The organism is Mesorhizobium sp. P2_E6, assembly GCF_056403835.1.
In genome coordinates this window covers 338,273-450,850 of the sequence record NZ_JBFUEQ010000001.1, presented here as the reverse complement: position 1 = coordinate 450,850, position 112,578 = coordinate 338,273, and the positions used below count along the sequence as shown (strand labels likewise).

The 112,578-nt window shown below is 63.8% G+C and carries 107 protein-coding genes and 1 tRNA gene (1 of these 108 running past the window's edge); 55 read left to right on the top strand and 53 right to left on the bottom strand.

Translation table 11 applies throughout. The features are described from left to right. The first annotated feature begins 170 nt into the window (after positions 1-170). Together AC1D08_RS02190 and AC1D08_RS02185 are read left to right on the top strand one after the other, a co-directional pair. Positions 171-374, top strand: coding sequence for a hypothetical protein (locus tag AC1D08_RS02190; protein WP_457151085.1), 204 nt, complete (start codon positions 171-173; stop codon positions 372-374). A 60-nt stretch (positions 375-434) separates the two neighbouring features. Further along, the gene (locus AC1D08_RS02185; protein ID WP_457151086.1) at positions 435-1,199 is read left to right on the top strand and encodes a TIGR01458 family HAD-type hydrolase; all 765 of its coding nucleotides are present in this window, start codon (positions 435-437) and stop codon (positions 1,197-1,199) included. On the opposite strand, the gene AC1D08_RS02180 is transcribed toward AC1D08_RS02185, so the two are convergent. Continuing rightward, positions 1,177-2,160 carry a GlxA family transcriptional regulator gene (locus AC1D08_RS02180; RefSeq protein ID WP_457151087.1) on the bottom strand — a complete coding sequence of 328 codons (984 nt, stop codon included), beginning with the start codon at positions 2,158-2,160 and terminating at the stop codon, positions 1,177-1,179. The two genes, AC1D08_RS02185 and AC1D08_RS02180, sit on opposite strands and share 23 nt — an antisense overlap. Before the next feature lie 135 nt (positions 2,161-2,295). On the opposite strand from AC1D08_RS02180, the gene bcoG reads away from it, so the two are divergent. The 8 genes from bcoG (at position 2,296) to AC1D08_RS02140 (ending at position 10,448) form a co-directional block, all read left to right on the top strand. Then, complete coding sequence (gene bcoG / locus AC1D08_RS02175) at positions 2,296-3,213, top strand: 3-dehydrocarnitine:acetyl-CoA trimethylamine transferase BcoG (protein WP_457151088.1); 918 nt, start codon at positions 2,296-2,298, stop codon at positions 3,211-3,213. A gap of 21 nt (positions 3,214-3,234) precedes the next feature. Then, complete coding sequence (locus AC1D08_RS02170) at positions 3,235-3,858, top strand: HD domain-containing protein (RefSeq protein ID WP_457151089.1); 624 nt, start codon at positions 3,235-3,237, stop codon at positions 3,856-3,858. Between the two features lie 2 nt (positions 3,859-3,860). Next, on the top strand, positions 3,861-4,943 hold the full coding sequence (locus tag AC1D08_RS02165; protein WP_095083111.1) for a carnitine 3-dehydrogenase: 1,083 nt from the start codon (positions 3,861-3,863) through the stop codon (positions 4,941-4,943). Positions 4,944-4,946: 3 nt separating this feature from the next. Then, on the top strand, positions 4,947-6,110 hold the full coding sequence (locus AC1D08_RS02160; protein ID WP_457151090.1) for an acyl-CoA dehydrogenase family protein: 1,164 nt from the start codon (positions 4,947-4,949) through the stop codon (positions 6,108-6,110). 84 nt (positions 6,111-6,194) lie between these two features. Continuing rightward, complete coding sequence (locus AC1D08_RS02155; RefSeq protein ID WP_477422482.1) at positions 6,195-8,273, top strand: acetate--CoA ligase family protein; 2,079 nt, start codon at positions 6,195-6,197, stop codon at positions 8,271-8,273. Continuing rightward, the gene (locus AC1D08_RS02150) at positions 8,266-9,048 is read left to right on the top strand and encodes a carnitinyl-CoA dehydratase (RefSeq protein WP_352628350.1); all 783 of its coding nucleotides are present in this window, start codon (positions 8,266-8,268) and stop codon (positions 9,046-9,048) included. Before AC1D08_RS02155 ends, AC1D08_RS02150 begins: the two co-directional genes overlap by 8 nt. Before the next feature lie 9 nt (positions 9,049-9,057). Then, the gene (locus AC1D08_RS02145; protein WP_457150102.1) at positions 9,058-9,996 is read left to right on the top strand and encodes an alpha/beta hydrolase; all 939 of its coding nucleotides are present in this window, start codon (positions 9,058-9,060) and stop codon (positions 9,994-9,996) included. A gap of 131 nt (positions 9,997-10,127) precedes the next feature. Further along, complete coding sequence (locus AC1D08_RS02140; protein WP_477422480.1) at positions 10,128-10,448, top strand: hypothetical protein; 321 nt, start codon at positions 10,128-10,130, stop codon at positions 10,446-10,448. On the opposite strand, the gene dapA is transcribed toward AC1D08_RS02140, so the two are convergent. Beyond that, positions 10,407-11,360 carry a 4-hydroxy-tetrahydrodipicolinate synthase gene (gene dapA, locus AC1D08_RS02135; protein ID WP_457150100.1) on the bottom strand — a complete coding sequence of 318 codons (954 nt, stop codon included), beginning with the start codon at positions 11,358-11,360 and terminating at the stop codon, positions 10,407-10,409. The genes AC1D08_RS02140 and dapA overlap by 42 nt on opposite strands. A gap of 94 nt (positions 11,361-11,454) precedes the next feature. On the opposite strand from dapA, the gene AC1D08_RS02130 reads away from it, so the two are divergent. Both AC1D08_RS02130 and AC1D08_RS02125 read left to right on the top strand, forming a co-directional pair. Beyond that, positions 11,455-11,865 carry a hypothetical protein gene (locus tag AC1D08_RS02130; RefSeq protein WP_457150099.1) on the top strand — a complete coding sequence of 137 codons (411 nt, stop codon included), beginning with the start codon at positions 11,455-11,457 and terminating at the stop codon, positions 11,863-11,865. Then, positions 11,865-12,062, top strand: a complete 198-nt coding sequence (locus AC1D08_RS02125; protein WP_457150098.1) for a hypothetical protein — start codon at positions 11,865-11,867, stop codon at positions 12,060-12,062. Before AC1D08_RS02130 ends, AC1D08_RS02125 begins: the two co-directional genes overlap by 1 nt. On the opposite strand, the gene AC1D08_RS02120 is transcribed toward AC1D08_RS02125, so the two are convergent. The 6 genes from AC1D08_RS02120 to AC1D08_RS02095 all read right to left on the bottom strand — a co-directional run bounded on the left by AC1D08_RS02120 (position 12,050) and on the right by AC1D08_RS02095 (position 17,724). After that, positions 12,050-12,241: a hypothetical protein gene (locus tag AC1D08_RS02120; protein ID WP_457150097.1), complete on the bottom strand. Its 192-nt coding sequence runs from the start codon at positions 12,239-12,241 to the stop codon at positions 12,050-12,052. The genes AC1D08_RS02125 and AC1D08_RS02120 overlap by 13 nt on opposite strands. 202 nt (positions 12,242-12,443) lie before the next feature. Continuing rightward, on the bottom strand, positions 12,444-14,099 hold the full coding sequence (locus tag AC1D08_RS02115; RefSeq protein ID WP_457150096.1) for an FAD-binding dehydrogenase: 1,656 nt from the start codon (positions 14,097-14,099) through the stop codon (positions 12,444-12,446). Positions 14,100-14,186: 87 nt separating this feature from the next. Then, positions 14,187-15,173 (bottom strand): Gfo/Idh/MocA family protein, encoded by a 987-nt coding sequence (locus AC1D08_RS02110; protein WP_457150095.1) that lies wholly within the window; start codon positions 15,171-15,173, stop codon positions 14,187-14,189. 305 nt (positions 15,174-15,478) lie between these two features. Then, positions 15,479-16,054: a YceI family protein gene (locus AC1D08_RS02105; RefSeq protein ID WP_457150094.1), complete on the bottom strand. Its 576-nt coding sequence runs from the start codon at positions 16,052-16,054 to the stop codon at positions 15,479-15,481. A gap of 71 nt (positions 16,055-16,125) precedes the next feature. Then, positions 16,126-16,704: a cytochrome b gene (locus tag AC1D08_RS02100; RefSeq protein WP_457150093.1), complete on the bottom strand. Its 579-nt coding sequence runs from the start codon at positions 16,702-16,704 to the stop codon at positions 16,126-16,128. Positions 16,705-16,833: 129 nt separating this feature from the next. Beyond that, entirely contained in the window at positions 16,834-17,724 is an 891-nt protein-coding gene (locus AC1D08_RS02095) for a LysR family transcriptional regulator (protein ID WP_457150092.1), read from the bottom strand. Positions 17,725-17,899: 175 nt separating this feature from the next. Here AC1D08_RS02095 and AC1D08_RS02090 point away from each other — a divergent pair, with 175 nt between their 5' ends. Next, complete coding sequence (locus AC1D08_RS02090; protein WP_457150091.1) at positions 17,900-18,895, top strand: aldo/keto reductase; 996 nt, start codon at positions 17,900-17,902, stop codon at positions 18,893-18,895. Positions 18,896-19,002: 107 nt separating this feature from the next. Here the strand turns inward: AC1D08_RS02090 and AC1D08_RS02085 are convergent, their stop codons facing one another. The 8 genes from AC1D08_RS02085 to infC all read right to left on the bottom strand — a co-directional run bounded on the left by AC1D08_RS02085 (position 19,003) and on the right by infC (position 26,007). Continuing rightward, positions 19,003-19,605 carry a nucleotidyltransferase family protein gene (locus tag AC1D08_RS02085; protein ID WP_457150090.1) on the bottom strand — a complete coding sequence of 201 codons (603 nt, stop codon included), beginning with the start codon at positions 19,603-19,605 and terminating at the stop codon, positions 19,003-19,005. A gap of 39 nt (positions 19,606-19,644) precedes the next feature. Beyond that, entirely contained in the window at positions 19,645-22,053 is a 2,409-nt protein-coding gene (gene pheT / locus AC1D08_RS02080; protein ID WP_457150089.1) for a phenylalanine--tRNA ligase subunit beta, read from the bottom strand. Further along, on the bottom strand, positions 22,050-22,472 hold the full coding sequence (locus AC1D08_RS02075) for a GFA family protein (protein WP_457150088.1): 423 nt from the start codon (positions 22,470-22,472) through the stop codon (positions 22,050-22,052). Before AC1D08_RS02075 ends, pheT begins: the two co-directional genes overlap by 4 nt. Then, the gene (gene pheS / locus AC1D08_RS02070; RefSeq protein ID WP_095083151.1) at positions 22,469-23,554 is read right to left on the bottom strand and encodes a phenylalanine--tRNA ligase subunit alpha; all 1,086 of its coding nucleotides are present in this window, start codon (positions 23,552-23,554) and stop codon (positions 22,469-22,471) included. The genes AC1D08_RS02075 and pheS overlap by 4 nt, the downstream gene beginning before the upstream one ends. A 96-nt stretch (positions 23,555-23,650) precedes the next feature. Further along, the gene (gene rplT, locus AC1D08_RS02065; protein ID WP_006201247.1) at positions 23,651-24,052 is read right to left on the bottom strand and encodes a 50S ribosomal protein L20; all 402 of its coding nucleotides are present in this window, start codon (positions 24,050-24,052) and stop codon (positions 23,651-23,653) included. A gap of 93 nt (positions 24,053-24,145) precedes the next feature. After that, positions 24,146-24,349: a 50S ribosomal protein L35 gene (gene rpmI, locus AC1D08_RS02060; protein ID WP_006201248.1), complete on the bottom strand. Its 204-nt coding sequence runs from the start codon at positions 24,347-24,349 to the stop codon at positions 24,146-24,148. 228 nt (positions 24,350-24,577) lie between these two features. After that, entirely contained in the window at positions 24,578-25,204 is a 627-nt protein-coding gene (locus AC1D08_RS02055) for a methyltransferase family protein (RefSeq protein ID WP_095083153.1), read from the bottom strand. A gap of 266 nt (positions 25,205-25,470) precedes the next feature. Continuing rightward, entirely contained in the window at positions 25,471-26,007 is a 537-nt protein-coding gene (gene infC / locus AC1D08_RS02050; RefSeq protein ID WP_010912915.1) for a translation initiation factor IF-3, read from the bottom strand. Between the two features lie 223 nt (positions 26,008-26,230). Here infC and AC1D08_RS02045 point away from each other — a divergent pair, with 223 nt between their 5' ends. Continuing rightward, positions 26,231-27,001 (top strand): alpha/beta hydrolase, encoded by a 771-nt coding sequence (locus tag AC1D08_RS02045; protein ID WP_457150086.1) that lies wholly within the window; start codon positions 26,231-26,233, stop codon positions 26,999-27,001. After that, entirely contained in the window at positions 27,001-28,185 is a 1,185-nt protein-coding gene (locus AC1D08_RS02040; RefSeq protein ID WP_457150085.1) for a benzoate/H(+) symporter BenE family transporter, read from the top strand. The genes AC1D08_RS02045 and AC1D08_RS02040 overlap by 1 nt, the downstream gene beginning before the upstream one ends. Before the next feature lie 152 nt (positions 28,186-28,337). On the opposite strand, the gene AC1D08_RS02035 is transcribed toward AC1D08_RS02040, so the two are convergent. Beyond that, positions 28,338-29,351, bottom strand: a complete 1,014-nt coding sequence (locus AC1D08_RS02035; RefSeq protein WP_379101124.1) for a 1-aminocyclopropane-1-carboxylate deaminase — start codon at positions 29,349-29,351, stop codon at positions 28,338-28,340. Between the two features lie 162 nt (positions 29,352-29,513). On the opposite strand from AC1D08_RS02035, the gene AC1D08_RS02030 reads away from it, so the two are divergent. From AC1D08_RS02030 to AC1D08_RS02020, 3 genes are all read left to right on the top strand, one after another. Beyond that, on the top strand, positions 29,514-29,978 hold the full coding sequence (locus AC1D08_RS02030) for an Lrp/AsnC family transcriptional regulator (protein ID WP_457150084.1): 465 nt from the start codon (positions 29,514-29,516) through the stop codon (positions 29,976-29,978). Between the two features lie 226 nt (positions 29,979-30,204). Further along, positions 30,205-30,687 carry a DUF2852 domain-containing protein gene (locus AC1D08_RS02025; protein WP_095083163.1) on the top strand — a complete coding sequence of 161 codons (483 nt, stop codon included), beginning with the start codon at positions 30,205-30,207 and terminating at the stop codon, positions 30,685-30,687. Positions 30,688-30,785: 98 nt separating this feature from the next. Beyond that, positions 30,786-31,544 (top strand): M48 family metallopeptidase, encoded by a 759-nt coding sequence (locus AC1D08_RS02020; protein WP_095083165.1) that lies wholly within the window; start codon positions 30,786-30,788, stop codon positions 31,542-31,544. Between the two features lie 92 nt (positions 31,545-31,636). Here AC1D08_RS02020 and AC1D08_RS02015 read toward each other — a convergent pair whose 3' ends face one another. Continuing rightward, positions 31,637-31,855 carry a hypothetical protein gene (locus tag AC1D08_RS02015; protein ID WP_095083169.1) on the bottom strand — a complete coding sequence of 73 codons (219 nt, stop codon included), beginning with the start codon at positions 31,853-31,855 and terminating at the stop codon, positions 31,637-31,639. 113 nt (positions 31,856-31,968) lie between these two features. Between AC1D08_RS02015 and AC1D08_RS02010 the strand changes: the two genes are divergently transcribed. The 6 genes from AC1D08_RS02010 (at position 31,969) to AC1D08_RS01985 (ending at position 37,677) form a co-directional block, all read left to right on the top strand. Beyond that, positions 31,969-32,628: a phosphoribosylanthranilate isomerase gene (locus AC1D08_RS02010; protein ID WP_457150083.1), complete on the top strand. Its 660-nt coding sequence runs from the start codon at positions 31,969-31,971 to the stop codon at positions 32,626-32,628. A gap of 87 nt (positions 32,629-32,715) precedes the next feature. Beyond that, complete coding sequence (gene trpB, locus AC1D08_RS02005) at positions 32,716-33,936, top strand: tryptophan synthase subunit beta (protein ID WP_477422476.1); 1,221 nt, start codon at positions 32,716-32,718, stop codon at positions 33,934-33,936. Positions 33,937-33,938: 2 nt separating this feature from the next. After that, entirely contained in the window at positions 33,939-34,778 is an 840-nt protein-coding gene (gene trpA, locus AC1D08_RS02000; RefSeq protein WP_457150081.1) for a tryptophan synthase subunit alpha, read from the top strand. Between the two features lie 73 nt (positions 34,779-34,851). Beyond that, the gene (accD, locus tag AC1D08_RS01995) at positions 34,852-35,778 is read left to right on the top strand and encodes an acetyl-CoA carboxylase, carboxyltransferase subunit beta (RefSeq protein WP_095083177.1); all 927 of its coding nucleotides are present in this window, start codon (positions 34,852-34,854) and stop codon (positions 35,776-35,778) included. 120 nt (positions 35,779-35,898) lie between these two features. After that, positions 35,899-37,224, top strand: coding sequence for a bifunctional folylpolyglutamate synthase/dihydrofolate synthase (locus tag AC1D08_RS01990; protein WP_457150080.1), 1,326 nt, complete (start codon positions 35,899-35,901; stop codon positions 37,222-37,224). Between the two features lie 33 nt (positions 37,225-37,257). Then, the gene (locus AC1D08_RS01985) at positions 37,258-37,677 is read left to right on the top strand and encodes a VOC family protein (protein ID WP_457150079.1); all 420 of its coding nucleotides are present in this window, start codon (positions 37,258-37,260) and stop codon (positions 37,675-37,677) included. Between the two features lie 29 nt (positions 37,678-37,706). Here the strand turns inward: AC1D08_RS01985 and AC1D08_RS01980 are convergent, their stop codons facing one another. The 13 genes from AC1D08_RS01980 to AC1D08_RS01920 all read right to left on the bottom strand — a co-directional run bounded on the left by AC1D08_RS01980 (position 37,707) and on the right by AC1D08_RS01920 (position 55,760). Next, a complete protein-coding gene (locus AC1D08_RS01980) occupies positions 37,707-37,988 on the bottom strand; it encodes a cupin domain-containing protein (RefSeq protein WP_095083181.1) in 282 nt (93 codons plus the stop codon). Between the two features lie 132 nt (positions 37,989-38,120). Continuing rightward, a complete protein-coding gene (trxA, locus tag AC1D08_RS01975; RefSeq protein WP_013891648.1) occupies positions 38,121-38,444 on the bottom strand; it encodes a thioredoxin in 324 nt (107 codons plus the stop codon). A gap of 75 nt (positions 38,445-38,519) precedes the next feature. Beyond that, positions 38,520-42,026 carry a double-strand break repair helicase AddA gene (gene addA, locus AC1D08_RS01970; RefSeq protein ID WP_457150078.1) on the bottom strand — a complete coding sequence of 1,169 codons (3,507 nt, stop codon included), beginning with the start codon at positions 42,024-42,026 and terminating at the stop codon, positions 38,520-38,522. Further along, positions 42,023-45,157, bottom strand: a complete 3,135-nt coding sequence (gene addB, locus AC1D08_RS01965; protein WP_457150077.1) for a double-strand break repair protein AddB — start codon at positions 45,155-45,157, stop codon at positions 42,023-42,025. The genes addA and addB overlap by 4 nt, the downstream gene beginning before the upstream one ends. Next, positions 45,154-45,882, bottom strand: a complete 729-nt coding sequence (locus AC1D08_RS01960; protein ID WP_457150076.1) for a nucleotidyltransferase family protein — start codon at positions 45,880-45,882, stop codon at positions 45,154-45,156. The genes addB and AC1D08_RS01960 overlap by 4 nt, the downstream gene beginning before the upstream one ends. Continuing rightward, entirely contained in the window at positions 45,879-47,390 is a 1,512-nt protein-coding gene (tsaE, locus tag AC1D08_RS01955) for a tRNA (adenosine(37)-N6)-threonylcarbamoyltransferase complex ATPase subunit type 1 TsaE (RefSeq protein WP_457150075.1), read from the bottom strand. Before tsaE ends, AC1D08_RS01960 begins: the two co-directional genes overlap by 4 nt. 8 nt (positions 47,391-47,398) lie before the next feature. Next, positions 47,399-49,957: a sensor histidine kinase gene (locus AC1D08_RS01950; protein ID WP_457150074.1), complete on the bottom strand. Its 2,559-nt coding sequence runs from the start codon at positions 49,955-49,957 to the stop codon at positions 47,399-47,401. 200 nt (positions 49,958-50,157) lie between these two features. After that, the gene (gene ahcY / locus AC1D08_RS01945) at positions 50,158-51,558 is read right to left on the bottom strand and encodes an adenosylhomocysteinase (RefSeq protein ID WP_095083195.1); all 1,401 of its coding nucleotides are present in this window, start codon (positions 51,556-51,558) and stop codon (positions 50,158-50,160) included. A gap of 182 nt (positions 51,559-51,740) precedes the next feature. Beyond that, the gene (locus tag AC1D08_RS01940; protein WP_095083198.1) at positions 51,741-52,037 is read right to left on the bottom strand and encodes an HPr family phosphocarrier protein; all 297 of its coding nucleotides are present in this window, start codon (positions 52,035-52,037) and stop codon (positions 51,741-51,743) included. Beyond that, positions 52,034-52,435, bottom strand: a complete 402-nt coding sequence (locus AC1D08_RS01935; RefSeq protein ID WP_056589309.1) for a PTS sugar transporter subunit IIA — start codon at positions 52,433-52,435, stop codon at positions 52,034-52,036. The genes AC1D08_RS01940 and AC1D08_RS01935 overlap by 4 nt, the downstream gene beginning before the upstream one ends. A 164-nt stretch (positions 52,436-52,599) precedes the next feature. After that, positions 52,600-53,061: an HPr kinase/phosphorylase gene (locus tag AC1D08_RS01930; RefSeq protein WP_457150073.1), complete on the bottom strand. Its 462-nt coding sequence runs from the start codon at positions 53,059-53,061 to the stop codon at positions 52,600-52,602. A gap of 69 nt (positions 53,062-53,130) precedes the next feature. Then, entirely contained in the window at positions 53,131-54,915 is a 1,785-nt protein-coding gene (locus AC1D08_RS01925) for a stimulus-sensing domain-containing protein (RefSeq protein ID WP_457150072.1), read from the bottom strand. Positions 54,916-55,058: 143 nt separating this feature from the next. Then, positions 55,059-55,760 carry a response regulator transcription factor gene (locus AC1D08_RS01920; RefSeq protein ID WP_013528337.1) on the bottom strand — a complete coding sequence of 234 codons (702 nt, stop codon included), beginning with the start codon at positions 55,758-55,760 and terminating at the stop codon, positions 55,059-55,061. Between the two features lie 342 nt (positions 55,761-56,102). Here AC1D08_RS01920 and AC1D08_RS01915 point away from each other — a divergent pair, with 342 nt between their 5' ends. From AC1D08_RS01915 to AC1D08_RS01905, 3 genes are all read left to right on the top strand, one after another. Next, positions 56,103-57,713, top strand: coding sequence for a phosphoenolpyruvate carboxykinase (locus AC1D08_RS01915; RefSeq protein ID WP_457150071.1), 1,611 nt, complete (start codon positions 56,103-56,105; stop codon positions 57,711-57,713). A 91-nt stretch (positions 57,714-57,804) separates the two neighbouring features. Further along, positions 57,805-58,242: an alternative ribosome rescue aminoacyl-tRNA hydrolase ArfB gene (gene arfB / locus AC1D08_RS01910; protein ID WP_457150070.1), complete on the top strand. Its 438-nt coding sequence runs from the start codon at positions 57,805-57,807 to the stop codon at positions 58,240-58,242. A 96-nt stretch (positions 58,243-58,338) separates the two neighbouring features. Then, positions 58,339-58,992 (top strand): alpha-ketoglutarate-dependent dioxygenase AlkB family protein, encoded by a 654-nt coding sequence (locus AC1D08_RS01905; protein WP_477422636.1) that lies wholly within the window; start codon positions 58,339-58,341, stop codon positions 58,990-58,992. 37 nt (positions 58,993-59,029) lie between these two features. On the opposite strand, the gene coaA is transcribed toward AC1D08_RS01905, so the two are convergent. From coaA to hisB, 9 genes are read right to left on the bottom strand one after another with little or no spacing between them, the layout of a single operon-like run. Next, positions 59,030-59,989, bottom strand: coding sequence for a type I pantothenate kinase (coaA, locus tag AC1D08_RS01900; RefSeq protein ID WP_095083214.1), 960 nt, complete (start codon positions 59,987-59,989; stop codon positions 59,030-59,032). 24 nt (positions 59,990-60,013) lie between these two features. Then, positions 60,014-60,337 carry a phosphoribosyl-ATP diphosphatase gene (locus AC1D08_RS01895; protein ID WP_457150067.1) on the bottom strand — a complete coding sequence of 108 codons (324 nt, stop codon included), beginning with the start codon at positions 60,335-60,337 and terminating at the stop codon, positions 60,014-60,016. 33 nt (positions 60,338-60,370) lie between these two features. Then, positions 60,371-61,162, bottom strand: coding sequence for an imidazole glycerol phosphate synthase subunit HisF (gene hisF, locus AC1D08_RS01890; protein ID WP_095083224.1), 792 nt, complete (start codon positions 61,160-61,162; stop codon positions 60,371-60,373). Next, positions 61,162-61,998 carry an arginase family protein gene (locus AC1D08_RS01885; RefSeq protein ID WP_457150066.1) on the bottom strand — a complete coding sequence of 279 codons (837 nt, stop codon included), beginning with the start codon at positions 61,996-61,998 and terminating at the stop codon, positions 61,162-61,164. The genes hisF and AC1D08_RS01885 overlap by 1 nt, the downstream gene beginning before the upstream one ends. Further along, positions 61,995-62,744 (bottom strand): 1-(5-phosphoribosyl)-5-[(5-phosphoribosylamino)methylideneamino]imidazole-4-carboxamide isomerase, encoded by a 750-nt coding sequence (hisA, locus tag AC1D08_RS01880; protein WP_095083228.1) that lies wholly within the window; start codon positions 62,742-62,744, stop codon positions 61,995-61,997. Before hisA ends, AC1D08_RS01885 begins: the two co-directional genes overlap by 4 nt. A gap of 2 nt (positions 62,745-62,746) precedes the next feature. After that, positions 62,747-63,037, bottom strand: coding sequence for a DUF1330 domain-containing protein (locus AC1D08_RS01875; RefSeq protein ID WP_457150065.1), 291 nt, complete (start codon positions 63,035-63,037; stop codon positions 62,747-62,749). 6 nt (positions 63,038-63,043) lie between these two features. Further along, positions 63,044-63,694 carry an imidazole glycerol phosphate synthase subunit HisH gene (gene hisH, locus AC1D08_RS01870; RefSeq protein ID WP_457150064.1) on the bottom strand — a complete coding sequence of 217 codons (651 nt, stop codon included), beginning with the start codon at positions 63,692-63,694 and terminating at the stop codon, positions 63,044-63,046. Between the two features lies 1 nt (position 63,695). Further along, positions 63,696-64,172, bottom strand: a complete 477-nt coding sequence (locus AC1D08_RS01865; protein ID WP_457150063.1) for a DUF2628 domain-containing protein — start codon at positions 64,170-64,172, stop codon at positions 63,696-63,698. A gap of 4 nt (positions 64,173-64,176) precedes the next feature. Then, positions 64,177-64,776 (bottom strand): imidazoleglycerol-phosphate dehydratase HisB, encoded by a 600-nt coding sequence (gene hisB / locus AC1D08_RS01860; RefSeq protein WP_352879363.1) that lies wholly within the window; start codon positions 64,774-64,776, stop codon positions 64,177-64,179. Between the two features lie 212 nt (positions 64,777-64,988). On the opposite strand from hisB, the gene hslV reads away from it, so the two are divergent. The 6 genes from hslV (at position 64,989) to AC1D08_RS01830 (ending at position 70,361) form a co-directional block, all read left to right on the top strand. Further along, positions 64,989-65,540: an ATP-dependent protease subunit HslV gene (gene hslV, locus AC1D08_RS01855; protein ID WP_095084319.1), complete on the top strand. Its 552-nt coding sequence runs from the start codon at positions 64,989-64,991 to the stop codon at positions 65,538-65,540. Further along, positions 65,530-66,045 carry a GNAT family N-acetyltransferase gene (locus AC1D08_RS01850; RefSeq protein ID WP_457150062.1) on the top strand — a complete coding sequence of 172 codons (516 nt, stop codon included), beginning with the start codon at positions 65,530-65,532 and terminating at the stop codon, positions 66,043-66,045. Before hslV ends, AC1D08_RS01850 begins: the two co-directional genes overlap by 11 nt. Further along, on the top strand, positions 66,042-67,202 hold the full coding sequence (locus AC1D08_RS01845) for a hypothetical protein (protein WP_477422470.1): 1,161 nt from the start codon (positions 66,042-66,044) through the stop codon (positions 67,200-67,202). Before AC1D08_RS01850 ends, AC1D08_RS01845 begins: the two co-directional genes overlap by 4 nt. A gap of 49 nt (positions 67,203-67,251) precedes the next feature. Next, positions 67,252-67,851: a DUF2585 domain-containing protein gene (locus tag AC1D08_RS01840; protein WP_457155001.1), complete on the top strand. Its 600-nt coding sequence runs from the start codon at positions 67,252-67,254 to the stop codon at positions 67,849-67,851. Between the two features lie 4 nt (positions 67,852-67,855). Then, positions 67,856-69,169, top strand: coding sequence for an ATP-dependent protease ATPase subunit HslU (gene hslU / locus AC1D08_RS01835; protein ID WP_095083240.1), 1,314 nt, complete (start codon positions 67,856-67,858; stop codon positions 69,167-69,169). A 232-nt stretch (positions 69,170-69,401) separates the two neighbouring features. After that, positions 69,402-70,361 (top strand): DUF1402 family protein, encoded by a 960-nt coding sequence (locus tag AC1D08_RS01830; protein WP_477422468.1) that lies wholly within the window; start codon positions 69,402-69,404, stop codon positions 70,359-70,361. 53 nt (positions 70,362-70,414) lie between these two features. On the opposite strand, the gene AC1D08_RS01825 is transcribed toward AC1D08_RS01830, so the two are convergent. The 3 genes from AC1D08_RS01825 to AC1D08_RS01815 are packed head-to-tail and all read right to left on the bottom strand — an operon-like array spanning position 70,415 to position 73,087. Further along, positions 70,415-71,653, bottom strand: a complete 1,239-nt coding sequence (locus AC1D08_RS01825; protein ID WP_457153460.1) for an NAD(P)/FAD-dependent oxidoreductase — start codon at positions 71,651-71,653, stop codon at positions 70,415-70,417. Then, the gene (locus AC1D08_RS01820; RefSeq protein ID WP_095083246.1) at positions 71,650-71,964 is read right to left on the bottom strand and encodes a MocE family 2Fe-2S type ferredoxin; all 315 of its coding nucleotides are present in this window, start codon (positions 71,962-71,964) and stop codon (positions 71,650-71,652) included. Before AC1D08_RS01820 ends, AC1D08_RS01825 begins: the two co-directional genes overlap by 4 nt. Before the next feature lie 34 nt (positions 71,965-71,998). Then, positions 71,999-73,087 carry a fatty acid desaturase family protein gene (locus AC1D08_RS01815; RefSeq protein WP_457153459.1) on the bottom strand — a complete coding sequence of 363 codons (1,089 nt, stop codon included), beginning with the start codon at positions 73,085-73,087 and terminating at the stop codon, positions 71,999-72,001. Between the two features lie 166 nt (positions 73,088-73,253). Between AC1D08_RS01815 and AC1D08_RS01810 the strand changes: the two genes are divergently transcribed. The 6 genes from AC1D08_RS01810 (at position 73,254) to AC1D08_RS01785 (ending at position 79,405) form a co-directional block, all read left to right on the top strand. After that, the gene (locus AC1D08_RS01810) at positions 73,254-74,285 is read left to right on the top strand and encodes a LacI family DNA-binding transcriptional regulator (protein WP_457153458.1); all 1,032 of its coding nucleotides are present in this window, start codon (positions 73,254-73,256) and stop codon (positions 74,283-74,285) included. Positions 74,286-74,585: 300 nt separating this feature from the next. Then, positions 74,586-75,527, top strand: a complete 942-nt coding sequence (locus AC1D08_RS01805) for a sugar ABC transporter substrate-binding protein (protein ID WP_477422465.1) — start codon at positions 74,586-74,588, stop codon at positions 75,525-75,527. A gap of 97 nt (positions 75,528-75,624) precedes the next feature. After that, on the top strand, positions 75,625-76,701 hold the full coding sequence (locus AC1D08_RS01800; protein WP_477422463.1) for an ABC transporter permease: 1,077 nt from the start codon (positions 75,625-75,627) through the stop codon (positions 76,699-76,701). A gap of 2 nt (positions 76,702-76,703) precedes the next feature. Then, entirely contained in the window at positions 76,704-77,471 is a 768-nt protein-coding gene (locus AC1D08_RS01795; protein ID WP_095083257.1) for an ATP-binding cassette domain-containing protein, read from the top strand. Positions 77,472-77,583: 112 nt separating this feature from the next. Further along, positions 77,584-78,585: an inositol 2-dehydrogenase gene (gene iolG / locus AC1D08_RS01790; RefSeq protein ID WP_457152104.1), complete on the top strand. Its 1,002-nt coding sequence runs from the start codon at positions 77,584-77,586 to the stop codon at positions 78,583-78,585. 25 nt (positions 78,586-78,610) lie between these two features. Further along, positions 78,611-79,405, top strand: a complete 795-nt coding sequence (locus AC1D08_RS01785; protein ID WP_457152105.1) for an SDR family oxidoreductase — start codon at positions 78,611-78,613, stop codon at positions 79,403-79,405. A 23-nt stretch (positions 79,406-79,428) separates the two neighbouring features. On the opposite strand, the gene AC1D08_RS01780 is transcribed toward AC1D08_RS01785, so the two are convergent. After that, positions 79,429-79,698 (bottom strand): hypothetical protein, encoded by a 270-nt coding sequence (locus tag AC1D08_RS01780; protein ID WP_457152106.1) that lies wholly within the window; start codon positions 79,696-79,698, stop codon positions 79,429-79,431. Between the two features lie 207 nt (positions 79,699-79,905). Here AC1D08_RS01780 and AC1D08_RS01775 point away from each other — a divergent pair, with 207 nt between their 5' ends. Then, the gene (locus AC1D08_RS01775) at positions 79,906-80,997 is read left to right on the top strand and encodes a 3-deoxy-7-phosphoheptulonate synthase (protein ID WP_477422461.1); all 1,092 of its coding nucleotides are present in this window, start codon (positions 79,906-79,908) and stop codon (positions 80,995-80,997) included. Positions 80,998-81,043: 46 nt separating this feature from the next. On the opposite strand, the gene AC1D08_RS01770 is transcribed toward AC1D08_RS01775, so the two are convergent. Beyond that, positions 81,044-81,679 carry a LysE family translocator gene (locus AC1D08_RS01770; RefSeq protein WP_457152108.1) on the bottom strand — a complete coding sequence of 212 codons (636 nt, stop codon included), beginning with the start codon at positions 81,677-81,679 and terminating at the stop codon, positions 81,044-81,046. Between the two features lie 127 nt (positions 81,680-81,806). Here AC1D08_RS01770 and AC1D08_RS01765 point away from each other — a divergent pair, with 127 nt between their 5' ends. Then, the gene (locus AC1D08_RS01765) at positions 81,807-82,511 is read left to right on the top strand and encodes a helix-turn-helix transcriptional regulator (protein ID WP_457152109.1); all 705 of its coding nucleotides are present in this window, start codon (positions 81,807-81,809) and stop codon (positions 82,509-82,511) included. 21 nt (positions 82,512-82,532) lie between these two features. Here AC1D08_RS01765 and AC1D08_RS01760 read toward each other — a convergent pair whose 3' ends face one another. Continuing rightward, a complete protein-coding gene (locus AC1D08_RS01760; protein WP_457152110.1) occupies positions 82,533-83,642 on the bottom strand; it encodes a Gfo/Idh/MocA family protein in 1,110 nt (369 codons plus the stop codon). 154 nt (positions 83,643-83,796) lie between these two features. On the opposite strand from AC1D08_RS01760, the gene AC1D08_RS01755 reads away from it, so the two are divergent. From AC1D08_RS01755 to AC1D08_RS01705, 11 genes are all read left to right on the top strand, one after another. After that, positions 83,797-84,642, top strand: a complete 846-nt coding sequence (locus AC1D08_RS01755) for a MurR/RpiR family transcriptional regulator (protein WP_167392076.1) — start codon at positions 83,797-83,799, stop codon at positions 84,640-84,642. Positions 84,643-84,782: 140 nt separating this feature from the next. After that, positions 84,783-86,717: a bifunctional 5-dehydro-2-deoxygluconokinase/5-dehydro-2-deoxyphosphogluconate aldolase gene (locus AC1D08_RS01750; protein ID WP_457152111.1), complete on the top strand. Its 1,935-nt coding sequence runs from the start codon at positions 84,783-84,785 to the stop codon at positions 86,715-86,717. A 35-nt stretch (positions 86,718-86,752) separates the two neighbouring features. Beyond that, positions 86,753-88,603 carry a 3D-(3,5/4)-trihydroxycyclohexane-1,2-dione acylhydrolase (decyclizing) gene (gene iolD / locus AC1D08_RS01745; protein ID WP_477422458.1) on the top strand — a complete coding sequence of 617 codons (1,851 nt, stop codon included), beginning with the start codon at positions 86,753-86,755 and terminating at the stop codon, positions 88,601-88,603. 72 nt (positions 88,604-88,675) lie between these two features. After that, positions 88,676-89,593 carry a myo-inosose-2 dehydratase gene (gene iolE / locus AC1D08_RS01740; RefSeq protein ID WP_457152113.1) on the top strand — a complete coding sequence of 306 codons (918 nt, stop codon included), beginning with the start codon at positions 88,676-88,678 and terminating at the stop codon, positions 89,591-89,593. Between the two features lie 61 nt (positions 89,594-89,654). Continuing rightward, entirely contained in the window at positions 89,655-89,888 is a 234-nt protein-coding gene (locus tag AC1D08_RS01735) for a DUF3329 domain-containing protein (RefSeq protein WP_477422456.1), read from the top strand. Positions 89,889-89,892: 4 nt separating this feature from the next. Further along, positions 89,893-90,705 (top strand): 5-deoxy-glucuronate isomerase, encoded by an 813-nt coding sequence (gene iolB, locus AC1D08_RS01730; RefSeq protein ID WP_457150149.1) that lies wholly within the window; start codon positions 89,893-89,895, stop codon positions 90,703-90,705. Positions 90,706-90,962: 257 nt separating this feature from the next. Then, positions 90,963-91,670, top strand: coding sequence for a DUF1045 domain-containing protein (locus AC1D08_RS01725; protein WP_095083282.1), 708 nt, complete (start codon positions 90,963-90,965; stop codon positions 91,668-91,670). A 33-nt stretch (positions 91,671-91,703) separates the two neighbouring features. Further along, positions 91,704-92,858, top strand: coding sequence for an alpha-D-ribose 1-methylphosphonate 5-triphosphate diphosphatase (locus AC1D08_RS01720; RefSeq protein ID WP_095083284.1), 1,155 nt, complete (start codon positions 91,704-91,706; stop codon positions 92,856-92,858). Further along, entirely contained in the window at positions 92,855-93,484 is a 630-nt protein-coding gene (gene phnN / locus AC1D08_RS01715) for a phosphonate metabolism protein/1,5-bisphosphokinase (PRPP-forming) PhnN (protein WP_457150150.1), read from the top strand. Before AC1D08_RS01720 ends, phnN begins: the two co-directional genes overlap by 4 nt. Before the next feature lie 114 nt (positions 93,485-93,598). Continuing rightward, positions 93,599-94,354 (top strand): COG4280 domain-containing protein, encoded by a 756-nt coding sequence (locus AC1D08_RS01710; RefSeq protein WP_457150151.1) that lies wholly within the window; start codon positions 93,599-93,601, stop codon positions 94,352-94,354. Continuing rightward, positions 94,351-94,566, top strand: coding sequence for a hypothetical protein (locus AC1D08_RS01705; RefSeq protein ID WP_457150152.1), 216 nt, complete (start codon positions 94,351-94,353; stop codon positions 94,564-94,566). The genes AC1D08_RS01710 and AC1D08_RS01705 overlap by 4 nt, the downstream gene beginning before the upstream one ends. A 16-nt stretch (positions 94,567-94,582) precedes the next feature. Here AC1D08_RS01705 and AC1D08_RS01700 read toward each other — a convergent pair whose 3' ends face one another. From AC1D08_RS01700 to AC1D08_RS01685, 4 genes are all read right to left on the bottom strand, one after another. Further along, positions 94,583-95,482 (bottom strand): aldose 1-epimerase, encoded by a 900-nt coding sequence (locus AC1D08_RS01700; RefSeq protein ID WP_457150153.1) that lies wholly within the window; start codon positions 95,480-95,482, stop codon positions 94,583-94,585. 122 nt (positions 95,483-95,604) lie between these two features. Then, positions 95,605-96,600, bottom strand: coding sequence for an ABC transporter permease (locus AC1D08_RS01695; RefSeq protein ID WP_095083296.1), 996 nt, complete (start codon positions 96,598-96,600; stop codon positions 95,605-95,607). Positions 96,601-96,659: 59 nt separating this feature from the next. Continuing rightward, complete coding sequence (locus tag AC1D08_RS01690) at positions 96,660-98,198, bottom strand: sugar ABC transporter ATP-binding protein (protein ID WP_095084325.1); 1,539 nt, start codon at positions 98,196-98,198, stop codon at positions 96,660-96,662. Between the two features lie 105 nt (positions 98,199-98,303). Then, positions 98,304-99,266, bottom strand: coding sequence for a sugar-binding protein (locus tag AC1D08_RS01685; protein ID WP_095083299.1), 963 nt, complete (start codon positions 99,264-99,266; stop codon positions 98,304-98,306). A 578-nt stretch (positions 99,267-99,844) separates the two neighbouring features. Between AC1D08_RS01685 and AC1D08_RS01680 the strand changes: the two genes are divergently transcribed. Both AC1D08_RS01680 and AC1D08_RS01675 read left to right on the top strand, forming a co-directional pair. Then, positions 99,845-100,957, top strand: coding sequence for a LacI family DNA-binding transcriptional regulator (locus AC1D08_RS01680; RefSeq protein ID WP_457150154.1), 1,113 nt, complete (start codon positions 99,845-99,847; stop codon positions 100,955-100,957). Between the two features lie 468 nt (positions 100,958-101,425). Then, on the top strand, positions 101,426-108,478 hold the full coding sequence (locus AC1D08_RS01675; RefSeq protein ID WP_477422453.1) for an SdrD B-like domain-containing protein: 7,053 nt from the start codon (positions 101,426-101,428) through the stop codon (positions 108,476-108,478). A gap of 127 nt (positions 108,479-108,605) precedes the next feature. On the opposite strand, the gene AC1D08_RS01670 is transcribed toward AC1D08_RS01675, so the two are convergent. The 3 genes from AC1D08_RS01670 to AC1D08_RS01660 all read right to left on the bottom strand — a co-directional run bounded on the left by AC1D08_RS01670 (position 108,606) and on the right by AC1D08_RS01660 (position 111,500). Next, positions 108,606-108,682: transfer RNA gene (locus AC1D08_RS01670), tRNA-Arg, on the bottom strand. A 286-nt stretch (positions 108,683-108,968) separates the two neighbouring features. Further along, positions 108,969-109,889, bottom strand: coding sequence for a DUF1003 domain-containing protein (locus AC1D08_RS01665; protein ID WP_457150156.1), 921 nt, complete (start codon positions 109,887-109,889; stop codon positions 108,969-108,971). A gap of 696 nt (positions 109,890-110,585) precedes the next feature. Next, on the bottom strand, positions 110,586-111,500 hold the full coding sequence (locus AC1D08_RS01660; RefSeq protein WP_457150157.1) for a D-alanyl-D-alanine carboxypeptidase family protein: 915 nt from the start codon (positions 111,498-111,500) through the stop codon (positions 110,586-110,588). Positions 111,501-111,876: 376 nt separating this feature from the next. On the opposite strand from AC1D08_RS01660, the gene AC1D08_RS01655 reads away from it, so the two are divergent. Further along, a protein-coding gene (locus tag AC1D08_RS01655) for a methyl-accepting chemotaxis protein (protein ID WP_477422451.1) crosses the window boundary here: on the top strand, positions 111,877-112,578 show its beginning. Its footprint extends 1,113 nt past the window's final position; 702 of the gene's 1,815 nt are visible here — the first part of the coding sequence; it begins with the start codon at positions 111,877-111,879; its stop codon lies beyond the right edge, outside the window.

Sequence of the window (112,578 nt, the reverse complement as noted above, 5' to 3'; positions counted from 1 at the left end):
CTCCGACCTGGCCTGGCCAGACGCGGGAACGACTTTGCGCAAGGCTGGCTCCGACGACACGGTTCTGCCCTCTACCGCCCTTCAATGACCTCGCTCTTGCCTTCAAACTGCCGTCACGTATCTCGTATAAGACTGGCTCGTGGCGGGAAGGAAGAAGGAGGCGAACCGATATGCAGAACGAACGTGAAATCGACGCCCTGCTCTCACCTGGCGAGGCCGGATCGATCATCGACCGGCTGATGGCAATGCCGCATCCGAAAGACGGCACGCAGCGCACAAACGAATGGGATCGCGCGGTTGCAGCGCGACTTGAAACGGTGCTGGCCAAGAGCATGCGCTCGCGCATTGTCCACGAAAACCGCGATGTCGCTTGAAGGTCCCTGTGGTTTGACGAACGGAGCCTGTTTCGTCATCCTTCGCCGATGGTACGCGCGGTGCTTCTGGACCTTTTGGGTGTCGTCTACAATGGCGACACCCCGATAGCGGGCGCTGTCTCGGCAATCAATCGCCTGCGCAATGCGGGCTTGCCGCTCCGCTTTGTCAGCAACACAACTCGCTCAACACACAAGGCAATCATCGCGCAACTTACCGCCCTCGGCGTCGAGGTTGGAGAAGAGGAATTGCTGACGCCGGCGCGTGCCGCCGTCGAATGGCTGCGCAGGCACGGCCTCACACCGCATCTGCTCGTCCATCCCAACCTGGAGCCTGAGTTTTCCGGACTGGGCGGTGCAAATGGGCGGGCCGTCATCGTCGGAGATGCAGGCGAAGCCTTCGATCATGCCAGGCTCAACCGGGCGTTCCGCGAGCTGGTGGCCGGCGCTGATTTTGTGGCGCTCGCCACCAATCGCACCTTCAAGGATGCAGACGGTCTGCTTAGCCTCGACACAGGCGCCTTCGTTGCCGCCCTCGAATTCGCCAGTGGCCGAAGCCCTGTCGTGCTCGGCAAGCCGTCACCGGACTTCTTTCTTTCGGCGCTTGCCAATATGAACTGCTCGGCCGCCGATGCGGTCATGGTCGGCGACGATGCCGAGAGCGATGTCGCCGGCGCGCTGCGCGCCGGGCTTGGTGCGGCGCTGCTTGTGCGGACAGGCAAGTATCGCCCAAACGACGAAACACGTTTCAATCCGGCGCCCACGGCGGTGGTAGATGACCTCGCCGCCGCGACCGACTGGATACTCACCAACCGCGCCGTACTCTGACTGGCGCTTCGCCGAAAGCCCGTGAAAACGCCCTCGAAAACGCCGCAGCGGACGAAAATCCTGTCCGCCCGGCAATATCGGCCATCGCCACCCGGGTGTCGACCACCAGCCGGCGCGCCGCCCCCAGCCGAAGCCTGAGATAGTAGGCGCCCGGCGTCTCGCCGATCGACTTGCGGAAAATGCTTTCCAGGGTTCTCGCCGTCACGCCGGCGCGCTTGGCCACCGCTTCTATGGTCAGCGGCTGGTCGACATGCGATTCCATCAGTCGGATGGCTTGCGCCAGCCGTGGATCGTAGCCATCGAGCCGGCCGAGCGAGACCAACGGCTGGGCATCTGTGGCGGCGCGTGCCTGGTCGTAGATGAAGACGCTGGCGACATCGAGCGCCACCGCCATGCCAAGGCGCGTGCGAATGAGATGCAGCATCAGGTCGAAGGTCGGCGACGCGCCGCCAGAGGTGAAGACCGGTCCGTCGATGACATAACGGTCGGGGCGGACATCTACGCAGGGAAAGGCCGACGAAAAGTCCTCCATATCCTCCCAGTGGGTGGTGGCGCTGCGCCCTTCCAGCAGGCCGGCGCGCGCCACCAGCCAGGTGCCGGCCTCGACGCCGCCGCAGGCCCGCGCCGTCCGTGCCGCCCGTCGCAAGCCTGAAAGCAGAGCCGACGTTGCGTAGTTCTGGGTGCCGAAGCCGGCGACGACGACAAGCACGTCGGTTGGATCGGCCGCGTCGAAGCGGCCACTTACCGCCACCGGCAGGCCGCACGTGGTGACTGGAGCCTCGCCAGTCACCGAGACCAGCTTGAAATCGAAGAGGGTCTCGCCGGAGATGCGGTTGGCGGCGCGCAAGGGATCGACTGCCGACGCGACGCACATGATGGACGAGCCGGAAAACACCAGCAGGGTCACCTTGAGCGGCAGGCTCTCGGCGCGAAAGATGTCAGGTTTTTCGCTTTTTATCATATAGTCTTCGTAAAAGGCAAAACAGTTTCCGGCAAGTCAGGCAATGTTGGTTGGTTCTTATGCATGTCGGTGTCCCAAAACCGGTTGCCACTTTTGGGCGGCATGCATGATTGTTTCGATTGGGAGGAGAATTCGATGCCGCTCGCGATGAACCGTGAGGTCTTCATTACCTGTGCCGTGACCGGGTCCGGTGGCTCGCAGGACCGCAGCCCGCATGTGCCGCGCTCGCCCAAGCAGATCGCCGATTCGGCCATCGACGCGGCCAAGGCGGGTGCCGCGATCGTGCATTGCCATGTGCGCGACCCCGAAACAGGCAAACCTCGTCGCGACGTGCATCTCTACCGCGAAGTGACCGAGCGCATCCGCGCGGCAAACGTCGACGTCATCCTGAACCTGACCGCCGGCATGGGCGGCGACATGGTGTTCGGTTCGCCCGAAGCACCGCTGCCTTTGAATGAAAAAGGCACCGACATGGGCGGCGCCACCAACCGCATGGAACATGTGCGCCAGTGCCTGCCGGAAATCTGCACGCTCGACTGCGGCACCATGAATTTCGCCGAGGCCGACTATGTCATGACCAACACGCCCGGCATGTTGCGCGCCATGGGAGGCATGATGACGTCGCTCGGCGTCAAACCGGAGATCGAGGCCTTCGACACCGGCCATCTGTGGTTCGCCAAGCAGCTGGTCGAGGAAAAGGTGCTGAACCCGGATGCCCTGGTGCAGCTCTGCATGGGCGTGCCGTGGGGTGCGCCTGACGACCTCAACACCTTCATGGCCATGGTCAACAATGTGCCGTCGACCTGGAACTGGTCGGCCTTTGCCATCGGCCGCAACCAGATGGCCTATGCAGCCGCAGCGGTGCTTGCCGGCGGCAATGTCCGCGTCGGGCTGGAAGACAATCTGTGGCTCGACAAGGGCGTGCTGGCAACCAATGCGCAGCTGGTCGAGCGCGCCGCCAGTATCGTCACCAATCTGGGCGCCAGGATCCTCGGGCCCGAAGAAGTGCGCAAGAAGCTGAACCTGACCAAGCGGGCGCCGATAGCGGCATAACTCAATCGCTGGGAGGTCGGCATGACTACCGTCAAGTTCACGGCGATGAAGGATGGCGACAGGCAGGACTACGAGTTCCTGACCGCGCATGAGATCGACTATGCGGCGAAGACCGGCGAGCGGCTGCTCGACGCGCTGGTCCAGCTCGATGAAGGCCTGTCGGGCTACAAGATCACCCGGCTCGGCCATTCGCTGCAGGCGGCGACCCGCGCCTGGCGCGATGGCGCCGACACCGACTGGATCGCCTGCGCGCTTCTGCACGACATCGGCGACATCTACGCGCCCTACAATCACGATGAATACGCCGCTTCGATCCTGAAACCGTTCGTGCGCGAGCAATGCACATGGGTGGTGGAGAAGCATGGCGACTTCCAGCGGCTCTACTATGCCCATCATCTTGGCGGCGACCGCCACGCCCGCGACCGCTTCGCCGGCAACGCCTATTTCGACGATTGCGATGCGTTTTGCGAACGCTGGGACCAGTCGAGTTTCGACCCCGACTATGACACGCTGCCAATCGAATTCTTCCGGCCGTCCGTGCTCGAAGTCTTTGCCCGCAAGGCCTATGACCCGTCCGTGATCCGCGCCGGCGAGCGCGTGCCCCTCCTCGATTCTGAAACCGCCACCAAGAGAACCGGAGCTTAAGCATGAGCATCATCAACAAGGCGGCCGCCATCGGCGGCGGTGTCATCGGCGCCGGCTGGGTGGCGCGCCTGCTGCTCAACGGCATCGACGTTTCGATCTTCGATCCCGATCCGGAGGCGTCGCGCAAGGTCAGCGAAGTGATGAAGGGAGCGCGCCGCGCCTATAAGCAGATGGTGCCCGGCGGCCTGCCGAAAGAGGGCCGGCTGACCTTCGCCAAGACCATCGCCGAGGCGGTGGCCGACGCCGATTTCATCCAGGAAAGCGTGCCGGAACGACTCGACCTCAAGCACCGCGTGCTGGCCGAGATCGATGCCCATGCGCCTGCCAACGCCATTGTCGGTTCCTCCACCTCCGGCATCAAGCCGACCGACATGCAGGTGGCGATGAAGAAGCACCCTGAGCGGTTGGTCGTTGGCCATCCGTTCAACCCCGTCTATCTGCTGCCGCTGGTCGAGATCGTCGGTGGCGAGCAGACCTTTCCCGAAGCAATCGAAGTCGCCAAGGAGATCTACGCCTCGATCGGCATGAAACCGGTCGTCATCCGCAAGGAAATCGAAGCCTTCGTCGGCGACCGCCTGCTCGAGGCGGCATGGCGCGAGGCGCTGTGGCTGATCAAGGACGGCATTTGCACGGTCGAGGAACTCGACGACATCATGCGCTATGGCTTCGGCCTGCGCTGGGCGCAGATGGGCATGTTCCAGGTCTATCGCGTCGCCGGCGGCGAGGCCGGCATGCGCCACTTCATGGCGCAGTTCGGCCCGTGCCTGAAATGGCCGTGGACCAAGCTGATGGACGTGCCAGAGTTCAACGACGAATTGGTCGACCTGATCGCAACGCAGTCGGACGACCAGGCGCATGGGCTGTCGATCCGCGAGCTGGAAAAGATCCGCGACGACAATCTGGTCGCGATCATGGACGCGCTGTCGAAGCAGAACAAAGGCAAGGGCTGGGGCGCCGGCGCCTTGCACAAGGACTATACCAAGCAGTTGGCCAAGCTGGCGGCGAAGAAGCCGACCGCCTCCAAGGCGGCAGAGAAGGCCAAGGCAAGCAAGCCGAAGAAAAAGACCGGCAAGAAGAAGGGCTGACCCATGGATTTCGGGCTGTCGGAGGAACAGAAGCTCATCGTCGAGACGACGCGAGCCTTCGTCGAAAACGAGCTTTATCCGCATGAGCGCGAGGTCGAGCGCACCGGAGTGCTGCGCCGCGAACTGATCGAGGAGATCAAGGTCAAGGCGATCGAAGCCGGCCTGTACGCCGCCAACATGCCGGCGGACGTCGGTGGCGCCGGGCTCGATACGGTGACTTGGCTGCTTTATGAAAAGGAGCTCGGCCGCGCCAACTATGCCCTGCATTGGACCTGCGTGGCGCGGCCTTCCAACATCCTTTTGGCCGGTACGCCGGAGCAGCGCGAAAAATATCTGTTCCCTTGCATCCGTGGCGAGAAATGGGACTGCCTGGCGATGACCGAGCCGGGCGCCGGTTCCGATCTGCGCGGCATGAAGGCGACCGCGGTGCAGGATGGCGACGACTGGGTGCTGAACGGCACCAAGCACTTCATCAGCCATGCCGATCTCGCTGATTTCGCCATCGTCTTCATGGCCTCGGGCGAAGAGGATTCACCGCGCGGCAAGCGCAAGAAGATCACCGCCTTTTTCGTCGACAAGGGCACCAAGGGCTTTGCCGTGCGCGACGGCTATCGCAACGTCTCGCATCGCGGCTACACCAACGCCATCCTCGAATTCGATGATTGCCGGCTTCCCGCCAGCCAAGTGCTCGGCGAGGTCCACAAGGGATTTGACGTCGCCAATTCCTGGCTCGGCGCCACCCGGCTGCAGGTCGGCGCCACTTGTCTCGGCCGCGCCGAGCGCGCACTGGGCCATGCTGTCGAATATGCCGCGCAGCGCCAACAGTTCGGCCAGCAGATCGGCAAGTTCCAGGGCGTGTCGTTCAAGCTTGCCGACATGGCGACGGAACTGAAGGCGGCTGACCTGATGGTGTTCGAAGCCGGCTGGAAGTACGATCAGGGCACCGTCACCGATCAGGACATGGCCATGGCCAAACTGAAGGCCACCGAAATGCTTGCTTTCGTCGCCGACGAAGCGATCCAGATCCATGGCGGCATGGGGCTGATGGACGATCTGCCGCTGGAGCGTATCTGGCGCGACGCGCGCGTCGAGCGTATCTGGGAAGGCACGTCCGAGATCCAGCGCCACATCATTTCACGGGCGCTGCTGCGCCCGTTTGGAGCCTAAGCATGATCGCGAAAAGTGGTATCCGGTTTTCTCGGACAAACGATCTCGTTTGTCCCGAAATCATGCTCCAACGAGAAAACCATCATGCATAAACTCGAACGTCTCCTGCGGCCGAAGTCGATCGCCGTCTTCGGCGGTGCGCAGGCTGCCGCCGTCGTCGCGCAATCGATCAAGATGGGCTTTGCCGGCGAGATCTGGCCGGTACACCCGACCAAGGACGAGGTGGCTGGCCGCAAGGCCTATCGTTCGGTGGCCGATCTGCCCGGCGCACCTGATGCCGCCTTTGTCGGCGTCAACCGCCACCTGACCATCGAGGTGGTCAAGGCGCTGGCCGAACGCGGCGCCGGCGGCGCCGTCTGCTTTGCCGCAGGCTTCCTCGAAACCGAGGCCTATGACGACGACGGCGAGCGGCTGCAGGCCGAGCTTGTCGCGGCGGCGGGCCAGATGCCGATCATCGGGCCGAATTGCTATGGCCTGATCAACTATACCGATGGCGCACTTTTGTGGCCCGACCAGCATGGCGGCATCAGGCTGGCCGAGGGCGGCAAAGGCGTGGCCATCATCACCCAATCGTCCAACATCGCCATCAACATGACGATGCAGAAGCGCGGCCTGCCGATCGCCTTCCTGATGACCGCCGGCAACCAGGCGCAGACCGGCCTGTCCGAAATGGCGCTCGGCCTGATCGAGGACGAGCGGGTCACGTCGCTCGGGCTGCACATCGAGGCGTTCGATTCGGTAGCCGGCTTCGAACGGCTGGCGGCCCGGGCACGCGAGCTGAAGAAGCCGATCATCGCCATGAAAGTCGGACGTTCCGAACAGGCGCGGCAGGCGACAGTCTCGCACACCGCCTCGCTGGCCGGCTCGGACGCGGCCTCGGGAGCCTTCCTGAAGCGCCTCGGCATTGCCCGCGTCGATTCCATTCCGGCCTTCATCGAGGCGCTGAAGCTGCTGCACGTCACCGGACCTTTGCCCGGCTATCGTCTGTCGTCGATGAGCTGTTCGGGCGGCGAGGCCTCCGTCATGGCCGACAGCGCCGAAGGCCGCTGGGTCAATTTCCCTGACCTGACCGGTTCGCACCGCGCTCATGTCAAATCGACGCTCGGGCCGCTGGTGGCGGTGGCCAACCCGCTCGACTACCACACCTTCATCTGGAACAACGAGCCGGCGATGACCGCCACCTTCACCGCCATGGTGTCGGGCGGCTTCGATCTCAACATGCTGGTGCTGGACTTCCCGCGCCCCGACCGCTGCTCGGACACCGATTGGTGGGCGACGTTGCGTGCCTTCGAATCGGCGCTGAAGACCAACAAGGCGCAAGGCGCAATCGTCTCCTCGCTGCCCGAGAACCTGCCGGAAGAATACACGGCCGGACTGATGGCGCGTGGCATGGTGCCGTTGTTCGGCATTTCCGAGGCCATGGACGCCGCCCAGGCGGCAGCCTTCATCGGCTGGGCGTGGCGCGAACCGCAGGCGCAGCCGATCGACACGTCCGCCTCCGGTGCGCCCGGTGGCGACCACATCACGCCCGACGAGGCCGAGGCGAAATCGCGGCTGATCAAGGCCGGCCTGCCAGTGCCCAAGGGCGAACGCGCCGCCAATGCCGTCGAGGCGGTGATCTCCTCGATGGCGCTCGGCTTTCCGGTGGCGCTGAAGGCGCTGGGCGTCACCCACAAGTCCGAGGTCGGTGCTGTCAGGCTCAACCTCAAGGACGCCGAATCCGTCAGCACGGCAGCGCATGACCTGCTGCCGCTCGGCACCGGCCTCTATGTCGAACGCATGGTGCGCGACGGTGTCGCCGAACTGATCGTCGGCTTCACCCGTGATCCGATGTTCGGCGCGGTGATGACGCTGGGCACCGGCGGCGTGCTGGTCGAGTTGTTGCGCGACAGCGTCACGCTGATGCTGCCGGCAACCCGCGATGACATCGAGGCGGCGTTGCGCGGCCTCAAACTGTTCCCGCTGCTCGAAGGCTATCGTGGCCGGCCGAAAGCCGACGTCGCCGCGGCCATCGAGGCTATCTCGGGCATTGCCGCCTTCGTGCAGCAGAATGCCGGCGAGATCGAGGAACTCGACATCAACCCGCTGATCGTCTGCACAGAGGGCAAGGGCGCCTGGATAGCCGACGCGCTGCTGGTGCTGGGAGACAAGAAGAATGTCTGACGTCATTTCGACCCGTCGCGAGGGCACCATCCTCGAGGTCACGCTCGACCGGCCCAAGGCCAACGCCATCGACCTCAAGACCTCGCGGCTGATGGGCGAGACGTTCAAGGCATTCCGCGACGATCCAAGCCTGCGCGTCGCCATCGTCAAAACCGCCGGCGACAAGTTCTTCTGCGCCGGCTGGGATCTGAAGGCGGCTGCCGGCGGCGATGCGGTCGACGGCGACTATGGCGTCGGCGGCTTTGCCGGGCTGCAGGAACTGCGCGACCTCAACAAGCCGGTCATCGCTTGCGTCAACGGCATGGCGGTCGGCGGCGGCTTCGAGCTGGCGCTGTCGTGCGACCTCATCTACGCCTCCGATCATTCCTCCTTCGCGCTGCCCGAGATCCGCGCCGGCACGCTGGCCGATGCCGCGACGATCAAGTTGCCAAAGCGCATCCCCTATCATGTCGCCATGGACCTTTTGCTCACCGGCCGCTGGATGGATGTCGCGGAGGCGCATCGCTGGGGTCTGGTCAACGAGGTGCTGCCCAAGGAGAAGCTCGAGGACCGCGTCTGGGAGATCGCCCGGCTGCTCGCCGGCGGCCCGCCGCTGGTGTTTGCCGCGATCAAGGAGACGGCGCGGGTGGCCGAGGCGCTCACCTTCCAGGACGCCATGAACAAGGTGACGCGCCGCCAATTGCCGACGGTCGATGCCCTCTATGGCTCCGAGGACAATATGGAAGGTTTTCGCGCTTTCGCCGAAAAGCGCGAGCCGGTGTGGAAGGGGAAGTAGTGGGGCCCCATGACCGACTACCAAGCCCTCATCGACGCCGAGACCTGGGCCTTCATCGAGCGAACCAATTCCTATTATCCGCCTGATACGATCGACTACACGATCGCGCAGCAGCGCGAGATCTATGACCGGATGTGCCGCGAGTTCTTTGCCGGCTACCCCGAGGGCGTTGCAGTCGAAACCTCTGCCATTGCAACGCCCACCCATGATATCCCGATCCGCATCTACCGAAGCGCGCCGCAGGCAGCGGCGACGGTGCTTTACTTCCATGGCGGCGGCTTCATCCTCGGCGGGCTGGACAGCCATGACGATGTCTGCGCCGAGCTCTGCGGCCGCACCGGCTATGAGGTGGTTTCGGTCGACTACCGGCTGGCGCCGGAGCACCTGCATCCGGCGGCCTTCGACGACGTGATGAGCGCCTTCGAATGGGCCACCGCCAATCGCGACCATCCCATCGTGCTTTGCGGCGACAGCGCCGGCGGCAATCTTGCCGCTGCCGTCAGCCATGCGACACGCGGCCATCAGCGCAAGCCGATCGGGCAGGTGCTGATCTATCCCGGGCTCGGCGGCGACCGCTCGCGCGGCTCTTATGTGACGCATGCCGAGGCGCCGATGCTGACCGTGCGCGACCTGGAATTCTACAAGAACGTCCGCACCGGCGGCGTGGATGGGACCGGTGACATCACGCTGTCGCCGCTCGCCGATGGCGACTTCGCCAATCTGCCGCCGACGGTGCTGATCACTGCCGAGTGCGACCCGCTGTCATCAGACGGCGAAGCCTATCGCGCACGCGTCGCCGCCGCCGGCGGACGGGCATATTGGTTCGAGGAACCTGGGCTGGTGCATGGCTATCTGCGAGCCCGGCACACGGTCGGCCGCGCCCGCGCCAGCTTTACGCGGATCGTCGATGCGGTAGCCGCTTTGGGAACGGGCGAATGGGTCCCCTGAGCGCCGTCATCCATATGCGGCGTATATAATTCAGGCCAAAACCTGCTCTCGAATTCCTATGCGGCCAGCGATTAAGTACTTCCGGGCCGCCGCTCGACGGCGGCCGGAACGACAGACTGGCTTCAAGGACCATGAGAACACATTCAGTCTGGCTGACCTCCAGGGTCAGCCGCAGGGTGCCTACGGAATATTTCGTCCTGGCAAACCTCAGAGAACAAGGCGCGATCATCGGCCGGCTCGCCGGCCATCCGATCGCCGATACGGTCATCGATGCGAGCGGATCCCGATATCGCTATGTCGGCGTTGCAACGCGCGACGCCGATGGGGGTTTCGATGTCGAAGCGCTGCGGGCTGGCGAATGGATCGTCCAACCGGGCCTGGTTTATGCCGCCGACGGCAAGGCCGCTCCATCAAAACCGCTGCTGAGCAGGCGCGACCGCAATCCGTCCTGATTGCATTGCGCTGGGTCCACCTTCGTTCAAAGTCACCATCGCCTCTCGAATTGCCGTCGCAGTTTCAGGACGGACAGGGGTCATTGGCAAGCGGACGTCCGGGCTCAGCCCCAGCGCCAGATGCAGGGCGTACTTGACCGGTACCGGATTGCTCTCCAGCTCGAGCGCCGCGATGAGTGGCCGCAAGCGATGATGGATGGCCCGAGCGGTGTGGTGGTCGTCTTGCCGGCAGGCATCATGCATCTCGACGCACAGTCGCGGGGCGACGTTGGAGACCACGGAGATCGTGCCACGCCCGCCCATCGAGTTGAAGCCGAAAGACGTGGAGTCGTGGCCGGACAGGCAAATGAAACGGCGCCTCAGCACGGCGGGCAGCGAGGACAGGCGGTTCACATCGCCAGTGGCGTCCTTGATGCCGACGATGGTTGGAATCTGCGCCAGGCGCTCGACCGTCTCCTGCGACAGGTCGACACCGGTCCGGGCCGGGACGTTGTAGACGATTATCGGTATCTTGACCTTGCTGGCGACCGCTTCGAAGTGGCGGAATATCCCCTCCTGGCTCGGCCTGTTGTAGTAGGGCGTGACGATGAGGGCAGCGTCGGCCCCGAAAGCCTCGGCGGCTGTCGAAAGAGCAATCGTCGTCTCGGTGCTGTTCGTCCCGGTGCCGGCGATGATCGGCACCCTGCCCGCGGCAATTTTCACGCAGAGCGCGATGATGTCGAGGCGCTCCTCCCACGATAAGGTCGGGGACTCACCGGTGGTGCCGCACGGCACCAGCCCGTTGATCCCTTGTTCGATCTGCCAGCGCAGCAGCGTGGTCAGTTGCTTCAGGTCGACCTCGCCGTCGGTGAATGGCGTTACCAGCGCGGTCATCGCTCCGGTCAGGCGCGTTCGTGCTTGTTCGGGTGTCATGGCAATCAAATTCTCCTTGGTGATTGTTTGAGGACGCCGCCTGTTCGACGTGCGTAAGAAGCAAAGCCGAGAGCACCGCTGCAGCCAGATCGGTATGTTCCGCTTCGGCTATGCAGGCGTTGCCCGGCGTCGCTACAGGCGGGGTTTGAATGGTGCAAAACCATCGCTCGCCGATCCTGCTGAGCGACGAAACCGAGCGCTCCGGTTTCGAGAGGGCGACGAGCAGGAGGACGGCGTCGAGCGTGGCGCCGGCCTCGACCAGGCCGGCAAACCGCCGGCCTTGCTGGGACGATCTGTCGAGCGACAGGCCGCGTGCGGCCTCCCACAGCTGGTGTTCGAGCAGCCTGCCGACATGCGGGAGACGATCGAACAATCCGGCCAGATCGGCAGTGTTGGACGTGTCCATGGTCAGACGTTCCGGAACGGTGAAAGCAGCCGGAAACAGGATCAGTTGAAGAGGGAAAGGCACACGCTTGCCGGGGCGAAGCGTATCGCGCCGGCCTGATGACCGCTTTCCATCGTGGCGAAACGAACAGCCGAGGTCCTGTCGGCGAAAACACCGCCGGTCATGCCTTCTTCGTCGCGCGCGATCCAGTGGCCTTCGCCGTCGCGCCCGACCACGAAACGGTGAAGGGCGTTTCCGTCAGAGGGGATATGAGAACGTTGCATGATAATCTTCTGCTTTGCGATCAGGAAACTTGAGCAGCGATGGTGGCGGCGACCAGCAAGCCGCCGGCGACCAGGAGCCACCATGTCGGAGTGAAGGGCGCGACCAGTCTGACCGGCCTGCGATTGTTGTTGGCAGCACGCCGCGCTTGCTCAAGCTGCGACGCCGGCAGCGGACGATGGGTGGGCAGATAGAGCCCGTCTGAGAGGAACATCGAAGACTTCTTTCTTTCTTAACTGTCGCCACGAGGTGGTGACTGCCTGCAGCGGCTCAGGACCGGCCGCACTCAGAAAGATAAAAGGATCCGCATTTGTATTCGAGGCGGCCGAAAACTGAAAAATATAAAAAAGTCATATGTTTATCGCCTGGGCGTATGTGGGACCCAGGGCTGGAAATCGGATCGCGTTGTCGCCGTTTCACGCCACTGCGGCGGCCGCCCGACCGGCGCTGCGGCCGGAAAAGATGCAGCCGCCGAGGAACGTGCCTTCAAGCGCCGCATAGCCATGCACACCGCCGCCACCGAAACCTGCGGCCTCGCCAACCGCATAAAGCCCCGCCACCGGCTGGCCGTCGGCACCCAGTACACGGCTGTCGAGATCGGTCTGCAGGCCGCCCAGCGTCTTGCGGGTCAGGATGTTGAGGCGGACCGCGATCAGCGGGCCGTTTGCCGGGTCAAGCATCTTGTGCGGCTTGGCCGTGCGGATCAGTTTGTCGCCAAGGTAAGCACGTGCACCGCGCAAGGCGGTGATCTGCATGTCCTTGGAGAACGGATTGTCGAGCTGCCGGTCGCGGGCCCGGATCTCGCGTTCGACCTTTGCGAGTTCGAGCAGCGGCTCGTCGCCGGCCAGCGCGTTCATGCGGGCGACCAGCGTCGACAGGTCGGCCTCGACAATGAAATCCTCGCCCCTCTCCATAAACGCCTTCACCGGGCCCGGAATGCCCGACGTGGCGCGGCCGAGCACCTGACGCCAGCTCTTGCCGGTCAGGTCGGGGTTCTGTTCGGAGCCCGACAGCGCGAACTCCTTCTGGATGATCTTCCTGGTCAGAATGAACCAGGAATAGTCGAAGCCGGTGCTCATGATGTGGTTGAGCGTGCCCAGCGTGTCGAAGCCGGGATAGAGCGGCACCGGCAAGCGCTTGCCCCTGGCATCGAGCCACAGCGATGACGGGCCGGGCAGGATGCGGATCGCATGATCTGTCCAGATCGGCGCCCAGTTCTTGATGCCCTCGACATAGTGCCACATGCGGTCGCGATTGATGATGCTACCGCCGGCCGCTTCGGTGATCGCCAGCATGCGGCCGTCGACATGATCGGGCACGCCCGTGATCATGCGCTTGGGTGCCGCGCCCAGCCGCTGCGGCCAGTTTTCCCGGACAAGCTGGTGATTGGCGCCAATGCCGCCGGAGGCGACGATCACGGTTTGCGCATGAAGCTCGAAATCGCCTGAAATGTCGCGCGGACTCTTGTGGCCACGCCCGACGGTGCTTGGCTGCAGGATGTCGCCGCGCACGCCGTCGACGGTGGCACCCGTGCGGGTCAATTCGTTGACCCTGTGGCGGAATTTGAAGCGGATCAGCCCGCTTTTCTCGGCTTCGCGGACGCGCTGGACGAAGGGTTCAAGCACGCCGGGGCCGGTGCCCCAGGTGACGTGAAAGCGCGGCACCGAATTGCCATGGCCGATGGCATTGCCACCGCCACGCTCGGCCCAGCCGACGACGGGAAAGAATTTCAAGCCGCGCTGTATCAGCCATGAGCGCTTCTCGCCGGCGGCGAAGCCGACATAGGCTTCGGCCCATTTGCGCGGCCAGTAATCTTCCGGGCGGTCGAAAGCGGCGGTGCCCAGCCAGTCCTCAAGCGCCAGGTCATGCGAATCGTGGATGCGCATGCGCCGCTGCTCGGGCGAATCGACGAGGAAGAGCCCGCCGAACGACCAGAACGCCTGGCCGCCGAGCGACTGTTCCGGCTCCTGGTCGACGATGACGGTTTTCTTGCCGGCCTCGGCAAGCTCGGCGGCGGCGACCAGCCCGGCAAGGCCGGCGCCGACAATGATCACGTCCGCATCGTCAGCCATCTTTCCCCTCCCCATTTGCCGGCTAAAGCAATTCCAGGAAAAGCGTGAATCGGTTTTCCGTCCGGAATTCGTCGAACAAAGGGCTGGCTAAACGGCCTCCCAACCTTCCTTGCCGCCAGCGCGGAAGATGGCGTCGATGACCTTCTGGTTGAGCACGGATTCCTCCAGCGTGAAGACCCGCTCCTTGCCGCCCCGTGCGGCCCGCGCGAAGGTCTCGACCTCCAGCCGGTACTGCTGGGTGCCGGGAAAACGGAATACCTGCGCCTCCGTGTGGTTCTGGTTGTGCAGTTCGACGCGGTGATGGTCGTAGAGCCCGGCGTTGAAGGGCGAAAACACCTCGATGAACCCCTTCTCGCCATGGAACACCATGACCTGGCGCGCCGCCATCTGCGTCGACAGGTAGAAGGACAGCTCGAAGTCGCCGAAATCGGCGCGGATCGAGGAATAGATGTCGGTGCCGAATGTCTTGTCGCGCTCGATCGTCGCCTGGACGCGCAACGGCTCCTTGCCAGTGGAAAAGCGCGTCGAGACGGTCGGGTAGACGCCGATGTCGGGCAGCGCGCCGCCGCCGAGATCGAGCTTGTTGCGCATGTTGTCGGGGTCGACATTGTAATAGGAGAAGGCGCCCTGGACGTGGCGCAGGCGGCCGATGGCGCCGCTGGCGATGAGATCGCGCACCTTGATCCATTGCGGGTGGTAGATGACCATGAAGGCCTCGCAGACCAGCACCTTCTTGGCATCGCGCAGCTTGATCAGCGGCAGGATGTCCTTGGCGTCGAGCGCCAGCGGCTTTTCGACCAGCACGTGCTTGCCGGCCTCGATCGCCTTGGCCGCCCATTCGACGTGTTGGGAGGTCGGCAGCGGGATGTAGACGCCGTCGACCTCGCTGGAGGCGAGCAGGTCCTCATAGGAGCCGAAGGCATGGCGCGCGCCGAAGCGCTCGGCCAGGGCCTTGGCTTTCGACAGGTCGCGGCTGGCGATCGCCGACAGAACGCCGTTCTCCGCGTCGACCATTGCCGGCAACAACTGCTCGCGGCCGATCTTGGCCGTCGACAACACACCCCATCGGAACATCAGGCTTCTCCATAGCGATTGCAGGCGACGAGGTTTGCCCGAAATCTCAGGAAAAGCCAATTGGAGACTGGTTTCCTCGCCCTACGAAGTGGGGAGAGGTGGCCCGGCGAAGCCGGGACGGAGAGGGGCCTTCGTGGCGGGCTGGGAGTTTGCTGTTCAAGCGCTCCTTGTTGGCCCTCCATAGCCCGTCTCGTGCTCAGTCCCTTGGGTCCTGGCTTCGCGACCGTCGTCCCCCTCTCCGTCCCGGCTTCGCCGGACCACCTCTCCCCCGCTTTGCGGGGGCGAGGAAACCGCATCCTGCAAGCTCAGCTCCGTTTGCCAGTCAGCGTCATGTCGAAGGCGACGATGTTGGAATAGATCGGCGTGCCGACATCCATGCCGTAGCGTGACCTGAGCACCTTGCCGGTGACATGGAATTTTATCGTGCCGGCCTTGAGGTCGCCAAGCTGGGCCGTGAACTCTTCCGGAAACGTCTTGCCGCGCGCCGTCAGGCGGCCGCTGACGAGGGCCGTGGTGTCGCTTGTGCGGGTCACGCTGGTCGAGCGGAACCGGATCTCGGGGCTGTCGGCGGCGTCGAACACCGCGTCCGAGCGCAGGAAGGCATCGATGCGGCCCTGGCCGGTGCCGACGCTTTCGGGAAATATGGTGAAATTGACTTGCGAGCGGGCGACGTCGCTGTTGTCGATGCGGATCGAGCCCTTGAAGCGGCCGAAGGCGCCATCGAGGCCGCCGCCACCGACCTTGCCGATGGAAAAGTGGATCGAGGAGTTGGCCGGGCTGATCGCGTAACTGCCGGCGGCATCACCAAGCGCGATTGCCGCTGAAGCCGGCATGGCAAAGCAAACGGCGACCGCCGCAAATCCGAGGATACGCGTGTACATTGAGGTGTTCCTTGTTGTAGGCAGCGCATTTCCTGCGCGCCCTCACACAATGAACGAATGACCCGGCCGCTCTATTCCGCACTGTCCTCTGACGAAGGCGTGATCATGCGGGTGAGCACACCATCCTTGAGCTGGAAATGATGACGCAACGCCGCCGCGACATGCAGCACGACCAGGGCCATGCCGGCATAGGCGAGATACCAATGCGCTGACGTCCAGAAGCTTTCGGCCGCATCCGATTCGGCCAGCGGCAGGTTCGGCATGAGGAAAAGGTTGAACGGCAGGCTGGGGATCTCCAGCATCGACACCGACACCAGCGCCCAACCGGACAAGGGCAGGGCCAGTTGAAACGCGTAGAGCGCAATGTGAGCGAGTGGCGCGGCCCGTCGCTCCAAGGTTCCGACCGTGCGCGGCAGCGCCGGCGCTGCATTGCCGAAGCGCCAGGCGATGCGCAGGATCACCAGTCCGAGCAGCAGAAAGCCGAAGGATTTGTGCAGCTGGATCAGTTCGAAGGCAGTGCGCTGGCTGGTCAGCCGCACCATGATGAAGCCGAGCCCGAACTGGCCGATGAAGATCAGCGCAATCAGCCAGTGAAGAATGATCGCACCCCAGCCATAGCGGGTGGTGCTGTTGGTAATCGATGCCTGCATGGGACGTGAACGAATGCCGGGGGGACTTTCTTCCTTCGCTTCACCCTGCGCCCTACGAGATCCCCCGCTTCGCAAAAGCCGCCTTGCGGCAGTTGCTGCGCGACCCTCCCAACAAGGGCGAGGGTGAAGTTATCCGCTCACCTTGAAAAAATCGACGAAGGCGCGCAGCGCCGGCCGCATCTGGCGGCGGCTGGGATAGTAGACGAAGAACCCATCGAAAGGCGGGCACCAGTCCTCCAGCACGCGGATCAGTCGGCCGTCGGCGAGCGGCGTGGCGACATAATCCTCGAAGACAAAGGCTAGCCCGGCACCATCGACGGCCGTTTGGGTGATCAGATGGTCCTCATCAAGGACAAGCGGTCCCTGCACGGCCATCTCGATCGCCTCGCCGCCCTTCTCGAACTCCCACCGGTAGAGGATGCCACTGGAGAAGCGGAAGCGGATGCAGCGATGACCGGCAAGCTCACGCGGGTGGTGTGGCCTGGGCATGGTTTTGAAATAAGACGGCGCGCCGACCACCGCGCCACGAATGTCCGGCCCGATGCGCACCGCGATCATGTCGCGCTGCAAGCTCTCACCAAGTCGCACACCGGCGTCGAAACCACCTTCGACGACATCGGTGAAACGATCCTCGATGACGATCTCCAACACGATGTCGGGATAGACCGCCGCGAACGCACCGAGCCGTGGCGTCAACACCAGATGGGCGGCGGTGCGCGGTACGCTGAGCCGAAGATTGCCGGCCGGCCGGTCGCGCGCCTCGACCGCCGTCTCCAGTGCAAGGTCGATCTCGGAAAGTGCCGGCCGCAACCGTTCAAGCAGCTGCGCGCCCTCCTCGGTCGGGGCGACGCTGCGGGTGCTGCGGGCCAGAAGACGAACGCCCAGCCTCGCCTCCAGGCTGGACACCGCATGGCTGACCGCCGAAGGCGCGATGCCAAGTTCGCGGGCGGCCCCGCGAAAGCTGGCGCATCGGGCGACGGTGGCCAACACCACGAGTTGGGAGAGGTTCGTTCGATTCATTGATCTATTTCTTGGAACAAGCCGTGCAAAAGAGAGACGATTATCGAACGGAAAGCAAGGCGCTATCTCCCCATGCATGTCGCCCAAAAGCGCGCAGCGGTTTTGGGGGCAACGACATGCTTAAGACTTAAAGCGCGTTGTCGACGCGTTAAGCATCGCAACAAGGAGACGCGTGATGCAAACCCGCAAGCTAGGAACTGAATTGAACGTCTATCCCGTCGGCCTCGGCTGCATGGGCATGAGTTTTGTCTATGGCGGCCAGGCGGAGGCCGAGGCGATCGCCACCCTGCACCGCGCCGTCGAGATCGGCGTCAACTTCTTCGATACGGCGGAAGTCTATGGCCCCTACGAGAACGAGATCCTGCTCGGCAAGGCGCTGAAGTCGGTTCGTGACAAGGTGACCATCGCCACCAAATTCGGCTTCAAGATTTTGGAGGAAGGCACCGGCATCGACCGCATGGCCGGCGTCGACAGCCGCCCCGAACATGTCAAGGCGGTCGCCGAGGCGTCGCTGAAGCGGCTTGGCACCGATGTCATCGACCTCTACTACCAGCATCGCGTCGATCCCAACGTGCCGATCGAGGACACGGTCGGCGCCATGGCCGAACTGGTGCGCGAAGGCAAGGTGCGGGCGCTCGGCCTGTCGGAGGCGAGTGAGGCAACCATCCGCCGGGCGCATGCCGTGCATCCGATATCGGCCCTGCAAAGCGAATACTCGCTGTGGAGCCGTGATCCGGAAGACGAGGTGCTCGCCGTCTGCCGCGAACTCGGCATCGGCTTCGTCCCCTACAGCCCACTCGGCCGTGGCCTGTTGACCGGCACGATCGCCAAGCCCGAGACTTTGAGCGACGACGACTGGCGCCGTGGCCAGCCGCGCTTCCAGGCCGACGCCATGGCGGCCAACGCCGCTGTCATCGCCACGCTGGAGAAAATGGCGGCTGAAAAGGGCGTGACCTCGGCGCAGCTGGCGCTGGCGTGGGTGCTGCACCAGGGCGATTTCATCGTGCCGATCCCCGGCGCGCGGAAAATCCGCCATCTGGAACAGAACACGGCGGCGGCCGGGATCGAGCTGAGCGCGGCCGAAGTGCAAACGATCGGCGAGGCGCTGTCGCCGGATAAGGTGACCGGCAAGCGCTACACCGAGGAGTTGCTGGCGCTTGTGAATGGGTGAGCTTGGTCACCGCCGGATAGTTGAAAGGGGGCGCTGCGGCGCCTCCTTTTTGCACCGCGTGGAGGTGCGAGACGTTGGCGCGAAACACCCCCTCTGTCCCGCCGACATCACCAAGGATAGACAGTGATCTCCGGCCAGCAGGCCTTCGCACGCGCGCCCTTGGCCTCATGCGTCTGGCGGTTGTCCATCATCCGGTTCGGTGTGATGCGAAACGAGAAGATGTGGTCGAGGCCAAACGGCGCCACGAGGTCGAGCTGCCCATCCGCGTCGAAACGGACGCCGACCGCGTGGGTTTTGGAGGCGAAGTGGCGGACCGAGTCGCTGGAACTCGTGTAGCGCGGGCACGGCTGTCCGAACTTCAGGGGATACCAGAGATGGACTCGCGCCTGGTTGCGCACCTCGACCGGCAGCGGCAGTCCGGCGAAGACCGGAGCGGCAGCCGCGATCACTCCATCCTCAGCCTCATAGGAGAGGTCGCTGCCATCGAAGTAGAAAAGGTCGACATCCCTGACGCCGTAACCCGATGGCTTGCCGGTCAGCTCGTTCCAGACGGTGTTGTAGAGCGCGCCGGAGACCAGCAGCCAGTCGGGCAAGGCAAGACGCCGCGCCCGAGCCAAAGCGTCACTCAGCAACTCATCTCTCGACACGATGTCGAGAAACGCCGCACGTTGGGCTTCGAACGGGAGCCCTGAATAGCGCAAATGGTCCATCGCCCTTTGGAGGGCGATTCGCCACTTGCCCGCAATCCCTCAAGTCCTGAGTACGCCACCGGTCTGCTTGCCAACATTCTCGATGATGCGCTTGGCCAACGCTTCGAAATCTTCGTCGGTCAGCGTCTTCTCGACCGGCTGGATCGACACCTCGATGGCGATCGACTTCTTGCCTTCGCCGAGTGACGCACCCTCGAAAATATCGAAGACCGAGACAGCGGTGATCAGCTTCTTGTCGGCGGCTAGGGCGGCTCGCACCAGCGTGCCGGCCTCGACCGTCCTGTCGACGACGAAGGCGAAGTCGCGCTTGACCGCCTGGAAGGCGGACAGTTCGAGCTTCGGCTTGGTTTTGGTCGGCTTGGCCTTCGGCTCGGGCACGGCGTCGACAAACACTTCGAAGCCGCAGAGCGGACCGGAGACATCCAGTCCCTCAAGCGTCTTGGGATGGAATTCGCCGAAGGTGCCGAGCACGGTTTTCGGCCCGAGCTTGATCGTGCCGGATCGGCCGGGATGATACCAGGCCGGACCGCCGGCCTCGACCTGCAATCGGTCGACCGGTGCACCGCAGGCTTCGAGTGCGGCGATCGCATCGGCCTTGGCGTCGAACACGCCCACGGCGCCTGAATTGCCGGCCCAGTTGCGGCCGGAGCCGTCGAGCTTGGCGGTGCCGCGCCGGACCCCGGCGGCAACGCGCCGCTGCTGGTCGGCGCCGTCGCCCTCATAGGTGCCCGACACTTCGAACAAAGCGACGTCGCCGATGCCCCTGTCGGCATTGCGCTGGGCAGCGGCGATCAGCCCCGGCAGCAGCGACGGCCGCATGTCGGACATGTCGGCGGCGATCGGGTTGGCGAGCTTCAGTGCCGTCTGGCCGCCGCCGAACAGCTCGGCGTGCCTGGCCGGAATGAACGACCAGGTAATGGCCTCCATCATGCCGCGCACGGCAAGCGCGCGCTTGGCCGTGCGGGTGCGGACCTGCAGCGTGGTGAGGATCCTGGCATTGACTGCGTCATGCGCACCGAGCGGCTGCGGCGCGATGTTGTCGACACCGTGGATGCGCATGACCTCTTCAACCAGGTCGGCCTTGCTATCGACATCGGGGCGCCAGGACGGCACGGCGACGTCAACAACATCGCCCGAGCCCTGCGGCTTGAAGCCGAGGCGCGACAGGATATCAAGGCTTTCCGCCCTTGGCACCTCGATGCCCGTCAGCCGCTTCACTTCCGACAGCGGGAAAGAAACGATCCTGGGCTGGTGGCCGGCATAGCCGGTCACTTCGATCTCGGTCGGCGTGCCGCCGCAGAAATCGAGCACCAGCCTGGTCGCCAGCTCGACACCGGGCACCATGAATTCAGGGTCGACGCCGCGCTCGAAGCGGTAGCGCGCGTCGGTGATGATGCCGAGCGTACGGCCGGTGCGGGCAGTGGTGATCGGATCCCAAAGGGCCGATTCGATCAGCACGTCTGACGTGTTTTCGTCGCAGCCCGAATGCTCGCCGCCCATGATGCCGGCGATCGACTCGACGCCGTCCTCGTCAGCGATAACGCACATCTCCGGCGTCAGCGTGTATTCGCGGCCGTCGAGTGCCTGCACCTTTTCGCCATCGCGCGCCCGCCGCACGGTCAGATTGCCGGCGACCTTCCTGGCGTCGAACACATGCAGCGGCCGGCCGCGATCGAAGGTGACATAGTTGGTGATGTCGACTAGCGCACTGATCGGACGCAGCCCAATGGCGATCAACCGCTGCTGCAGCCATTTCGGCGATGGGCCGTTCTTGACGCCACGCACCAGCCGCAGCGCGAAACCAGGGCAGAGCTCTGGTGCTTCGATCGTGACCTTGACCGGCGTCTCGCCCTTGCCCGGGATCGCGTCGATCGCAGCGCTCTTCAACGTGCCAAGCCCGCTCGCCGCCAGGTCCCTGGCGATACCGTAGACGCTGGTGGCGTCCGGCCGGTTGGGCGTCAGGTTGATCTCGATGACCGGATCGTCGAGATGCGCATAGGCAGCGAAGCTGGTGCCGACAGGCGCATCCTCAGGCAGGTCGATGATGCCGTTGTGCTCGTCGGAAAGCTCCAGCTCGCGCTCCGAACACATCATGCCATGGCTTTCGACGCCCCTGATCTTGCCGACCGTCAGCGTCACGTCGATGCCGGGCACATAGGCGCCGGGCGCGGCAAAGGCGCCGATCAGGCCCGCGCGGGCGTTCGGCGCGCCGCAGACGACCTGCACCGGTGGCTTGCCGTCGCCTGTGTCGACGGTGAGCACGCGCAGCCGGTCGGCATCGGGATGCTGCACCGCCGTCAACACCCTGGCGATGACGAACGGTTTCAGGCTCGACTTGTCGTCGACATGCTCGACTTCGAGGCCGATCGAGGTCAGCCGCTCGACGATTTCGTCGAGGGTGGCGTCGGTCTCGAGGTGATCCTTGAGCCAGGAGAGGGTGAATTTCATGGGACTGTTCCGTCTGGTCTTTTGACGCTTGTTTTCAGATGTCTCGGCAGATCGTCTGATATGTGCAGGAATGGAAGCTGCTCGCTGACATAGGCATGCAGCGTCGGCGGGAAATCGGCCGGCATATCCATGGCGCCGAGCGTGAAATAGATGACGTCCTCCAGCCGCTCGTCGACATAGGCGATCGGCGAGCCGCAGACGCCGCAGAACGAGCGCGTCACCGGCCCGTTCTCATACATCTTCAGCGCCTTGCCGGTGAACGCCACCTGACCGACCAGGAAGCCGACAAAGGCCGATACCGGCGCGCCGCTCGCCCGCCGGCAATCGCCGCAATGACAATAGCTGACGTGGTGCGGTCCGGCCGAGGCCTCGAACCGCACGGCGCCGCAGCGGCAGCCGCCGGCGTGGGCGGCTGTCATGCGCTCAAGCCTCCGAACAGCGTCGGCATGTCGAGCGGCCTGAATCCGTAATGTGACAGCCAGCGCACGTCGGCATCGAAGAAGGCGCGCAGGTCCGGCATGCCGTATTTCAGCATGGCGATGCGGTCGATGCCCATGCCCCAGGCAAAGCCCTGGTATTCGTCCGGGTCGAGCCCGCCATGGCGCAGCACATTGGGATGCACCATGCCGCAGCCGAGGATCTCCATCCAGTCGGAGCCTTCGCCGAAGCGCACCTCGCCGGGCCGCGAACGGTCGCACTGGATGTCGACCTCGAGGCTCGGTTCGGTGAACGGGAAGAAGGACGGCCGGAACCGCATCTTGACCGAGGGCACTTCGAAGAAGGCCTTGCAGAACTCCTCCAGCACCCACTTCATGTTGGCGACGTTGGCCGTCTTGTCGATCACCAGCCCCTCGACCTGATGGAACATCGGCGAGTGGGTGGCGTCCGAATCCTGCCGGTAGGTCTTGCCCGGAATGACGATGCGGATCGGCGGCTTCTTCGTCTCCATGGTTCGGATCTGCACCGGCGAGGTGTGGGTGCGCAAAAGCTTGCGCTCGCCCTTCTCGTCCGGCTGGAAGAAGAAAGTGTCGTGCATCTCGCGCGCCGGATGGCCTTCGGGGAAATTCAGCGCGGTGAAATTGTAATAGTCGGTCTCGATGTCCGGGCCTTCGGCGATCGAAAAGCCGAGGTCGCCGAAGATCGCTGCGATCTCGTCGATGACCTGGCTGATCGGATGGATGCGGCCGCGTTCGGCGGGCGACTGCCGCACCGGCAGCGTCACGTCGACCTTTTCGGCGGCCAGGCGGGCGGTGATCGCCACATCCTTCAGCTCGGCCCGACGCAGCGAGAGTGCATCGGTGACGCGGTTCTTGAGGCCGTTGATAACAGGGCCCTTGAGCTGGCGCTCCTCGGCGCTCATCGCGCCTAGCGTCTTCAGCATCTCGGAAACCGAGCCCTTCTTGCCCAGCGCAGAAACGCGTACCGCCTCGATCGAGGCCTCGTCCGCGGCCGATGCGATATCAGCCATCAGGGAATTTTCGAGAGTTTCCATGTCACTCATGTTCCAGACCCGACAAAAGGCATAAGAAAAACCCGCGCCAGCCGTGCCAGCGCGGGTTCCCCAAATCAGAATTTCGAATGCTTGGGAAGCGCTGGCTTAGGCGACAGCGCTTTCAAAAGCGTTCGGCGTGGTGTTCTTCAGATATTCGAGCGCAACCTTGGCCTTGGCCACGAGTGCGGCGAAAGCCTGCGGCTCATGGATGGCCATGTCCGACAGGATCTTGCGATCGATCTCGATGCCGGCCTTGTTGAGTCCGTCGATGAAGCGGCCATAGGTCAGGCCGTGCTCATGGGTCGCGGCGTTGATGCGCTGGATCCACAGGGCGCGGAACGAGCGCTTGCGGTTCTTGCGGTCGCGGTAAGCGTACTGCAGCGACTTTTCCACCGCCTGCTTGGCGATGCGGATGGTGTTCTTGCGGCGGCCGTAGAAGCCTTTGGCGGCTTTCAGGACCTTCTTGTGCTTGGCGTGCGAGGTGACGCCTCTCTTTACGCGTGCCATGTCATGATCTCCTTAAAAGCAATTCCAGGAAAAGTGCCTAGCGGTTTTCCGTTCGGAATTGCGTAAAACAAATGCGTGTCCGGACCGAATGCCTTAGAGGCCGTTCGGCAGAAAATTCTTGATGACCTTCTTGCCATCCGGTTCAGCCAGAACCATCGTGCCGCGGGCATTTCGAATGAACTTGTTGGAACGCTTGATCATGCCGTGACGCTTGCCGGCCGCAGCCGACAGGACTTTACCCGTACCTGTGATCTTGAACCGCTTTTTGGCGGCGGACTTGGTCTTCATCTTGGGCATTTTGCTACTCCGTTTCTATGAGGTCGCTGTCCGTGCCTCTGGCACGCAGCACCTCTTGTTTTGTTCGCTTCAGGCCGACCAAAGCCCGAAAAGCAAATGAAACCGCCACGGCATGCCCTGCCGGGCGGTTTTTTTGGAACGCGGTCCTATACGTCAAAGCAGGCGGCTGTGCAACACCCACTGCGCCGCTCGTTGCCGGAACGTTGGGACGCGACGCGCGGCCCTCGATCAGGGAAGTGTGAACCAGACCGGCAGCATGCCCGACTGCTGGGCGCCGTCGATCAGTTCGAAGGCCGGCAGCGCCATCAGGAACACCAGGCCATCGAGCAGCGTGGTCAACAGCAGGCGCGGCTTGAAGCTGCCCGTGTCACCCTCCTGGTAAAGGGAAAGGTTCGGAAAGAAGCGCGGCACCCTCGCCAGATAGGCCTGATAGGGTGCACCAAGCGCTTCCTTGAGGAATTTCTCCTCGCGAAGGATGACGATATGGAAGGCACCCGCGCACAGCACAGCAAAGAGAATGATGCCGGAGAACGAACCTATCTGCGCGCCGACGCCGGCCGCGGCCACGGTCGAGAACACATAGAGCGGATTGCGGGTCATCGAATAGGGTCCGCCCGTCACAACTTCGGAAGATTTGCGCCCGCCTATGTAGAGCGTCGACCAAAGGCGGCCCACGATGCCGAGAAAAATCAGCAGCACGCCGAACATCTCGATCGTCTCATGCATCGCGGTATCGGGCGGGAAGGTCGATTGGCCAAACAGCAGCGCGGCGAACAACACGACCACGAGCACGGCAAGCACTATTCTGCGCGTGCGCTGGTAGTTACCCAGCCCGTATTTGAGTTCTTTGTCCAAGGGAGGTATCCGATCGTCGAGGAGCCTAATGCATGTCGCCCAAAAGTGGCCCCGGTTTTGGGAGGACGACATACATGAAAACAGAACCGGCGATCGCAGCTGTGGCCAGTAAGCAGGCGTCCCGCCGATCGCCGGGACGCCCTGTACTACAATTCAGGCGGATTTAGAGCGCGGTGACCAAGCTTGACGTCATCGTGATCTCGATGTGTTGACGTTCAGGTGATGCCGGCCTGCAAACGGCGCCTGACCACAATCTCACTGCACCCCTAGCGCGGCGCCAGCACCATCATCATCTGGCGGCCTTCGAGCTTCGGTTCCGCTTCGACCTTGGCAATGGTCGCCACTTCCTCGCGAACCTTGTTCAAAAGCTGCATGCCGAGTTCCATATGCGCCATCTCGCGGCCACGGAAACGCAAAGTCAGCTTGACCTTGTCGCCCTCCTCGAAGAAGCGGCGAACCGCCTTCATCTTGGTCTCGTAGTCATGGCTGTCGATGTTGGGGCGCATCTTGATCTCCTTGATCTCGATGACCTTCTGGTTCTTGCGCGCCTCGGCCGCCTTCTTCTGGTTGGCGTATTTCAACTTGCCGAGATCGAGGATTTTTACGACGGGGGGCACCGCATTGGGCGATATCTCGACAAGATCGAGCCCAGCCTCTTCGGCGAGCAGCAATGCGTCGTTGATTGAAACATCGCCGCGGTTCTGGCCTTCGGCGTCGATAAGCTGGACCCGGGGAACCCGGATGTCACGGTTGGAGCGCGGGCCATCCTTGGTCGGCGCCGCTGCTTTGAAAGGTCTGCGAATGGTCGTGGTCTCCTTGGCCGTTTCGTTCAGGGTTTGCGGATATTGATGCGTGGACGCGCCAATGTGGTAAGCGCGCGGGCGAAGTCAATAGCACAGCATTGACAGGAAATCACCCTGATCACTGCCCTGCACCAAACAAAGAACCATCGCGAGCACTTTTCGCCACGCCACTGGCTGTGCCACAAGACGCCGTGCGCCAAAAGACGGGCGCGAGGAAGCAACCATGACCGACACGCCTCCTGTCTTTCTGGATGTCGACGGATCGAGCATCGCGGTGCGCCATACGACAGGTGCCGCGCCCGGCATCGTCTGGCTCGGCGGCTACAAGTCCGACATGCTGGGCACGAAGGCGCAGACGCTGTCGGACTGGACGGCAAGAGAAGGCCGCGCCTTCGTGCGCCACGACTATTCCGGTCATGGCGAATCCGGTGGCGCCTTTGCGGACGGCACCATTTCGAAATGGCTTTCGCAGAGCCTCGCCGTGTTCCGGCATTTCACCCAGGGCAAGCAGATCCTGGTCGGCTCCTCGATGGGCGCCTGGATTGCGCTGCGCATGGTGCAGGAATTGCACAAGGCCGGCGACAGCAATGTCGCGGGTCTGGTGCTGCTGGCGCCGGCGCCCGATTTTACCGCTGAGCTGGTCGAGCCGGCGCTGACCAAGGCGCAGAAGCGCGCGCTCGCCGAAAAAGGCTTCTTCGAGGAGCCGTCGGACTATTCCGCCGAGCCTTACATCTACACAAGCGCGCTGATCGAGGATGGGCGCAACAACCTGGTGATGACAGGCCCGATCGACACGCATTGCCCGGTGCACATATTGCAGGGGCTGGCCGATGCGGACGTGCCGGCAAGCCACGCGCTGAAGCTGGTCAGCCGGCTGCCGTCCGACGACGTGACCCTGTCGCTGATCCCCGAGGGCGACCACCGCCTGTCGCGTCCCCAGGATCTCGACATGTTGGTGCGGGCAGTCGACGCCATGGCGCAGAGGGGAAACTGATGCGCATCTCCATTCCGATATCCGCCTTTGTCGCGGCAATCGTCGGCTTCGGCGGCACGCTGGCCATCGTCATCGCTGCCGCCAAGGCGGTCGGCGCGACACAGATCGAGACCGCGAGCTGGGTGACGGCGATCTGCCTGGCGATGGCAATCGAATGCCTGTGGCTGTCCTGGCGCACGAAGATGCCGGTCATCACCGCCTGGTCGACACCGGGCTTGGCGCTGATCGCCGCGTCGAGCAGCTTCTCGATGGGCGAAGCGGTCGGCGCCTTCATCGTCACCGGCATCCTCTTGATCGCCACCGGCCTGTTCGGACCGCTGACACGGCTGATCGCCAGGATCCCGCCGTCAGTGGCATCGGGCATGCTGGCCGGCATCCTCGTCAGCTTCGCCATCAACGCGATTAAGGCCATCCCCGCCGATCCCTGGCTGATCCTGCCGCTGATCGCGGCCTTCTTCGTCATTCGCCTGTTCAATCCGGCGGTGTCGGTGCTGGTGGTGCTGATCGGCGGCGGCCTCGCCGCTTTCTTGACCGGCCGCGTCGGCGGCTTGCCGACACCGGAACTATCGACGCTGACGCTGATCGCGCCGCACTTCAGCGTCGCCGCGACCATCGGCCTGGCGCTGCCGCTCTACCTCGTCACCATGGCTTCCCAAAACCTGTCCGGCCTCGCAGTGCTGCGCGCCGCCGGCTATCTCCCGGAGCCCGGCCCGCTGATCGGCGTCACCGGCCTGCTTTCGCTGCTGTCGGCGCCGTTTGGCGGCTCGACCACAAATCTGGCGGCGATTTCGGCGGCGATCTGCACCGGGCCGGACGTCCACCCCGACCCCGCCGAGCGCTGGAAGACCGGCCCGTTCTATGCGCTCGCCTATCTTGTCTTCGCCGTCTTCGGTGCCTCGCTGGTAGCGATCTTCGCCGTCCTGCCGCAGAGCCTGATCGTGCTGGTGGCGGGTCTCGCGCTGATGGCGCCGCTTGCCAACGCCCTGTCGATCGCGCTCAAGGACGAAGATCACCGTATGGCCGCCACCGTCACCTTTGCCGTCACCGCTTCGGGTTTGACGCTGTTCGGCGTCGGTGCGGCATTCTGGGGCCTGGTCGCCGGGGTGGTCGTGCTTTTCCTCGAAGAACTAAAAAAGCGGCAATCATTTCAGCCGCTTGTCCGGATTTGGCGGACATTGTCCTGAATCGCCGATTCCACGCAGCTGGAACTGGCTGTCCCTGGACGCCGGCGACCGCACCAAGGATCAGCACGAGTTCGACGGCTTCGTGGCCCACCGCAATATGCTGCGGCGGGCGGGATAGTCGTCAGAGGTCAGCTGCCACGTCCTTCGGGCATTCAGCCATTGCGAAACGTATAAGCATAGCCGTTGATGGCTGGAGCGCCGCCAAGGTGGGCGTAAAGCACCTTCGACCCTTCTGGGAAATAGCCCTTCCTAACGAGGTCGATCATGCCCTGCATGGATTTTCCCTCGTAGACAGGATCGGTGATCATGCCTTCAAGGCGCGCGCAGAGACGGATCGCTTCCTTCGTCTCCTGCGAGGGCACGCCGTAGACCGGGTAGGCATAATCCTCGATGAGGATCACATCGTCTTCACTGAGTTCCTTGCCGAGTTCGACCAGCGTCGCCGTGGTCCGCACGATGTCCAGCACTTGCGCTTTGGTCTGCGCCGGGGTGCAGGATGCGTCGATGCCGATTACCTTGCGCTCGCGACCGTCCTTGGCGAAGCCGACCACCATGCCGGCATGGGTCGAGCCGGTGACGGTACAGACGACGATGTAGTCGAAGGCAAGGCCGAGTTCCTTCTCCTGCGCGCGCACCTCTTCGGCGAAGCCAACATAGCCCAGGCCGCCATATTTATGCACCGAAGCCCCGGCCGGAATCGGATAAGGTTTGCCGCCTTTGGCTTTCACATCGGCGATCGCCTGTTCCCAGCTTTCCCTGATTCCGATGTCGAAGCCCTCATCGACCATCTGGACATCGGCGCCCATAATCCGGCTCAAAAGGATGTTGCCGACGCGGTCATAGACGGCGTCCTCGTGGGGCACCCAGCTTTCTTGCACGAGGCGGCATTTCATGCCGATTTTCGCCGCCACGGCTGCCACCATGCGCGTATGGTTGGATTGTACGCCGCCGATCGAAACCAGCGTGTCGGCGTTTGAGGCGATCGCGTCCGGGATGATGTATTCGAGCTTGCGCAGCTTGTTGCCGCCGAAGGCGAGGCCGGAATTGCAATCTTCCCGCTTGGCGTAGAGATCGACCTTGCCGCCGAGATGAGCGCTGAGCCGATCCAGTTTCTCGATATGGGTCGGTCCAAATGTGAGCGGATAGCGTTCGAACTTCTCCAACATGAGAGATCCTCCTCTGATTGTGATTTTGATGCTGGAAACACTATCAGTTTTCTCCTGAAAGGTGCTCTCAAAGATCGAGTGGAAAATGCCGGAAATCCAACTTTCCGGCGCCAAAATGCTATATTGCTTCGATGACTTGCCCCAATAACGGAAGAATCTTCCATGAAAGCATCACTCGACCGGATCGACCTCAAAATGCTCCGCCTGCTCCAGGACAATGGGCGGCTGACCAATGCGGAGTTGGCGCAGTCGGTTGTTGTCAGCCCGGCGACGTGCCACCGCCGCACCCAACGCTTGTTCGATGAAGGCTACATCAGCCATGTCAGGGCAGTGGTGACACCGCAGAAGGTCGACAGAGGCGCGCTGGTGATGGTTGGCGTCGTCCTCGACCGCTCGACCCCGGAAAGTTTCGCGGAATTCGAGAAGGCAGTCGCGAAACTGAAGTTCATTCTTGATTGCCATCTGGTCGCAGGCGACTTCGACTATTTTCTGAAGATCAGGGTCGGCGACATGGCGGACTTCAACCGGATCCACGGGGATCAGTTGATCGCATTGCCCGGCGTTCGCCAGACGAGGACGTTCTTCGTCATGAAGGAGGTCGTCGACAACGCGCCACTGGATTTTTGAAAGGAATGGGTTCCCCGCCGAAGCATCAAACCACAGCACCGCCGGCGGCATTGCCACTGTTCCTCATGGCCGGTCGTGCTTTTCTTCGATACGCTCGAAAAGCGATAATCATTTCATGAGCTTGTCCGGTTTTGGCCGATATTGTCTTGAATCGTCGTTTTCTCCTTCCCATTTCGATTCCACGCAGCCGGATCTTGGCTGTCTCCAACCGAAGGAATGGGAGAAAATGAACACATCTGCATTGATCCGCCCGGCCTGGACGCCGGCAACCATCGCGTTGATGGTGATCGGTTTCATGGTGTTCTGGCCACTCGGCTTCGCCATGCTTGCCTACATCATCTGGGGCGACCGCCTCGATGGTTTCAAGCGTGACGTCAACCGCGCCACCGACGGCATCTTCGCCGGCTGCCGCCGCGGTTCCGACAAGGCGGCGCGCTGGGGCCACGGCTCCGCCCGCACCGGTAATGTCGCTTTCGACGACTGGCGCGAAAAGGAACTGGAGCGCCTCGCCGAGGAACGCCGCAAGCTCGACGAGATGCTGACCGAGTTCGACGACTACGCCCGCGAATTGCGCCGTGCCAAGGACCAGGATGAGTTCGACCGCTTCATGGCCAACCGCAACAAGTCGACGGCGCCGACGAAGACCGACCCGAGCACCGGGACGACAACCACCAAGCGTGGCAAGGGCTCGAACCTGCTTGACGACTGAGGCCCGGCGACAGGCCAAGGTATGATGACGGCGTCGCGCGAGCGGCGCCGTTTCTTTTTTGTTCTATTCGTTTTTCTCGAATCGCGTATCGTCCCGCCATGACCCTCGGATTCTTCCGCAATCTGACAAAGCCCAAGGCCACGCCCGTCGTGGAGCGCGAATATTGCGTCGCCGGCCGTACCTTGCCGCTCAAGATCGTCGAGAACGACCGCGCAAGGCGGCTGACGCTGCGCATCGATTCGGGCGGTAAGGGCCTGCGCATCACGGTGCCGCCAGGCCTGCGCCGCGGCGAGGTGGAGAAGTTCCTCGACCGTCACCAGGACTGGTTGGAGCAGCGGCTGGCCAAGGTACCGGCCCGGCCGCAGGTGCGGCCGGGCATCAAGATCCCCGTACGCGGCGTGCCGCACCGCATCGTCCATGAGCCTTCGAAGCGCGGCACGGTGACCATATCCAGCGACGAGCGCGGTCCGTTGTTGATCGTGCATGGCGACCGCGTGCACCTGCCGCGCCGCATCGCCGATTTCCTCAAGCGCGAGGCCAAGCGCGAGATCGAGAAGCTGGTGGGCAAACACACGCTGGCGCTGGGCAAGCGCGCCAAGGCGATCCGCTTCAAGGACACGTCGAGCCGCTGGGGCTCCTGCACCTCCGACGGCAATCTGTCGTTTTCCTGGCGCATCATGATGGCGCCGTCGCCTGTCATAAACTACCTCGTCGCGCATGAAGTGGCGCATCTCAAGGAGATGAACCACGGCCCGAAATTCTGGAAACTGTGCGAACAGCTTTGCCCCGACACCGAGCGCTGCAAGGCCTGGCTGAAGCGCAATGGCGGCGCGCTGCAAGCGATTGCGTTCGAGTAGGGCCTGCGTAAGGGCGGCGGAGAAGACTGTCAGTAGCGATCCTTCCCACCCCCTGGGCGGCCGGCGTTTACGCTCTTACCGGCCGCACGAGCTCAATCGTCATTCGCCGCGTTGAGCTCCTCCGGTCGCAGTCCCTCATCACCATGATGCGGCCACGGCAGGAAGTTGCTGTCGAACTTATCGCCGCCGAAATAATCCAACGCGCGATGGGCTTCCGCGCCGTTGAAGGCGGCCTTGTCCATCAGATGGGCGATGACCTCGCGCGCCTGCGCGATCTTCTGCCTGAGTTCGGCAACGGTTCTGTCAGCCATGGTCTTGCTCCCGCCTTGTGTCCCTGTCCTTCAATAGGTAGCGCCTTTGGCCTTGCCGGCAAACAGCATGCTTTTTCTCGACTCTTGGCGCTTTTCATGCCAATCCCCGCGCCATGGCGCTCGACATCAAGATTTGCGGCTTGAAGACCGACGTGGCAATGGCCGCGGCGCTGGCCGGCGGCGCCAGCCACGTCGGGTTTATCTTCTTCGCCAAAAGCCCGCGCTATGTCGAGCCGGCCGAGGCTGGCCGCTTGCGCGAGGCGGCGCGCGGCAAGGCAAAAGCGGTGGCCGTCACCGTCGATGCCAGTGACGCCTTCCTGGATGAGATCGTGGCAGCGATGCAGCCCGACATGCTGCAGCTGCACGGCTCGGAAACGCCGGAGCGCGTGGCCGAGGTGAAAGCCCGCTACGGCTTGCCGGTGATGAAGGCGCTGTCGGTCAGCGAGGCTACCGACCTCGAGCGGACAAAGCCGTTTATCGGCATTGCGGACCATTTCCTGTTCGACGCCAAGCCCCCCAAGGGCTCCGAGCTGCCCGGCGGCAATGGCGTGGCCTACGACTGGCGCATCCTCACCGGCCTTGACGCCGGCGTCGATTACATGCTTTCCGGTGGGCTCAACGCCGCCAATATCGGCGATGCCCTTCGGCTTGCCAACCCGCCCGGAATAGACATTTCCTCAGGCGTGGAAAGCGCGCCGGGCGTCAAGGATCCGGCGCTGATCGAACAGTTTTTCCGGGCCGTCAGGGCAGCGCGCGACAACCGCGCCGCCTGACCGGCTCAAACCAGAGCATGTCCCGGAAAAGTGGGAACCGGTTTTCCGGCAAGGACATGCCCCCACATCGAGACCAGGAGATCGGCGATGGACAAGCCGGCGACGCCCAATTCCTTCCGTACCGGACCCGACGAACAGGGTATGTTCGGCATTTTTGGCGGTCGTTTCGTTGCCGAAACGCTGATGCCGCTGATCCTCGACCTCGAGCGGCACTGGAACGAGGTCAAGAACGATCCGGATTTCAACGCTGAACTCACCGACCTTTCGACCCACTATGCCGGGCGGCCGTCGAAGCTCTATTTCGCGGAAGGGCTGACCAGGCATCTCGGTGGTGCAAAAGTCTACTTCAAGCGCGAGGATCTGAACCACACCGGCTCGCACAAGATCAACAACTGCCTCGGCCAGATCCTGCTGGCCAAGCGCATGGGCAAGAAGCGCATCATCGCCGAGACGGGCGCCGGCCAGCATGGCGTGGCGTCGGCCACGGTCGCGGCCCGCTTCGGCTTTCCCTGCGTCGTCTATATGGGCGCGACCGACGTCGCCCGCCAAAGCCCGAACGTCTTCCGCATGAAGCTGCTCGGCGCCGAAGTGCGGCCGGTGACCGCCGGCCACGGCACGCTGAAGGACGCCATGAACGAGGCGTTGCGCGACTGGGTGACCAATGTCGAGGACACTTATTACCTGATCGGCACCGCCGCCGGGCCACATCCCTATCCGGAACTGGTGCGCGACTTCCAGTCGGTGATCGGCGCCGAAGCGCGCGCCCAGATTATCGAGCAGGAAGGCCGGCTGCCGGACACCATCATTGCCTGTGTCGGCGGCGGCTCGAACGCCATCGGCCTGTTCCATCCCTTCCTCGACGACAAGGACGTTCGCATCATCGGCATCGAGGCCGGCGGCCGTGGTCTCGACGGCATCGAGCACTGCGCCTCGATGAGCGCCGGCGCGCCTGGCGTGCTGCACGGCAACCGCACCTATCTCCTGCAGAATTCCGACGGCCAGATCATGGACGGCCATTCGATCTCTGCCGGTCTCGATTATCCCGGCGTCGGCCCAGAGCATTCCTGGCTGCGCGATTCCGGCCGCGTCGAATATGTGCCGATCCTCGACGACGAGGCGCTGGAGGCCTTCAAGCTGACGACACGTGTCGAGGGCATCATCCCGGCGCTGGAATCGGCGCACGCCATTGCGCACGCGGTGAAGATCGTGCCGGCCATGGACAAGGACCAGATCGTCATCGTCAACCTGTCCGGCCGTGGCGACAAGGACGTGCACACGGTTGCCAGCATGCTGGGCATGGAGATCTGATCATGACCACCCGCATCGACCGCCGCATGGCCAAGCTGAAGACCGAAGGCCGCCCGGCCCTCGTCACCTATTTCATGGGCGGCGACCCCGACTATGAGACGTCGCTGTCAATCATGAAGGCACTGCCTGGAGCAGGCGCCGACATCATTGAACTCGGCATGCCATTCTCCGATCCGATGGCCGACGGCCCGGCGATCCAGGCGGCGGGCCTGAGGGCGCTGAAAGGCGGCCAGACGCTGGTCAAGACGCTAAAGATGGCCTCGGAATTCCGCACCGGCGACAATGAGACGCCGATCGTGCTGATGGGCTATTACAATCCGATCTACATCTATGGCGTCGACCGCTTCCTCAAGGACGCGATCGCCAGCGGCATCGATGGGCTGATCGTCGTCGACCTGCCGCCGGAAATGGACGAGGAATTGTGCATTCCGGCGCTCAAGGCCGGCATCAACTTCATCCGGCTGGCAACGCCGACCACCGATGATAAGCGCCTGCCCAAGGTGCTGCAGAACACGTCGGGTTTTGTCTACTATGTGTCAATGACCGGCATCACCGGTTCGGCGCTGGCCGACACCGGCAAGGTGGCGGCGGCGGTGCAACGCATCAAGGGTCACACCGATCTGCCGGTCTGCGTCGGCTTCGGCGTCAAGACCGCCGAGCAGGCCCGCGTGATCGGTGCCAATGCCGATGGCGTCGTCGTCGGCACCGCGATCGTCAACGCGGTGGCCAATGTGCTGGGACCGAAGGGCCAAAAGACCGCCGACCCGGCCGAAGCCGTCGCCACGCTGGTCAGCGGCCTAGCGCAAGGCGTGCGCTCGGCCCGCCTTGCTGCTGCCGAATAGTTTTCCTACCTCTGGTTTTGTGCATGCCGTTATCCCAAAACCGGGACTCTTCGTCAGGACAGGAGCCGAAGCGATGAACTGGATCACCAATTACGTTCGCCCGAAGATCAATTCGATGCTCGGCCGGCGCACCGACATGCCCGAGAATCTCTGGATCAAGGATCCGGAGACCGGCGAGATGGTGTTCCACAAGGATCTGGAATCCAACCAGTTCGTCATTCCGTCCTCCGGCCACCATATGAAGATCTCGGCCAAGGAGCGGCTGAAGTTCTTCTTCGACAACGGCAAGTACGAGACCCTGGACAACCCCAAGGTCATGCAGGATCCGCTGAAGTTCCGCGACGAGAAGCGCTATGTCGACCGGCTGAAGGACGCAAAGGCCAAGACCGGCTTGGAAGACGCCATCATCAACGCGCTGGGGACCGTCGAAGGCCTGCCGGTGGTAGTGACCGTGCAGGACTTCGCCTTCATGGGCGGCTCGCTCGGCATGGCCGCGGGTGACGCCATCGTGCACGGTTTCGAAGTCGCCTTGCAGCGCAAGCGGCCGCTGATCCTGTTCGCCGCCTCTGGCGGCGCCCGCATGCAGGAAGGCATCCTGTCGCTGATGCAGTTGCCGCGCACCACGGTTGGTGTCGACCGGCTGAAGGAAGCCGGCCTGCCCTATATCGTCGTCTTGACCAATCCGACCACCGGCGGCGTCACCGCCTCCTACGCCATGCTGGGCGACGTGCACATCGCCGAGCCCGGCGCGCTTATCGGCTTTGCCGGGCCGCGTGTCATCGAACAGACCATCCGGGAAAAGCTGCCCGACGGGTTCCAGCGCTCCGAATACCTGATGGAACACGGCATGGTCGACATGGTGGTGTCGCGCCTGGAGATGCGCCAGACCATCGCACGGCTGCTGAAGATGCTGCTCAAGCTGCCGGAGGAGCAAAAGCCGCTTGAGCCGGAAATCCTGCCGCCGGCGACAATTCCGGCCGAGGCGCGGCCACAAGCCTGACGCGACACTCTTCGCCGCGAACCGCGATTGCGCCGTGTCCGTGGCGCGCTGTAGCTTTTTGATTGCCATGGCCATTGTGAAACCGATTCTGGTTCCTGGGCCATGGGCCAGGATTGTGCCATGAAAACGCTTGCCGCCGACCGCGAAATCGAAGCCCTGATGGCGCTTCACCCGAAAGGCTTCGACCTTTCGCTCGACCGCATTTCACGGTTGCTGGAGCGGCTCGATGACCCGCAGGACCGGCTGCCACCGGTCATCCATATCGCCGGCACCAACGGCAAAGGCTCGTGCGCCGCGTTTTCACGCGCACTGCTCGAGGCGGCGGACTATCGTGTCCATGTCCACACCTCGCCGCATCTGGTGAACTGGCACGAGCGTTACCGGCTGGCCGCCGATGGCGGCGGCAGGCTGGTCGACGACAGGGTGTTCGCCGATGCCATCGCCCGTGTCGCCAGGGCCAATGAAGGCGAGCATATCACTGTCTTCGAGATCCTCACCGCCGTCACCTTCCTGCTGTTTTCCGAACACCAGGCCGATGCCGCCATCATCGAGGTCGGGCTCGGTGGCCGTTTCGATGCCACCAATGTCATCAAGGAGCCGGCCGTGTCGGTGATCATGCCGGTGTCGCTCGACCACGAGGCCTATCTCGGCGACCGTGTCGAACTGATCGCCGCTGAAAAGGCCGGCATCATCAAGCGCGGCTGCCCGGTGGTCATCGGCGCACAGGAAAGCGAGACGGCACTGCAGGTGCTGATCGAGACCGCCGAGCGGCTTGAATGTCCGACCTTCGTCTACGGCCAGGATTTCCTCGCCTTCGAGGAGAACGGCCGCATGGTCTACCAGGACGAAGACGGCTTGATGGACCTGCCGCCGCCACGGCTGCCCGGGCGCCACCAGTTCGCCAATGCGGCGGCGGCGATCGCGGCGGTAAAGGCCGCCGGATTCGAGATCAGCCATCGCGCCGCCGAGAAGGCTATGACCAACGTCGCCTGGCCCGGCCGCATGCAGAAGCTGGCGCAGGGCCGGCTGGCCGAACTGGCGCCGAAGGGCGCCGACATCTGGCTCGATGGCGGCCACAATCCGGGCGCCGGCGTGGTGGTTGCCGAAGCGCTGGCCGAGCAGGAAGAAAAGAACCCGCGTCCGCTCTTCCTCATCTCGGGCATGATCAACACCAAGGACCAGAGCGGCTATTTCCGCGCCTTCAAGGGCCTCGCCCGGCATGTCTACACGGTGCCGGTGAGCCTGAGCGACGCCGGCGTGCCGAACGACGAACTGGCGATCCGCGCGACGGAAGCCGGGCTGACGGCCGAACCGGTGAGTTCCGTCGCCAGCGCGCTGATGTTGCTGCGCGACACATGGGACGGCCCGGCGCCGCGCATCCTGATCGGCGGTTCGCTCTATCTGGCCGGTGCGGTGCTCGCCGAAAACGGCACGCCCCCGACCTGAGGTCGGTTTCGGCGATCACCGCAAGGAGCAGTCATGATCAAGGTCAAGCAGCTCGCTCACGTCTGCATCTTCGCCAATGATCTGGAGGCGACGCGAAGCTTCTATCGCGATGTCCTCGGTATGGACACCCAGTTCAATTTCCTGCGCGACGGCAAGATTTTCGGGTTCTACCTCGATTGCGGCGGTCGCAGCCATGTCGAGGTGTTCCAGAAGGACGGAGCCAGCTATGGCGACATGAACCAGATCAACCACTTCTGCCTCGAAGTGGAAGACATCGATGCAGCGATCGCCCATATCAGGTCGAAGGGCGTCGACGCCACGGCAAAGAAACTCGCCTGCGACGACACCTACCAGGCGTGGATTCGCGACCCCAACGGCGTGAAGATAGAACTGTTCGAGTATACCGAAAAAAGTGCGCAATTCGCCGGAGGCGATCGTATCGCCGACTGGTAATGGCGCCTGCCGCCCGATGGCCTTCGCGGTTACTTCAACTCGATTTCGATGAAGGCGTATTCGCCCTCATTGGCATTGATGACGTCGTGTTCGACGCCCTCCTTGCGGAAATAGGGCGCGCCCTTCTTCATCTCGGCGAAGGATTCGCCGTCCTTGGTCAACAGCTTCACCTTGCCGTCCATCAGCGGCACGACGACATAGTCGTGGCCGTGGCGGTGCCAGCCGGTGTTGTCGCCGGGCGCAAAGCGATACTCGGTGACGATGACACGCTCATTGTCGATGAAGACGGTGGCCTTCGCGGATCCGGTCATGGGCGTTCTCCTTGCTTCTCGTGACAACAGAAGACATGGAGTGCGCAGGCGTGAGGGCCAGAACCACCCACCGATGACGCCAACAAAAAGCCCGGCGCGAGGCCGGGCTTGATGTCAGGAATTTGGGACGGATCAGGCGAGGCTGCCATTGATCCAGTGCGACAGCGCGGTCTTGGGTGCGGCGCCAACCTTCATGTCGGCCACTTCGCCGCCCTTGAAGATCATCAGCGTTGGGATCGAGCGCACGCCGAACTGCGCGGCGAGCTCGGGATTCTCGTCGATGTTCAGCTTGGCGATCTTAACCTTGGCGCCAAGTTCGGTGGCGATGTCTTCGAGCGCCGGAGCGATCATCTTGCACGGACCGCACCATTCCGCCCAGAAATCGACGACGACCGGCACGTTGGCGTTAAGTACATCGGCCTGGAAATTGCTCTTGTCGACCTTGACGGTGGTCATGCGGAAAATCCTTTCGAAAGTTTTTGTCGCACCAAATGTGGTGGTGATCGCGCCCTTCTTCAAGCAGGTGTTGTGTCACGCTCCTGTGAGTCGAGCAAGGGCGTCATCCATGACACCGGCCGGCAGTTCGATCAGCCGCGGCGCTTCGGTGAAAAGCAAGGCCGCCTTGACCGCGCGTCCGGGATAAAGCGGCTGCAGCAGGGCGCGATAGAGCGCGAGCTGCAGGACATAGGCCGGCGGGACCTCGGCCAGGGAGGCGGGTGCCGGCCGGTTGGTCTTGTAGTCGACGATAGAGACCGCGTCCGGCGTCACCGCCAGCCGGTCGATCTTGCCCGAAATCGAGCGCTTTTTGCCCTTGACCTCCAGGCTGCCCATGATCGCGACCTCGGCACGCGACGATGGCGCAAACAGCGGACCGAGGCCGGGATCGGCGAGAATGGCGGTGACTGAGGCCAGGGCCTTTTCGCGCTCGCCGGCAGGCCATTGCCCTCCGGTGCGGGCGAGGTAGCGTTGCGCCGCGCCCTCGCGTTCGGCCTCGGCAATGCCCGGCAACATCTGCAGCAATTTGTGCAAAGCGAGCCCGCGCAGCACGGCAAAACCTGGCTCGGCATCGGCGTCGAGCACCGGCGACGCCTTGTCGACCACCGGTTCCTTGCCTTCGTCGATAAGCGCCGAGGCGCCAGATGGCGACAGCGGACGCGGCAAATCCTCGAAAGGCGGCAAGGGCCGGAACAGGGTCGCCGGCAATGGCCCGAAACTGCGCGCCTGCCGCGCCTGCTCGCTGGAAACCAACGCGACGGGCGGCAGCTTGGTGACGTGGAAACGATGCACCGGATCGCCGCCGGCTGGATGCGGGCGCTCCACGCTCTCGGGCGCACCGATCAACGCGCGGCTGACGATCGAGTGCCAGGTGCCGGTGTTCGGCGCCCGCTTGCCGTGGTACCCGCAGACGATCAGCCGATCCTCGGCGCGGGTCATGCCGACATAGAGCAGCCGGCGGTATTCGTCATCGGCAAGCTCCCGTGCCCGCACCGCCGCAGCCTTGGAAAAGCCGTTGGCGACGTCGCTGGCCGAGCGCCAGAGATAGCCCTTGCCGTCCCAGCCCGAGCCGTCGAAGGGCATCAAGCGCGGCAGATGCTGGTCGCTGAACGGCGCCGAACCGCCGTCGACCAGGAACACGACCGGCGCTTCGAGGCCCTTGGCCGCGTGCACGGTCATGACGCGGACCTCGTCGCGGGTCTGATCCATCTCGCGCTTGATCTCGGGGCCGGCATTCTCCAGCGTCGACAGGAAGGCTTCCAGCCCGGGCAGCCCGGTTCGCTCCTCCGCAAGGCAGAAGCTCAGGAACTCGTCGAGAATGTCGCCGGCCTCAGGCCCGAGCCGCGCGATCATCCTCTTGCGCACGCCATCGCGCGCCAACAGGCCGGCGTAAAACTCGAACACCGGCTTGAAGGCGGCCTCGTTCGTCCAGATGTCGAGCTGGGTGACGACCGCCGCCAAAGCCTCGCTCTCGCCGGCATGGGCGCGCAGCGATGCAAACAGGCCGGTCGGCCTCTCCACCGCAAGCGCAAAAAGCCCCTCCTCCGGCAGATCGAAGATCGGGCTGCGCAAAACGGCGGCGAGCGACAGATCGTCCTGCGGCTGGATGAGGAGATGGCCGAGCGCGATCAGGTCCTTGACCGCAATGTGTCCGGGCAGGCTCAACCGGTCGGCCCCGGCGACCGGAATGTCGCGGCGTTTGAGCGCCCTGGTCAGTGCATGGACGAAGCGATCGCGCTTGCGCACCAGCACCAGCACGTCGCCCGGCCGCAACCGCTTGCCACGGCCTTCGATGATCTCACCGGTGCCGATCCAGCCGGCAATGGTCGCGGCGACATGCTCGGCAACGCGCACCGCCGGCGCATGCGCATGGTCGATGGCTTGGGTCCAGTCGTCGGGCTCGTCGACGACGTCGGCACCGACCGACGGCCAGACCTCGACATAGCCCGGCGCATCGGTGCGGATCGCCTGGTGGCGCAGCGGATCAGGATCATGGCTGATGCCGCGTCGCACGACAGGATCGGCAAAGACGCGATCGACCGCGGTCAGAACATCGTCGGTCGAGCGGAACGACCAGGTCAGCTTGAGGTCGGCGAAGGACGCCTCGGCATCACGCACCCGTCCCGCGAACAACAGCCGGCTGTCGGCGAAGGAGTCCGGCGCGGCGCCCTGAAAGGAATAGATCGACTGCTTTTCGTCACCGACGGCAAAGATTGTGCGATGCACCCTGTCGCGGGCGCCGAAGCCGGCAAAGAACTCTTCCGCCAGCCGCTTCACCACTTCCCATTGATCCGGGCTGGTGTCCTGCGCCTCGTCGAGCAGGATGTGGTCGATGCCCTGGTCGAGCTTGTACTGCACCCAGGGGCCGGCGTCGGGCCGCGCCAGCAGATTGACCGTGCGGGTGATCAGGTCGTTGAAGTCGAGAAAGCCGCGGCTGCGCTTCAACACCTCGTAGCGGGCGATCAGCCAGTCGGCGATGGTCAACGCGGCGCGCGTGCCTTCCAGCATCCGGAACAGTGCCAGCCTGTCGACCGTTTCGACGATGGCATTGGCCGTCGAGAGATACCGTTCCGCCAGATCCGGCAGCCGATCGACCAGAGCCTTCTTGAAGGCATTGGCCGGATCGTAAGCGCTGCCATCGGTCTTGAGAAAGGCCCTCGCAAGCAGTTGCAGACGGCGAACCGGGTCGCTCTCGGCAAAAGCCTGACGCGCATAGGGCAAGATGTTGTTCAGCACCGTCCTGGCATCGGTGGCATCCGCGGCCTGGGCGAAGCCGGCAAAATAGTCGGGCAGGAAACCCGGTAACGGCCAGACCGATGCCGCTATGCCTTCGGCGGTCTGGCCGGGGCGGAAATGGAATTCATCGAATAGCGCCTGGAAACGCGTGCCATCGCGCCCAATCATGTCGATGAAATTGCGCAAGCCGTCGCGCTTACGCACGATCTCGCCCAGCAAGGCATCGAGCCCGGCTTCACCGCCACGATCGAGAATGGTGGCAAACGCCTCGGCCAGGTCCATGTCGCCGGCGGCCGTTCCGGAAATCATGTCGCGGCGCGCGGTGGCGAACAGCGACGCCTCCATCACCGGATCGAGCATTTCGAAATGCGCCGGGATGTTGGCCTCCAGCGGGAACTGGTGAAGCACCGATTCGCAGAAAGCGTGGATGGTCTGGATCTTCAGCCCGCCGGGCGTTTCCAGCGCCTCGGCAAACAGGCGCCGTGCCCGGCGCATGGTCTCAAGATCGGGCCGGCGGCCTTCCAGCGTTTCGACCCTTGCCGCAAGCTCCGCGTCGGCGAGTGCCGTCCACTCTGACAGTGTCGAAAACACCCGATTCGACATGTTGGCGGCGGCGGCGCGCGTATAGGTCAGGCACAGGATCTTCGACGGATCGGTGCCGCGCAGCAGCAGCCGGATGACGCGCTGGGCCAGCACATGGGTCTTGCCGGAGCCGGCATTGGCCGACACCCAGGCGGAATTCTGGGGGTCGGCGGCGCGGGCCTGGCTGGTCGCGGTGTCGCTGGGGATGGGATAGGCCTTTTTCATGCCTCCCCTCCCTCGTCGCCGGCATCGCCGCCGGCCGACCATTCGAGCACGCGGGCAAGATGGTCGTAATCGCCATCGGTCTCGCCTTCGCGAAACGGCAGCGCGCGCGACAGATAGCCGGTCGCCGGGTCGGCATAGTGGATCAGGAGCTTTTCCAGCCGCGCCCAGGCTTCTTCGGCGAGATCGGTGGCGGTGCGCGGCTGGCGATTGTGTTCGAGGATCGATTCCTCGAACACCTCGCCATTCGGCTTCAGGCGCACGAACGCCAGTTGCGAAGGTTCGCGCGTGCCCAGATCCTTGAAGGCGCCGCGCCTGAGCAGCGCGCCCTCCAGCGCCAGTTGCGGCGCAAGCAGGGTGTGCGCCTGCGCCTTGGATGGCGAGGAGCCTGTCTTGTAATCCAGTATGTCGGCCATGCCGCCGGCCAGCAGGTCGACGCGGTCGGCATAGCCGGACAGCGTCACGCCGGACTGGCCGACGACGGTCTTTCCGGCGCGTTCCTCGGCATGCCGCCGTATCACCGCGTCGGCGCGCGTGCGCTCCCACTCGATGATGTTGGCGGCGAGTTTTTCGAAACGCGGCCACCACACCGCCTCGACATCGGCGGGAAGTGCGGCTTCGGCAAAGCAGGCGCGGCCGGCAGCGATGAGGCCAGCGAGCGCGTCGGCTGCGCGCGGATCGGCAACGCGCGCCGAGAACAGATGCAGGATGGCGTGAAACAGCGTGCCGCGCTCGGCCGCACCGGGATCGCGAATGACCGGATCGAGCGGCATCAGGCCGAGAATTTTTCGTGCATAGACGGCGTAGGGATCACGGCGCAGGGTCTCGATCTCGGTGACCGAGAAATGGCTCGGGCGAACAGACAAAGGCGGTGTCGGCTGCGGCCGTGGCGCGAAATCCTGCCTTGGGCCGGTGTCGAGCGCGCGTGCCCAGGCGAGCAATTCTTCGCCGCGCCGGCGCAATTCAACCGCCTGGTCGTTGCCTATGAATGTGAGCAGGCGCTGCAGCCACCGCGACGGCACGGCAGGCGCGTCGCCGGCACGCGCCGAGCGGGCCAGCACCACCTTCTTCGCGCCCAAGGCCATCTGGAAATCATGCGCGGCAAGGCCGATGCGCCGTTCGGGTGGTTCGAGATCGATGCCGGTCTTCATTAGCCGCGACATGAAGCGGTCGCTCTCGGGCTTGCGCGGCCACACGCCCTCGTTGAGCCCGCCGATGACCAGCGTGTCTACATCCTGCAAGCGCGCTTCCAGCGCGCCCCAGATGGCGATGTTCCTGTCGGTTCCCTGTGCCGGCTTGACCGTTTCAGGCGCGATCAGCGCCGCCATCACGTCGGGCCACTCGTCCGCGGCGAATGAGAGCGGCGCGGAAGCCGCGACCAGCCCACGCAGCAATTCGGCAAGCTTCTCGCCGGCGTCACCCGCATAGAGCAAGCCAAGGCCGCCATCGGCGGTGCGGCCGAGATTTTCGAACGCCATGATGCTTGCTCCGACCAGCGCGCCAAGGCCGGCGTCCGCCTGGCCGCGAAACGCCGCGAGCGGCGCAAGCGCCTGTGTGAGACGTTCGAGCAAATTCTTCGCGGCTTCGATGGAACGCAGGGTGAGACGGGAAAACCAGAAGGGTTGCCGGCTGCCGCCGCCAAGGCCGGTGAGACGGGTTTCGAACAGTTCCGGTAGCGAAACGATGTCGGGGCGGCCAGTGCCGCCGCGCAGTGCCACCAGTTCGACCAGTTCTGCTGCGTGGCGCATATCGGCCCGTTCGAGGCCAAGCCCAAGCAGCGGATGCTTGAGCAGCGACAGCAGGCCTATGGGATCGCCTGGCCGAAACACCGCCTCGAGCGCCAGCCCGAGCAGGCTGGCCGCCGGGGTGTTGGCGAGCGGGGTGCCGCCGGAATCGTCGGCGACGACGCCGAACCGCAGGAGCTCGACCGAGACGCGCCGGGCCAGCGCGCGGTCGCCGGTCACGAGAGCCGCCCGTTGGCCCCGCTCCTCGACAGCGCGCTTGAGCGCGACGGCGATCGCGACCGCTTCATCGCGTTCGCTGGCGGCTTCGAGCAGCGTCACGCCGGCAAAGGCCCCGGCAATGTCGGAGGCTGAAAAGCCGTTGCGCGTCTCGGCCCACAATTCGGTGGTTTCGGCCGGCCGCAGCGCTTCGCCGACCAGGGCGGCGCGGAGCGCAAGCCGCGGCTCGGCCGTGCCGATCTCCTCGACATCGCCGCGCAGCACGCCGATCTTGCCGATCAGCCTGGCGAGACCGTATTGCGGGTGGCCGAGCACGGCCGGACGCGCGCCGGGCGCCGCGATTGCCTGGAACGACGCTTCGTCCAGCGTCCGGTCGAGACCGGGCAACACGATGGCGCCACCGGGCAAGCGGGCAATCGCGGCAAGCAACTCGGCCGTGGCCGGTATCGAGCCGGTCGAGCCCGCAGCGATGACCGGCCCGGCTGGCGGATTGCGCTGCAGCCGTGCGGCTTCAGCGCGGATCAGCGCGCTGCGATGTGCGGCCGGGTTGGAGCGATCGCGTTCTTCAAGGAATTTCGGCCACGCATCGGTGACGATGCCGAGAAATTCAAGCGTCACCTGCCACCATCCGGCAAGGTTACCGGTCACCAGGCCGGTGAGCTTGGCCCAATCCGTGCCTTCCGTCTCGATTTCGTCCATCAGCCGGGCGAGATCGCGCGACAGCCAGATCGCGTCGGCGGTAGAGGCAGGGATGACGATCTCCTCGGCGAAGAGCGCCGCGACATGCGCCGGCAGCCGGCGTTTCCAGGCGCGGACCAGCGGCGCCAGCAGCAACAGGCGTTCGCTTGCCGCAATCGGCGGCGCGAGGTCGATGGCGGCGGACGCCTCGGTTTCGAATGCAGCCTCATCCTCATCGAACTCGCCGAGCGGACGGATGACCGGCAGGATCGCCGACCCGCCGCCGCCGCGTGCCGCCAGGCTGTCGACGAAAACACCCCGCAAGGCGCGCGCCGCGCGCCGCGTCGGCACATAGATGGTGACGTCGGCCAACGCGAGCGGGTCGCCGTCAAACCGGAACCCCGGAACAAGGCGCCCGGCTAGCAGCGCCTCGGCAAGCGTCGGCAGGAACGGCGCTCCGGAGGGAATTGAGAAAACGCGGCTTGAGCCGCTCATTTCAACTCGGCTAGCGCGCCAGCCACGGCCGCTTCGGCGAGCGGAATGGCATCGGGCGTGCCGACGGTGATCCAATGACCCTGCATCGGCATGCCGAACAGCCGGCCGGCAGCAATGGCGGTGTCGAAATAGGCGTTGAGCGAGTGCGGCCCGGGCTGCGCATCCTCGAACAGGCGCGGATGCACGATCGCCGCTCCGGCATAGATCAGTCCGGCCGGATCACCTTTTGATCGCCGCAAGCCGCCATCCGGCGCCACCAGGAAATCGGTGCTGCCGCAGTGTCCGGTCGCCTGATGGAGATCCGCCAGCATCAGCAGAATATCCATTTTCGCCGCGTCCCACGCAAGGGCAAGACGGCCGAGATTGAGAGGACCCTGGTCGATCCAGAAGGTATCGGCGTTGAGGATGTAGAAGGGTTTTCCGCCCAGCTCGGGCAGCGCCTTGACGATGCCGCCGGCGGAATCGAGAAGCCGTTCGCTCTCGTCGGAAATGATGATCCGTGGCGCGCGGCGCGCCGCGACATGGGCAATGATCTGTTCGGGAAGATAATGGACGTTGACGACGGCCTTGCCGACACCGGCGGCGGCCAGGCTGTCGAGCCCCCAGTCGAGCAAGGTCTTGCCGGCGATCTTGACCAGCGGCTTGGGAATGGTGTCGGTGATCGGCCGCATGCGCTTGCCAAGCCCCGCGGCGAGCACGATTGCGGTGTCCGGTTTTGCTGTCACAGTGCCCGCTCCTCCAGCAAGCCGTTGGCGTTGTAGAACTCCCGCAGGCTGGCCAGCCCCGGATGAGACAGCGCCCGACGCAGATAATCGCGAATGCGCGGCAGGTGCTTCAGATAATATGGCTTGCCGTCGCGCTTTTCGAGGCGGACGAAGATGCCGAGGATCTTGGAGTTTCGCTGCGCCGCCATGATCGCGTAGGATTCCAGGAAGCCTTCTTCGTCGAAGGCGCCGGCTGCGTGGCGCGCCGCGACATAGGCGTCGAGCGTCTCTCTCTCGATCTCGGGCGACATCGTAACACGCGCGTCCATGGCGAGCGAGGCGACGTCATAGGCGCACGGACCGATCAGTGCGTCCTGGAAATCGACGATCCCGAGCCGATCATGCCCGGCGCGGTCGCCGCGCCAGATGATGTTGGGCGAATGGAAATCACGCAGCATCAGCGTGGTTTCGCGGCCTCGCAGCCGGTCGAGGAGCGCGTTCCATTGCTGGTGGTAACCGGCACGCAAGGCATCGCTGGCCGGGCTGCCTGATATGGCCGGCACGTACCAGTCTACCAGCAGATCGGCCTCGATCATCATCGCATCGCGGTCGAAAGGCGGCACGTCATGGAAGCCGCCCTGCCCCGTTGCCAGGCGCTGCGGCCAACTCCTGCCATGCATCATGGCCAGCAGTTCCGCCGCCGCCGCATAACGCTCGGCCACCGGCTGGCCATCGCCGTTGAGAAATCCTTCCGAACCAAGATGCTCGAGCAGCAGGAACCCCTGATTCTGGTCCTCGGCATGGATTTCCGGAACGCTGACCCCACCCGCCTTCAAAGCCCGGTCGATGGCGACGAAGGCGGAGACCGACTGCGCGGTATGAGCGATCTCGGCATAGGGCTTGCCGTCGCGGACCGGCGGCCCGAGCACCAGCCGCGGCGAGTTCATCAAGACCTGCGGCTTTCGGCCGGCAAGCGAGACAATCTCATAGGAGCGGGCCGAGGCATCGCCGATGAAATGGCGGCGCCTTGCTTCGCCCCAGCCGGCAGTTTGGAGAAAGTCGCGCATGGCCAGCGATCGCGCCACGCGGTCGAAGGCGGCGCCCTCGCCCGACAGCCGGGCCAGCCGTCCCTCGCCATGCTGGACGAGTTCGATCAGAACCGAGGTTTTCGGCAGGTAGCCTTCGGCTCGTTCGGGCCATTCGACCAGGGCAGCGCCTTGCGCCAGGGCTTCGTCGAAACCAAGTTCGTCAATCTCAGCCGCCGAGGACAGGCGGTAGAGATCGAAATGATGGACAGGGATGCGGGTGTCGTAGCTCTGCACCAGCGTGAAGGTCGGGCTTGGAACATCGAGACCGGCATCGTCGGCCAAAGCCCTGATCAACGCCCGCGCCAAGGTGGACTTGCCGGCGCCGAGGTCGCCCTTGAGCGCCAGGACGTCTCCTGGTCGCAAAGACAACGCCAGATCCTCGCCCAGCAATGCTGTCTGTGTCTCGTCGGCGAGTAAACGCTCCAGCACCAATCCCGTCATCGAGCGCGCTACTCGGCCGCGGCGCGGATGCCCGGCATGTCGGGAAAGGTGCAGATGACGGTCGTGCCCTTGTCCTTGCCGGTTTCGATGCGAACGCTGCCGCCATGCAGCTCGACAAAGCTCTTGACGATCGACAGGCCGAGACCGGCACCGCGCCGGCGGCCGCCATTGGCACGCGGCTCAAAACGGCGGAACACCGAATCGAGCAGATCCGGCGGCATGCCGGGGCCGTCGTCATGAACCGAGAATTCCACCCCGTCCGCCAGATGGCGGCAGGTTAGCCGGATGGTGCTGGCTTCCGGCGCATAGTTGGCGGCGTTGCTGAGCAGATTGTAGAGGATCTGGCGGACGCGGATCTCGTCGCCGTGGAACGTCTTCGGCGCAGCAGTGGCGTCAACCTCGAGCCTGATCGAATGCTCTTCCAGCCGGTCGGCCACCAGTTCGGCCGCGGCCGCGATGGTACGCTCGACATGCACCTCTGAAATGTCGAGCTGCATGATGCCGGCGTCGACCGTCGCCAGGTCGAGGATGTCGTTGACGATGGTGAGCAGGACCGAGGAGGACGATCCGACATGCTCGACATATTCGCGCTGCTTCTGCGTCAGCGGACCGGTCGCCGGCAGCGACAGAAGTTCGGTGAAGCCGATGATGTTGGTCAGCGGCGAGCGCAATTCATAGGAGACGTGCTGGACGAATTCGTTCTTGAGCTGATCGGATTTCTGCAGCGCTTCGTTCTTGTCCTTCAGCGCCCGCTCGACGTTGACGCTGTCGGTGACGTCGACGAAGGTCATCATCACTTGCCCGTTGGGCAGCGGGATCATGGCGTAGCTCAGCACATTGCCGTTGTTGAGTTCGGTCTGGCCGTGACGGTCGCGGCGCTCGTCGTCGAACCCGGTGATGGCGGCAACGAAACCCGGCCAGGGACTGTCCGCCGCCGCCTGCCGGTCGCAAAGGTCGCGGATCGCGGACACGTGCACATTGGGCTTAGCCGCATCGCCGCTCAGGCCCCAGAGCTTGGCAAAGGCAGGGTTCGACAGACGAAGCCTGCCATCGGGGCCGAACACCGCCACGCCTTCGGCAAGATTGTCGAGCGTCTCGCCCTGCACCCGCACCGCTGTCTGGTAGCGGCTTTCGAGGTCCATCTTCTCGGTCAGGTTCTCGAACACCCAGGTCACGCCGCCCTTGGGCTGCGGGTTGGCGACGACGCGGATGGTCTTGCCGTCCGGCAGATGCCACCAATGTTCCTGCGATTCGACGGCGCGGTAAGCGCCGAGCAGGCCTTCCTTCCAGCGGCGCCATTCCGGCTGTTCGGCGATCTTGCCCGAGCTGCGCAGCCGGTCGAGCAGCAGAGCATTGTCGGGAGCGCTGTGCAGGAAGCCGCTGTCGAGGCCCCACAGCTTCTGGAAAGCCTGGTTGAAGAACCGCAATTTCTCGTCGGTGTCGAAAATGGCGACAGCCGTGTTTAGCTGGTCGAGCGTGTCGGCGTGGCTCCTGACGGTCCGTTCGTACTCGCTGCGAACGGTCTCGATGGCGCTGGTGTCGCAGGCAAGGCCGGCCGAGCCATCCGCACCGGCAAAGTCGGTGACCGCAAACATACGGCGGTCGCCTTCGATCACGGTGGAAAGCGACTGCTCGAAGACCGGATGCGTCTTGTGCTGGGCGGCAATCGCATCGCGTGCCTGGCCGCCGAGGAACTCCTTTGCCTCGCGAACCGCAGCTTCGGCACTTTCGGCTTCGACCGCATCGGCATAGGCCCGGTTGACCCACTTCAGCCGCCCATCCTCGCTGCGAAGCCATGCCGGCATGTTCAACGCGTCGAGCAGGCCGATCATCGTGTCATGGTCGGCCGCCAGCCGCTGGTTCTCGATCTTCAGCCTAGCCTGGCTGCGCTGCGTCTCCGAGAGCGAGACGAAACGTACCAGCACGTGGGCTGCGCTTTTGCGGCCATGCACTTCGAGCGGTGCGCCGGCCTGCGATTCGATGACGAGGTCGAAGTGTTTCGCCTTCTCGCGCAATCCCGCGACGGCATGTTCGAGCGCCGCCGCCGAACGCGGCATCAGCCAGCGGCCGAAAGCAAGGAAAGCGGCCCGGTCCTCGGGAGCACCGCTTTCGACGGGCAATGTGCCGATAAGTTCGGGCTTCTTGTTTTCCGCGGCCCAGACGACCAGGCGCTGGTCGCGCAGATTGAGCAGCGCCTCCGAGCGCCGCAGGGCCGCGTTGATGTCGGCGAGGCGGCTCCTGAGTTCGACATTGTCCGCCGAGGTGCGGGCTCTTTCGCGGATGAGAACGATGGCCGACAGAAGTGCCGCGCCGGTCACGCCGACAAACACTGCAAGCTGCATGACCTCGATCGCGCTGATCGACATCCCGGCCGTGGTCACGCCGGCGGCTTCGGCATGCGCAACCGCATAGGCCAAGGGGCAGGCAAAAGCGGATGTGGCAAGGAACAGTGCCGCGCGAGCACGCCATGACAGGCTTCCGCCGTGCAAGGCGGAGCCAGTAACCCCCGAATCGTCTTGGCCGCCGGAAACGGCCCGTCCCGCTCTGTGCGGGTGTTGCCCCGGCATGTCTTGGTCCTCTCCGCCGCCTGAATGCAAGACCGCCCTGATGCGTGCCTCTCTTGATCCCCTCTCGGGCCGGAAGCGTCGCGAATCACCTGACAATAAACCCTCGCCGAATCGCCGTGAAGGCTGGCGGCGCGCAAAAATAAAGCCGGGCGAAAAGTCAATCGCCCGGCATCAATATCTGGTAGCAATTTTAGCTTTGGTTAATAGCGGTAGTGTTCCGGCTTGAATGGACCCTGCTGGGTCACGCCGATATAGGCAGCCTGCTCACCGGACAACTCGGTCAGGCGGGCGCCAAGCTTGTCGAGATGCAGGCGCGCGACCTTTTCATCGAGATGCTTGGGCAGGACATAGACCTGGTTCGCGTACTGGCCGGGCTTGGTGTAGAGCTCGATCTGGGCCAGCACCTGGTTGGTGAACGAGGCCGACATGACGAAGCTCGGATGACCGGTGGCGTTGCCGAGATTGAGCAGCCGGCCTTCCGACAGCAGGATCATCCGCTTGCCGTCCGGGAAGGTGATCATGTCGACCTGCGGCTTGACGTTGGTCCATTTGAGATTGCGCAGCGCGGCCACCTGGATCTCGTTGTCGAAGTGACCGATGTTGCCGACGATCACCATGTCCTTCATCGAGCGCATGTGGTCGAGGGTGACGACGTCCTTGTTGCCGGTGGTGGTGATGACGATGTCGGCGGTGGGCGCCGCATCTTCCAGCGTGACGACTTCAAAGCCGTCCATCGCCGCCTGCAGGGCGCAGATCGGGTCGACCTCGGTGACCTTGACGCGGGCGCCGGCGCCCTTGAGCGAGGCCGACGAGCCCTTGCCGACGTCGCCGTAGCCGCAGACGACCGCGACCTTGCCGGCCATCATGGTGTCGGTGCCCCGACGGATGCCGTCGACCAGCGATTCCTTGCAGCCATATTTGTTGTCGAATTTCGACTTGGTGACCGAGTCGTTGACGTTGATGGCGGGGAAGGGCAGCAGGCCCTTCTTCTGCAACTGGTAAAGCCGGTTGACGCCGGTGGTCGTCTCTTCTGTGACGCCGCGGATCGCTGCCTTCTGCTTGGTGAAGAAGCCGGGCGAAGCCTTCAGGCGCTTCTTGACCTGGGCATAGAAGTATTCCTCTTCCTCGCTCTGCGGGTTGGACAGCACGTCCTCGCCGGCCTCGGCGCGGGCGCCGATCAGGATGTACATGGTGGCGTCGCCGCCATCATCGAGGATCATGTTGGAGGTGCCGCCGTCGGCCCACTGGAAGATCTTGTCGGTGTAGTCCCAATACTCCTCGAGCGACTCGCCCTTGACGGCGAACACCGGGATACCCGCCTCGGCGATGGCCGCGGCCGCATGGTCCTGGGTCGAGAAGATGTTGCAGGAAGCCCACCGGATATCGGCGCCGAGCGCCTTCAGCGTCTCGATCAGCACCGCCGTCTGGATGGTCATGTGCAGCGAGCCGGTGATGCGCGCGCCCTTCAGCGGCTTCTTGTCGCCGAATTCCTCGCGGCTGGCCATCAGGCCCGGCATTTCGGTTTCGGCGATCTCGATTTCCTTGCGGCCCCAGCCGGCAAGCGAGATGTCGGCGACCACATAGTCCTTGCTACCCGTCATGGCAGTGCTCCGATGCGAATTGTTCTTGCTGCGAATTGGTTGCGGATGCGCCCACGCCGGTCGGCGCGTCGAAGGGCGCGAATTCCCGGTCTGACTAGCAGATCGGCGCTCGGACGACAATGGGATATAAAGAAATCTTTATCCCTGCATGTCCATCGGACATGCTTTGGCGATGTAGAGGATCAGCTTTCCTCGCCGAAGCGGGACGCCACCAATTGCTCCAGCGCGTCGATGACCTGCAGCGCCTGCGGCCCGCTGGCGGTGACACGGATCGAGTAGCCCGGGCTTGCCGCCAGCATCATCAGGCCCATGATCGAGGTGCCGCCGACCTTGACGCCATCCTTCTCGACATGCACCGAAGCGTCGAAGCCGCTCGCCAGTTGGACGAATTTCGCCGAGGCGCGCGCGTGCAGGCCGCGCTGGTTGATGATGGGAAAGTCCCGGACGATCTGATCTTCTTCCGGGGACAGCGCGTTCATTTGCTGCTCAAAAGCTGGCTGGCGACGTTGATGTATTTGCGGCCGGCCGCCTGTGCCTCGTCGAGTGCGGCCGCCATGTTGTCGCCCTTGCGGATCGAGGAGAGCTTGATCAGCATCGGCAGGTTCATGCCGGCGATCACCTCGGTGCGGCCGGACTCCATCACCGAAATGGCAAGGTTGGAAGGGGTGCCGCCGAACATGTCGGTCAGCACGATGACGCCCGTTCCGGTGTCGACACGGGCGACGGCGTCGACGATGTCGCGACGACGCTGCTCCATATCGTCATCGGCGCCGATCGCAACGGTTTCGAAATTGTCTTGTGGCCCGACGACATGTTCCACGGCATGTCGGAACTCGGCGGCCAGTTGACCGTGCGTTACAAGCACGAGTCCGATCATTCTTTGGTGGCTCCCGTCATCGCCGCTTCACAGGCGCATATTATGCTCGCCAGCCATTCCAGGCGGCGGGAGCGCTATCTTGTCGACGCGCGGCCGGTTGACAAGCCCCAAATTGCGCCGGCCCATGCCATTTTGACGCATTGCAGCAAGAAATCCCAAGCGGATCATAGAAAAGGCGCGATCGACAGCCGCGCCATCACGGCGGGCAGGGCAGTGGCGGCGTTGCGCTCGGCAAGATCGATACGCGGTACCGGGCAGCCTGCGACCGGCTCGCTTATTTCCTCCTGGAAACGGGCCATGTCTGCCTTTGGCACCAGCCTCACATGCAGGTCGATCACTCCCCCCGGCTCGAACGGCAGCGGGCACGGCATGAACCCAGGTACTTCGGCGAGACCGGCGATGGTCGCCGGCACGCGACAGACCAGCCGCCCGGCGCGGGCTGCGGCAAGCAGCCTGTCATCGCCGATCAGCCGCGAGAACAGCCCGCGCGCGCGGCAATGGTCCAGGAGTGTCAGCGCCAGCGTCGTCTTGCCGGCGCCGGACGGCCCGGTGATAAGGACGCCGCGCTCGCCGATCAGGATCGCGGTTCCGTGAATGTTTTCAGGCTGCGCAGCCGGATCAGGCACGATCTTGGCCAATCATGCATTTTGAATGAAGCATGAACTTGCCCGAAAACCGCTTCCCACTTTCCGGGATCATGCTTCGGCCGGTAGCGTCACGACAAAACGCGCACCCTTGATTTCGCCGGGCTTGGTGCCGGGGATGTTCTCGGCGGTCAAGGTGCCGCCATGGGCCTCGACGATCTGCCTGGATATCGACAGGCCAAGACCCGAATTCTGGCCGAACGCCTCGCCTGCGGGCCGGTCGGTGTAGAAACGTTCGAAGATGCGGTCGATGTTGTCGGCGCGGATGCCGGGACCATTGTCGTCGACGGTGACGATGTTGAACTTGCCCGCACGGGCCAGCGATACGCTGATGTGGCCATGGTCCTCGGGAACGAAGGAGCGGGCGTTCTCGATCAGGTTGGTGATGACCTGGCCGATGCGCAGATCATGACCGACGACCACATAGCCTTTGACGCCCTGCGGCAGCTTGGCGACCTTGAACTCGATCTCGACGGCCTTCTTGTTGCGCGTGGCTTCACGCGAAACGGCAACGAGATCGGTGATGAATTTCTTCAGGTCGACCGTCCCTGCATCTTCACGCGCCAGTTCGGCATCAAGACGGGAGGCGTCGGAAATATCGGTGATCAGCCGGTCCAGCCGCCTGACATCGTGCTGGATAATGTCCATCAGCCGGCTGCGCGAATTGTCGTTCTTGGCCAGCGGCAAGGTTTCCACCGCGCTGCGTAGCGAGGTCAGCGGGTTCTTCAATTCGTGCGACACGTCTGCCGCGAAGCTTTCGATCGCCTCGATGCGGGCATAGAGCGCGTTGGTCATGTCGCGTATGGCGATCGACAGATTGCCGATCTCATCCTGGCGGTCGGAAAAGTCCGGGATTTCCTCGCGGCTCTTGACGCCGCGCCGCACCCGCACGGCCGCCGCCGACAGCCGGCGCAGCGGATTGGCGATGGTGGAAGCGAGCAGCATCGACAGGATGGCGGTGACAAGCGCCGCGATGCCGAACACGCGCAGGATCGCCTTGCGCTCGGCGGCGACGATCTTGTCGATATCGCCGCCTTCGGTCGACAGCATCAGCACGCCGAGGACGGCGCGGAAGCGCTGGATCGGCACCGCCACCGAAACGATCTGCTCGCCCTGTTCCGAGACGCGCACGATGGTCGACGGGCTGCCGGTGAGCGCCTTGACCACTTCCGGGAAAGCGGCGCCATTGCCGCCCGGCTGCTCGTGATAGACCGGCAGCTCGGTGTTGCGGAAGAAATCGAAGACGAATTTCTGGATGCGCTCGACCAGATCGGGCTCTTCCTCTTCGACTGGCGGTAGGTCGTAGCGCAGGATCTGGCCGCGCGAATAGAGATGGCGCGAATCGAGCAGCAGATTGGCGTCGCGGTCATAGATGCGGGCGCGCGTCCGGGTCGGCGAGATCAGCCTTCTCAGCACCGGCGCGACACGTTCCGGGTTGATCGGGAAGTCGAGATTGTCGAGCTGGTCGGAGCCCGGCCCGAGGCTTTCCCCGGCCTGCAGCTCGAGCAGCTTTTCCGGGTCGATGCTGATCGAATCCGTCTCGACCGTCGCCGACGCGGCGATGGCACCGGCGATGATCTCGCCCTGGGTCATCAGGCTCTCGACCCGGGCGTCGATCAGCCCGTCACGGAAGGTGTTGAGATAGAGGATGCCGGTGACAAGGACGGCCAGGCCGGCGAGGTTGAGGAAGAGGATACGCCGCGTCAGGCTGGAAAAGATATGATGGCCGAGGAAGCGGCGCATCGGCACCGTGATTTTCGACAGGAATGACGGCATGATACGCGACGGCCGCCTCGCAGCGCCCGCCGGTCTTGCTCGCTGTGCTTCCACTGCCATCGAATAGCAGCTCCCGCCTAGTCTTTGCCTTGATGCATGTCGTTGTCCCAAAACCGGGCCCACTTTTGGGCGACATGCATTACCTTGCTTTGACGCATGTCGTTATCCCAAAACCGGGATCACTTTGGGCGACATGGATCGACTTACGCTTCGCGGAACCGGTATCCGACTCCGTAAAGGGTTTCGATCATCTCGAAGTCGTCGTCGACGGCCTTGAACTTCTTGCGCAGCCGCTTGATGTGGCTGTCGATGGTCCGGTCGTCGACATAGACCTGTTCATCATAGGCCGAATCCATCAGCGCATCACGGCTTTTTACGACACCAGGTCGCTGCGCCAGCGAGTGCAGGATCAGGAACTCGGTGACGGTCAACGTCACCGGCTCGCCCTTCCAGGTGCAGGTGTGGCGCTCCTGGTCCATGACCAGCTGGCCGCGCTCGAGCGACCGGGCCTGCTGGCTGGGCGTCTTTGCCGCGGCCTCGCGGGCACTGGCACGGCGCAGCACGGCGCGCACCCGCTCGACCAGCAGACGCTGCGAGAACGGCTTGCGGATGAAATCGTCGGCGCCCATCTTGAGGCCGAACAATTCGTCGATCTCGTCGTCCTTTGAGGTCAGGAAGATCACCGGAAGGTCGGACTTCTGGCGCATCCGGCGCAGCAGTTCCATGCCATCCATGCGCGGCATCTTGATGTCGAGGATGGCAAGGTTCGGCGGGCGTGCCGCCAGCCCTTCCAGCGCAGACGCACCATCCGTGTAGGTCTCGACGCGGTACCCCTCGGATTCGAGGGCGATCGACACCGATGTCAGAATGTTGCGGTCGTCATCGACAAGCGCGATTGTTGCCATTTCAAGCGGCTCCCTCATGAGCTGTCCCTTCTTTCGTAGAGAAGGGGCTTTTGCAGGACAAATTAGGTACAAAATGTGGCATAGGCCTTATCCGCTGTCACGCGCGGCTTGCCGGCGGCCACAATCCTACCCCGATATGGATTGGACGAACGAACACTGCCAATCCTTTGGGCAACCACCAAAGTTTTCGCACATATAAACGATTTAAACAACTTTCAAAATTTTTAAATCGATTAATGATTTGATATCATTTGGCTTTTCTGGTTCTGACGATCTCAGCCTGCTTGTGGGCATGCCGGAATATACGCCGGCAAAGACGCGGAAAACGAAGAGGGACACTTGATGTCGGAAGTCGGAAAACGCAATTCTGCCTGTGCGATCGATCATATCGGCCTGAAGACCACCGGCGTGGTGCGCTATAATTTCGGCGCGGCAGCCCTTTACGAGGAATCGATCCGGCGCGGCGAAGCCCGGCTCACCGCACATGGCGCACTGGTCGCCGAGACCGGCCAGCACACCGGTCGCTCGCCCAAGGACAAATTCGTCGTGCGCGACGGCGCAACCGAGCCGCATATCTGGTGGGACAACAACAAGGCGATCTCGCCGGCCCAGTTCGACCTTCTGCTTGCCGATTTCCGCGCGCATGCCGCGGACAAGGATCTTTACGTGCAGGATCTGGTCGGCGGCGCCGACGCAGGGCTGAAACTGCCGACCCGGGTGGTTACCGAAGTCGCCTGGCACTCGCTGTTCATCCGCAATCTGCTCATCCGCCCGGATGCCGCCGAGCTCGAGCATTTCGTGCCCGAGATGACCATCATCGACCTGCCGTCGTTCCGTGCCGATCCCGCCCGCCACGGCAGCCGTACCGAAACGGTGATCGCTGTCGACCTGACGCGCAAGATCGTGCTGATCGGCGGCACCTCCTATGCCGGCGAGATGAAGAAGTCGGTGTTCACCATGCTCAACTATCTGTTGCCGGCGAAAGGCGTGATGCCGATGCATTGCTCGGCCAACGAGGGTGCGAGCGGCGACGCCGCCGTCTTCTTCGGCCTGTCGGGGACCGGCAAGACCACGCTGTCGGCCGATCCGTCGCGCACGCTGATCGGCGACGACGAGCATGGCTGGGGACCGCACGGCATCTTCAATTTCGAAGGCGGCTGCTACGCCAAGACGATCAAGCTGTCGGCGGAAGCCGAGCCGGAAATCTTCGCCACCACGCAGCGCTTCGGCACAGTGCTGGAAAATGTCGTGCTCGACGCCGACGGCGTGCCGGATTTCAACGATGGAAGGCTCACCGAAAACACGCGCTGCGCCTATCCGCTGGATTTCATCCCCAATGCCAGCAAGACGGGACGCGCCAATCATCCGAAGAACATCATCATGCTGACCGCCGATGCCTTCGGCGTGATGCCGCCGATCGCCCGGCTGACCCCGGCGCAGGCGATGTATCATTTTCTGTCCGGCTACACCGCCAAGGTGGCCGGAACCGAAAAGGGCGTGACCGAACCCGAAGCGACGTTTTCGACCTGCTTTGGCGCGCCGTTCATGCCGCGCCATCCCTCGGAATACGGCAATTTGCTGCGCGAACTGATTGCCCGCCACGACGCCGACTGCTGGCTGGTCAACACCGGCTGGACCGGCGGCGCCTACGGTACCGGCAAGCGGATGCCGATCAAGGCAACGCGGGCATTGCTTGCGGCGGCACTCGACGGCTCGCTGAAGGCGGCCGAGTTCCGCACCGACCCTCATTTCGGTTTCGAGGTGCCGGTGGCGGTTCGCGGCGTCGACAGCGCCATTCTCGACCCGCGGTCGACCTGGGCCGACAAGGCGGGTTACGACCGGCAGGCGACAAGGCTGGTCGGCATGTTCGCCGTCAACTTCGAGAAATTCGAAAGCCATGTCGACGCCGTAGTGCTGGGTGCCGCGCCACGCATGCAGGAAGCGGCGGAGTAATCACGTCATTGGGCTGAACTCAGCCTGTCGTTGAAAGGCCCGGTTTCGATCGGGCCTTTTCTTTTTCGATCCGCCGCGCCATGACTGCGGCATGGCGAGCGACGACGACATCATCATTGCCGACGATGCGGTGATCCACCCGGGCGACCTGCACGAGGACTTCATCCGCTCGTCCGGTCCGGGCGGCCAGAACGTCAACAAGGTGGCGACGGCGGTGCAGCTGCGCTTCGACGCGGCCAACGCAGCAGGCCTTTCGGAGCGCGTGCGCGAGCGGACGATCAAGCTTGCCGGCCAGCGTGCCACCAAGGACGGCGTCATCGTCATCGAGGCAAGCCGCTTCCGCACGCAGGAACAGAACCGGGCGGACGCACGGGCAAGGCTAACGGCGCTGGTCGCCAAGGCCGCCGAGCCGCCACCGCCGCCACGCAAGAAGACGCGGCCGTCGAAGGGCGCGGTGGAGCGGCGGCTGAAGAGCAAGGCCGGACGCGGCACGATCAAGAAACTGCGCGGCCGGGTCGGCGACGACTAAGCCGTCGGAAGCGTCTGGACATACGGTTTTCGGGTCGCTGCGGGTGACCCGTCATGGCATCATGTTTTCGCACGACCAATGTGATTGAACAGCCTCATGCTCGTCCTGCCCAAAGGCGTCCGCCACATGCCGGCCTATCTGTCTCGCACCGTGCAGGAAACGCTGGTCGAGGCGGTGAGAGGCATCGTGCAGCAGGCGCCGCTGTTCGTGCCGGCGATGCCACGCACCGGCAAGGAGATGAGCGTGCGGATGACCAATTGCGGTCCGCTCGGTTGGGTCACCGACAAGGAGCATGGCTATCGCTACCAGCCGACGCATCCGGTGACCGGATTGCCGTGGCCGTCAATTCCGGACGGGCTGCTCGAGCTGTGGCGGCAGGTGTCGGGCTACCCACATCCGCCGGAAGCGTGCCTGGTCAATTTCTATACCCCGGAGGCCAAAATGGGCCTGCATCAGGACCGCGACGAGGCCGATTTTTCGGCACCGGTGGTTTCCGTTTCGCTGGGCGACGATTGCCTGTTCAGGGTCGGCCAGACGACGCGTGAGGGGGCGACGAGGTCGTTCAGGCTGAAAAGCGGCGACGTCGTGGTGCTCGGCGGCGAAGGACGCCTCAGCTTTCACGGCGTCGACCGCATCTACCCCTCGACCTCGGCACTGCTGAAGAATGGCGGCCGCATCAATCTGACGCTGCGGCGGGTGACGAAGCCAACCGCCGCCGCGACGAGCGACGTCTCAAGAGAAGGCCAATAGGCAATTCCAAGAAATTGACGCGCTGGGCGGACGTTCGTCACAGCTTCCTGAGCGCCACTTCCTCGATCAGGTGATCGGCGCCCTTGCGCAGGATGAGGTCGGCGCGAGCCCGCGTCGGCAGGATGTTCTCACGCAAATTTTTCAGATTGATGTTGGTCCAAAGGCCTTCGGCGATGGCGCGGGCCGAATCCTCCGAGAGCTGCGAATAGCGGTGAAAAAAGGAATCCGGATTGCGGAAGGCGGTCTCGCGCAACCGCATGAAACGGGCGGTGTACCATTGATGGATCAGTTTCTCGTCGGCATCGATATAGATGGCGAAGTCGAAGAAGTCCGACAGGAAGGGCACGATCTTGCCGTCCTGCGGCAGCTTGCCGGGCTGCAGGACATTGATGCCTTCGAAGATCAGGATGTCTGGGCGGTCGATGGTGACGAACTCGCCGGGAATGACGTCATAGGTCAGGTGCGAATAGACCGGCGCGCGGACATTGCGCTGCGCCGACTTGATGCCGGACAGGAAGCGCAGCAGCGCGCCGACATCGTAGCTATCGGGAAAACCCTTGCGCTCCATCAAATTTTCGCGGCGCAGCACCTCGTTGGGCAGCAGGAAGCCGTCGGTGGTGATGAGATCGACCTTGGGGCTCGACGGCCAGCGCGCAAGCAACTCCTTCAACACGCGCGCGGTGGTCGATTTGCCGACCGCGACGGAGCCGGCAATGCCGATGATGAACGGCGTCTTTTCCACGTCGACCGCGTTGAAGAAGGCCTGGCGTTGCCTGAACAGCAGCTGGCTCGCTTCGACATGCGCCGATAAGAGCCGCGACAGCGAGAGGTAGATGCGCTTGACCTCTTCGAGGTCGACCGGGTCGTTGAGCGAGCGCAGGCGGCGGAATTCATCCTCGCTCAGCGTCAGCGGCGTGTCGGCGCGGAATTGCGACCATTGCTCGGCGGAGAAGAAACGAAAGGGAGAATATTTCTCGGTCGGCGCGAGCTGATCCATCGAGATACCTGCCCTCCCTCACGGTCAGCCCTTGGGCCGTGACGCCTTCTCGGCAATGCCCGAACGACCGGTGCGGTCTTCGAGTTCCCTGAGCACGCCGCTCAACGGAACCCCTGAGATGCCGAGAACGACGAGCCAATGATATATAAGATCGGCACTTTCCGAAACGAGAGCCTGTTTGTCGCCCTTGACGGCGGCAATCACCGTCTCGACCGCCTCTTCGCCGAGCTTCTGCGCCGCCTTGTCGATGCCGCGTGCGAACAGCTTTGCCGTCCAAGACTCCGGGTCACCGGAATGGGCGCGTTCCCTGACGATTTTTTCCAGATCGGAGAGCGAAAACTCGGTCATGGCGCCTAGAGCCTTTTCTTAGCCGGAAAGCCTCTAGGGCCGATCCGCGGGCGAGTCCAGCCGCATCGGCAGCCCGGCCTGGGCCATATGCGCCTTGGCCTGCCCTATCGTGTAGGTGCCGAAATGGAAGATCGAAGCGGCCAGCACCGCGCCGGCATGACCGTCGCGAATGCCTTCGACCATGTGATCGAGCGTGCCGACGCCGCCGGAAGCGATGACCGGCGCGCGCACCGCATCCGCAATCGCACGGGTCAGTGCGATGTCGTAGCCAGCCTTGGTGCCATCCCGGTCCATCGAGGTCAGCAGGATTTCGCCGGCGCCGCGATCGACCATCAGCCGAGCGAATTCGACCGCATCGATGCCGGTTTTTTCGCGCCCGCCATGGGTGAAGATCTCCCAGCGGTCGGCTTCGCCGGCGCCGGATACTTTCTTGGCGTCGATGGCGACGACGATGCACTGGTTGCCGAACTTGTCGGCGGCCTCGGCGACGAAATCCGGGTTCTTCACCGCCGCCGTGTTGATCGACACCTTGTCGGCGCCGGCCAAAAGCAGCTTCCTGATGTCGGCGACCTGGCGCACGCCACCGCCGACCGTCAGCGGCATGAAGCACTGTTCGGCGGTGCGGGCGACGACGTCGAAGATGGTCTCGCGATTGTCCGATGAAGCCGTTATGTCGAGGAAGCAGAGCTCGTCGGCGCCGGCCGCGTCGTAGGCCTTGGCCGCCTCGACCGGATCGCCGGCGTCGATGAGATCGACGAAGTTGACGCCCTTGACGACACGGCCGTTCTTGACGTCGAGGCACGGAATGACACGGGCTTTCAGCATCACCTTCCCTCTATCGTGGCGATGAGATCGTTGAGCAGCTGGCCGACCAGCGGTGGAACATCGCCCTTGGCGTCGAAGGCCGGATCGTAGGCGGAAACGGTGATGCCGACGACCGGCAACGCAAGCGCCATGGTGCAAGCCGCGCCGCGCAGCTGTTCCGGGTTCGGCCCGCCCGAACTGACGTAACGGTTGGCCTGCAGTTCCTCCGGATCGTGCACGTCCAGATCGAGATGCATGTGAATGCGTTTGGCGCCGGCGGCCTTCAGCTTTTCGGTCGCCTGGGCCACTCCAGGACATTCCGTTCGAAGGATCGGCAATGTCTCGAGAAGCTGTTTTTCAGCCGGATCGAGATCGCGTGCGTTGACGAGCACGCAACGTGACGGATCGATCGGCTGGAAGCCGGGAATGGCCGCCGCCATCGGGCGCCAGCACAGGCCGAGCACGGTCGCCAGCGCCATGCCGTCGAGAAAGCCATAGACGGATGTCTCGGGCGTGTTGAGATCGCCATGCTGGTCGGCCCAGATGATCGCATCGGCACCTTCGCCAGCGACCGCGCCGGCGCTGGTCAGGCAATTTCCTGAGAGAACGATGGGAAAGCGGCCGCTGTCGCGAGCAAGGCGAACCATGGCGGCTACCGCGTTGCAGACGGCAAAGCCGGTGGCGATTTCGCGCTCCTGGACGTCGCCTACCCTGCCTATGTCTTCGACGACAACGTGATGACCGGCTATGGTCAGGGCTTCGACCAGCCCGCCGGATATCAACGCATCGGGACCCTGGCCCATGCCGCCATGATAGTGGCCGCTGTCATAGGACGCCAGGACGATGGAGATCTTCACCGCTGCGTCTCCACCGCCGGCCTGCCTTGCAGGATCGCCAGCGCCTCGGCCGGATCGATGCGGCCGTCATAGAGCGCCCGGCCGGAGATCGCGCCTTCGAGCTTCTGCGCATCGGGCATGGTCATACGCACGATGTCGGCGATCGAGGCGAGGCCGCCGGACGCAATGACGGGAATGGACACGGCGTCGGCGAGGTCGATGGTGGCATCCCAGTTGATGCCGGTCAGCACGCCGTCGCGGTCGATGTCGGTGTAGATGATGGCGGCGACGCCGGCACCTTCGAATTTCTTCGCCAGTTCGATAACACCGAGGCTCGATGCCTCGGCCCAGCCCTCGACGGCGACCTTGCCGCCCTTGGCGTCAATGCCGACGGCCACCTTGCCAGGAAAAGCCTTGCAGGCCTGCTTGACCAGATCGGGATCGCGCACCGCCACCGTGCCGAGGATGACACGGGCGAGCCCGCGGTCGAGCCAGTCTTCGATCTGCTCCAGCGTGCGGATGCCACCGCCGAGCTGGACCGGGTTCTTGGTCGCCTTGAGGATGGCTCCGACCGCCGCGCTGTTGACGCTCTGGCCCTTGAAGGCGCCATTGAGGTCGACGACATGCAGCCATTCGAAGCCCTGTTGCTCGAAGGCTTTTGCCTGGGCGGCCGGGTCGTCGTTGTAGATGGTCGCGGTCGCCATGTCGCCGTGCTTCAGGCGCACGCACTGGCCGTCCTTGAGATCGATGGCTGGAAACAGGATCAATTTCAGGCGCCTTCAACGATGACGAAATGGCCGGTCGAGGCGGCGAGCCGGAACTTCGAGGCGTGCTGATATTCCGGCGAATGATAGCATTCGACCGCCTTGTCGTAGGATTCGAACTCGACCAGCACATGACGGTTGCCGGTCGGTCCTTCGGGATTCTCGTAGCGACCGGCCCGCACCGGGAATTTCGCGCCGTATTTCGCAAAGGCCACCGCATTCGCCTCGATGTACTGCTTGTACATTTCGGGATCGCGGACATCGATCATAGCCATCCAGTAGCCCTTCTTGCTCATGATTCTTCAGGGCCTCCAGCGCAGGAAATTGGTGATCAGCGCCAGGCCCAGCGCCTGGCTCTTTTCGGGATGGAACTGCGTGCCGACGAGATTGTCGCGGGCGACGGTGGCCGTCACCGGGCCGCCATAGTCGGCGACCGCCAGAACCTCGTCGGACTTCTGCGCATCCAGATGGTAGGAATGCACGAAATACGCATGCAGTCCGCTGTTTCCGGTCGGAATGCCCGCAAACAGTGGGTGTTGACGCTTGAGTTCGATCGTGTTCCAGCCGATCTGCGGGATCTTCAGCGCCGGATCGGCCGGCATGATCTCCTTGACGTCGCCGGCGATCCAGCCAAAGCCGTGGGTCACGGTCTTTTCCAGGCCGCGCTCGGACATCAGCTGCATGCCGACGCAGATGCCCAGAAAAGGCCGGCCCTTGAGGATCGCGACTTCCTCGACCGCTTCCCACATGCCGGCGACGGCGCGCAAGCCGGCCGCGCAGTCGGCATAGGCACCGACGCCGGGCAGGACGATGCGGTCGGCGGTGCGGACCCGTTCGGCGTCGGCGGTCAGATCGATTTCAGCCGATATGCCGGCTTCACGCGCGGCGCGCTCGAAGGCCTTGGTGGCCGAGCGCAGATTGCCCGAGCCGTAGTCGATAATCGCAACCCGCATGTCAGGGTCTTCCCGGAATGTGAGTCAGCCCCAGCGCCATGCCCGGCTGCGCCGGGCGCGCCAAGGCGGCATCCGGGACCATGCGCGGCGCCGGCACGGCTTGATCCGAAAATGCTTCCGCCTCCAACGCGTAGCGCCCGTCGGCATCGTCGAGCCGACCGGCCTCGACCACGCCCCATTCATGCCAGCCGCGGCGGCGAAGTGCCGCGATGCGCAGCCCCTGCCCCTCCAACCCGACATAGAGTGAAACCAGCAGCGACAGCAGCGAACCGGTCAGGCCGAGGCCGAGCTTTTGGCCAAGCAATGAAAGCAGGGCCGCGACGACGAAGGCGAGCGCGGCTTCGATCCACAGCCGATGCCAGGCAAACCAAAGCGGCGGCACCAGGAAGCCGAGCCAGGTGAAGCCGTCGCGGACAAAGGCCGTTGCGTCGGCCTTCTCGCTGCGACCGGGCGGTTCCATCACGACATAGATGGCCATGACCTTATCCCTTCAACGATCCCTTGGTGGAGGGGACCGCGTCCGGCTGGCGCGGGTCGCGTTCGAGCGCTGTGCGCAGCGCACGTGCCACCGCCTTGAAGCAGGTCTCGGCGATGTGGTGGTTGTTGGCGCCATAGTGGTTGGTGACGTGCAGCGTGATGCCGGCATTCTGTGCCAGCGCCTGGAAGAATTCACGCACAAGTTCGGTGTCGAACGTGCCTATCTTCGGCGACGAGAAGGAAACGTTCCAGACCAGGAACGGCCGGCCGGACACGTCGATCGCCGCGCGCGTCAGCGTCTCGTCCATGGCAAGGTCGATCGAGGCATAGCGCATGATGCCGCGCCGTTCGCCGAGTGCCTTGGCCAGCGCCTGGCCGAGCGCGATGCCGGTGTCCTCGACGGTGTGGTGGTCGTCGATATGCAGATCGCCCTTGGCCCGGACCGTCATGTCGATCAGGGAATGGCGCGACAGCTGATCCAGCATATGGTCGAAGAAACCGACGCCCGTCGAAATGTCTGACTTGCCCGAGCCGTCGACATGGACCGATACAGCGATATCGGTTTCCTTGGTCTTGCGGCTTGCTTCGGCGGAACGGGGCGACATGATCTTGTCCTTGTCCCAGGGTTTGACGCGTTCCAAGCCTTCGCCGGCTTGAAAACGAAAGCCTTCTAGCAGCATGATCCGGCGATTGCCAGTTGCCATCCGGGTCGCTATCGAGCCGTTTGCAATCACCAGGCCCATGCATACATATGGCCGATCAAGTCACTCGTACCGCGCCAATCGCCTTTTGGGATGGCGCGAATCGGAGCCAGGAAATGTCTGATAATCTGACCATGCACGCCACGACCATCGTGACGGTGCGCAAGGGCAACAAGGTGGTGATTGCCGGCGACGGCCAGGTCAGCCTTGGCCAGACCATCATGAAGGGCAACGCCAAGAAAGTGCGCCGCATCGGCAAGGGCGGCAATGTGATTGCCGGTTTCGCCGGCGCCACTGCCGATGCCTTCACGCTGCTGGAGCGGCTGGAAGCCAAGCTCGAACAATATCCCGACCAGCTGACGCGCGCCTGTGTCGAGCTCGCCAAGGACTGGCGTACCGACCGCTATCTGCGTCGGCTGGAAGCGATGATGCTGGTTGCCGACAAGTCGACCTCACTGGCGCTGACCGGCACCGGCGACGTGCTCGAACCCGAATATGGCGTCATGGCCATCGGCTCCGGCGGCAACTACGCGCTGGCCGCCGCACGCGCGCTGATGGACACCGACAAGGACGCCGAGGAGATCGCCCGCAAGGCGATGCAGATCGCGTCCGACATCTGCGTGTACACCAACAACAACTTCGTCGTCGAAACGCTCGATGCCGGTTGATCCGGCCATCCTTTATGATTTTCGGCCGGTGACCGAGAAAGACCTGCCGATGATCGCCGGCTGGCTCGCCGAGCCGCATGTCGCGCAGTGGTGGGACGACCCCGAGACGGAAATCGCCGAGATTCGCGACCATATCGACAGCATTTCCGTCGAGCCGCTGATCGTCGAACTCGACGGCAAGCCGATCGCCTACCTGCAGAGCTACGACCCGCATCTGGAAGACGACCACCCCTATGCCGACCAGCCGTTCGGCACACTCGGCATCGACCTGTCGATCGGCCTGCCGGAGCTGATCGGCCTCGGCCACGGCTCGGCGATCGTGCGGCAATTCGTCGAGCAGCTGTTCGAGGAAGGCGTGCCGCGCGTCATCATCGACCCGCATCCGAACAATGCACCAGCGATCCGCGCTTATGAGAAAGCCGGCTTTGTCGCCTTTGACACCCGGACAACGGAATACGGGCCAGCCCTGATGATGGCGCGCGAAGCACCACAGGAGGCCGGTTGATCAGCGCTGAAACACTCGACAAGGCAGTCGCAGCAGGTGTGATCTCGCAAATCACGCGGGATCAGCTGGAGGTCATGGAACGCGCCGTCGCTCTCACCCCCGAGGGCAGGCGCGCCGATGACGATGGTGACGAGGAAAACCTGCGGCTGGTCGGCGGCGGCAACGATCTGTTCGTCACCGTGGGAACAGTCCTGCTCAGCGCCGGCTTCTTCTTTGTCCTCACCACCTTGCTTCCAGGCCAGACATTCTGGATCGCTGGCATCCTCGCGGTTTTCGCCTGGGGGCTCGCCGAAATTGTCACGCGTCAGCACCGGATGAAATTATCGTCGTCCGTGCTTGCGCTGATTTTCATGACCGCCATTCTGGTCGCTCTGGCGCTACACGTGGAGGCCAGCTTCGGCATACGCAAGCCGGAGACTATCTGGCAGCTATTGGCGTTGCGCCAGACAGCGTCCCGGGCCGGATATCTGTTCCTGGGCGGAGGAATAATCGCGGCGGCGATCTATTTCTGGCGCTTTCGCGTCCCCATCATTGCCGGGGCTATCGCCATCGCGTTCACACTGCTTGCCTTCCTGCAAACGGCGATAATCCTCTATGACAGTGTGACAACGGGCGCGATTGCGCCGCCGCGCCTTGAGGATGTTCCCGAATTGCTCCGAGCGGCACTTTACATGCCGCTGATCTGCGGCCTGATCGTGTTCGCAACCGGTGTAGCTTTTGACATTTACGATAGGGATCGACGCAAGATCTGGTCCGATTGCGCTTTCTGGCTGCATGTCGTCTCGGCGCCCATGCTGGTGCATCCGCTCTTTATCATGGCAACCGGCCAGAACGTGGTATTCGGACATATCGCACCGGACGCCAATGCAACCATTATGCTGACGATCCTGATCCTTGGCTTCCTCTATGTCGCGCTCGCCATAGACCGCCGTTCGCTTCTGGTTCCTACGTTGGCTTACTTCGGCTCGCTGGGCATCTATTATCTGGTGAATTCCGCCTCCGATTCGACGGGCGTCCCGCCTTTTGCCTTGATCCTGGTCGTTGTCGGCGCGCTGATTATTGTGTTCGGGGCTGGCTGGCAGCGTATCCGGCGGATTGTCGTCAAACCCACCTTGCCTGCGGCCGTGATCCGCCGGCTACCGCCGCTGAAGGCGTGACGGGCTTTGTGATGGTCGAGACGGCGACGCGGAAGAGAGGCAATAGGGCATGAATGCATCGGGCGACGACAACAGCTACTCGGCCTATGAAGACAGCTGGCGAATGGGGCTGCTGCTTGTGCTGGCCCTGCTCATCTTCCAGGCCGGAGCCCTTTACGGCATGGGTCATCCGCCGATCTGCACCTGCGGTTACGTCAAGCTCTGGCACGGCGTGGTGAACAGTTCCGAGAACTCCCAGCACATTTCGGACTGGTACACGTTCTCGCACATCATCCACGGCTTCCTGTTCTATGCGCTGGCACGGTTCCTGTTTCCGCGTTCGCCGATCGGCTTGAGGCTGGCGTTCGCGGTCCTCATCGAAGGCGGCTGGGAGTTGCTGGAAAACAGCCCGTTCATCATCGAGCGCTACCGCGCGGGCACGATCTCGCTCAACTATTACGGCGACAGCATCATCAATTCGGTGTCCGACACACTGGCCATGGTGCTGGGATTTGTGATGGCGCGAAGGCTACCTATATGGGTGATCGTCAGCCTCGCCATCATCTTCGAACTCGGTACCGGCTATCTCATCCGGGACAATCTGACACTCAACGTGATCATGCTGCTGCGTCCGTTCGAGGCCATCAAGCAGTGGCAAAGTGGAATTTAGTGATATGAGCACATTCTCCCCCCGCGAAATCGTTTCGGAACTCGACCGCTTCATCATCGGCCAGAAGGACGCCAAGCGCGCAGTGGCCATCGCCCTGCGCAACCGCTGGCGCCGCCAGCAGCTGGAAGGCCAGATGCGCGAAGAGGTGATGCCGAAGAACATCCTGATGATCGGGCCGACGGGCGTCGGCAAGACCGAGATTTCACGCCGCCTTGCGCGCCTTGCCGGGGCGCCTTTCGTCAAGGTCGAGGCAACCAAGTTCACCGAAGTCGGCTATGTCGGCCGCGATGTCGAACAGATCATCCGCGACCTGGTCGAGATCGCCATCGGCCTGGTGCGCGAGAAGATGCGCGAGGACGTCAAGGCACGCGCCCACATCAACGCCGAGGAACGCGTGCTGGAGGCGCTGGTCGGCAAGACGGCGAGCCCGGCGACGCGCGATAGCTTCCGCAAGAAGCTGCGCGACGGCGAACTCGACGACAAGGAGATCGAGATCGAAGTGGCCGACACCGGCAATGGCGGCATGCCCGGCTTCGAGATACCCGGCATGCCGGGCGCCAATATCGGCGTGCTGAACATCAACGACATGCTGTCGAAGGCAATGGGCGGCAAGAAAACCAAGACGCGCAAGACGACGGTCAAGGAATCCTACGCGCTGCTGGTCGGCGACGAGTCCGACAAGCTGCTCGACCAGGAGGAGGTGGTGCGCCGGGCGCTGGACGCGACGGAGAATGACGGCATCGTCTTCCTCGACGAGATCGACAAGATCGCGTCGCGTGAAGGCGGCATGGGCGCCGGCGTTTCCCGCGAAGGCGTGCAGCGCGACCTGCTGCCGCTGATCGAAGGCACCACGGTGGCGACCAAATATGGGCCGTTGAAGACCGACCACATCCTGTTCATCGCCTCCGGGGCGTTCCATGTCTCGAAGCCGTCGGACCTGTTGCCGGAATTGCAGGGCCGGTTGCCGATCCGCGTCGAATTGCGGGCGCTGGAGAAGGACGATTTCGTCCGCATCCTGACCGAGACCGAAGCCAGCCTGATCAAGCAGTATATCGCGCTGATGAAGACCGAAGGCGTCGACCTGACCTTCACCGACGACGCCATCGATTCGCTGGCCGGCATCGCCGTCGACCTCAATGCCAGCGTCGAGAATATCGGTGCAAGGCGGCTGCAGACAGTGATGGAGCGGGTGCTGGACGAGATCTCCTATGACGCGCCCGACCGCAACGGCACCGCGGTCACCATCGACGCCGCCTATGTGGAAAAGCATGTCGGCGACCTCTCCAGAAACACAGATTTGTCGCGATTCATCCTTTAAAGGACGGCGCCGGGTCACTCCGGCGCCGGCGTCTTCAAAGTGAAGCATCATGCTTTCCAAGAATCGATACCGATTTTTGGGCCGATGCATTGCAACACAGTCCGGCAAACAGAATCATGTGTGGCCAGATGGCACCATCTGGCCACCTTTCGTCTTGCCGGCGGATGGGGCGCTCTCGACTCGAGAAAGAGCACTACCTAGTTTGCGCGGCAACATCTGCAGGCGGCGGCGCATGAAAAGACTGATCCTGGGCATTCTCGGCTTGACGCTGGCTGCGACGCTGTTCGCCGCCGATGCGGCGACATTGGTGCCGCCAGGAAACCGCAACGCCGAGCAGCCGGATATTCCCGGTGCTTCGAGCCGGCGCACGCAGGCCACCAACACCACCTTCCAGGCGAAGTATCGCAAGGTCTACGCCTTGCTGAAGAACGACGCCGAACTGCGCGGCAAGATCAAGAAGGCCGCCGCGGCCTACGGCATTGACCCCCTGCACATCGTCGGCGCCATCGTCGGTGAGCACACCTACAATGTCGACGCCTACGACCGGCTGCAGACCTACTACGTCAAGGCGATTTCCTATCTCTCCAGCAAGCTGACCTTCGCCTATGACGGCGAGGACATCACCGATTTCGTGCAGCGGCCGGAATTCAAGAAATGCGCTGGGGTTTCGGACAGCTATGATCTGTGGGAATGCCGCGAGCAGGTGTGGAACCATTCGTTTCGCGGCAAAAGCGTCGGTGGCGAGAGCTTCCCGGACGACCGTTTCGGCGCCACCTTCTTCCAGCCCTATTATGCCGGCCAGACCTTTGGCCTCGGCCAGCTCAACCCGCTGACGGCCTTGCAGATGAGCGATCTCGTGCACAAGGTTTCGGGTCTGCCGAAGCTCGACGTTGCCGATCCCAACTCGGTCTACAAGACCATCATGGATCCCGACCTGACGCTGCCTTACGTCGCGGCGACGATCCGGAAATCGATCGACGCCTACAAGAACATTGCCGGCTTCGACATTTCGGGAAATCCGGGGCTCACGGCCACGCTCTACAATGTCGGCAATCCGGAGCAGCGCGCCGAAGCGCTGAAGGCGGAGAACGACAGGCGCCGCGCCGCCGGCGAGCCTGAAAAGCTGCCCGAGGAGAATTATTACGGCTGGCTGGTCAACGACAAGCTGCCGGAGCTGAAGGCGCTTTTCTAAGGTGCGGTTTCAGGCTTTTGAGCCGGAACCGACGTCCTGCACCGAAGCATTCGCTACGCCGCCAGCAAGGACTTCAGCTTGATGGCCTGTGAACCGAGTGCTTCCGGCGCCGGCTTCGCCCGTTTGCCGATCAGCATTTCGGCCAACCGGATGTCGCGGGCGACCGCATTGCCTGGACCGATGCCGCTGGCCGCCACCAGCCGGCCGTCTTCGTCCAGATGGAAGAGGATAAAGGCGCCGTCGCCGAGATCGCGGCGCACGACGCTGCGGCCTTCGTCGGAAAGCCCGGCGATCTGCAGGGACAGACCATACTGATCCGACCAGAACCACGGCACAGCCGCATGCGCCTCGCCAGCCCCCAGCATGTTCCCGGCCGCCAGCGCACCCTGTTCCTGGGCGTTGCGCCAGGCTTCCAGCCGCACGCGGCGGCCGCCATAGACGGCGAGTGGAAACGAGCAGCAATCGCCGGCGGCGAAGATGTCGGGATCGCTGCTGCGCAGCTCCGCATCGACAGCGATGCCGTTGTCGATCGTCAGCCCCGCCTCGGCCGCCAACCCGGTCACCGGTACGGCGCCGATGCCGATGACCGCGAGATCGGCTGATATCTGCTGTCCGCCGGCGAGTGCGATGCGGACCTCTTTGCCGTCGTCGTCGACGGACGCTATGCCGTCTCCACACAAGATGCTCACACCCTCGGCGACGTGCGCAGCATGGATGATTTCGGCGATCTCGGCCGGCACGCCACGCATCAGGATGCGCGGCTGCGCCTCGATGACGATGACCGAAGCGCCGAGTTTGCGGGCCGCGGCGGCGAGCTCGAGGCCGATGAAGCCGCCGCCGACAATGGCGATACGCTTGCCGGCGCTGAGATGGGCGCGAATGGCCAGCGCATCGGCGAAGGTGCGGAGATAGACGCAGCGCGAACCCAATCCCGGCTTCGGCAGCTTGCGCGGGGTCGATCCGGTGGCGAGCAGCAGCTTGTCATAAGGCAGGGCCCAACCGTCCGACAGACGCACCATATGCGGTGCACGATCGATCGCCACGGCCTGGATGGAATGGATATGGCGGATCGATTTCTCAGCCAGGATTGCATCGCTGGCGATCGCCTTGATTTCGGGCGCCTCGCTGGCCATCGCCTCCTTGGACAGAGGCGGGCGCTCGTAGGGCAGATGCGGCTCGTCGCCGACCAGCGTCACCGGCCCGTCATAGCCGAGATCGCGCAGCGCCAAGGCTGCCCGGCCGCCGCACTCGCCGGCCCCGATGATGACCATCCCTCGCGTCATACCAGTCATCCGATCTGGATAAGGACTTTGCCGGCGTCGACCTTGACCGGATAGGTCCTGAGGTTGACGCAGACCGGCGCGCCGCGGGCGTCCCCCGTCTTGTAGTTGAAGCGGCCATTGTGCTTGGGGCATTCGATGATGTCGTCCATCACCAGGCCGTCGGCGAGATGCACCTTTTCATGGGTGCACAGACCGTCGGTGGCGAAATAGTCATCGTCCGGGCTGCGATAGATAGCGAAGGTGCGGCCGCCATGATCGAAACGCATCACATCCTCTTCATCGATATCACCTGCGGCACAGGCCTCGACCCAGTCGCTCATTCAGTCCTCCCGTGGAAATCGGATAGCCGCACGATCACTCGGCCGCCGCGACGGCATCGTTGTGGAATTCCTCGCGATATGGCCTGGCGGTGGGCGGCAGCTCGCGCTTGAGGAAATAGTCTTCGTTGCGCAATTGGCGCAGGAAGGTTGGGATCATCTCGCGATAGCCGGCCAGGATCGACGTCGTCGGCGCCGGCAAATCGTGCTTGATCAGCTCATGCAGCTTCGGCAGCGCGTGGTACGGCACCATCGGAAACATGTGATGCTCGACATGGTAGTTCATGTTCCAATAGATGAAGCGGCTGATCGGGTTCATGTAGACGGTGCGGCTGTTGAAGCGATGGTCGGTGACGTTGTCGGCCAGGCCGCCATGTTGCAGTAGCCCGACCATAACGTGATGCCAGGCGCCGTAGAGCCTGGGCAGGCCGACCAGCATCAGGGGCAGGAACGAACCGGTATAGAGCGCCAGTGCGATGGTGGCTGCATAGATCGCCGTCCAGATGCGGGCGAAGCGGATTGCCCTTGGCTGCTCCTGCTCCGGAATGAAGGTCTTTTCGGCCGCGCTGATGTTCCCGGCCGCGTTGCGCAGCATGTCGCTCATCGCATGCCAGGCATCGAGCACACCGACAAAGGCCAGGACGACGCGAACCAGGTCCGGTGGCCGCATGACCGAGATTTCCGGGTCGCGGCCGACGATGATGGTGTCGGTGTGGTGGCGCGTGTGGCTCCAGCGCCAGGTCACCGGATTGCGCATGATCATGAAGCAGGCGATCTGGTAGACCACATCATTCATCCACTGCGTCCGGAAGGCGGTGCCGTGGCCGCATTCATGCCAGCGTGAATCGGTGGATGAGCCATAGAGCACGCCGTAGACGAAGAAGAACGGCACGCACCACCATGTGCCCCAGAACCAGGCGGCGCCGGCGCCGCTGAGGATCAGGGCGGCGAGCCAGATGATGGTATCGCGGATCGCCGGTCCGTCGGAGCGCTGCATCAACTCCTTCATCTGCTTGCGCGGGATCTCGGTGTGATACCACTCGGCCGCCGACAGGCCGGTCTCGACGGCGAGCTTGGCGTCGCGGCCGATCAGGCTGTAGTCACGCCGGGACGGCGCAGTGGTCATGATTGCCTCCTCGGCAAGGCACGCGCCCAGGCGAATGCCGGTTGCCCATATGCCTTCCAGCCTGAAAATACCGTTTGCTCGTGATGGACTCAATATCACAAAGATAGTTTCTATCATTTCCTATCAGAATGATGTATCAATATTCGGCAATCGAACGAGGACGACCATGGCGAAACGGCCGACCATATCCGATCTGGCGCGCATCTCCGGCGTCAGCGTTGCCACGGTGGACCGCGTGCTCAACAATCGCCTGCCGGTGCGCGAGGAGACCGCGCGGCGCGTCTATGAAACCGCGACCGAGATCGGCTATCACGCGGCCGGCTTGATCAAGCAGCGGATGCGCCATGAATTGCCGGAGTACCGGCTGGGTTTCCTGCTTTTGCGAGGCAATGATGTCTTCTACGGCGATTTCGCATCGGAGCTCGAACTGGCGGTCTCGCAATCGCAGCGGTTCCGCGGCGCCGCAACCATCGACTTCGCCAGTTCCCTGGTCCCCGACGAGATCGCCACCCAGATGCGCAAGCTGGCGGCAAAATCGAGGGCCATCGCCGTTGTCGGCCCGGACCATCCGACCCTGACGGCGGCGGTCGAGGCGTTGAAGGCTAGGGGGCAGCCAGTCTTCTCGCTGCTGTCCGATTTTGCCGCCGGTATCCGCGAGGGCTATGTCGGCCTCGACAACCGCAAGGTCGGTCGTACCGCGGCCTGGATGATCGCCAGGGCGGCGCGGCAGCCCGGCAAAGTCGCCCTCTTCGTCGGCAGCCACCGTTTCCATGGCCACGAGTTGCGCGAGATCGGCTTCCGCTCTTTCTTTCGCGAGCATGCACCCGACTTCAGCGTGCTGGAAACGTTGGTCAACCTGGAAGCGAACCAAGTAACCCATGATGCGATGATCGATCTTCTGGCGCGCTATCCGGATCTTGCCGGCTGCTACGTCGCGGGCGGCGGCATGGAAGGCGCGGTCTCGGCGCTGCGGGCAGCAAGGCCCGTAAATATGCCTGTGGTCGTCTGCAACGAGATCAACGCCGAGTCGCGCGCGGCACTTGCCGACAACATCCTCACCATGGTGATCTCGACGCCGCTGGCCGCGCTCTGCCGCGAACTGGTCGATCGGATGGTGCATGCCATCGAAACCGGCGCAGCCAACGCCCCTGGCCAGACCTTCCTGCCCTTCGACATCTATCTGCCGGAAAATATCTGACCTTTCCCGCGCGAGTGCAGCGGCGGGGAATGATAGAATCCATCAGAACGATCCGAAAATCCGGCGGCAGGCCGCGGAATCGCACTTGACGTTCCGCTGGAATGGAATAAATATTTCACCAACTGTGCATTTTGGTTCTTTCGTTCCGGAACGTCTGTTTCAAACAGAGGGTTTGGCGTTCCAGCCCAAGCAGGGAATGCAATACGGAGCGAAGCGATATCAGGGAGAGATTCCCCGGGGAGATCGGGGATTCCGGATAGATCGGTGCAACCGGACACCAATATGTGGAGGAGAAACACAATGAAGAAACTGATTTTGGGCGTCGCTTTCGCGGCGCTGATGAGTTCATCCGCCATGGCCGCCAAGGTCGGCGTATCGATGGCCAAGTTCGACGACAACTTCCTGACCGTGCTTCGCAACGGCATGATCGAGCAGGCCAAGGGCATGAGCGGCGTGGAGTTGCAGGTCGAGGACGCGCAGAACGACGTCGCCAAGCAGCTTGACCAGATCAAGAACTTCGCCGCCTCCGGCGTCGACGCGATCATCGTCAACCCGGTCGACACCTCGGCCACGCAGGCAATGTCGGACGCCGCGGCGGCCGCCAAGATCCCGCTGGTCTACGTCAACCGCGAACCGGTCAATGTCGACAAGCTGCCGGAAAACCAGGCATTCGTCGCTTCGAACGAGGCCGATTCCGGCACGCTCGAGACCAAGGAAGTCTGCCGCCTGTTCAAGGAAGCCGGCAAGAAGGAAGCCAATGTCTATGTGATCATGGGCGAACTGTCCAACCAGGCCGCCGTGCAGCGCACCAAGGATATTGAAGAGGTGATCGCCACGCCGGATTGCAGCTTCATCAAGATCATCGACAAGCAGACGTCGAACTGGAACCGCGACGAGGCCCAGAACCTGATGACCAACTGGCTGTCGACCGGTAAGCCGTTCGATGGCGTCATCGCCAACAATGACGAAAGCGCCATCGGCGCCATCCAGGCGATGAAGGCTGCCAACATCGACATGAAGTCGGTCGTGGTCGGCGGCGTCGACGCCACCCAGGACGCGCTTGCAGCAATGCAGGCGGGCGACCTTGACGCAACCGTGTACCAGGACGCGGCCGGCCAGGGCGCGGGCGCGCTGGACGCGGCATTGAAACTGTCAAAGGGCGAGAAGGTCGAACACAAGGTCTACGTCCCCTTCCAGCTGGTGACGCCGGCGAACATCGACAAGTTCCTGAAGAAGAACTGAGCAACGGGCATTAGGAGCGGCGCGTCAGCGCCGCTCCCCTTCCCTCAGCGCCGGCAAGGCAGCGAGGGGCGACCGCGGCTGACGGAGGATAAAAGATTTGGCACAGACATCTCATGGCGTCGGCGGGGTCGGCTACGACGCGAAGAAGCGCGCGTGGCCTGCCGAAATCAACGTTTTCCTGGCGCTTGTCATCCTCGTCGTCGTCTTCGAACTGATCGGCCGGATCTTCCTCGGCGACAGCTTCCTGTTCAACACCCGCAGCGACGTCAGCGGGATCTTCAACGAGGCACGCCTGCAGATCATCATCCTGCAGGTGTCGATCGTCGGCATCATCGCCATCGGCGTGACGCAAGTGATCATCACCGGCGGCATCGACCTGTCCTCGGGTTCGATCGTCGGCGCGACCGCAATGATCGCCATGAGTTTTGCCCAGGTGGCGACCGTCAACGGCAATCCCAACCCCAAGGCGATGTTCCTCGCGCAAGGCTGGACCGACCTGCCCGTCATCGTGCCGCTGCTGGTCGCCATCAGTTGCGGGCTGTTCGCCGGCCTGGTCAACGGCGCCTTGATTGCCTACACGCGCATTCCGCCGTTCATCGCCACGCTCGGCATGATGGTGACCGCGCGCGGCATCGCCAAATGGTGGTCCAAGGGACAGCCTATCTCGTTCCCCACCGACAGTTTCGCGGCCATCGGCAAAGGCCTGATGCCCGTCATCATCTTCCTGTCGCTGGCGGTGCTGTTCCAGATGATCATGACCTACACGCGGTACGGAAAGCACTGTTACGCGATCGGCTCCAATGAAGATGCCGCGCGCATGTCCGGCATCAAGATCGCCAACCACAAGATCCTCGTCTACGTCATCGCCGGCGTGCTCGCCGCGCTCGCCGCCGTGGTGCTGAGCTCCAAGAATCTCACCGCGCAGTCGGGCATGGGCGTGATGTACGAACTCGACGCCATCGCCATGGCGGTGATCGGCGGCGTCTCCTTGTCGGGCGGCCGCGGCTCGATCGTCGGCACGGTGATCGGCTCGCTGATCTTCGGCGTCATCATCTCCGGCTTCACCTTCCTGCGCCTCGACGCCTACTACCAGGAGATGGTCAAGGGTGTGATCATCGTCGGCGCAGTCGTTCTCGACCAGTGGCGTCAACGCCTTAGGGCAATGAGGGCTTGATCATGGCAGACATAGTCCTGAAGACCGAAAACCTGACCAAGCGCTATGGTGGCGTGCATGCGCTGGAAGGCGCTAACTTCGAGCTGCGCAAGGGTGAGCATGTCGCCATCATGGGCGACAACGGCGCCGGCAAGTCGACCTTCGTGCGCCAGATCACCGCCGTCGAGCAACGCACCGACGGCAAGATCTGGTTCGACGGCAAGGAAGTGAACTTCACCGGGCCGATCGCGGCGCGAGAGGCGGGCATCGAGACGGTGTTCCAGAACCTGGCGCTGGCCGACGACCTCGACGTGCCGTCGAACCTGTTCCTTGGGCGCGAAAAGGTGCTGTTCAATCTCGGGCCGTTCTCGATCCTGGATCGCAAATACATGCGCAAGGCGACCGAGGCGGCACTGGTCCGCACCGCGGTGAAGATCCCCAATCTGTCCAACACCATCCGCCACATGTCGGGCGGCCAGCGCCAGTGCGTGGCGATCGCCCGGACCGCCACCTTCGCCTCCAAGCTGATCATTATGGATGAGCCGACGGCAGCCCTTGGCGTGCAGGAGACCGCACAGGTCGAAAATATTATCCGCACGCTGAAGGACAATGGCGAGCCGCTGATCCTGATCAGCCACAACATGCGCCAAGTGTTCGACCTTTGCGACCGCATTGTCGTCTTCCGCCGTGGCCGCATCGTCGCCAACCTGCGCAAGCAGGACACCGACGGAAACGATATCGTCTCCTACATCACCGGGGCCAAGACCGGAGAGGCGGAACTCGCGGCCTAGGGCCGGGCACGGAGGCGGTGGTCACCGCCTTCCTGTCGATGTCGTCTTGACCGGAACATCACCCGCGCCCATGACCGGCGCCTTGCTTCGAACCATCCTCAAAGGACATTCCATGGTACTCCGCTTCGCCCTCCTCGGTGCCGGCCGCATCGGCAAGGTCCACGCCCGCGCCGTCGGCTCCAACCCGCAGGCCAAACTGGTTGCCGTCGCCGACGCCTTCGAGAAGGCGGCGACCGAGCTGGCGACGGCCTATGGCGCCGAGGTGCGCAGCATCGACGCCATCGAAAAATCCAAGGACATCGACGCCGTCGTCATCTGCACGCCGACCGACACCCATGCCGATTTGATCGAACGTTTCGCAAAGGCGGGCAAGGCGATCTTCTGCGAGAAGCCGATCGACCTCGACGTCAAGCGCGTCGAGAAGTGCCTGGCCGTGGTCGAGAAGGCCAAGGCGACGCTGATGGTCGGCTTCAACAGGCGCTTCGATCCGCATTTCGCCGCCGTGCGCAAGGCGATCGACGACGGCGCCATCGGCACCGTCGAGATGGTGACCATCACCTCGCGCGATCCGGGTGCGCCGCCGATCGACTACATCAAGCGCTCGGGCGGCATCTTTCGCGATATGACCATCCATGATTTCGACATGGCGCGCTTCCTGCTCGGCGAAGAGCCGGTGGCGGTCAGTGCGCACGCCTCGGTGCTGGTCGACAAGAAGATCGGCGAAGCCGGCGACTACGATAGCGTCAGCGTCATCCTCGAGACCGCTTCCGGCAAGCAGGCCGTCATCTCCAACTCGCGCCGTGCCACCTATGGCTATGACCAGCGCATCGAGGTGCATGGTTCGAAAGGCATGATCGCGGCCGAGAACCAGCGTCCGGTGTCGATCGAACTGGCCAACGAGAAGGGTTATACGCGCCCGCCACTGCACGATTTCTTCATGACCCGCTACCTCGACGCCTATGCCAACGAGATCGCTGCCTTTATCGCAGCCGCGACGTCAGGCAAGAAGGCGGCGCCTAGCGGCGCCGATGGGCTCGTGGCGCTGAAGCTGGCCGATGCGGCGCTGAAGTCGGCAACCTCGGGCAAGACCGTCCGTCTCGACACGGCAAAGTAAGAACACCAGGCACAGGAGCACAGCGATGAGCACATCAGCCGCTCGCAATCATGAAACGCGCGCCATCGTCACCGGCGGCGCGCAAGGCATCGGCTTTGCCGTCGCCGAGGCACTGGCCGACGAGGGCTGCCGGGCGCTAGCGCTGATCGGCCGCTCGCAGGAGAAGGGCGACAAGGCCGTCGCCCATTTCAAGAAAGCAGGCGTCGACGCGATCTTCATCAGCGCCGACGTCTCGAAGGTCGCCGACTGCAAGCGCGCGGTCGCAACCGCAATCTCGCATTTCGGCACCATCAACGCCCTGGTCAATGCCGCAGCGACGTCGGCACGCGGTTCGCTGGTCGAGACGAGCGAAGAGCTTTTCGACCAGATCTTCGACACCAATGTGCGTGGACCCTTCTTCCTGATGCAGGGACTGGTCGCCCACCTCCTGGAGCGCAAGGCGCCGGGTTCGATCGTCAACGTGCTGTCGATGTCGGCGCATGCCGGCCAGTCCTTCCTGACGCCCTATTCGACCAGCAAGGGCGCGCTGATGACGCTGACCAAGAATGTCGCCAGCTCCTATCGAAAGAACCGCATCCGCTGCAACGCCGTGCTGCCCGGCTGGATGGACACCGAGGGCGAGGCGATCGTGCAGAAGAAATGGCACGACGCTCCGGACGACTGGCTGGAGAAGGCCGAGGCCGCGCAGCCGATGGGCCAACTGGTGAAGCCGGCGCAGCTCGCCCGGCTGATCAGCTACATGATCAGCCCGCAAGCCGGCGTCATGACCGGGTCGCTGGTCGACTACGACCAGAACATTGCGGGGGTGATCGGCGAGTAGCAGTTGAAACGTCATCGGGGGTCTCAGGTCCGGTGTGCACTATGCAGCCTCGCCAACTCGACCTGAACGTCGGCCAGCTCTTGCTTCCAGTAGGCGATATCCTCCGGCGTGGCCGGCGTCCTAAAGGCATTGGCTTCGTATGCGCTTAACATAGCTTTGGCTGCTCTTAGGCGCGCTTCTGCCGCCGCTCGCAGCAGCGCATAAACATCGGCGGGTTCTTCGGAATCTTTGGGCATATCGTTGAACGTATAAGAGTTGGGGCCGGATCGCGACGGGTAGGCGTCAAATTTCAAACGGAGGGGAGCGTGACAAGCGCCTCCGTTTCGACTATATGAGCCTCATGATCAACCTGACCGCCACGTATTGGTACTTTAGGAGCTCGCTGGCGGCGGGAGGATTGCGCTCGATCTGAAGATTGCAGCAACAAGATCCGAACAGCCGCCAGACCTGGCGGCTTTTTTGTTTCAGCCGGCAGGTCTCCCAATCAGGAGCAGAAAGCCGTGTTGACCACCACAGATGACCTTCGGGTCAAGGAAATCAGGGAACTGAGTACGCCGGACCAGGTGATGCGGGAGATCCCGCGCACGCTGACGGCGACGCGCACCGTTGCCGCGTCACGCAATGCAACCCACGCCATTTTGAACGGGACCGACGATCGACTGCTCGTCATCGTCGGTCCCTGTTCGATCCACGATCCGGTCGCGGCCGTCGATTATGCCAGCCGTCTGGCGGCGCTGCGCGAGACCCTGTCCGACCGGCTCGAGATCGTGATGCGGGTCTATTTTGAGAAGCCGCGCACGACGGTCGGCTGGAAGGGCCTGATCAACGATCCCGACCTCGACGGCAGCTTCAACATCGACAAGGGGCTGCGGATGGCGCGCAACGTGCTCTCCGCCGTCAACAACCTCGGCCTGCCGGCGGCGACCGAATTCCTCGACATGACCACGCCGCAATACATTGCCGACCTCGTCGCCTGGGGCGCCATCGGCGCGCGCACGACCGAGAGCCAGATCCACCGCGAGCTGGCATCGGGCCTGTCCTGCCCGGTCGGCTTCAAGAACGGCACCGACGGCAATCTGCGGATCGCCGCCGAGGCGGTGAAATCGGCCGCCCAGCCGCACCATTTCATGGCGGTGACCAAGGGCGGACGCAGCGGCATAGCGACGACCACCGGCAATGAAGACTGCCACGTCATCCTGCGCGGCGGCGTTCAGCCCAACTATGACGCGGCGAGCGTCGAGGCGGCCTCGGTCGAACTCGCCCGCATCGGCATCGCACCTCGGCTGATGATCGATGTCAGCCACGCCAATTCGGCCAAGAAGCCGGAGAACCAGCCCAAGGTCGCGGCCGACGTGGCGGGCCAGGTGGCGGCGGGCGACGAGCGCATCATTGGCCTGATGATCGAGAGCAATCTCGTCGCCGGCCGGCAGGACGTGGTGCCCGGCAAGCCGCTCGTCTACGGCCAGAGCATCACCGATGGCTGCATCGACTGGGCGACCACCGAGACGGTGCTGCACGGCCTTGCTGGCGCGGTCGAGTGGCGCCGCTCGGCGCGCCGCGCCATGATCGACAGCCGCCAAGGGGCAGCCTGACAGGCCGGGGATAAGGCGGCGGTGTTTCCAGGCGCGGGCCTGGAATTCACGCCGCCTTCAAACCTTGCCACGCGGTCAGCACCGACACCGCAACCAGCAGCAATCCAGCCGCCCGGCCGGCAAATGCGGTCGCCCGGGGGTTGGCGACCAGCAGGTTGCGGCTGCGCCCGGCAGTGACGGCAAGCCCGCCATAGACGGCAAACTGCACGGCCACCGTCATCAATCCCATGATGGCCGCCTGTATCCAGATCGGACCATAGGCGGGCTTGAGAAATTGCGGATAGACCGCAAACACGAAGAGGTAGGCCTTGGGATTGATCAGGCAGATCACCAGCCCCTGGCGAAACGCCTTCCATGCGGAGCGGCTGCCGGCAGGCCCCTCGTGGCCGACCTTGATCGAACTGCGCATCAGCGTCAGGCCGATGAAAGCCATGTAGGCGGCACCGGCGATCAGCAGCGGATTGTAAAGGATCGGCACGAAATGCATCAGCAGGCCGACGCCGACGGCGCCGTTCAGCGTGTGCACCATGCCGCCCAGCATGATGCCGCCGGTGGCGGCAAGGCCTCTGTTGCCGCCACCGGTCAGCGCATTGGCAAGCACGAAAAGCATGTCCATGCCGGGCACGATGATGATGCCGAACAGCAGGAGGAAGAACAGCCAGAGATTTTCCGCATAGTCCATGTCAGTTGCCTGTCGCCTCGCCCGGCGGAGCCGCTGAGGAATGTGTTGATTTTCAATTCGATAGGCAGTCGTATAGGTCAGCCCTACTGACGATGTGGTGTCAGTTGTGATCGGAGCGGGTGAGGAAATGCGCAAGGCATCGCGACTGTTCGAGATCATCCAGATCGTGCGGCTGGCGCGGCAGCCGGTGACGGCTGCCATGATGGCCGAAAAGCTGGAAGTGACGGTGCGCTCCGTCTATCGCGACATTGCCGCTTTGCAGGCGATGCGCGTACCGATCGAAGGCGGGCGCGGCATCGGCTACATCCTGCGCCCCGGCTTCGACCTGCCGCCGCTGATGTTTTCGATCGAGGAGATGGAGGCGATCGTTTTGTCGCTGGCGCTGCTGGAGCGCACGGGTGACAGCGAACTCAAACTGGCGGCCAAGCGCGTCAGCGCCAAGATCGCCGGCGCGGTGCCGCCGCCCTTGCGCCAGACGTTCGATGCCAATGCGTTGCATGCGTGGGGATTCGCCGCGCCCTCGGTCGGCGCGGTCGATCTGGCGCTGGTGCGCCGCGCCATCCGCGACGAGGAGAAGCTCGACCTGTCCTATCGCGACGAACTCGGCCGCGCCTCCGAGCGCCTCATCCGCCCGATTGCGCTGATCTATTACGCCGAAACCGCCAACATCGTCGCCTGGTGCGAGTTGCGCCAGGCGATCCGCAATTTCCGCAGCGACCGGATCGAGGATTGCCAGGCGACGGGGCTGCGGTTCAAGGGCGAAGGCGATCGCTTGCGGCAGGTCTGGGTGAACGGGTGGGAGACGAACGCCGCCCAGGCCGCAAGCCACTGAGGCGATCCATCGCGAAGCGGACTATCTCACATCGACCCAGCTCTTTTCGTCGAACGAGCGCGCCATCGCATGCACCGTGCGCTCGATCTCCAGCCCTTCGGCGAACTCGATGATCCGCGCCGGCTTGCCGGCCAGCCGCGTCAACAGTTCGTGGCACTCGATGATCTTGAGATCGTTGAAGCCGAGGCCATGGCCGGGCGCCGGCAGGAAGGCGTCGTAGGGCTTGTGGTGCGGCGCCACCAGGATGGTGCGATAACCCTGCTCGGTCGGACGATCGGCGGTGAGGTAGAGCTGGAGTTCGTTCATCCGCTCCTGGTCGAACAGGATCGATCCCTTCGAGCCGAAGATCTGGATGGCGATGCGGCCCTTGCGGCCCCAGGCCGAGCGGTTGACCAGCAGCGTGCCGGCAATGCCGTTTTCCAGATGCATCAGCACGCTGGCGATGTCGTAGGTCTCGACCGCGCGGCGGCCGCCGGCGGCGAGCTTGCGGTCGGCATAGGGCTTGGCCATGTCGCAGATGACGCTGGCGACGCGGCCGAACAGGGCGGAGACCAGCGACAGCGGATGCACGGCGAAATCGTCGAGCGCGCCATAGCCGGAAGCCGCTTCGTGCTTCCAGAAGAACAGCGCCTCCGGGTCGGCCATGAAGTCCTCGTCCATCTCGATGCGCAGATGGTTCACCTCGCCGATGACCTTCTCGTCGAGAAGCGCGCCAATGTGGCGGATGGCAGGGCTCTGGATGTAGTTGTAGCCGAGGGCGGCGACCTTGCCCGACGTCTTCGCCGCCGCCGCCATAGCTTCGGCCTCGGCGAAGCTCGGCGCCATAGGCTTTTCGCACCACAGATGCTTGCCGGCCTCGAGGATGGCGATGGCCATCTCCGGATGGAACTGGTTGGGCGTGGTCAGCGAGACGATATCGACATCCGGGTCGTTGACGACGGCGCGCCAGTCGCCGGATGCCTTGGCGAAGCCGAACTCACCGGCCTTGCGCCTGGCGAGGTCCTCATTGACCTCGCCGAGATGGACGAGCCGGGGTTTGGGCACATCGGGAAAGACGGCGCCGACGGCACTCCATGCGATGGCGTGACACTTGCCCATGAAACCCGTGCCGATGAGACCGACGCCGACCATTTTCCATTTCTCCACTGCCTGAAGCGTTGGATGGATGAATTAGTCCATTTTCTATTGGAATGGAATGTCTGCCTCATTTTTTATGGCGTTCTTGCGCAGGCTCGCTATGATGGGGCAGAGAGGGTACCCATAGATGAGCCTGGACAGAGCGACGATGGACGAACGGGTACCTCGCGACTTCGAGACGCTGCGCGCCACCATCCTGGACCGGCGCGAAAGCCTGCCCAAGCGCATCGCCCAGATCGCCGCCTACGCGCTCGACAATCCCGACGATATCGCCTTCGGCACCGCCGCCAGCATCGCCGCTTCGGCCGGCGTGCAGCCGTCGACCTTGATCCGCTTTGCCCAGCAGCTTGGCTTCGACGGTTTCACCAGCCTGCAGCAGGTGTTTCGCGAGAGGCTGCGCGAGCGCAACTCGTCCTATGACGAACGCCTGCAGGCGCTGCGTGCCAAGGCCGAGGGCGCCGCCGGTCACCGGGCGATCTTCGACGGCTTCGTCGCTGCCGCCAGCACCTCGCTCAACGACATTTCGCGCACACTGGACGACGCGCATCTGGAAGACGCAATTTCGCTGCTGGCGAAGGCGGAGACCATCTATGTGCTGGCCAAGCGCCGCTCCTATCCGGTGGCGTCCTACATCGCCTATGCGCTAGGCAAGCTGAAGATCCGCAACCAGCTGATCGAATCGGCCGCCGGGCTGAACGCCGAGATGATCGCATTCGCCACGCCGGCGGACGCCGTCATCGCCATCAGCTTCTCGCCCTACGCGCCGGCCACCATCGAGGAGGCGCGCAGCATTTCGGAACAGGGCGTGCCGATCGTTGCCATCACCGACAGCTCGTTTTCGCCTCTTGCCCAGTTCGCCAGCATCTGGTTCGAGGTTGCCGAGGCCGATTTCGCCGGCTTCCGCTCGCTGTCGGCGACGATGGCGCTGGCTATGGCGCTGACCGTCGGCGTCGGCGAAAAACGGCGCAGCACGGGCCGCAGGCGCAAGGCCTAGCAGGCACCTCAAAGACAATTTTAGACCTGGGAATGCTCATTCCATATTGACTATGGATTGGAATTATTATTTCATATTCCTGGCGCCACGCTGCCGCTCGCGCGTGTACCCCAAAACAACAAGGCCGATGGGAGGTTCCAATGAGCGAAGCCGTGGACGCGAAACAGGCGCCGCTCGACGTCATCACCATCGGTCGCGCTTCCGTCGACCTTTACGGCCAGCAGATCGGCTCACGGCTGGAAGACATCACCTCGTTCGCCAAGTCGGTCGGCGGCTGCCCGGCCAACATCTCTGTCGGCACGGCGAGGCTGGGCCTGCGCTCGGCGCTGCTCACCCGCGTCGGCGACGAGCAGATGGGCCGCTTCATCCGCGAACAGCTGAGGCGCGAAGGCGTGTGCGTCGACGGGCTAAAGACCGACAAGGAGCGGCTCACCGCATTGGTGCTGCTGTCGGTCGAGGACGAAGGCGTGTCGCCGATGATCTTCTACCGCTCAGACTGCGCCGACATGGCGCTGGCGCCGGAAGACATCGACGAGGCCTTCATCGCCTCGGCGCGATCCATCGTCGTCACCGGCACGCATTTTTCCCGTCCCAACAGCGACGCCGCCCAGCGCAAGGCAATCCGCATCATCAAGGCCAAGGGCGGCAAGGTGGTGTTCGACATCGACTATCGGCCGAACCTCTGGGGTCTGGCCGGCCATGCCGAAGGGTTCGAGCGTTATGTGAAATCAGACAGGGTCTCGGCCCAGTTGAAGACGGTACTGCCCGATTGCGACCTGATCGTCGGCACCGAAGAAGAGATCATGATCGCGTCGGGTGCCGATGACTGCCTGAGCGCCTTGAAGGCGATCCGCGCGCTGTCCGCGGCGACCATCGTTCTGAAGCGGGGCGCCATGGGCTGCATCGTCTATGACGGGCCGATCAGCGACGATCTCGAGGACGGCGTCGTCGGCAAGGGCTTTCCGATCGAGATCTACAATGTGCTCGGCGCCGGTGACGCTTTCATGTCCGGCTTCCTGCGCGGCTGGCTGGGTGGCGAAGACCATGCGACTGCGGCCACCTGGGCCAATGCCTGCGGCGCCTTCGCCGTGTCGCGCCTGCTGTGCGCGCCGGAATATCCGACCTTCGAGGAGTTGCAGTTCTTCCTCAAGAACGGCAGCAAGCATCTCGCCTTGCGCAAGGACGAGGCGATCAATCACATCCATTGGGCGACCACCCGCCGCCGCGACGTTCCCTCGCTGATGGCGCTCGCCTGCGATCACCGCGTGCAGCTCGAGGATGTGGCGGCGAAGGCCGGTGCCGATCCCGCACGCATCCGCGATTTCAAGGTGCTGGCGGTTAAGGCGGCGGCGAAGGTCGCCGCCGGTCGCGACGGCTACGGCATGCTGATCGACGAGAAACATGGCCGCGAGGCGATGTTCGAATTTGCCCGCCATCCCTTCGCCTGGCTCGGGCGGCCCGTCGAATTGCCGGGATCGCGACCCCTACGCTTCGAGTTCTCGCAGGACATCGGCTCGCAGCTCGTCGAATGGCCGGTCGATCACTGCATCAAGTGCCTGTGCTTCTATCACCCCGATGATCCGGCGGCCTTGAAGGAAGAACAGCAGCAGAAGCTGCGCGCGCTGTTCGAGGCCGCACGCAAGGTCGGCAGGGAATTGCTGGTCGAGATCATCGCCGGCAAGCACGGCAAGCTCGACGACACGACGATCCCGCGCGCGCTGGAGGAACTCTATGCGCTCGGCATCAAACCCGACTGGTGGAAGCTCGAACCGCAGGCTTCGGCAGCGGCGTGGGCAAAGATCGAAGCGGTGATCCTGAAGCATGATCCATGGTGCCGGGGCGTCGTGCTGCTTGGCCTGGAAGCGCCGCAGGACGAGCTGGAAGCGGCTTTTGCCGCAACCGCCAAGGCGCCCATCGTCAAAGGGTTTGCCGTCGGCCGGACCATCTTCGTCCACGCGGCCGAACAATGGCTGGCCGGCAAGATGTCGGATGACGAGGCGATCGCCGACATGGCCTCGCGCTTCGAACAGTTGACCGAAGCGTGGCTTGCCGCGCGCGGCCGCAAAGCAGCATAAGAAGGCGCGGCATAGGACTGCGGAGGAAAAACACCATGAGCAAGACAATCCGCCTGACGATGGCGCAGGCGCTGACCCGCTTTCTCAGCAGGCAGATGACCGAGATCGACAGCAAGAAAGTCCCGATCTTCGGCGGTGTCTGGGCGATCTTCGGCCATGGCAATGTCGCCGGCATCGGCGAGGCGCTCTATCAGGTGCGCGACGAACTGCCGACCTTTCGCGCCCACAATGAACAGGCGATGGCGCATGCGGCGATCGCCTATGCCAAGGCCAATTTCCGCCGCCGCTTCATGGCGGCGACCTCGTCGATCGGCCCCGGCGCGCTCAACATGGTGACGGCTGCGGCACTGGCCCACGTCAACCGGCTGCCGGTGCTTTTTCTGCCCGGCGATGTCTTCGCCAACCGCATTCCCGATCCGGTGCTGCAGCAGGCCGAGGATTTCTCCGACGGCACGGCGACGGTCAATGACTGCTTCCGTCCGGTGTCGCGGTATTTCGACCGCATCACGCGGCCCGAACAGATCATCCCGGCGCTCAGCCGCGCCATGCAGGTGCTGACCGATCCGGCCGATTGCGGCCCGGTGACGCTGTCGCTTTGCCAGGACGTGCAGGCCGAGGCCCATGACTATCCCGAGAGCTTCTTTGCCGAGCGCGTCTGGCACCAGCGCCGGTCGCGGCCGGACCGCCATGAGCTTGCCGCGGCGGTGGCAGCACTCAAGGGGGCGAAGAAGCCGCTGGTGATCGCCGGCGGCGGCGTGCTTTATTCGCAGGCTTCGGACGAACTGGGGAAATTCGTGCAGGGCGCCGGCATCCCGGTCTGCGAGACGCAAGGCGGCAAATCCTCGCTGCCGGACGATCATCCGCTCAACATGGCGGCGGTCGGCGTCACCGGCACCTCGGCCGCCAACCGGCTGGCTGAGGAAGCCGATGTCGTGCTGGCCATCGGCACACGCCTGCAGGACTTCACCACCGGCTCGTGGGCGCTGTTCAAGAACTCCGGCAAGACCATCATCGGCTTGAACGTTCAGCCCTTCGACGCCGGCAAGCACCGGGCGCTGCCGCTGGTCGCCGACGCGGCCGAGGGCCTGGCCGAACTCGGCGCGGCGCTGAAGGGCTGGAAAGCGCCTTCGGCCTGGACCGACAATGCGGCGGCCGGCAAGAAGGCCTGGCAGGCCGAGGCCGCCAAGGTGACGGCGTCGACGAATGCCGCCTATCCTTCCGACGCGCAGGTGATCGGCGCCGTGCAGCGCGCGATGGGCTCTGGCGTAACCCTGCTGCATGCCGCCGGCGGCCTGCCCGGCGAACTGCACAAGCTGTGGCAAGCTGGCGCGCCCGGCTCCTACCACGCCGAATACGGCTTCTCGACCATGGGCTACGAGATTGCTGGCGGGCTTGGCACCAAGATGGCGAAGCCGGACGAGGAGATCGTCGTCATGATCGGCGACGGCTCCTATCTGATGCTGAATTCCGAAATCGCCACCTCGGTGATGCTCGGCCTCAAGCTGACCATCGTGCTGCTCGACAACCGCGGCTATGGCTGCATCAACCGGCTGCAGATGGCGACCGGCGGCGCCAACTTCAACAATCTCCTGAAGGACTCGCGCCACGAAATCCTGCCCGATATCGACTTCGCCGCGCATGCAGCGAGCATGGGGGCGATTGCCGAGAAAGTGCCATCGATCGCCGGGCTGGAAAACGCCCTGGAAAAGGCAAGGAAGAACAACCGCACCACCGTGCTGGTCATCGACACCGACCCGCTGGTTTCGACCGATGCCGGCGGCCATTGGTGGGATGTTGCGGTGCCGGAGGTCTCGGCGCGTGCCCAGGTGAACGCGGCGCGCAAGGCCTATGACGAAAAACGGCAGATGCAGACCATTGGCGATTGATGCCAACGCCGGCAAATCCCACCTTTCCCCTCGCGGGGAGGGTGGGCACGAACTGAAAACTGGAGTGACGACTTGAAAGCCAAACTGGGCATGTCCCCCATTGCGTGGTGGAACGACGATCTTGCGGAACTCAGCGATGATGTGTCGCTGGAAGAGTGTTTGCGCCAGTCGCGCTCGGCCGGTTTCACCGGCATGGAGATGGGCCGGCGGTTTCCCAACGATCCCGATGTCATGCTGCCGATCCTGAAGGCGGCCGACGTGACGCTTTGCGGCGGCTGGTTCTCGGGCACCCTGGTCGATGAGGACATGGGCAAGAACAAGGATCGCGTCCAGCCGATGATCGATCTGTTCAAGGCGGTGAACGCGCCTTGCATCGTCTATGGCGAGGTCGGCCGCTCGATCCAGGGCGACCGCTCGAAGCCGCTCGCAACCAAGCCGAAGCTCTCGGACGACGAGCTGAAGGCCTATGCGAAACGCCTCACGGAGTTTGGCGAATGGTGCGCCGAACAGGGCATGCCGCTTTCCTATCACCACCACATGGCGGCGGTCGTCGAGACCGAACCGGAACTCGATGCCTTCATGAAGTATTCCGGAGCCGGCATACCGCTGCTGCTCGATGCGGGGCACCTGGCCTTTGCCGGCGGCGACGTCCTGCGCGCCATCGACAACCACTATGCGCGCATCAGCCATGTGCATGTGAAGGACGTGCGCATGGGCGTCATCGACAAGCTCGACCGCACCAAGCAATCCTTCCTCGACGCTGTCGCGCTCGGGGCCTTCACGGTGCCGGGTGACGGCTCGCTGGATTTCGGCGCCATCGTGCAGCGGTTTGCCGACCATGGTTACGAGGGCTGGTTCGTGGTCGAGGCCGAGCAGGATCCGAAGAAGAACCCGCCGCTCAAGATGGCTGAGGTCGGCCACAAGGAATTGATGCGGGTGATGACGGCGGCCGGCTATACGGTCGAGACGCAGGGCTTTCCAAATGCCTAGGGCCTCCGCAATGCCCGACGCACTGGTTCTCGGCGAAGCCGGGTTGCTGTAGGTTGCCGGAATGAAAGATTCCGAGCATCCGTTTTTCCGGCCTTTGTGGCGGCGCATCGCTGTCGTCGCAGTCTGCGTCATCTGGTCGATCATCGAATTCGCCACCGGCACGCCGTTCTGGGGCGTGATCGCGCTCGGCTTCGCCGGTTACGCCGTGTGGCAGTTCTTCTATCTCTACAAGCCGGCCGACGAGAGGCCGGCCGACGAGAGCAAGACAACGGCCGAGGCCGAACCGAAGGAGTAACCGGATGTCGAAACTGCTGGTGAAGGCCGACAAGGGCCATGGCCGCGTCGCCCATGTGACGCCGAAAACCGCCGGCTGGACCTATGTCGGTTTCGACCTGCATCGGCTGAGGCCCGGCGAGAGCGCTGCTGGAAAAACGGGCGATCGCGAAGTCTGCCTGGTGTTCGTCACCGGCAAGGGCAAAGCGACAGCCGGCGGTAAGGACCTCGGCCTGCTCGGCGAGCGCATGTCGCCGTTCGAGGGCAAACCCTGGTCGGTCTACATACCCGAAGGGTCGGACTGGTCGGTTGCGGCAGACACGGAGCTCGAACTCGCGGTCTGCTCGGCACCGGGCCTCGGCGGCGGCCTGCCGGTGCGTGTGATCAGACCAGAGGATCTCGGCCAGGAGGTGCGCGGCAAGGGCACCAACACGCGCTATGTCACCAACGTCCTGCCGGAAGGCAAACCGGCCGATTCATTGCTGGTGGTCGAGGTCATCACGCCCGGCGGCCACACGTCGAGCTACCCGCCGCACAAGCACGACCAGGACAATCTGCCGGCCGAATCCTATCTTGAGGAAACCTACTATCATCGCCTCAACCCGCCGCAGGGCTTTGCCTTCCAGCGCGTCTACACCGACGCCGACAAGAACGGTCATCGCGCGCTGGATGAAGCCATGGCGATCGAGGATGGCGATGTCGTGCTGGTGCCCAAGGGCTATCATCCCTGCGCCGCCTGCCATGGCTACGACCTCTACTATCTCAACGTGATGGCCGGGCCGAAGCGGACGTGGAAATTCCACAACGCGCCCGAGCACGAATGGTTGATGAAGGCCTGACCGGTCGCACGTTTTGGGTGAAGCTGTTGGTCCAGCTTGGAAAAATCGTCGGCTAAGGACCTGCCGGGTCGATTTGCCTTCGAAAACCCTTCAAAGCTTCGTCAATCCGTCATGGAAATCGCCTATGGCAGCGGGGCCAGTGCATGTCGCCCAAAAGTGAGCAGCGGTTTTGGGATTACGACATGCGAAAAACCAAGACTTAAAGCGCGTCGCAGCATTTCTTCAAACGCGGCGCGCTTTAACGAGGACTTCTTCTCATGCGCTACGCCATCTATTTCACTCCCCGGCAGGACGAGCCGCTGGCGCGGATCGCCGCCAACTGGCTGGGCCGCGACCCGTTCGGTGGCGCGACAAGGCCGGTGGAGACGGTGGCCGATCTGTCGGCGGCGGAAGTTGCCTTCCACACCGCTTCGGCGCGGCGCTACGGTTTTCATGCGACGCTGAAAGCCCCCTTCCGGCTGGCTGCCAACGAGACGGAGACCTCGCTGCGCGCGGCACTCGACCATTTTGCCGAGGCAACGCCGGTGGTGACGATCCCGCGCCTTGTCGTCAGCCAGATCGACAGCTTCTTTGCGCTGGTGCCGGAAGGACCGCTGCCTCCGCTCAACCGCTTTGCCGATGACGTGGTGCTCGGTTTCGACCGGTTTCGCGCGCCGTTGACAGAGGCCGAGATCGAACGGCGCAGCCCGGACTCGCTGAAGCCCGCCCAATTCCGCAATCTGTGCCAGTGGGGCTATCCCTATGTCTTCGAGACCTTCCGCTTCCACATGACGCTGTCCGGCCGGGCGGGGCCACAGGAAAGCCCTCGTCTTCGTGCAGCAATCGACAGCCTGTTCGCGGAGGTGCTGCAACAGCCGGTGCTGGTGGATGCGTTGACGCTGTTTGTCGAAACCGAACCGGGCGCACCGTTCATGGTGCTCTCCCATCACGCGCTCGGGCGCCGCCCTGCCAGAAAAACCGCCTGAATAACCGAGCCGGAATAACAAGGACTGCCTGAAATGACCGCCGAAACTGTTCTTACCAACGCGCGCATCGTGCTTGCCGACGAGATCGTCGAGGGTTCGCTGGTGCTGCGCGACGGCTTTATCGCCGGCATCGATGCCGGCACCGGCCACACCGGCGGGACCATGGCCGGCGAGGATATGGGCGGCGACTACATCATTCCCGGGCTGGTCGAACTCCACACCGACCATCTCGAAGGCCACTACGCGCCGCGGCCGAAGGTGCGCTGGAACCCGATCGCCGCCGTGCTCGCCCATGACGCGCAAGTGGCGACGGCCGGCATCACCACCGTGCTCGATGCCTTGCGCGTCGGCATGGACGAGGACGCCGACCTGACATCGGACGACATCCGCAAGCTGGCCGACGCGATCGAGGACAGTGTTCAGCAGGATCGTCTGCGGGCCGACCATTTCATCCATCTGCGCTGTGAGGTTTCGGCGCCGGACTGCCTTAAGGCCTTCGCCAATTTCGACGGCGATGAGCGGGTCAAGCTGGCATCGCTGATGGACCACGCGCCCGGCCAGCGCCAGTTCGTCAACCTCGAAACCTATGCCTATTACTACCAGCGCAAGCTGAAATTGACCGACCGCGACTTCAAGCTGTTCTGCGAAAAGCGGATGGCGGAATCGGCCCGGAATTCGGGACCGAACCGTGTCCATATCGCCGCAGCCTGCCACGAGCGCGGCATCGTGCTGGCCAGCCACGACGACGCCACGACAGGCCATGTCGACGAGGCGATCGAACAGGGCGTGCGCGTCGCCGAGTTCCCGACCACGGAGGAAGCCGCCAGGGCCTCGAAACAGGCCGGGCTTGGCGTCTTGATGGGTGCGCCCAACGTCATGCGCGGTGCTTCGCATTCGGGCAATGTCTCGGCCCGCACGCTGGCCGGCGACGGGCTGCTCGACATCTTGTCGTCCGACTATATTCCTTTCAGCCTGATCCAGTCGGCATTCTTCCTCGGCGACGTTGTCGAAGGCATTTCGCTGCCGCAGGCGGTCGCCATGGTCTCGAAGAACCCGGCCGAAGCGGTCGGCCTGACCGACCGCGGCATCATCGAACAGGGCCGCCGCGCCGATCTGGTGCGCGTGCGTGTCGACGACCATGTCCCGGTCGTGCGCACGGTCTGGCGGCAGGGACGCCGGGTCGCATGATGGTCTCGGCCTTGATCGAGCGCGAATTGTCCGCCGAGAGGTTTCCGATCCGCGACGGCGTCTTCGTCGCCGTCGTCGGCCCGAGCGGCGCCGGCAAGGATACGGTGATCGGCTACGCCCGCGCCCGCTTTGCCGACGAGACCCGGCTGGAGTTCGTTCGCCGCGTCATCACCAGGCCGAGCGATGCCGCGAGCGAGGATCACGACACGCTGGCCGACGCGGCCTTCGTCGAAGCCGAAGCGGATGGCGCCTTCGCCATCTCCTGGGAGGCGCATGGCCTGCGTTATGGCATTCCGGCCGATGTCGACTGGTCGGTCGCCAATGGCCATGTTGCCGTCGCCAACGTGTCGCGCGCGATCATCCCGGTGCTGCGCGAGCGCTATGCCAATCTGGCCATCGTCGAGATCACCGCCTCGCCGGAGGTGCTGGCCGAGCGGCTGGCGATGCGCGGGCGCGAGTCGCGCGGCGAAGTGCTGGCGCGGCTGGCGCGAAGCGCCAGTGTGACCTTGTCGGGACCTGATGTTACCTCGATCGACAACAGCGGCCCGCGCGAGGCGGCCGGTGAACGCTTCGCCGAGGTGCTGCGCAAGGCGATGGCCTTCTCCGACATATCGGGCTTGATCTAGAGCCAATTGGCGCTTCACTTGCTTTTTCGCTGCCACTGGAGCGCTGTATGGTGCTGACGGCATCATGATGCCGGATCGCGATCCCGGGGCAACGACCTTCCAGGAAGAATCTCCATGCAGACTCTGACACCCATCCTTTCGACGATCACGGCGGCATTCCTGGCGTCCTTCGTCGAGGTCGTCGAGGCCTTCACCATCGTGCTCGCTGTCGGGGTGACGCGCAGCTGGCGCCCGGCACTGACCGGCGCAGCACTGGCGCTGGCGCTGCTGGCGGCTTTGGTGCTGACGTTCGGCCCGCTGCTGGCGCTCGTACCCATCACCACGCTGCAGTTCGTCGTCGGGGTACTGCTGATCCTGTTCGGCATGCGCTGGCTGCGAAAGGCCATCCTGCGCAGCGTCGGCGTCATCGCCCTGCATGACGAGGAGGCGGCCTTCTCCAAGGAAACCGCTACCTTGCACCGGCAGGCCAACGACCGCCGCGCCGACTACCTCGCCGGGCTGGCGTCGTTCAAGGCGGTGCTGCTCGAGGGCGTCGAGGTGGTGTTCATCGTCATTGCGGTCGGCGCCGCACATGGACAGACGCTCTACGCCAGCCTCGGCGCGCTGGCGGCTTTCGTCCTGGTGATGCTTATCGGCCTGGCGGTCCACCGGCCGCTGGCACGCGTGCCGGAAAATGCACTCAAATTCGTCGTCGGGCTGATGCTGACCAGCTTCGGCATCTTCTGGACCGGCGAAGGCATCGGCGCCGACTGGCCGGGTGCCGATCTCGCCTTGCTCGCCATTTTCGCCATCGTCGCGCTGGCGTCGTTTGCCATGGTGCGCTGGCTGCGCAGTGCCTACCCCACACTCAGCGGAGGGCTCGCCCGATGAACGTCATTCGTCTTGCGGCCAAGGAATTCTTCGGCATGTTCGTCGATGACGGCAGCCTGGCGCTGCTGGCGCTGGTCCTGGTGGCCATCATCACGGCGGCGGTGAAGCTGCTGGCGCTGCCGCCGCTGCTCGGCGGCGCGCTGCTGTTGCTAGGCTGCCTCGCCATCCTGTTGCACAGCGTTCGCCGCGCCGCACGCGGAACCAATCGGTAGGGCTGGCGCTGTTGCTCTAAGCCCCAAGGGCAAAGGGCATCAGCGACACGGTGCCAGCCGCACTTTCGCCTGGGGCGAGCACGATGACGCCTTCGTCCGGTTCGCTCCATCCGCCCCGGTTGAAAGCGCCGGAGGCGTTGGTCTGCGGTTCGACGCAGAAATACGGTTTCGTCGGGTCGGCGTACAGCATCAGGTGTCCGAAGACGGGATCGGCCTTGATGCGCAAGCCTGCGCCGCGCGCCGGAAAGCGGAGCGTCGCGTCGCCCGTCCAGCCTCCATAGTCATTGTTGCGCCAGCCGGCGGGCAAAGGCCGGCCACCGGCGAAGTCGAGTTCGGGTGCAAGCGTGATCGGATCGCCCGCGATGCCTTGCGGTTCTTCGAGATAGAATCGCGTCGCCTCGAACTGCAATGTGACGTTCGGGTCGCGATCGAACCAGGGATGCAGGCCAAAACCGAACGGCATGGAAACCGGCCCCGTGTTGGTCAGCGTCATGGTCACGCTGAGCCCTACCTCGGACACCACGAAAGCCTGCGTCGCGCGGTAGGAGTAGGGTTCGACGCCGGCTGCGATATCCAGCGACAGCGTTGCTTGGGCGTCGCTCGCCTCAGCGACAGTCCAGGCGTGTTTCCAGCCACTGCCATGCACGTTTATTGTTTCGGGTGGATTGTTCGGTTGGACCTGCCAGCGCTTGGCTGCGAAGTCGAAGGCGTTTCCAGCGATGCGGTTGGCGTAGGGCATCATCGGAAACATGGCGACGCCAAGCACGTTGCCCGCTTGCCGATCGTCATCGGAAAGCCGGCGCATGAGGTCGATGCCGCGCCAGCGCAGCGAGCCCACGCTGCCGCCAATGCGCGGCACGAGGTCGACCTCGAGCGCCCCGGCCCTGAGCGTCAATGGTTCAGGAACTGCACCCATCGCCTACCATCCATCCGCCATCGATATCAGGCATTTGGCCCGATGTGCGTGTCCAGTGGATCGCAGAACAACACCACGGCTGCAATCATTTCATCGATACAGAGCTGTGCCGGGGCTGACGGTTATTCCGCGGCCGCACCGGCCACGTTCTTGCGAGCGGCGTCGACCATCAGCCGCCTTGCCCGGAACACGCCCCATTGCTGGTCGACCAGCACGCCGATGAGGATGACGCCACCCATCACCGCGAAATTGAGCGAGGACGGGATGCCGAGCAGGTTGACGAGGTTCTGCAGTTCCTGCAGCAGCACCGTGCCGAGGATGACGCCGATCAGCGAGCCCTCGCCGCCGCGCAGCGAGAAGCCGCCGAGCACGGCCGCGGCAATGGCATAAAGCTCGTAGAACTGGCCATGGCTGGCCGGCGAGATCGAGCGCGTGTACATGGCGAAATAGATCGCCGACAGCGCCGTCAGTACACCGCAGATGACATAGGCGGCCATGACGACGCGGCCTGTGCGGATGCCGGAGTACTTCGCCGCCTCCTCGTTCTTGCCGATGGCGTAGAGATAGCGGCCGAACACGGAGCGGTGCAGCACCACCCACATGACGATGGAGATGACGATCAGCGCGATGAAGCTGTTCGGCACGCCCCAGGAGCGGCCGGCCGTCAGGAATTCCAGGTCAGGAAAATTCTGACCGAAGGCGAAGCCGGCGGTGCCGTCGGCGGTGTAGAAGCGGGCGACGCCACGATAGATCAGCAGGCCGCACAGGGTGACGACGAAGGGCTGCAGCTTGAGCCGCGTGATCAGCCAGCCATGCACCAGGCCGATGATGGCGCCGAGCGCGATGATCAGCACGAAGGCCAGCGGCCAGTCCAGTTCGCGCACGGCGATGAAGTCGATGAACAGCGTTCCCAGCAACGCGACAACCGAGCCGACCGACAATTCGATGCCGCCGGTGATGATGACGAAGGCCTGGCCGATCGACAGGATGCCGAACAGGCCGATCAGGTTCGAGGTGTTGGCGAGATTGATCGGCAACAGGAAGCGCGGGTTGATGATCGCCACCACCGTTCCCACCACCAGGATCAGGATCAGCAGGCCGAGATCTTTCTTGCTCATCGTCTTCTCCCCAATGCCGCCTGAGCAGATCGCGCTTCCCGCGACCCCGCGGCAAAAAACTATTTCGGCTGCTTGCCCACCGCCAGCAGCAGCACGTTTTCCTGGCTGAACTGGTCCTTGTCGAGAATGCCCGATATCTGGCCCTCATGCATGACGGCGATGCGGTCGGACACGCCGATCACCTCCTCCATGTCGCTGGAGATCATCAGCACGGCGACGCCGGCGTCGGCCAGCGCCCGCATCAGCCCGTAGATCTCCGCCTTGGCGCCGATATCGATGCCGCGCGTCGGCTCGTCGAGGATCATCACTTTCGGGTTCATGGCCAGCCATTTGCCGAGCACGACCTTCTGCTGGTTGCCGCCCGAAAGCGTGCCGGTGCGTGTCTGCACCGACGGCGCCCTGATGCCGAGATTGCTCTTCTGCTTTTCGGCGGTGGCGGTCTCGGCACTTGCCGAAACCAGCGAGCGGCGCGCATGCGCCGGCAGATTGGGCAACGAGATGTTCTGGGCGATCGACAGGTCGAGCAGGATGCCGGTCAACTTGCGGTCCTCGGGCACCAGGAAGATGCCGTGGGCGACGGCATCCGCCGCCGAGCCCAGCGCAAGCGGCTTGCCGCCAAGCTCGAGGGCACCGCCAAGGCTGCTGTCGATGCCGAAAAACACCCGCGCCAGTTCGGTGCGGCCGGAGCCGACAAGCCCGGCAAGGCCGAGGATTTCGCCGCGCCTGACATCGAGATCGACAGGCCGGCTGGGATAGGCAGGAGTGCGGATGGCCTTGGCGGCAAGCGCGACCGCGCCGGGAGCCCGCGCGGCCTCGGAGGCTTTTTCGCGCTCCTTCAGCATGCGGCCGATCATCAGCTTGACCATCTGGTCGTGGTTGATGGCGCTCTTCTGCAGCGTGCCGGCAAGCATGCCGTCGCGCAAAACGACGACGCGGTCGGCGACGCGCTCGACCTCATGCAGGCGGTGCGAAATGAAGATGACGCTGATGCCATCGGCCTTCAAGGCCTTGATGACGTCGAGCAGTTTGTCGGTTTCGGCGAGCGGCAGGCTCGATGTCGGCTCATCGAGGATGACCAGCCTTGCCTTGATCGACAGCGCCTTGGCGATCTCGACCATCTGCTGCTGGGCCAGCGACAGAGCGGCAACCGGCGTGTCGGCCGAAAAATTGGCGCCGACGCGCTTCAGCAGCGGCGCCACCATGGTGCGCAGCCGGGCGCGGTCGACGAGCTTCAGTGCGCCGGCTCGCAACGGCTCGCGGCCAAAGAAGATGTTGGCGGCAACGTCGAGATTGTCGAACAGGTTGAGTTCCTGGTGGACGAAGGCGATGCCCGAACCGAGGCTGGCTTCGACCGAGAGCCCGTCATGCGCGATGCCGTCGACCGTGACGGTGCCGGTGTCGGGCCTGGTGACGCCACCGAGGATCTTCATCAAGGTCGATTTGCCGGCGCCGTTTTCGCCGACGAGGCCGATGACCTCGCCCGGCCTGACCTCCATGGAGAAGCCATCGAGCGCGACGACGCCCGGATAGGTCTTGCGCACGTTCTCGAGCGTGAGGAACGGGGTGGACGCCGTTATGGATGTTTCGGAATAATTCATCACGCCTGACAGCAGCCGGTGGGCCACAGACTGACCGGCCTTCGCCGGCCCGTCAATACGAATGCCGGCCCGGGGCGAACCCCGGACCGGCGCAATTGCTCTGTCTCAGTTTCCGGACATCGCCTTCAGATTGGCGGCATAGGCGTCGACGTCGTCCTTGCCGATGATCTTGGTGGGGATGATGATCAGGCCGCCCTCCGGGATGCCCGACTTGTCGCCCTTGAGATAGGAAGCCATCAGCTTCATGCCCTGATAGGCCCATTCGAAGGGCTGCTGCACGACGGTGGCGGCAACGGTGCCTTCCTTGACGCCGCCCAGCGTGATCGGATCGTCATCGAAGCCGACGACGGTGATCGAGCCGAGCTTGCCGGCGTCGCGCAGCGCTTCATAGATGCGCGGCGTGTTGTAGGAGTAGAAGCCGACCATGCAGGTGACGTCGGGGCTGGCGACCAGCGCGTCCTCGACGTTCTTCTTGGCGCGCGCCTGGTCGATGTCGTCGCCACGCACGTCGACGAGCTCGATCTTGGTGCCGGCGAGGCCGTCCTTCATGCCCTGGATGCGTTCCTTGGCATTGTCGGCGCCGAGCAGGCCGACGAAGCCGAGGCACTTGCCGCCATTGGGCATCGCCTTCTTGGCGATCTCGGCCGCCTGCTTGCCGGCATCGACGTTGGACGAGCCGATATAGGCGACACGCTTGGTCTGCGGGGCGTCGCTGTCGGTGGTGAACAGCGCCGTTTGCGAGGCGATCTTGTTCAGCCCGTCGGTCGAGGTTTTGGGATCGACGGCCGAGACCATGATGCCCTTGACGCCGGCCGTAACCAGGTCATCCATCAGCCGCTGCTGGATGGCGACGGAGGACTGCTCGGGATATTTGAGCTCGAGATTGTAGTCCGGCAGTTCGCCTTGCGCCTTCTTGACGCCGGCTTCGGCGGCCTTCCAGAAATCGGAAGCGCCGTTGACGACGAAGGCCAGCGTCGGCTTGTCGTCGGCGCGTGCGATGGCCGTCGCCGTCAGGCCGATGAGCAGCGCCGCTGTGGCTACGGATGCATTTCGTATCAAGGATTTCATGTTCAACCTCCCGTTTGGCTCAGTCGTTCGACTGACCGATCTTAGTCATCTGGAATTTGCCGTCTGCAGCTTGAACGCCCTCCTCCTCAAAGGGTCCCGGCGCCGAAACAACGGCGTCGTTCCAGCTGCGATCATGGACTTTAGAGACTCATCCTTCGTTCGTAAATAGTCCGATTTGTCAGACATATCACTTGTCCGAAACACAGCTTGCGGAGGTAGTATCCGCTCGCCATCGGGCTATTTTTACGCAATCCACCGCTCCCGGACCGACCGGGCCGGATGCGATGGATTGACGGTACAGCGCATTTTTGTATTAGTAAACAGTATTAGTTTTTGAGCCGTATCCAGGGCAGTATTGCGGTTTCGCGGCGCACCTGCCGGCGAGCCGGCGCATTGCGTGCGTCTGAGAGCAAGCCTTGTGGCTTTTGGGTTTCGAACCCTGTGGCACTGCGTGAGAGATGGACCTCGAGAGCGCTAATAGATATAAATGATCGCAGCGATCTCTATAAATCGATAATGTCACGCCATCTTGTCGGCCTCACCGGCTGCCGCTAGACAGGCCTAGGATTGGGGATGCCATGAGCGAGACGACGGATCCGGAAACCCTCGACACGGCGAAGCGGCGCAAGCCGCTGGCAAAGAGCGCCAGGGGTCGCGTCACCATGACCGACATCGCCAGGGCCGCCGGCTGCTCGCAGGCGACCGTTTCCTTCGTGCTCAACAATTCGCCCGGCATCAAGCTGTCGCAGCAGACGCGCGAACGGGTGATCGAGGCCGCGCGCTCCCTCGGCTATGCCGCGCCGGCATTCTCCGCCCTGCGGGCGCCCGTGGCCTCGTTCGAAGGGCTTGACGGGGTTATTGGCTTTGCCGTCGACCAGCTTGCCACCAGCCCCGAAGCCGTCGTCGCCATCGAAGGCGCGCGGCAGGCCTCGTGGAACGCGGGCAACGTGCTTCTGGTGGCGCAGACGCTGGGCGATTCCGTCATGGAGCCGCGCGCCATCGCCGCCTTGACCAAGCGGGGCATTTCGGCGCTCATCTACATGACCATCTTCACCCGCGAGATAACCGCACCCGACTATCTCTACGGCCTCGACATCCCGGTGATCCTGCTCAATTGCTACACGGCGGACTATGCCTTCCCCGCCGTGGTGCCGAGCGAGATCGCCGGCGGCCAAAGCTCCACCCGCCACCTGATCAGCCACGGCCACCGCCGCATCGCCACCATCACCGGCGAGCCGTGGATGCAGGCTGCACAAGATCGGCTGAAGGGCTATCGCCGCGCACTCGCCACCGCCGACATCCCGTTCGATCCCGAACTGGTGGTCGAGGGCGACTGGTCGGCCAGCGCCGGCTATGCCGCGACCGTCAAGCTTTTGGCGCTGAAGGACCGGCCGACCGCCATCTTCTGCCAGAACGACCGCACCGCGATCGGCTGCTACGAGGCGCTGAAGGAAGCCGGCCTGCACATCCCGCAGGATATTTCCGTCGTCGGCTACGACGACGAGGAAATCGCCCGGCATTTGTTCCCACCGTTGACGACCTCGATCCTGCCGCACATGGCAATGGGACAATGGGCGATCGAACAGCTCGAGGTGCCCGCGGCGCCAGGGCGAGGACGCTATCCGATCACCAAGCTGGAATGCCCGCTGGTGGAACGGGAGAGTGTGCGGGCCGTGGCGGCCGTGTCCTAAAAAAACGCGTCGCTTCTGAAGAGATACAGGCGACGCGCTTTCGGTCTTCCATTGTCGATAGGGCCGTCGCTGCCCGGTTGTTCGCAGCCACGCAAAAGTCCGCCCAGAAATAGTCAAATGCCGCGAATTGACCGCGAGCAAGTCCCGACCTAGCGTCCGCCGCGGTTGGGTTTGGTTTGGGTTACCTCAAGAATTTGGTGCTTGAAACGGATGCGCTGTCCGGCATCCGGGCGGACAGCTGTGTCCTGTCGACGGGCTCCAGCAGGGCACAAGGGGCGGATGACGCTTGAGCGGCAGGTCTTTTCGGATGGCGGGGCGCGACCCCTCGCGCGCCTGCGGTCCAGGACGCGGCGCGTTGGCGCATTCCTCTTGCCGACCAGGGTCGGCGGCTAACCCAGAGGATCAAGTTTTGCGGCGAACCCGGCCATCACCGCCAGGCGTCGGTGCGGGCGCTAACGAGGGACGACGATGACCACTTTCACGATTTCCGACCAGGCCACCCTCAACGCGGCGATCACTGCTATCGCGGGCCGCGCCGGGACAGACATCTTCAATTTCACGACCAGCTTCACGCTCAGCGGGAATATGACGTCGCTGTTCCTCACGGCCGGCGAAAACCTGACGATCAACGGCAATGGCCAGACGATTGACGGCGCCAACACCTATGGCGGCTTCGTCATCGAGCACGGCACAGTCGCCATCAACGACCTCGACATCGTCCATACCACCGCAAGAGGCGGTACTGGCGGCGTGTGGCAAGGCAATGGCAGCGGCGGCGGCGCCGGGCTGGGCGGCGGCCTGTTCGTCGGCGCCGGCGCCAATGTGACGATCAGCAATGTCGATTTCACCGGCGACCGGGCAATCGGCGGCAATGGCGGCGGTATCAGCAGCACTTTTGCCAATGGCGGCCTGTGGAATGGCTTCCTCAACGATGGCACCGGCTTCGGTGCTGGCGGCATTGGCGGGACTGGCTCTGGCCCTGGCGGCAGTGGTGCAAGTGGTGGCTTCGGCGCCGGCGGCGGCGCGGCCACACCTTCTGCCGGCGCACCCAATGTGCCTGGAAATGGCGGCTGGGGCGCTGGCGGAGGCGGCGTCGGAAGCTTCAGCCATGCCGGATATGCCGGCGGCGGCGGCGGCCTGGGAGCAGGCGGTGCCATCTTCGTCGATACGCTTGGCACGCTGACCATCGCCGGAGGCACGATCTCCGGTGGCGCAGTGCAAGGAGGGGCGGCGGGCCCGAATCAGGGCATCGGGGTCCAGGGCGGCGGCGGCGGCGGGTCAGCCGGCTCCGGCATCTTCCTGCACGGCACGACCATCAATTTCGCGACGGCGCTCGGGCAGATCTCGACCATCAACGACGTCATCCAGGACGGCGACGGCATCGGCGGCATCGTCATGAAAGGCGCTGGAACGCTGCAACTGGGTGGCGCCAACGGCTTTGCCGGCGGCATCACCGTCTACAGCGGCACGCTTTCACTGGCCAACACAACCGCCGCCGGATCGGGCGCCATCAACTTCTTCGGCCATGGCGCGCTGCAGCTCGCTTCGGGTGTGAACATCGCCAACCAGCTCAAGAATTTCGGCACATCCGACACGATTTCACTGCTCGGCTTTGGTTCGGCGACCGGCGTCTCGTACGATTCAGGCACCCACATCCTGACGATCACACGCGCTTCCGGCGGCAGCGAGATCCTGCAGCTCGATGTCACCCACAGCTATCTCGGCAATCATTTCGTGACATCCACCGACGTCAACGGCAACACGACGATCGCGATCTCCAACCTTCTCGCTGACGGCGATTTCCAGTTCATCGATCTGTCGGACACCGGCCCCGGCGTGAGTATCGATCACACTGCCGGCAATACGGTGGCTGGTGTGCTGACGGGATGGACCGGGATCGGCTCCTTCGGCGCTTTCGCGCCGACATCAGCCGTTTCGACCGGCTTTGCCGGCAGCAATATCGGTTTTTTGGGTAACGGCAGCAGCGTATCGCAAACGGTCAACGCGCCTGGAAACTTCGACAGCTACAGTGTCGCTTTCGACCTCGGGAGCCGGGCCGACACGGGCAACGGAACCACTGTGCGGGTGCAGGTGTTCGCGGGCGGGATCCAGATAGCCTCGCAGGACTACGACACCTCATCGGCTGTGCAGGCACATGGCAGCGTCGCGCACTACGTGCTGAACACAGCCGCGCTTGACGCGACCACACGCGGCTTGGCCGTCAAGGTCCTCATCACCGAAATCGGCACTGGCCAGACGCTGTTCGACAACGTCGTGCTGACCGGCATCGACACCACCACGCCCGTAGTGACCAACCACCTCCAGACCGACACCGGCATTTCCAGCATCGACACCCTCACCAACGTCGCGACCCTGACCGGGACGGGCGACGCCAACGCGATCGTGCATTTCACCGTCGACGGCACGCTCGTCGGCCAAACGGCGACCGCCAACGCCGCCGGCGTCTGGACATTCACGCCGACCGGCCTCTTGAATGGCCCGCACACCATCATCGCGAGCGAAACCGACGACGCCGGCAACACCGGAACCTCGTCGACGACCTTCACCCTCGACACCACCTTGCCGGCGGTGACCAACCATCTCCAGACCGATACCGGCATTTCCGGCGCCGACACCATCACCAATGTCGCGACATTGACGGGATCGGGTGACGCCAACGCGATCGTCCACTTCACCGTCGACGGCAACCCAATCGCCCAGACGGCGACCGCAAACGGCGCCGGCGTCTGGACATTCGCGCCGACTGGCCTGCTGGACGGCCAGCACACCATCGTGGCGACCCAGACAGACAACGCCGGCAATACCGGAACGGCGTCGCTGACCTTCACCCTCGACACCACCTTGCCGGCGGTGACCAACCATCTCCAGACCGATACCGGCGTTTCGGGCAGCGACACCATCACCAACGTCGCGACGTTGACCGGAACGGGTGACGCCAACGCCATCGTCCACTTCACCGTCGACGGCAATGCCGTCGCCGGGACGGCGACAGCCAACGGCGCCGGCGCCTGGGCCTTCACGCCGACCGGCCTGCTGGACGGCCAGCACACCATCGTGGCGAGCCAAACGGACGCCGCCGGCAACACCGCAACGTCGTCGCTGGACTTTACCCTCGACACCAGCGCGCCGACCCTGACGATCTCCAGCGATAGCGACCAGATCCACGCCGGCGAATCGGCAACGATCACCTTCACCTTCAGCGAGGACCCCGGCTCGACCTTCGCGTGGGACGGCACGACCGGCGATGTCACCGTCAGTGGTGGTACGCTCAGCGCAATCACCGGCACGGGGCTGACGCGGACAGCCATTTTCACGACCAACGCGGTGCATGGCAGCATCGGCGTCGCCGGCGCGACCTATACCGATGCCGCGGGCAATCCAGGTGGCGCAGGCAATGCGCTGGCGCTGACCGGGCTCGATCACAACATGATCAGCGGTACCGCGTTCGACGACAAAAACGGCAACGGCATCAATGACGACGGTGCCGTGCTGGGCGGAATTACCGTGCACCTTCTAGGCACGGACCATCTCGGCAACGCGGTCGACGTCTCGACCACGACCGGTCTCGATGGAGGCTATTCCTTCACCGACATCTTGGATGGCGCATATTCTGTCCAGTTCGACGCCGACGGCCATATTTTCTCACCGGCGAACCAAGGTGGTGATGCCGCCCTCGACAGCGACGTCAATTCCCTGGGCATCGCGCCGACGATCGTCCTCGTGGAAAACGCCGACATCTCCAATGTGGACGCCGGTATGGCTGTGCCCGCCACGGTCGGCGATTTCGTTTTCAACGACATCAACCTCAATGGTCGCCAGGACGCCGGCGAGGTGGGAATTGCCGGCGTTTCCGTCTCACTTGTCGACACATCCGCGGCGCATAACATCCTGGCAACCGCCACCACCGATGCGAACGGGCACTACGATTTCACCAATCTGCTGCCCGGTTCCTATCAGCTGCAGTTCACGGCGCCCTCGGGATATGTGCTGACGACGCAGGACTCGCCTGTCTCCAACGACGCGACCGACAGCGACGTGTCCGAGTCAACCGGCCTGACAGGTGCATTCAGCCTGATCGATGGCCAGAACGACACCAGCCGCGATGCCGGCATGTATGCCTTGCCGACCTTTGCCGGTCTCGACGGCGACGCGGCGACCTTCACCGAGGACGAGCCGGCTGTCCGTCTCGATACCGGCACCGCCGCTTCGCTGGCCGATGCCGACGGCACTGTCTTTTATACCTACGATTCAAACAATCTGGCGCAGCCCGAGCATCTCACGGTCTCGATCACCGGCGGCGGCACGGCGGCCGAGGACGTGCTTGGCTTCGACACCTCAGGCGATGTTTCGCTTTCCGACGGTCTCACCGCCGGCAGCGTCGTCACGGTCGGCGGGGTAACCGTCGGAACGATCACGGCCGGTGGCGATGGCCAGAACGGACATGACCTGACCGTCACTCTCGATCTCTCGCTGAACAACGCGAATTTCGAAACGCTGCTGCATGCGTTGACCTATTCCAACAGCAACGGCGCCGACCCATCGGCCGCCGATCGCACCGTCACGGTGAGCTTCGACGGCGATCTACAGACACATACGGCAACGACGACGGTGCACGTCTCCGCCGTCAACGACGCGCCGGTAGCCGCGAACGACAGCTACAACGCCAGCGAGGACACGCAGCTGACGATTGCGGCGTCCGGCCTGCTGGCCAACGACAGCGATGCCGACCACGATCCGCTGACGGCGCTGCTGGTCAACGGCCCGTCGCACGGCGTGCTGACGCTGAATGCCGACGGATCGCTGAGCTACACGGCGGACGCCAACTACAACGGCGCTGACAGCTTCACCTATAAGGTCGGTGACGGAACGACGACCTCGGACGTCGCCACGGTCAGCATAAACGTGGCGGCGGTCGACGACCCCGGGCTTGCGGCGGTCGATTCCTTCTCGACCAACGAGGCGACGGCGATCGGCCCGGGCTTCAACGTCTTCGCCGATAATGGCGACGGCATCGATGTCGACATCGACAATCCGCTTTCAGTCGCCGCCGTGAACGGCGTCGCCGGCAATGTCGGCACCGAGATCACGCTGGCCTCCGGCGCGCTGTTGACGCTGAATGCGGACGGCACCTTCGACTACGACCCGAATGGTGTCTTCAACGACCTGCCGGGCGCATCGTCGGGTGCGAGCAACACGACCGCAACCGACAGCTTCACCTATACGCTCGCCGGCGGCAGCATTGGTACGGTGACCATCGCCGTGCACGGGGTCGATGGCGACGGCGACAATCTGATCGGCACGGCGGGCGCCGACACGCTGAATGGCGGCATCGGCGCTGACACCATGCATGGCCTTGCCGGCAACGACATCTACACCGTCGACAATGCCGGCGACCAGGTGTTCGAGGCGGCGGGCGAAGGCACCTATGACACCGTCCGGACCTCGGTCAGCTATGCACTGGCCGCGGGCCAGCAGATCGAGACGTTGGCGACGGACAATGTTGCCGCCACGACCGCCATCACCCTGACCGGCAATGAGTTCGCGCAAACCATCATCGGCAATGCCGGCGCCAACATCATCGACGGCCTTGGCGGCGCCGACACCATGCAAGGCGGCCTCGGCAACGATACCTACACTGTCGACAATGCCGGCAACCAGGTGATCGAGGCGAACGGCCAGGGCACCGACAGCGTCTTCAGTTCCGTCTCCTTCAATCTCTTCGGCCAGGAGATCGAGGCCCTGACGCTGACCGGCACAGGGTCCATCAACGGCACCGGCAATCAACTTGCCAACACCATCACCGGCAACAGCGGCGACAACGTCATCGACGGTCTTGGCGGCGCCGACACCATGCAAGGCGGCACCGGCAACGACAGCTATTATGTCGACAATGCCGGCGACCGTGTCTTCGAGCTCAACGGCCAGGGCACCGACAGCGTCTTCAGCTCCGTCTCCTTCAACCTCTCAGGCCAGGAGCTGGAGAACCTGACGCTGCTCGGCGCCGCAAGCATCGACGGCACCGGCAATTCGACCGCCAATGTCCTCACTGGCAATTCCGGCGCCAACACGCTCATCGGACTGGGCGGCAACGACACGCTGGACGGCAAGGCCGGCGCCGACACCATGCAAGGCGGCGTCGGCAACGACATCTATTATGTCGACAATGCCGGCGACCATATCATCGAGGCCAACGGCCAGGGCACCGACAGCGTCTTCAGTTCCGTCTCCTTCAACCTCTCCGGCCAGGAGCTGGAAAACCTGACGCTGCTTGGCGCGGCAAACCTCGACGGCACCGGCAATTCCACCGGCAATTTTCTCACCGGCAATGCCGGCGCCAACACGCTCTTCGGCCTGGGCGGCAACGACACGCTGGATGGCATGGCCGGCGCCGACACCATGCAGGGCGGCCTCGGCAACGACACCTACTTCGTCGACAACATCGGCGATCATGTCATCGAGCTCAACGGCCAGGGCTTCGATACGGTCAACAGCGCCATTTCCTTCAACCTCTCCGGCCAGGAGCTGGAGAACCTGATGCTGCTCGGCACGGGCAACATCAACGGAACCGGCAATTCGACCATCAACGACATCACCGGCAACAGCGGCAACAACATCCTCGACGGCCTCGTCGGCGCCGACACGATGCGAGGCGGCCTCGGCAACGACACCTATTTCGTCGACAATATTGGCGATCATATCTTCGAGCTCAACGGCCGGGGCACCGACAGCGTCTTCAGTTCCGTCTCCTTCAACCTCTCTGGCCAGGAGCTGGAAAACCTGACGCTGACCGGCACAAGCAACCTCAACGGCACCGGCAACTCGACCGGCAACACGCTCACCGGCAATGCCGGCGCGAACACGCTTTTCGGGCTTGGCGGCAACGACACGCTGGATGGCAAGGCCGGTGCCGACATGATGCAGGGCGGCACCGGCAACGACATCTACTTCGTCGACAATGCCGGCGACCGGGCGATCGAGCTCGACGGCCAGGGCACCGACACGGTCAACAGTTCGGTCAGCTTCAATCTCTCCGGCCAGGAACTGGAGAACCTCAACCTGCGCAGCGGGGCCTCCATCAACGGCACCGGCAACCACATCGACAATGTCATCACCGGCAATTCCGGCGACAACATCATCAACGGCCTCAGCGGCAACGACACGCTGACCGGCGCGCTGGGCCATGACAGTTTCCTCTTCACCACCGCACTCAGCCTCGTCGTCAATGTCGACACCATCACCGACTTCTCGGTGGTCGACGACACCATCGTGCTCGATCACGCCATCTTCGCCGCACTTGCCGGCAACGGCACGCTGAGCGCCGACCAGTTCACCGCCAACGCCTCCGGCACCGCCACCGATGCCAACCAGCACATCATCTACGAGACCGACACCGGCTGGCTCTACTATGACAGCAACGGCGATGCCGCGGGCGGCTCGAAGCATTTCGCCACGGTGGCGGCGAACCTGGCGATGACCAACGCAGATTTTGTGGTGGTGTGAGGGGGGGCGAGAGCCACTATCTGGGGTGGGATGGTGGGCCGGTGCGCCCGCCCCTTGGGCCCAAAGTGCTACCCATGTCTCCGGTATAAACCGTAACCTATGTGTCCGGAATGGACCCTCAGGCTGTTGGCGCACCCGACAGGATTCGAACCTGTGACCTCTGCCTTCGGAGGGCAGCGCTCTATCCAGCTGAGCTACGGGTGCTTCCCGGCGATCCGGAAAACGAACCAGCCGGTGAACCGGCAAGTCACGGCTTCTTAGCGGAAGCCGGGGCAGGCTTCAACGGGCAATTGGCGATTGGCGGCGTCCGTTGATGGTTGGTCCTCTCACGGGTGCGGGCGCTCCCCCTCTCCGTCTCGGCTTCACCGAGCCACCTTGCCGGGGCGAGCCACCGGTCTCGCCCGGGGGCGAGGAACCGGAGCTTTTCTGGGACGCGCCTCGTGACCGCAGCCCGCTCCTTCCGTTCGACCTCGCACCGCGCTCCGCCCTACTACCCCGCCTCGCTCCTCACCGCCCGTGCCCTGCGTGGCGCGCGCTTGGGCTTCTTGGCGCCGGTCAGTTCGTGCATGGCGTCGAGCTGCATCTGCTGCATTTCGGCCAGGCGGGTCCATTGGCGCGAGATGAGGTAGTCGAGCTTTTCGTGCAAATGGCGCACTTCGAGCTCGGCCTTGAGGTTGACGCGGTATTCGTTGAAGGAGCGCAGGCGGTCCTTGGTCTCCTGCCGCTTCTGGCTCATCATGATGATCGGCGCCTGGATGGCGGCAATGCAGGAGAGCAGAAGGTTGAGCAGGATGAAGGGGTAGGGATCGAAGGCGCTCACCGTGCCCTCGAGCAGGTTGATGCCGATCCACACCAGAAGCACGGTGGCGAAGGAGATCAGGAACCACCAGCTGCCGCCGAAAGCGGCCATGTTGTCGGAGACACGGTCGGCAAATGTCCGGTGCTCCTCGAACTCCTCCTCGCTGTTTTCGGAAATGGTGTCTTGCCTGGCGATCGATTCGACCACCTGCCGGTCGAGCTCGGAGAATTCGCCATGCTCCTGCTGGAGCAGCTCCTCCATGTAGCGCATGCGGTAGCGGCCAAGCTCCGCGCGGCTGATGCGGGCGCCGGGCGGCAGGTCCGGATGGTCGGCATGGATGCGGTCGGCAAGGCTGGGGCGCAGCGTGTCGATGCGGACAAGATCGCGCTTGCGGAATTTCCGGCCCGAGATCGCCGATGGCTTTTTCTTCGGCTTGGCGTGTGATGCGCCTGGGGCCGATGGCTCCGAATCCGGCACTTCGGGCACCTCGGAGTGCTCGTCCGAACCATGTTCGGCCTCATGCTCGCCAATGGTCGGCGCCTCGAAATATTCGCCGCCGCCATCGTTCTGGTTGTCTGCCGGCTGCTCCGGCGTTTTGGGGACGGTGCTCATGGTGCGGGCTCCTGATGGGGGTGCTCAGCTTGACGATACGCCTATGCCGCAACATCGCCAGTTTCGCGACGGATTTCGCATGGCGTACAAGTTCTTGTGATCGATCTGAAGGGCAGCGGTTGGCATGGCCGAAGAATGCGGCGGCGGGATGGAAACTCGTTCGGTAGCGATCCTTCCCACCCCCCTCTGTCCTGCCGGACATCTCCCCCGCAAGGGGGGAGATTGGATGTCACAACGGCTTTCGCCAATCCCCAACGTCGAAGAAAAGGAGCCGTCAGAGCAAACTGCCAATCTCCCTCCTTGCGGGGGTTGAGGAGCGGTCCGCGTAGCGGACGGGAAGCCAATTGCTTGGCTTTCCTAACGACGAACGTCCGGCAGGACAGAGGGGGGTGCTGTCCCGCCGACATCACACGAACTTCAGCACCGCGGCAGCGCTCCGAAGTCGCGGCATGGTTAGCGACCGCAACAAAAAACCCGCCTCGCGGCGGGTTACTCGTCCAGTAGGTCAGTTGGCGCAAATCAGCACCGTACTCGAATCTATAGCACAATTGCCCTCACCGGGCAATCCGTTGGCGGGCAGCCGGGCGCGAAAGTGGCTCGATGCTTGCTACCGGCAGCTCGCCCTTCGCAGGCTCAGGGCGTTCGTCGTTCAAAAAGCCAAGCAATTGGCTTTTTGTCCGCTGCGCGGACCACTCCTCACTGCTGTTCGGCGAACATCAGCCTGGTCTTGGTGTCGGCCATGGCGGGCGACAGGCTGCGCTGGATCAGTGCCTCGACATGGTCGTTGCGCTGGCGGGCGCTGTCGGCGCCCATCACCACGACGATCAACTGGCGGCCGTCGGCGTCGTAGGAGGTGACGATGTTGAAGCCGGAGGCCCTGATGTAGCCGGTCTTGATGCCGTTTACGCCGCGCACGCGGCCGAGCATGTCGTTGTGGCCGCGCACCAGTCGGCCACGGAACATGAAATCGCTTTCCGAGAAATAGTGGAACTGCTGCGCGAAGCGGGAATGCAGCGCCATGCCGAGCACCGCCATATCGCGCGCCGAGCTGTGCTGGTCGCCGTCGGGCAGGCCCGACGCGTTGCGGAACACGGTGCTCACCATGCCGAGCTGGCGCGCCTTGGCGGTCATCATGGCGGCGAACTGCTCCTCCGAGCCGCCGAGATATTCGCCGACCGCCACCGCCACGTCGTTGGCCGACTTGACGACAATGGCGCGGATCGCCGAATCGACGTCGATGGTCTCGCCGCGCCGGAAGCGCATCTTGGTCGGCGGCTGCGAGGCGGCGTGGTCCGACACCGGGATCTGCGTCGCCTTGGTGACGCGACCGGACTCCAGCGCCTCGAACAGCAGGTACAGCGTCATCATCTTGGTCAGCGAGGCCGGGTAGCGCTGCGCCGTCGAGTTGACCTCGAACAGCTGCTTGCCGGTTTTGGCGTCGACGACGATGGCGGCATATTTCTGCGGCGGCGCCGGCACCGCCAGCACCGCATCCGGCGGCGTCACGGTCGTGCAGCCGGCAAGCAGCAGCAACAGGCCAAGGGCCGCAAAAAGTCTCTGGACGAGCGGAAGTGGACGCGGGTTGGACAAGGGCAAGTCTGTTCTGGTCATGCTGTTGCTGAGATGAGCCGAAGCTAACGTAACGCGCCAGCTGCGTCCAACTGGTTAATGACGGTCATACCCAGGATTGTCATCGTAAGCTTGGGTTCCTCGCCCCCGCAGAGCGGGGGAGAGGTGGCCGCGAAGCGGACGGAGAGGGGGATTTCGTAAAGCGCCATCGTGCGAACGAAGGTCTCGGATCATTTGGCGCAGCCGGCGCCGGCCCCCTCTCCGTCTCGGCTTCGCCGAGCCACCTCTCCCCACTTCGTGGGGCGAGGAACCAAGCTTGCGGGCCGCCCCGAAATCGCCTGTTTCCTGTCTTCCCTTGCCAAAGCCGCGCTTCCTGAGGGAAGGGGCGTGGCATTCTGTCGGCTTGGGGGGCTTGGGCATGACGAACATCGGGGCTGGCGGCGTTGCGCCGTCGCTTATCAAGGCATCACTCAGCCGCACCGGCAAATGGGCCGGCAGCATCGCCTTTGTCGGGGGTGCCGCTTCCGACGTCCTCAATCCGCTGGCGCCATTCGCCGCCTATATCGCGCTGGTCGCCTCGGTGGCGGCGGTCATCATTGCCATTGCCATCGTGCTGCGGCTGGTGCTGGCGGCCAAGGCACTGCCGGCCTTGATTTTCGCCACCAGCGCCGCCGCCGTCGCCGGCGGCGTCTACGGCCTGCAACAGCAGACCAACTCGCAGAACGGGGTGATCGCCAGCCTGGTGCCAGCCATCGCCGGGCTGCAGCAATCGATGGGCATCGTCTCGGAGAAGGTGGCCAAGATCGAGCAGACCGTCACGCAGACGCAAGAGACGGTCGAAGCGGTCAAGCAGTCGACCGACACGGTGGCGAAGAAGACCGACGAGATCGCGTCGGCCCAGCAGCAGCAGACGCAGCAGACGGCGCAGGTGCAGAAGACCGCCGAAGAGGTGAAGAAGCAGACCGAGACGCTGGCCGCCGGCCAGGCGCAGCAGCAGGCCCAGACCGAGAAGCTGCAAGCGACGACCGAGCAGATCGCCGCCTCGATCGACACCATCGCCAAGGGCTTTGCCGCCCTTGCCGCGCAGGGCGGGGCGATCGCCGAGCCGAAGCGGCCGGAT

What these genes read in the sequence shown, in the direction of transcription:
- AC1D08_RS02010 (WP_457150083.1), top strand. Translation starts at nt 31,969, where the DNA reads ATGGCGCTCGACATCAAGATTTGCGGCTTGAAGACCGACGTGGCAATG.
- iolD (WP_477422458.1), top strand. Translation starts at nt 86,753, where the DNA reads ATGAGCAAGACAATCCGCCTGACGATGGCGCAGGCGCTGACCCGCTTT.
- AC1D08_RS01915 (WP_457150071.1), top strand. Translation starts at nt 56,103, where the DNA reads ATGTCGGAAGTCGGAAAACGCAATTCTGCCTGTGCGATCGATCATATC.
- addB (WP_457150077.1), bottom strand. Translation starts at nt 45,157, where the DNA reads ATGAGCGGCTCAAGCCGCGTTTTCTCAATTCCCTCCGGAGCGCCGTTC.
- AC1D08_RS02040 (WP_457150085.1), top strand. Translation starts at nt 27,001, where the DNA reads ATGCGCATCTCCATTCCGATATCCGCCTTTGTCGCGGCAATCGTCGGC.
- AC1D08_RS01720 (WP_095083284.1), top strand. Translation starts at nt 91,704, where the DNA reads ATGACCGCCGAAACTGTTCTTACCAACGCGCGCATCGTGCTTGCCGAC.
- AC1D08_RS01665 (WP_457150156.1), bottom strand. Translation starts at nt 109,889, where the DNA reads ATGAGCACCGTCCCCAAAACGCCGGAGCAGCCGGCAGACAACCAGAAC.
- AC1D08_RS01940 (WP_095083198.1), bottom strand. Translation starts at nt 52,037, where the DNA reads ATGAACGCGCTGTCCCCGGAAGAAGATCAGATCGTCCGGGACTTTCCC.
- AC1D08_RS02160 (WP_457151090.1), top strand. Translation starts at nt 4,947, where the DNA reads ATGGATTTCGGGCTGTCGGAGGAACAGAAGCTCATCGTCGAGACGACG.
- AC1D08_RS01700 (WP_457150153.1), bottom strand. Translation starts at nt 95,482, where the DNA reads ATGGGTGCAGTTCCTGAACCATTGACGCTCAGGGCCGGGGCGCTCGAG.
- AC1D08_RS02115 (WP_457150096.1), bottom strand. Translation starts at nt 14,099, where the DNA reads ATGGCTGACGATGCGGACGTGATCATTGTCGGCGCCGGCCTTGCCGGG.
- AC1D08_RS02110 (WP_457150095.1), bottom strand. Translation starts at nt 15,173, where the DNA reads ATGTTCCGATGGGGTGTGTTGTCGACGGCCAAGATCGGCCGCGAGCAG.
- AC1D08_RS01935 (WP_056589309.1), bottom strand. Translation starts at nt 52,435, where the DNA reads ATGATCGGACTCGTGCTTGTAACGCACGGTCAACTGGCCGCCGAGTTC.
- AC1D08_RS02130 (WP_457150099.1), top strand. Translation starts at nt 11,455, where the DNA reads ATGTTCCGCTTCGGCTATGCAGGCGTTGCCCGGCGTCGCTACAGGCGG.
- AC1D08_RS01950 (WP_457150074.1), bottom strand. Translation starts at nt 49,957, where the DNA reads ATGCCGGGGCAACACCCGCACAGAGCGGGACGGGCCGTTTCCGGCGGC.
- AC1D08_RS01850 (WP_457150062.1), top strand. Translation starts at nt 65,530, where the DNA reads ATGCCGGTTGATCCGGCCATCCTTTATGATTTTCGGCCGGTGACCGAG.
- AC1D08_RS01895 (WP_457150067.1), bottom strand. Translation starts at nt 60,337, where the DNA reads ATGACCGAGTTTTCGCTCTCCGATCTGGAAAAAATCGTCAGGGAACGC.
- AC1D08_RS01840 (WP_457155001.1), top strand. Translation starts at nt 67,252, where the DNA reads ATGAATGCATCGGGCGACGACAACAGCTACTCGGCCTATGAAGACAGC.
- AC1D08_RS01990 (WP_457150080.1), top strand. Translation starts at nt 35,899, where the DNA reads ATGAAAACGCTTGCCGCCGACCGCGAAATCGAAGCCCTGATGGCGCTT.
- trpA (WP_457150081.1), top strand. Translation starts at nt 33,939, where the DNA reads ATGACCACCCGCATCGACCGCCGCATGGCCAAGCTGAAGACCGAAGGC.
- AC1D08_RS02180 (WP_457151087.1), bottom strand. Translation starts at nt 2,160, where the DNA reads ATGATAAAAAGCGAAAAACCTGACATCTTTCGCGCCGAGAGCCTGCCG.
- AC1D08_RS01695 (WP_095083296.1), bottom strand. Translation starts at nt 96,600, where the DNA reads ATGAGCAAGAAAGATCTCGGCCTGCTGATCCTGATCCTGGTGGTGGGA.
- pheT (WP_457150089.1), bottom strand. Translation starts at nt 22,053, where the DNA reads ATGAAATTCACCCTCTCCTGGCTCAAGGATCACCTCGAGACCGACGCC.
- AC1D08_RS01830 (WP_477422468.1), top strand. Translation starts at nt 69,402, where the DNA reads ATGAAAAGACTGATCCTGGGCATTCTCGGCTTGACGCTGGCTGCGACG.
- AC1D08_RS02155 (WP_477422482.1), top strand. Translation starts at nt 6,195, where the DNA reads ATGCATAAACTCGAACGTCTCCTGCGGCCGAAGTCGATCGCCGTCTTC.
- iolB (WP_457150149.1), top strand. Translation starts at nt 89,893, where the DNA reads ATGTCGAAACTGCTGGTGAAGGCCGACAAGGGCCATGGCCGCGTCGCC.
- AC1D08_RS02105 (WP_457150094.1), bottom strand. Translation starts at nt 16,054, where the DNA reads ATGTACACGCGTATCCTCGGATTTGCGGCGGTCGCCGTTTGCTTTGCC.
- AC1D08_RS02035 (WP_379101124.1), bottom strand. Translation starts at nt 29,351, where the DNA reads ATGTTGGAGAAGTTCGAACGCTATCCGCTCACATTTGGACCGACCCAT.
- arfB (WP_457150070.1), top strand. Translation starts at nt 57,805, where the DNA reads ATGGCGAGCGACGACGACATCATCATTGCCGACGATGCGGTGATCCAC.
- rpmI (WP_006201248.1), bottom strand. Translation starts at nt 24,349, where the DNA reads ATGCCCAAGATGAAGACCAAGTCCGCCGCCAAAAAGCGGTTCAAGATC.
- AC1D08_RS02190 (WP_457151085.1), top strand. Translation starts at nt 171, where the DNA reads ATGCAGAACGAACGTGAAATCGACGCCCTGCTCTCACCTGGCGAGGCC.
- rplT (WP_006201247.1), bottom strand. Translation starts at nt 24,052, where the DNA reads ATGGCACGCGTAAAGAGAGGCGTCACCTCGCACGCCAAGCACAAGAAG.
- AC1D08_RS01815 (WP_457153459.1), bottom strand. Translation starts at nt 73,087, where the DNA reads ATGACCACTGCGCCGTCCCGGCGTGACTACAGCCTGATCGGCCGCGAC.
- AC1D08_RS01980 (WP_095083181.1), bottom strand. Translation starts at nt 37,988, where the DNA reads ATGACCGGATCCGCGAAGGCCACCGTCTTCATCGACAATGAGCGTGTC.
- AC1D08_RS01660 (WP_457150157.1), bottom strand. Translation starts at nt 111,500, where the DNA reads ATGACCAGAACAGACTTGCCCTTGTCCAACCCGCGTCCACTTCCGCTC.
- AC1D08_RS01985 (WP_457150079.1), top strand. Translation starts at nt 37,258, where the DNA reads ATGATCAAGGTCAAGCAGCTCGCTCACGTCTGCATCTTCGCCAATGAT.
- tsaE (WP_457150075.1), bottom strand. Translation starts at nt 47,390, where the DNA reads ATGACGGGATTGGTGCTGGAGCGTTTACTCGCCGACGAGACACAGACA.
- AC1D08_RS02170 (WP_457151089.1), top strand. Translation starts at nt 3,235, where the DNA reads ATGACTACCGTCAAGTTCACGGCGATGAAGGATGGCGACAGGCAGGAC.
- AC1D08_RS01710 (WP_457150151.1), top strand. Translation starts at nt 93,599, where the DNA reads ATGCAGACTCTGACACCCATCCTTTCGACGATCACGGCGGCATTCCTG.
- accD (WP_095083177.1), top strand. Translation starts at nt 34,852, where the DNA reads ATGAACTGGATCACCAATTACGTTCGCCCGAAGATCAATTCGATGCTC.
- AC1D08_RS01920 (WP_013528337.1), bottom strand. Translation starts at nt 55,760, where the DNA reads ATGGCAACAATCGCGCTTGTCGATGACGACCGCAACATTCTGACATCG.
- hslV (WP_095084319.1), top strand. Translation starts at nt 64,989, where the DNA reads ATGTCTGATAATCTGACCATGCACGCCACGACCATCGTGACGGTGCGC.
- AC1D08_RS01785 (WP_457152105.1), top strand. Translation starts at nt 78,611, where the DNA reads ATGAGCACATCAGCCGCTCGCAATCATGAAACGCGCGCCATCGTCACC.
- hslU (WP_095083240.1), top strand. Translation starts at nt 67,856, where the DNA reads ATGAGCACATTCTCCCCCCGCGAAATCGTTTCGGAACTCGACCGCTTC.
- AC1D08_RS02020 (WP_095083165.1), top strand. Translation starts at nt 30,786, where the DNA reads ATGACCCTCGGATTCTTCCGCAATCTGACAAAGCCCAAGGCCACGCCC.
- AC1D08_RS02150 (WP_352628350.1), top strand. Translation starts at nt 8,266, where the DNA reads ATGTCTGACGTCATTTCGACCCGTCGCGAGGGCACCATCCTCGAGGTC.
- AC1D08_RS02090 (WP_457150091.1), top strand. Translation starts at nt 17,900, where the DNA reads ATGCAAACCCGCAAGCTAGGAACTGAATTGAACGTCTATCCCGTCGGC.
- bcoG (WP_457151088.1), top strand. Translation starts at nt 2,296, where the DNA reads ATGCCGCTCGCGATGAACCGTGAGGTCTTCATTACCTGTGCCGTGACC.
- AC1D08_RS02165 (WP_095083111.1), top strand. Translation starts at nt 3,861, where the DNA reads ATGAGCATCATCAACAAGGCGGCCGCCATCGGCGGCGGTGTCATCGGC.
- ahcY (WP_095083195.1), bottom strand. Translation starts at nt 51,558, where the DNA reads ATGACGGGTAGCAAGGACTATGTGGTCGCCGACATCTCGCTTGCCGGC.
- AC1D08_RS01905 (WP_477422636.1), top strand. Translation starts at nt 58,339, where the DNA reads ATGCTCGTCCTGCCCAAAGGCGTCCGCCACATGCCGGCCTATCTGTCT.
- AC1D08_RS01725 (WP_095083282.1), top strand. Translation starts at nt 90,963, where the DNA reads ATGCGCTACGCCATCTATTTCACTCCCCGGCAGGACGAGCCGCTGGCG.
- phnN (WP_457150150.1), top strand. Translation starts at nt 92,855, where the DNA reads ATGATGGTCTCGGCCTTGATCGAGCGCGAATTGTCCGCCGAGAGGTTT.
- AC1D08_RS01795 (WP_095083257.1), top strand. Translation starts at nt 76,704, where the DNA reads ATGGCAGACATAGTCCTGAAGACCGAAAACCTGACCAAGCGCTATGGT.
- hisH (WP_457150064.1), bottom strand. Translation starts at nt 63,694, where the DNA reads ATGCGGGTTGCGATTATCGACTACGGCTCGGGCAATCTGCGCTCGGCC.
- AC1D08_RS01805 (WP_477422465.1), top strand. Translation starts at nt 74,586, where the DNA reads ATGAAGAAACTGATTTTGGGCGTCGCTTTCGCGGCGCTGATGAGTTCA.
- AC1D08_RS02025 (WP_095083163.1), top strand. Translation starts at nt 30,205, where the DNA reads ATGAACACATCTGCATTGATCCGCCCGGCCTGGACGCCGGCAACCATC.
- AC1D08_RS01755 (WP_167392076.1), top strand. Translation starts at nt 83,797, where the DNA reads ATGGACGAACGGGTACCTCGCGACTTCGAGACGCTGCGCGCCACCATC.
- AC1D08_RS01760 (WP_457152110.1), bottom strand. Translation starts at nt 83,642, where the DNA reads ATGGTCGGCGTCGGTCTCATCGGCACGGGTTTCATGGGCAAGTGTCAC.
- AC1D08_RS01875 (WP_457150065.1), bottom strand. Translation starts at nt 63,037, where the DNA reads ATGAGCAAGAAGGGCTACTGGATGGCTATGATCGATGTCCGCGATCCC.
- AC1D08_RS02140 (WP_477422480.1), top strand. Translation starts at nt 10,128, where the DNA reads ATGAGAACACATTCAGTCTGGCTGACCTCCAGGGTCAGCCGCAGGGTG.
- trxA (WP_013891648.1), bottom strand. Translation starts at nt 38,444, where the DNA reads ATGACCACCGTCAAGGTCGACAAGAGCAATTTCCAGGCCGATGTACTT.
- AC1D08_RS02120 (WP_457150097.1), bottom strand. Translation starts at nt 12,241, where the DNA reads ATGTTCCTCTCAGACGGGCTCTATCTGCCCACCCATCGTCCGCTGCCG.
- AC1D08_RS01685 (WP_095083299.1), bottom strand. Translation starts at nt 99,266, where the DNA reads ATGAAATCCTTGATACGAAATGCATCCGTAGCCACAGCGGCGCTGCTC.
- AC1D08_RS01865 (WP_457150063.1), bottom strand. Translation starts at nt 64,172, where the DNA reads ATGGCCATCTATGTCGTGATGGAACCGCCCGGTCGCAGCGAGAAGGCC.
- AC1D08_RS01925 (WP_457150072.1), bottom strand. Translation starts at nt 54,915, where the DNA reads ATGGCAGTGGAAGCACAGCGAGCAAGACCGGCGGGCGCTGCGAGGCGG.
- trpB (WP_477422476.1), top strand. Translation starts at nt 32,716, where the DNA reads ATGGACAAGCCGGCGACGCCCAATTCCTTCCGTACCGGACCCGACGAA.
- AC1D08_RS02015 (WP_095083169.1), bottom strand. Translation starts at nt 31,855, where the DNA reads ATGGCTGACAGAACCGTTGCCGAACTCAGGCAGAAGATCGCGCAGGCG.
- AC1D08_RS01770 (WP_457152108.1), bottom strand. Translation starts at nt 81,679, where the DNA reads ATGGACTATGCGGAAAATCTCTGGCTGTTCTTCCTCCTGCTGTTCGGC.
- AC1D08_RS01675 (WP_477422453.1), top strand. Translation starts at nt 101,426, where the DNA reads ATGACCACTTTCACGATTTCCGACCAGGCCACCCTCAACGCGGCGATC.
- dapA (WP_457150100.1), bottom strand. Translation starts at nt 11,360, where the DNA reads ATGACACCCGAACAAGCACGAACGCGCCTGACCGGAGCGATGACCGCG.
- AC1D08_RS02100 (WP_457150093.1), bottom strand. Translation starts at nt 16,704, where the DNA reads ATGCAGGCATCGATTACCAACAGCACCACCCGCTATGGCTGGGGTGCG.
- AC1D08_RS01750 (WP_457152111.1), top strand. Translation starts at nt 84,783, where the DNA reads ATGAGCGAAGCCGTGGACGCGAAACAGGCGCCGCTCGACGTCATCACC.
- AC1D08_RS02125 (WP_457150098.1), top strand. Translation starts at nt 11,865, where the DNA reads ATGACCGCTTTCCATCGTGGCGAAACGAACAGCCGAGGTCCTGTCGGC.
- addA (WP_457150078.1), bottom strand. Translation starts at nt 42,026, where the DNA reads ATGAAAAAGGCCTATCCCATCCCCAGCGACACCGCGACCAGCCAGGCC.
- AC1D08_RS01825 (WP_457153460.1), bottom strand. Translation starts at nt 71,653, where the DNA reads ATGACTGGTATGACGCGAGGGATGGTCATCATCGGGGCCGGCGAGTGC.
- AC1D08_RS01690 (WP_095084325.1), bottom strand. Translation starts at nt 98,198, where the DNA reads ATGAATTATTCCGAAACATCCATAACGGCGTCCACCCCGTTCCTCACG.
- AC1D08_RS01735 (WP_477422456.1), top strand. Translation starts at nt 89,655, where the DNA reads ATGAAAGATTCCGAGCATCCGTTTTTCCGGCCTTTGTGGCGGCGCATC.
- AC1D08_RS01820 (WP_095083246.1), bottom strand. Translation starts at nt 71,964, where the DNA reads ATGAGCGACTGGGTCGAGGCCTGTGCCGCAGGTGATATCGATGAAGAG.
- pheS (WP_095083151.1), bottom strand. Translation starts at nt 23,554, where the DNA reads ATGAGTGACATGGAAACTCTCGAAAATTCCCTGATGGCTGATATCGCA.
- AC1D08_RS01810 (WP_457153458.1), top strand. Translation starts at nt 73,254, where the DNA reads ATGGCGAAACGGCCGACCATATCCGATCTGGCGCGCATCTCCGGCGTC.
- AC1D08_RS01705 (WP_457150152.1), top strand. Translation starts at nt 94,351, where the DNA reads ATGAACGTCATTCGTCTTGCGGCCAAGGAATTCTTCGGCATGTTCGTC.
- hisB (WP_352879363.1), bottom strand. Translation starts at nt 64,776, where the DNA reads ATGTCGCCCCGTTCCGCCGAAGCAAGCCGCAAGACCAAGGAAACCGAT.
- AC1D08_RS01765 (WP_457152109.1), top strand. Translation starts at nt 81,807, where the DNA reads ATGCGCAAGGCATCGCGACTGTTCGAGATCATCCAGATCGTGCGGCTG.
- AC1D08_RS01680 (WP_457150154.1), top strand. Translation starts at nt 99,845, where the DNA reads ATGAGCGAGACGACGGATCCGGAAACCCTCGACACGGCGAAGCGGCGC.
- AC1D08_RS02045 (WP_457150086.1), top strand. Translation starts at nt 26,231, where the DNA reads ATGACCGACACGCCTCCTGTCTTTCTGGATGTCGACGGATCGAGCATC.
- AC1D08_RS02085 (WP_457150090.1), bottom strand. Translation starts at nt 19,605, where the DNA reads ATGGACCATTTGCGCTATTCAGGGCTCCCGTTCGAAGCCCAACGTGCG.
- AC1D08_RS02030 (WP_457150084.1), top strand. Translation starts at nt 29,514, where the DNA reads ATGAAAGCATCACTCGACCGGATCGACCTCAAAATGCTCCGCCTGCTC.
- iolG (WP_457152104.1), top strand. Translation starts at nt 77,584, where the DNA reads ATGGTACTCCGCTTCGCCCTCCTCGGTGCCGGCCGCATCGGCAAGGTC.
- coaA (WP_095083214.1), bottom strand. Translation starts at nt 59,989, where the DNA reads ATGGATCAGCTCGCGCCGACCGAGAAATATTCTCCCTTTCGTTTCTTC.
- AC1D08_RS02075 (WP_457150088.1), bottom strand. Translation starts at nt 22,472, where the DNA reads ATGACAGCCGCCCACGCCGGCGGCTGCCGCTGCGGCGCCGTGCGGTTC.
- AC1D08_RS02145 (WP_457150102.1), top strand. Translation starts at nt 9,058, where the DNA reads ATGACCGACTACCAAGCCCTCATCGACGCCGAGACCTGGGCCTTCATC.
- hisF (WP_095083224.1), bottom strand. Translation starts at nt 61,162, where the DNA reads ATGCTGAAAGCCCGTGTCATTCCGTGCCTCGACGTCAAGAACGGCCGT.
- AC1D08_RS02095 (WP_457150092.1), bottom strand. Translation starts at nt 17,724, where the DNA reads ATGAATCGAACGAACCTCTCCCAACTCGTGGTGTTGGCCACCGTCGCC.